This window comes from Arthrobacter sp. NQ4 (assembly GCF_029077345.1).
Taxonomy (GTDB): Bacteria; Actinomycetota; Actinomycetes; order Actinomycetales; family Micrococcaceae; genus Arthrobacter.
Genome location: NZ_JARETC010000003.1, coordinates 112,793 through 228,135, shown reverse-complemented (window position 1 = coordinate 228,135; position 115,343 = coordinate 112,793). Strand labels below are relative to the sequence as shown.

The window sequence follows — 115,343 nt, the reverse complement described above, 5'->3', positions numbered from 1 at the left end:
CGGTGGTTCGCCGGTACTGCGTTTGGTGTGGTGCTGGCTGTGGTGGTGACGGGCGCGGTGTTGTATCCGGGGTTCAAGACCACTGAGGTGGAGTTGAACGATGGCGGTGTGTGGGTGGTGTCCAAGACCAAGAACGCTGTGGGTCGGTTGAATTATCCTTCCAGGGTGCTTGATGGTGCCGTGACGCCCGCGTCTACCACCTTTGATGTCCTTCAGCATGCGGGCGAGGTGTTCGTTGATGACGAGACTGGGTCGACGTTGAACCAGGTGTCGCCGGCGAATATGCGCTTGGGTGGGGATAAGCAGTTGCCGGGCTCGGCTGATGTGAGTTTCGGGGCGCGGACCATTTCGGTGACGGATGCTGCTTCGGGGAAGGTGTGGGCGGTGTCGCCGTCGACGGTGAATGGTTTTGACCAGGAGGCGTCGGAGCCGGTGATGGTGGGTTCTGAGGGGATTGTGTCGGCGGTTGGTTCTGATGACCGGATTTATTCGGCGGATCCGAAGACCGGGGTTGTGACGGTGACGGGTGTTGATGCCAATGGTGCGGTGACGTCGTCGGAGTCCAGTACCTGGGATGGGCTCAAGGGTGCCGGGGATCTGCAGATGACCGTGGTGGGGGACCAGCCGGTGGTGTTGGATGCTGCGGCGGGGAACCTGTTCCTGCCTGGTGGTAAGCGGTTGGCGTTGGAGAGTGCACGGGATGCGAAGTTGCAGCAGGCCGGGCCGGAGAGCGATTTTGTGGCGGTGGCGACGCGGAAGGCGTTGTTGAAGCAGCCTCTTGACGGGGGGACGGCCAAGGCGGTGGCGTTCGGCGGCGAGGGCGTCCCGGCTGCGCCGGTGCAGTTGGGCGGGTGCGTGCATGCGGCGTGGTCGGGTGCGAACAAGTACGTGCGGGATTGCGTCAACGATGGTGATGACAAGAAGGTGGACGTGCCCAAGGCGAGTGCGTCGCCGTCGTATGTGTTCCGGGTGAACCGGGACCTGGTGGTCCTGAACGATGTGAACTCCGGCAACGTGTGGCTGGTGAACCAGAACATGCAGCTGGTCAACAACTGGGACGACGTCATCCCACCGCAGCAGACCTCGGACGACGCCGACAAGGATTCCGCCGACGAAGTCCAGCAGACGGTCCTGCCCGACCGCACCAAACCGAACAATGCGCCCGTGGCCAAACCCGACCAGTTCGGTGTCCGCGCCGGAAAGACGACCATCCTGCCGGTGCTGGACAACGACTCCGACCCCGACGGTGACGTCCTGACTGTCCGCACGCCCGAGGGAGTCAAGACCGGCTCCGTTTCACCCATTTACGGCTCCACGGGGCTGCAGGTCGCCGTTCCCGCAGACAAGGCCGGCAGCGAAACGTTCAAGTACACCGTGGATGACGGCCGCGGCCTCTCCGCATCCGCCGATCTCACCCTCAACATCATCCCGGCCGGCACCAACACACCGCCGCGGCAAAAGCCCAACCGAGACACCACGCTTGTCGTCCAGTCAGGCAAGGCGGTCACGCAAAACATCCTCCCCGACTGGATCGATCCCGACGGTGACGACCTGTTCGCTGGTTCCGTCTCCAGTGCCGACCCGCTGGACCAGGTCCGGATCAGGCCAGACGGCCAGCTCACCTTCCAGGACTCCGGTGCAGCACCCGGGCGAAAAATCCTGACCGTTTCCGTGTCAGACGGCCAGTCCACTGCCGAGGGAAAAGTCACGGTGGATGTCCGGAGCCCGGGCGCCCTGCCGCCGATCGCCAACGCCGACCATATCGTGGCCGTGGCAGGAACAGACACTGTTATCACTCCGCTGAAAAATGACACGGATCCGCAAGGCGGTACATTGCGGCTTGCCCAGGCCACAGCCGACGCTGAGTCCACGGCCACCCTGAACCCCGACCAGCAGACCTTCACCTTCAACTCCCGCACCCTCGGCGCCCACTACCTCAGCTACCTGGTGACCAACGGCCCGGCGAGCGCCCAGCAACTGGTGCGCGTCGATGTGGTGCCGGGCACCGACCAGGGTGCGCCGGTCGCCGTCCGCGACACGGCGCTGCTTCCCACCGGCGGGGATGTCCTGGTGGACGTCCTTGGCAACGACTCGGATCCCTCCGGTGGAGTGCTGGTGGTGCAGTCCGTAACCGCCGACGCCGGCCTGCCGGTCAGCGTGGCAGTGCTGGACCACTCGGTGGTGAGGATCACCGACATCCGCGCCGAAGGCCAGCTGACGGTCCGGTATACCGTCTCCAACGGACGCTCGTCCGCCACCGGCGAGATCGCCGTGCTGATGGTTCCCGCTCCGGCCAAGCTCCAGGCGCCGCAGGCCAAGCCGGACGAGGCCACGGTCAGGGCGAACGACGTCGTCACCATCCCCGTCCTGGCCAACGACGCCGACCCCAACGGCTCCAAGCTCACCCTGCTGCCGGAACTCGCCCAGCAGCCTGACGCCGCCGACGGCCGCATGTTCGTGGCGGGCGACCAGCTGCGGTTCGTGGCCGGCCCCGAAGCGAAGACCGTGTACGCCATTTACAAGGTCCAAAACGAATCCGGGCAGGTGGACTCGCAACAGGTCACCATCCGCATCCGGGCCCGGGACGATGACCGCAACACGCGGCCCGAGCCCCGCAACCTGACCGCCCGCGTGGTGGCCGGGATGACCGTCAAGGTGCCCGTGCCCCTGGACGGCATCGACGCCGACGGCGACTCCGTCCAGCTCATCGGCATCGACAAGGCACCGGCCATGGGAACCGCCGTGGTACGCGACGGCTACCTCGAGTTCACGGCCGCCGGCGACGCCGCCGGCACTGACAGCTTCACCTACCGGGTCCGGGACAGGATCGGTGCCGAGAACACCGGAACCGTCATTGTGGGCATTGCCCCGCCGGAGGCCAACAACCAGAAGCCCATCGCGGTGGACGACGCCGTGGATGTCCGGCCCGGCCGCAAGGTGGCCGTGGAGGCGCTGGCCAACGATTCGGACCCCGACGGCGATCCGCTCAGCCTGGTTTCCGACGGGTTCGAGGCCAAGCCGGACCTGCAGGTCGAGGCTACGGACGGCGCCAAGATACTGTTCACTGCGCCCGGCACCGCCGGCAACGAAAGCATCAGCTACCGCATCCAGGACGACAAGAAGGCTTCCGCCAGCGCCGTGATCCGGGTGCGGATCAGCCCGGACGCCGAACTCAAGCGCCCCGTGGCCAAGGACGACCGGGTGACGGTGGCCGAAACCCTCGGCAAGACCGCTGTTGACGTCCCCGTCCTGAAAAACGACTCCGATGCCGACGGCGTGGCCTCCGAGCTGAAGATCAGCCTCCCCGACGGCAACCCGAACGCCCGGACCGGCGACTCGGGCAACGTGGTGGTGACCCTCACCCCTGAAGACCAGCTGATTCCCTACACGGTCACGGACGTCGACGGCCTCACCTCCACCGCCCTGATGTGGATTCCCGGCCAAGGCGCGCAGTATCCCACCCTCGCCAAGACCGACCCGGTTGAAGTCATGTCCGGCAAAGACGTCACCCTGGACCTGTCCGAATACGTCCGCGTCCGCAACGGCCGCACCGCGAGGATCACCGTGGCCGACTCCGTGCGCGTCCAGGGCGGATCACCGGAGGGCGTCATCCAGTCCGACGGCAAGGCCCTGCGCTACACCGCGAAACCGGACTACGTGGGCCCCGGCTCCATCACCTTCGAAGTGACGGACGGCTCCGGACCCGACGACGGCGACGGCCTGAAATCCACGCTGGTGATCATGACCAAGGTGATCCCGGACCCCAACGCCAACCATCCGCCCACCTTCAGCGGTACCTCCGTGGATGTTCCCAAGGCCGAACAGGCAACGGTGGACCTCGCCGGGCTGGCCAAGGACGTGGACGAACGGGACAAGGACAACCTCCGCTTCGAACTGGATGGGACCCTTCCCGCCGGATTCAACGCAAAGGTCGACGGCGCCACCCTCGCCATCACCGCTGACGGTTCCCTGGGCATCGGCGTCACCGGAAACATCCAGGTGAAGGTCACCGACGGCAGGTCTCCCGCCGTGAGTGCCACCATCACCGCACGCCACGTTGCCTCCAACCGGCCCCTGCCGGTGGCCAACGATGATGCGGTGGACAAGGCCAACGCCGGGAAGACCGAACAGGTCAACGTCCTGGCCAACGACTTCAACCCCTTCCCGGACACGCCCCTGCGGATCGTTGGCGCCACGGTGGAGACGGGCTCCGCAGCCGGTCAGCCGTCCGTGTCGGGAGACAGCATCACCGTTACCCCGGCTGACGGGTACAAGGGAGTCATGGTGGTCCGCTACACCGTGGCCGACAAGACAGGCGACCTGTCCCGCCAGGTGGACGGCCGCCTGCGGCTCACCGTCCGGGGCAAACCCGACGCACCGTCCGCCCCCAGCGCTACCGACGTCCGCAGCCGCACCGCCGTGCTCAAGTGGGCCCCGCCGTCGGACAATGGAGCGCCCATCACCGGGTACACCGTCCGCTCAAACAACGGCTTCGAACAGAAGTGCCCCACCACCACCTGCACATTGAGCGGGCTCACCAACAACGTAAAGTACGTTTTCACGGTGCTCGCCACCAACGAGGTGGGGGACTCGCAGGCTTCGCCGCAGTCCAACGAAATCCGCCCTGACGAAAAGCCGTCACCGCCTGAAGCCCCCACGGTGAAGGCCGGGGACAAGACGATGGCGGTCACCTGGCCCGCGGCGAAGACCGAGGGCTCACCGGTGAAGCACTACAACCTGGAAATTTCGCCGCCGCCGGCCAGCGGGGTGGCCGTGAAGAACGAGGTCGCCGGGCTGAACTACACCTGGACCGGCCTCACCAACGGCGTGAAGTACAAGGTGCGTGCGCAGGCCGTCAACGAGCTTGGCGCCTCCGACTGGGGGACGTATTCTGCGGAGGACAATCCCGCCGGTGTCCCGGCGGCTCCTGCAGCACCTTCGTCCGCCGTCGCATCATCCGTGGGGACCCAGAACCAGCTTCGGGTCACGTGGGCCGAACCCAACACCAACGGCGATCCGATCAGCACCTATTACGTCACCATGAGCGGTGGCAACGCCCCCGCCCAGACGCAGACCGTCCCCGGCAACGTCCGCACGGCGAACTTCACTGCCAACAACTCCGAGGCCGCCTACACGTTCACGGTGCAGGCTGAGAACAAGGCCGGCAAAGGCGCGGTCAGCCCGCCCTCCGCGCCCCGCCGCGCCACCGGCAAGCTCGCAACGGTCTCCGGCGTCACGGCCACGCCGGCGAACACCGGCGGAGCAGGACGCGCCGTGACCGTGGACTTCCGCAAACTGACCGCGGCGGAACGCAACGGTTCTGCCGAAAACGAGGTCAGCTACAGCTACAACGCCAGCAACGGCGCCCGCGGCCCCATCACGCCCGGCCAGACCATCGGCGGCTTTACCAACGGCAGCGCGGTCAGCATCACCGTCGTCGCCAACTCCACGGTGGCGCCCAGTTCGGACGCCAGCACCCCTGCCACCACCACACCGTACGGATCCCCGGGCACCCCCTCCGCGTCCGGCCAAAACGGCGGCGTGAACCAAAAGTCCGCCACCCTGAACTGGTCATCCCCGTCCACCAGCACCAATGACGTGGCGCAAACCAGGATCAGCATCAACAACGGCGGCTGGGAAAACGTTGCCCCCTCCGGCAGCAGGACGGTCAACACGGCAAACTTCGGTGACACCGTCACCATTGCGGTCCAGACCTTTAACTCCGTCGGCACCGGCAGCGCGGTGGTCACGGCCAGCGCCACTGCCGGCAAGCAGGGACTGTGGGAAACCCGGATCAAGACCTCCGACCCCAACTTCGTCAGGAGTTGCACCTTCACCCTGGGCGGCTCGAACTACCGGCCCAGTCCCTACTTCGACTGTGACGGCGTCAACGCGGACAGCCCGCCCTGGTTCTACAAGGCGGACCAGGACCGCATCATGGTGGCGTGCTACATCGACCAGAGCGACAACTGGTCCGGTAACGGCATCGTCCGCTGGTGGCGGGTTGAATCCGGTTCCGCGCGCAACGTTGGCCGGTACGTCATCGCCGGCCACACCACGCTTGCGGATCCCGCCGGCCTGGGAGCCCCACATTGCTGACAGGCAGGGCCCGGGTGGGCGGGCAGTTGTCCCCATCGCAGGGGTTGCGGCGGTTCGGTAGGCTTGCCGCGGGGAAAGAAAGCCTGCTGCCTGTCCTGCGACCGGGCCGCCATCTGGCTACACAATCTGAGGGAAAAGTAACGCTGTGACAACTCTGCTGGGGAAGCTTGGGCTGAAAAAGCGACATAGGAAGCTCGTCACTGGTACTGCGTTTGGTGCTGTGGTTGCTGTGGTGGTGACGGGTGCTGTGTTGTATCCGGGGTTTAAGACCACTGAGGTGGAGTTGAATGACGGTGGTGTGTGGGTTGTTTCGAAGTCCAGGAATGCTGTGGGGCGGTTGAATTATCCGTCGCGGGTGTTGGATGGTGCGGTGACGCCGGCGTCGACGACGTTTGATGTGTTGCAGCATGCCGGTGAGGTGTTTGTTGATGATGAGACTGGTTCGACGTTGAACCAGGTGTCGCCGGCGAATATGCGGTTGGGTGGGGATAAGCAGTTGCCTGGGGCGGCTGATGTGAGTTTTGGGGCGCGGACGATTTCGGTGACGGATGCTGCGTCGGGGAAGGTGTGGGCGGTGTCTCCGTCCACAGTGAATGGTTTTGATAAGGAAGCGTCCGAGCCGGTGATGGTTGGTTCAGCGGGTCTTGTGTCTGTGGTGGGTTCTGATGACCGGATTTATTCGGCGGATCCGAAGACCGGGGGTGTGACGGTGACGGGTGTTGACGCTGATGGTGGTGTGACGTCGTCGGAGTCCAGTACCTGGGATGGTCTTAAGGGTGCCGGGGATCTGCAGATGACCGTGGTGGGGGACCAGCCGGTGGTGTTGGATGCTGCTGCGGGGAACCTGTTCCTGCCTGGTGGTAAGCGGTTGGCGTTGGAGGATGCGCGGGATGCGAAGTTGCAGCAGCCTGGGCCGGGCAGTGATGTTGTGGCGGTGGCGACGCGGAAGGCGTTGTTGAAGCAGCCCTTGGATGGTGGGACGGCCAAGACCGTGGGGTTCGACGGCGAGGGCGTCCCTGCTGCTCCGGTGCAGTTGGGCGGGTGTGTGCATGCGGCGTGGTCGGGTGCGAACAAGTACGTCCGGGATTGCGTCAATGATGCTGATGATAAGAATGTTGCGGTGCCCAAGGCGAGTGCGTCGCCGTCGTATGTTTTCCGGGTAAACCGGGACCTGGTGGTCCTGAATGATGTGAACTCGGGGAACGTGTGGTTGGTCAACCAGAACATGCAGCTGGTGAACAACTGGGACGACGTCATCCCACCCAAGAACCAGTCCGACGACCAGGACCAAGAGTCGGCGGACAACAACACCATCAACATCCTGCCGGACCGCACCAAACCCAACCGTCCGCCGGAAACCAAGCCCGACGCCGTCGGAGTCCGCCCAGGCCGCACCACCATCCTCAGCGTCCTGGACAACGACTCCGACCCCGACGGCGACGTCCTCACCGCAGCGGTGGGGGACGCCGGACCCAAATCGGGAACGCTGGAAAGCATCTACGGCGGCACCGCCTTCCAGATCACCGTCCCCGCAGACGCCAAGCCGGGCACCGAGACCTTCAACTACAGTGCCTCGGACGGCCGCGGCCTGTCCGCCACGGGCCAGGTCACGCTCAGCGTGGTGGGACCCGACGAAAACAAGCCGCCCAAGTTCAAGCGCGGCGAAGACACCACCATGCTGGTGGAACAGGGCAAGACCGTCAGCCAGAACATCCTCACCGACTGGATCGATCCCGACGGCGACGACCTTGTCCTGCTGGACGCCAAGGCCGACAACGACCAGGACCAGGTGAAGGTCCGGCGCGACGGGCTGCTTACCTTCCAGGATTCCGGCGCCACCGCCGGCAAAAAGAACGTCCAGGTCACCATCTGGGACGGCCGCGCCACCGTCACGGGCAAGGTGGTGGTTAATGTCCAGCCGCCGGGAGCCCTGGCACCCGTGGTCAACGCCGACCACGTCACCGCCGTGGTGGGCCAGGACCTGGTCATTTCTCCGTTGAAGAACGACGTCGACCCCAACGGAGGTGCCCTCCGCCTGGCCCAGGTGGAAGCCAACGGCCCGGCCGAACTTGGCCCCGTCACCGACGGCGGCACCTTCACCTTCCGCAGCAGCACCCCCGGCCCCGTCTACCTGACCTACATCGCCAGCAACGGCCCCCAAAGCAGCCAGGGCCTCATCCGGGTGGATGTGGAATCCGGCAACGACGGCGGCGACCCCGTGGCAGTCCATGACGTTGCCCTGATGCCCACCGGCGGCAGCGTGCTGCTGGACCCCCTGGCCAATGACTCCGACCCCTCCGGCGGTGTCCTGGTGCTGCAGTCCGTGAAGCTCCCGGACAACGCGACGGTGTCCGTCAGCGTGATCAACCACAGCGTCCTGCGCATCACGGACATCCTGGGGACCAAGGACCCCATCCTGTTCGAATACACCATGTCCAACGGAAAGAAGTCGGCCACCGGCTCAGTCTCCGTGGTGCCGGTCCCGGCACCGGCCGTGGTGGAAGCACCCCAGCCCAAGCCGGACGAAGTGAATGTCCGCGTCAATGACGTGGTCACCATCCCCGTCCTGGACAACGACACCCACCCGCAGGGGCAGGAACTGACCGTGGACCCGGTCCTGCCGCAGGCGGTCGATCCTGCCGACGGCAAGAGCTTCGTCTCCGAGAACACGCTCCGGTTCATTGCGGGCAGCCAGCCCAAGACTGTGCGCGCCATCTACAACGCGGTGGATCCGCAAGGCCAGAAGAGCGCCGCCGCCGTGACCATCCACATCCTTCCGCTCGAAGGCGCGGAGAACTCCCGGCCGCAGCCGCGGAACCTCACCGCCCGCGTGGTGGCTGCCGGTACCGTCCGCATTCCGGTTCCCCTGGACGGCATCGATCCGGACGGCGACTCCGTGCAGCTGACCGGCATCGACAGCACCCCCGCCATGGGAACCGCCACCGTCGGCAGCAACTTCATCGACTTCACTGCTGCCGGGGATGGCGCCGGCACCGACACGTTCCGCTACAAGGTGGTGGACCGCCAGGGCGCCGTGAACACGGGAACCGTCACGGTGGGTATCGCACCCCGCGGTGACATGAACCAAAAGCCCACTCCCGTGGACGATGAGGTCAGGGTGCGCCCGGGCCGCCAGATCGCCGTCGATGCCCTCGCCAACGACACCGATCCCGACGGCGACCGCATCCGCATCCTGACCGACGGCATCGAGGCCGACCCGGCCCTGCAGGCCACCGTCAGCAAGAACAGCGGCCGCATCATCCTCCTGGCCCCCAACGAGGCCGGAACCGTCAACGTGCGCTACACCATCGCCGATGACCGGGACGCCACCGCCCAGGCCACCATCCGCCTGGTGGTCGACAACGACGTGCCGCTGAAGGCGCCGATCGCCCGTGACGACAGGGTGACGTCCGCCCAGGCCATGGGAAAGACCGCCGTAGACGTTCCGGTCCTCAAGAACGACGAGGATCCCGACGGCGTCGGCGAAAACCTGAAGATCAGCACGGACGCCACCACGGCGCGGCCCGGCGGCAACGGCAACATCCTGGTGGACCTCACCGAGCAGCCACAGCTCATCCCGTACACCGTGGAAGACGTGGACGGCCAGAAGTCCACAGCCATCATCTGGGTGCCGGGCCTGGGCCAGCAGGTTCCCACCCTGGCAAAGGACGAAGTCATCGAGGTGGTTGCCGGCCAGTCCGTCGACGTCGACCTGAAGGAATGGGTCAAGGTCCGGGAGGGACGCTCACCCCGGCTGACCCAGGCGGACCGGATCAAGCTCATCGGTGCCGACGGCGGCGATCCGGTGACGCGCGACGGCACCGGCCTGAAATACACGGCAGGTGCGGATTACGTAGGCCCCGGTTCACTGACCTTCGAGGTGACCGACGGAACCGGACCGGACGATCCTGCCGGACTCAAGTCCACCCTCAGCATCCGCACCAAGGTCCTCCCGGACCCGAACAAGAACAACCCGCCGGAACTGCTGGGCGCCAACGTGGATGTTCCCAAGGGCGACTCGGCCACCACGGACCTCGGCAAGCTCACCTCCGATCCGGACCAGGACGACGTCGAGAAGATGAAGTACGAAGTGGTGGGCGATCCCCCGGGCGGCTTCAACGCACGCATCGACGGCAAAACGCTGAAGGTGTCGGCGGCCGATTCCACGGCAACCGGAACCCGCGCCGCCGTGCAGGTCAAGGCAACCGACCCCCGCGGGCTCCAGGCCACGGCCACGTACCAGCTTGCCGTGACCGCCTCCAACCGGCCCAAGCCGGTGGCGAACGACGACGTGCAGGACAACGCCGCCGCCGGCAAGCCGGTGACCATCAATGTGCTGGCCAACGACGCCAACCCGTTCCCGGAAACACCGCTGAAGATCATTGCCGCGAACACCGAAACGGGCAGCGGCAATGTGGGCGTCAACGGTGACTCTGTGACCGTCACGCCGGCGCCCGGTTTCACCGGAACCATGGTGGTGGCGTACACGGTGGAAGACAAGACGCAGGACAGCTCCAGGCATGCCACCGCGCGTGTCCGGCTGACCGTCAAGGACAAGCCTGCAGCGCCCACCACGCCGCAGGCGCAAAGCGTGGGCGACCAGACCGCACTGCTCACCTGGTCCGCGCCGGCCGACCGGGGCTCCGCCATCACCAAGTACACCGTCTACGGTGAGGGCGGGTTCCGGCAGGAGTGCCCGGCCAACACCTGCACCCTGAACGGCCTGACCAACAACACCACCTACCACTTCCAGGTGACGGCCACCAACGAGTTCGGCGATTCCGACCGCTCGCCGGCGTCCGCCGATGTCCGCCCGGACGTCAAACCGGATACGCCGCTGGCGCCGTCGCTGAAGTTCGGCGACAAGCAGCTGACGGTGAACTGGACTGCCCCGGCGAGCAAGGGCTCGCCGGTGAAGTCCTACGACCTGGAAATCTCGCCGGCTCCGGCCGGGCAGAACGCCCAGATCCAGGGACTGACGTCAGTCAGCTACGTCTGGAAGGGCCTCCAGAACGGCGTCTCCTACAAGGTCCGGGTCCTGGCCCGCAACGATGCCAAGGACCCCTCCGAGTGGAGCCCGTATTCGGCGGCCGAGGTGCCGGCCGGCGTCCCCGCCACTCCGGCGGCGCCGAGCGTGGCACAGGCGACGCCGGTGGGTTCGCAGAGCCAGCTGAGGGTGGTTTGGGCCGCGCCCAACAACAACGGTGACGCCGTCTCGGCCTACACCCTGACCACGCTCCGGGGCGGTGCCGCGGTCTCCAGCCAGCAGGTGTCCGGCACCTCGCAGAACGTCACCGTGGATAACTCGGAAACGAACTACACCTTTACGGTCTCGGCAACCAACAAGGCCGGAACGGGCGGCACGAGCGCGCAGTCCGCCGCAATCCGGGCAGCAGGCAAACCTGGCACTGTCAACGCTGGAACCGTCAAAGAGAACGGGACCAGCGGCCAGCTCGACGTTACGTTCACGCCCCTGACGGATGCGCAGCGCAACGGCTCCACGGCGTCCGAGATTGCCTACTCATACAACGCCGACGGAAAGACCGGTGCCATCAAGGCCGGGGGAGGAACCATCGGTGGCATGACAAATGGCCGGGACATCACCGTGACCATCATTGCCACGTCCACCAAGAACAATATGTCCGGTGACGCCAAGGCCATCGGCACCGGGAACCCCTACGGTCCTGCCAATGCCCCCAGCATCAACGGCGGCACCTCGGCGAAGGGCGATGGCCAGGTGCACTGGACCTGGAATGACCCGGCGACGAACGGCAGGCCCCTCAGCTACTACGAGGTGAGCATGGACGGTGGCGGCTGGCAGAACGTCGGCAAGGCAAACAAGTTCGATACCGGAGCCGGCGGGTGGAGCACGAGCCACAAACTGCGGGTCCGCGCCTACACCGTCACCAACGGGGCAATCGGCGGACCGGTCACCTCTACCTCCGGTCCGGACAACACCCCACCCCCGCCCACGGACTGGTACGTCACGGCAAGCCCGGTGCGCAGCTGCACGGAGCCCCGCCAGGGGACGGACAGCTACATTGCCGGCAATCCGTCCCAGTGCACCGGTGCCGGCAAGTGGCTCGATGCCGGTGCCCCATCCACGGCGGACCGCTACCAGGTCTGGTACAAGACCTCCAACAACCCCAGCGGCATCTGGTACCACCTAAATTCGGGGATGGCGTCCGGCAACTGGCTCCGCTGCGACACCTCCAATGTGGGCTGCAACCCGCCGAACGGCATGCCAAACCGCTAGCAATCTCCGGAAGCACAACTGTGGGCCCGGCTACCCGGGGCTCACAGAAAATTCGATCCATCAGAAGGAAGCACATCTCATGACCATGACCATTGAGCAGGCCGAGTGGTTTGCTGGCACGTTCGAAAAGCTGGTTGCCAACGTGGGCCAGGCGGTGCTGGGCAAGGAACACGTCATCCGGCTGACCTTCACCGCCATGCTGGCCGAGGGCCACGTCCTGTTCGAGGACGCCCCGGGTACGGGCAAAACCTCCCTTGCCCGCGCCCTGGCTGCCACCGTGCAGGGCTCCAACAACCGCATCCAGTTCACCCCGGACCTGCTGCCCTCCGACGTCACCGGTGTGACCATCTACGACCAGAAGACGCAGAAGTTCGAGTTCCACAAGGGCCCGATCTTCAACAACATCGTCCTGGCCGACGAAATCAACCGTGCCTCGCCCAAGACCCAGTCGGCGCTGCTGGAGGTCATGGAGGAATCCCGCGTGACCGTGGACGGCGTCACGTACTCGGCAGGGCGGCCCTTCATGGTGATGGCCACCCAGAACCCGATCGAGCAGGCAGGTACCTACCGCCTTCCCGAGGCGCAGCTTGACCGCTTCCTGATCAAGACCTCCATCGGCTACCCGGACCACGCGTCCACGGTCCGGCTCCTGGGCGGCAGCAACCTGAAGGACCGCTCCAAGGAGCTCTCCGCCGTCATCACCACCCAGGCCGTGGCGGACATGGCCGATCTCGCCGCAACGGCGCACGTGGACACTGCCGTGCTGGAATACATCTCCAGGCTGTGCGAGGAAACCCGCAACGCCCCGGAGACGCGCCTTGGCGTGTCAGTGCGTGGCGCCCTGGCCATGGTGCGGGCCGCCAAGGTCTGGGCCGCCGCGCAGGGCCGGAACTTCGTCCTGCCGGACGACATCAAGGAACTGGCATCCGTGGTGTGGACCCACCGGTTCGTGATGGACCCCGAAGCAGAGTTCTCCGGCGCCACCGCTGAGGCCGTGCTGACCCGGATCCTGGCCGACGTCGCCGCCCCGCAGCAGCGCACCAACGCCTGATCCGCCCGGCTGCGGCCGACCGCCGCAGCCACCGTCATTCCATTCCAGCGCAACAACGAAGGCACACCCCTATGTCCGACGGCACGTCCAGCGGTACCCCGTTGACCCGGCTCGCGGAGCGTTTCCAGCAACTCTTCCACCGGAACGGCCGCCCCACCCGGCTGCACCCTGCCGCGGTGTGGTCCGAGGCCAGCAGTACCGCACTCCAGGCCCTGACGCCCGCATGGCGGTCCGTCCGGGACACCTGGCTGAAGTACGCGTGGCCGGTGCTTTCCGTGGTCAGCATCCTGGGCTGGTCCGTCCTCGCCGCCGCGATCCTGCTCTGGACCACAGGACAGGCATTCGGCTGGCAGGAAGCCACGGCGGCGGCCATAGCCGCCTTCGCCATGTTCGTCATCGCAGTGGCCTTCATCCTGGGCCGGTCCTCCTACGGGGTGGTCCTGGACCTGGCCCGCACCCGGGTGGCGGTGGGGGACAGCGCCGTCGGCAGCATCGCCGTCTCCAACACCTCGGCGCGTCCCCTCCTGCCGGCCGCGCTGGAACTCCCGGTGGGCAGCACCACCGCCGTGTTCCACCTGCCCCGGATGAAGCCCGGCCAGGTGCACGAAGACCTGTTCACCATCCCCACCGCGCGCCGCGCCGTCATCGTGGTGGGACCGGTCCGCTCCGTGCGGGCGGACCCGCTGCACCTGCTGCGCCGCCAGGTCCTCTGGACTGAGCCGGAGGACCTCTTCGTCCACCCGCGGACCGTGGCCCTGGCCGGCTCCGCCGCAGGCTTCATCCGCGACCTCGAGGGCATGCCCACCACGGACCTCTCCAGCGCCGACGTCTCCTTCCACGCGCTGCGCGACTACGTGCCGGGCGATGACCGCAGGCACATCCACTGGAAGACCACCGCCCGCACCAACAAGCTGATGGTGCGCCAGTTCGAGGAAACGCGCCGCGCCCACCTGGCCATTTCGCTGTCCATCAACACCGAGGAATACGCTTCCGAGACCGAGTTTGAGATGGCCATCTCCGTGGCCGCCTCCATCGGCCGGCAGGCCATCCGCGAACAGCGTGAACTGGATGTCCTGACCCAGAAGGGCCCCCTGCGCTGCGAAACCGGCCGCAACATGCTGGACGACATGACCCGGATCGTCGGCGCCCCCATGCGCCGCACCGCCGTCGACCTCGCCCGGACCCTGGCTGACACCGTGCCCAACGCCTCCGTCGTCTTCTTCGTGGTGGGCAGCAACGTCACGGCAACCCAGCTTCGCTCCGCCGCCGCCTCCGTGCCGCCCGGTGTGCGCAGCCTGGCCGTCAGGGTGGAAGCCGGCGCCGCCCCCACCCGGGCCAACATCGCAGACCTTACTGTCCTGACCCTCGGCGACCTGGCCGACCTTGCCATCGTGCTGAGAAAGGCGGCAGCATGAGCACCGCACCGGGCCGATCCCGACAAACCCCTGCCCCCCGACAAACCCCTGCCCCGCAGACCCGCAGCCGCCGCAAGGTGGCCAACCAGGAGTCGGCGTTCGCGGACGGCCAGCCGCTATGGCACTTCCTGCTCGACGCCGGAGCCCTGGTGGTCCTGCTGGGCCTGGGACTGCTCGGCTTCGGCCTGAGCTTCGGCGGGGACCCGTACTACCTGCTGTCGGGTTTCGGCGGCATCATCCTGGGCCTGGCCATCGGTGCGGTCAACGCCCACCTGCGCCTGGGGCTGCTCATCACCACCGCACTGGCCCTTGCCGCGTACCTGCTCTTTGGCACCTGGCTGGCGGTCCCTGATGCTGCCATCGCCGGCTTCGTCCCCACCCTGGATTCGCTGCGGACCCTGCTCCTCGGCGTCGTCTTCGCCTGGAAGGACATGCTCACGGTGGGCGTGCCCGTGGGAACTGCCGGCGGCGTGCTGATTGTCCCCTTCCTGAGCTCCCTGATCACGGCGCTCGTCGCGGCGCTGCTGACATGGCGCACCAAAAGCCCCTACCTGCCCCTCCTGCCCGTGCTGGTCCTGTTCGTCACGGGCATCGCCTTCAGCACCAACGCGGCGTTCCTGACCCTGGAACGCGGCATCGGCCTGACCGTGCTGGGCATCGCGTGGGCCACGTTCCGCCGGGACGCGCTCCGGCGGAACAACACCCGGCGGGTGTCCGTGAACAACCCGCAGACGGATACCGCCGCCGCACGGCGTGCCCGGATCCGCCGGCTGGGCATGGCTGCGGGAGTCATTGCCGCCAGCGTGGGAGTCACCGCAGTGGCCGCACCGCTGGTCAGCGCAGGAGAGGACCGGAAAGTCCTCCGCAACGTGGTGGTGCCCCCGTTCGACCCCAAGGACTACATCACGCCCCTGGCAAGCTTCCGGACGTACGTGAAGGACAAGAAGGACGACACCCTGTTCGTGGTCAAGGGCCTCCCGAGGGACGGCCGGGTCCGGCTCGGCGCCCTGGATGCCTTCAATGGGACCAACTACAACATGGACCCCAATGGCTCCGGAAACTTCAGCAAGGTGGGCGATGCGAAATCCATCAACACCCTCGCCGACTCATCCGGTGTGGTGCCCACCAACGACTACTCGATCAGCATCAACATCGAGGACTACCAGGGCTACTTTGTCCCCGGCGGACGAAAGACCACCGGCATCAGCTTTGACCAGTCCGGCTCCGCCGCCGCTGCGGGCCTCTACTTCAACCCCGGCTCCGACACCGCGGTGACCACCAGCGGGCTGTCCCGCGGCGACTCCTACAGCGTCCAGGTCTCCGATCCCGTCAAGCTCGAGCACGGGCAGTTGACGCAGTACGACTTCGCAAAGATTTCCCTCCCGGACGCACTGGAGGTGCCGCCGGTGGTGGGCTCCCAGGCCAACGACCTGTCCGCCGATGCGCCAACCGCCATCGACCGGGTGCGCCAGATCGAAGCCCACTTCCAAAAAACCGGGGCGTTCAGCAACGGTTTGGTCAGTGAAGGCCAGCTGCCCAGCGTCTCCGGCCACGGCTCGGCCCGCATCCGCAGCCTGCTGACGGCCAAGCAGATGCTGGGTGACGATGAGCAGTACGCGGTGGCCATGTCCCTGATGCTCCGCCACCTGGGCATCCCGTCCCGGGTGGTGATGGGTTTCTACCCTGAGCCGACCAGCCCGGAGAACGGTGCAGGCGAGGTGAAGATCACCGGCAAGGACGTCCACGCCTGGGTTGAGGTCGCCTTTGAACGGGTTGGCTGGGTCAGCTTCGATCCCACCCCGCCCAAGGACAACATCCCCATCCCGCCTGACCCCGAGAACAAGTCCAAGCCCAAGCCACAGGTGCTGCAGCCGCCGCCCCCGCCGCAGGAGCCGGCAGACCTGCCGCCGGACTCCTCACCGGACGCGCTGGATGCCGACCAGAAGAAGAACAACCCGTGGCTGTTCTGGGGTGCCCTCCTGGGTGCCCTGGGCGTCGTCGCGATCCCGCTGGTGATCCTGGCCCTGCCGCTGCTGCTGATCGCCCTGTTGAAGACACGACGGCGGAAGTCGCGTTTCCGCGACGGGCACGCCGCCCAGCGCGTGGGCGGAGGATGGAACGAGGTGGTGAGCCTTGCGACAGACCTGGGCGCCGCCGTCGACACCCGCGCGACGCGGCGGGAGAGCGCTGCCGTCCTGGCCGAAGCGTTCCCAGCCACCCAGGGAACCACCACCATGCTGGCGCGCCGGGCGGACGCCTCGATCTTCGGAGCGGGGGAGCCCACCGAGGAGGAGGTCCGCGAGTACTGGACCATCGTTGACGGGTCCCTCAAGGAGATGACCTCCTCCATCGGATTCTGGCGGCGCCAGCAGGTTCGGTTCTCGCCGCGGTCGCTCCTTGCCGACGCCAGGACCGCGATGAACTCCGGCCAGGGCCTCAAGCTGCGCGGCGGCCGTGTGGCGCTGCCGGCGGTGGGCGGAATCCTGGCTGCGCGCCGCCGTCGGATTGCCGGCGGGAACCCTGCCACGGGCCGGGCGGAAACGCCCAACGCACCTTCATCGCCCCGGCCGGACGCACCGGCCCGGGACACGAACGAGCCAGACCAGCAAGGACCCCACCAGCAGTGATGCCCGACGCCGAACGCTGCCCGCGCTGCCAACAGCAGATCCGCGCGGGAGCCACCTTCTGCACCGCCTGCGGCGCGCCGCTGCCCAACCGGGCGGCGCGCCGCACTAGGACCCCGGACCCGCTGGAGCACCAGGACAGGAGTGACGCCAGGGAAGCGCGCCCCACGCATGCGCCCGGGATTCCCGGTACTATCCCGGTAGTAGAAAGGCCCCCGGCAGGTCAGCCGGCGGGCACAGCACATACGGGCAACGCGCGCAGGGGCACCCTGCATACGGGCACCGGGCCGGGCACAACCGGCGGTTCCACAAGGGTGGAAGCCGCTCCAGGGGGAGGAACGGGAATGGCAGTGAACCTTCAGCTTGTTCCGGCTGCGGCGGGCAAGCGGCTTGGCGCTGCCGTCATCGACTGGCTGCCCGGGGTGGCAGTGCTGGTGGTGACGTTCGCCAGCGGATTTGCCGGGATCACCCGCACCAGGAGCGGCGGGTTCATCGTGTACGACACCTCTTCCCTGGTGCTGTTCGGCGGAATCGGCCTGGGCCTCACCCTGGCCTACCTGTTCGTCGTGCTCGGTCTGGAAGCCCGCAGCGGCAAAACGCCCGGCAACCTGGCCATGGGCATCCGCAGCGCGGACCAGGACGGCTACGCACCCGGCGCGGGCGCTGTGTTCCTGCGCGGCCTCATCACCGGGGCGGGCATCCTCCTGGCCCTGCTGGCGGTAGTGCTGGTAGTGGTCTTCAAATGGTTTGACGCCGCCCTGTTCATCCTCGGCCCGCTGCTCCTGGTGGGTGCTGCCTGGGCTGTGCTGGTGGTGGTTTCCAACCGTTGGGACAAGAACGGCGGCCTCCGGGGCTGGAATGACACCGCTGCCAAGACCCTGGTGTTCGACGTCAAGGCAGGCAGGGACCCCATCACCACCGGCGGCATCCAGGGTCCCTACAGCTTCGCGCCCCTGGACCTTCCGCCCGTGCAGCAGGTGCTGTCCCCGGTGGCCGGGGTCAAAGCACCGCAAACCGCCGCACCCCAAGCCGCTGCACCCCAAACCCCTGGCTCCCAGCCACCTGCTCCGGTACTGCAAACTCCGCCACCTGCTGTCCCGGCCCCGTACAACCCGGCCCCCTACAACCCAGCCCCCTACAACCCGGCCCCGGCGGCTCCGGCGCCGCAGGTCAACGGACCGCAGGCATCCGCGCCGCAAGCACCTGCGCCGTCGGCCACCATGCCTTCGCAGACCATGCCGTACACCTCGCCGGCGTCCTTCGCGCCGCCCGCGGCCGGTTCCCAGGGCGTCCCCCCGGGGCACCGGGTGCCTTCGCAGCATGTGGACGACGACGTCGAACGCACCCAGGTGCGTCCCGGCGCCGGAGGACCAGCCCAGGTGGCCGTCCTCCGCATCCGTCTGGACGACGGCCGCGACTTCCAGCTGGACCGCAGCGTCCTGGTGGGCCGAAACCCGGTGGGGCAAACGGGCGAACAGCACGCCCAGCTGCTGGCCGTAGACGACCCCGGGCGCTCCATCTCCAAGACGCACCTGCACCTGCTCACTGACGGTGCGGGCATCTGGGTGACGGACCGGCAGTCGACCAACGGAAGCGCCGTCACCACCCCGGACGGCCTGCGCACCCCCCTGGTGCCGGGCGTCCCCACGTTTGTTACCCCGGGATCCAGCGTGCACTTTGGAGACCGTACCTTTTACCTAGGACAGGCATGAACCAGCACCCCGCCAGTGTTTCCTCCACCATCCAGCCGGGGCCGGGCCTCAGCCTCACCTACGGCTACGGGACGGACAGGGGACTCCGCCGGGAGCTGAACGAAGATTCCTACATCGCCGCCGACCCGATCTTCGCCGTGGCTGACGGCATGGGCGGACACGAGGCCGGCGAAATCGCCAGCGGCCTGTGCGTGCGCGCCCTGGCAGAAATGCCCCAGGTCACCACGGGGGAGCGAAACATTACCGCGTCCCTCCTCCAGGAGTACCTGGTCCGTGCCGACGCCTCCATCCGGGAAGCCACAGGCGCCCGCGCCGGCACCACCCTGACGGGCGCTGTGGTGGTGGAGCAAATGGGCGTGCCGTACTGGCTGGTCATGAACATTGGCGATTCCCGCACCTACCGGCTCAGCCAGGGCCGGTTCGAGCAGATCAGCGTGGACCATTCCGAGGTCCAGGAGCTCGTGGACGCCGGCGAGATCACCGCACAGGAAGCCACCGTCCATCCCCGCCGGCACGTGGTTACCCGGGCCCTGGGCACCGGGGATGAGACGGAGGCGGACTACTGGCTCCTCCCCGTGGAGGAAGGCGACCGGGTGCTGGTCTGTTCGGACGGCCTCACCGGGGAATTGCCGGACGAGGAGATCCTCCGGATCCTCAGCACCGTGGCTGCGCCGCAGGACGCAGTGGACGCCCTGATCCAGGCTGCCCTGCGCAGCGGCGGCCGGGACAACGTGACGGCCATCGTGGTGGACGCCAGGAACGTAGCGAACGACGACGGCACCGGCACCACGGCACCCCGCCACACCCCGGCGGACGGGGACGAAGTGACGCTGCCGCGGCCGGCTGCGTCCGAAGCCGTCACGCAGCCCCTGCCGGCGCCCGTTGAAGCCAGCACCGACCAGGACGGAGAGCCCGGACGATGACCGGCGCCAGCTACATTCCCGGCACCTGGCTGGGCATCGTCCGGTCCGGGACCGCAGTCCTCCTGGGCCCGGAGACACCCGCCGGACTCGCAGGGGCAATTTGGGAGCTCCTGGCTTCGCAGCCCGAGCCGCACGAGGTCCTGGCAGCCGTCACCAGCAGTTCCGGTGGCTCCCTGACCCGTATCCCGTCCTTCGGCATCCTGGACTTCAACGGGTCCTTGCGGGTCTTCCTGCGCGGTGACCTCGACCTCACCGTGGAGCAGCCCGGCGGGCCGGTGGAGCTCGACGGCCGCGACGTGACCACCTGGAACGAGCGCAGGTTCGTCGTGCCCGGGACATGCCGGCTGGGTATCGCCGGCGGTGCCACGGCGGGGAAGGCCGCGGGACGCCCCGGCCAGCCGCTCGGTGAACAGCTGCTGGGTGAACAGCCGCTGCCTGAACTGCCGCTGGCTGAACTGCCGCTGGGGGAGGGTGTGGTGCTGCTCCAGACGCTGACCCTGTGCGCGCCGGCCGGCCCTGCCGCCGTCGGTGGTCCTGCCGCAGTGGACCGCGAAGAATCCCCGGGGAAACCGGCCAGTGTTGATGGCCCGTTCGCCGTCAGTTCTTCCGGCGAGGTGGACGGCCCCGCCGGTTTCGACCAGGCCCTTGCCCCGGAAGCGCCAGCGGATGGAGGCGAAACAGCCGACAATTCCCCCGTGTGGACCGCTGGTGGCATGCCGGCCGCACCCGCCGGAGACCCGCAGCAACCTGACGCGCTGCCTGATCCGGTACCCGCCGCGCACCACCTTGATCCGGAAGCCACGATTGCCCCCGGCGCGATCATTGACGCCGACGGAGAGCTTCTCGAAGCAACCGGCACCGAAGACCCGGCCGGCCCTCGGGACCCAGGATCGGAGCTGCCCGGTTCCGGGACAACCGGGACGGAACCAACCGCCCCCGCGCCAGGCCACGCTGATTCCGCACCCGCCGTCGAGATGACCACGTCCTACGACCACCTGTGGGACCGCACCGTCATGAGGAACATCGAAGACGCAGCCGTCCGCGAGGACCCCGACGCCGACTCCGGACATGTAGTGCCGCAGCAACAGCCGGCGCTGCCCGCAGCTGAACCGCTCCCTGCCCTGGGCGCGGGGGAGGATGCGGCGCCGGGTGGCTCGTCGGCCGAATCCGGAGCAGGACCGGCCGGAGCAGCAGATGCCGGACCAGCAGATGCCCGTTCAGATGCTTCCGCCGGACACGGTGACGGCTCGAACGGCACGGCTGCCACTCCGTCCCGTCCCGCTTCCTCCGGTGTCCTCATCGATTCCGTCCCCTGGCGCACTGCAGGGACGGCACCCGCACCGACGGAACCCGGCACCGGCAGCGACGCTCCCGCCCGGGAGTTCGCGCCGTTCCAGGGACCTCCGGCTGCCTATGAGCCCGGTCCGCCTGCCTTTGGGCCTGCCCCGGTCCATGAGCTGCCTGCCGATGCACCGCAAGCCCATAATCCGCCAGTCCATAATCCACGGGTCCAGCAGCCGGACACGGGCCAGGAACCCGCTGCCGGCTTCGATCCGGACCATGATGGCCAGACGGTCATGAAGAGCAGCGTCGCCGGATCAACGGCCGGCCCTGCCGCGGACGCACCTGCGGCCCGGCAGGATGCGGGCGGCGGCCCGCTGGTGCTGGCGCGCGTCTGCGCCCAGGGCCACGCCAATCCGCCCACCCGCGCCCAGTGCAGCGTCTGCGGGGCGGCCCTGTTGCCCGATGCGGTGCAGGTAGCGCGTCCCAGGCTGGGACGGATGCGGCTGTCCACCGGCGACCTGGTGGACCTCGACCAGTCCATGGTGATCGGCCGCCAGCCGTCGGTGTCCCGGGTCCAGGGCGGCGTGATGCCGCGCCTGGTGCAGGTGGCCAGCCCGGGCGGTGACATCTCGCGGTCCCATGTGGAGGTGCGGCTTGAGGGCTGGCACGTGATGCTCTGCGACCTCAAGGCCACCAACGGCACCGTCCTGGTCCGCGAAGGCCAACCGCCCCGCCGTCTCGCCCAGAACGAGATGGCCATCCTGCTCGACGGTGATATCGCTGAACTGGGCGACAACATCTCATTGCGTTTTGAGGAGATTCCTTGAGTTCCAAACGGCCTGTTGCGCCGCCGCCCCGCATTCCGGGGTTCACCTACATCAGCCTGCTCGGCTCGGGCGGCTTCTCCGACGTCTACCTCTACGAACAGGACAGGCCGCGCCGGAAAGTCGCCGTCAAGGTGCTGCTCTCGGACCTGAAGACCGAGGGCGCCCGCCGGCGCTTCGAGTCCGAGGCCAACCTCATGGCCCAGCTGTCCTCGCACCCGTACATCGTCACCATTTTCGAGGCGGAAGTGACGGACGACGGGCATTCCTACCTGGCCATGGAGTATTGCTCCCGGCCCAGCCTGGACGTGCGGTACCGGCGGCAGCGCTTCAGCGTTGATGAAGTCCTGGCCGTCGGCATCCAGGTGGCCTCCGCCGTCGAAACCGCGCACCGTGCCGGCATCGCCCACCGCGACATCAAGCCCGCCAACATCCTGGTGACGGACTACAACCGTCCCGCGCTGACCGACTTCGGGATCTCCGGCACCCTTGCCGGGGACTCCGACGACGACTCGGGCATGTCCATTCCCTGGTCCCCGCCGGAGCAGTTCCGCGACGGCAGTGTCGACGGCGTCATGGTGGACGTGTGGGCCCTCGGTGCCACCCTGTACACCCTGCTGGCCGGCCGCTCGCCCTTCGTCATGCCGGGGGCGGACAACTCGCAGCGGGAACTGATCAACCGGATCAGCAACTTGCCGCTGCCCCGGCTGGGCCGTCCGGACGTGCCGGAATCGCTGGAACTGGCCCTGGCCACCGCCATGGCCAAGTCGCCGCAGTCACGGTATTCCTCCGCGCACGCCTTCGCCCTGGCCCTCCAGCGGATCCAGGCTGAGCTCAACCTCTCCGTGACTCCCTTCGAAGTCCTCGAGGAACCCCAGCAGGAGGAAAGCCACCCGGACGACGGCACCGAGGAAACCCGCGTCCGCAGCATCGCCGCCATCGATCCCGAGCGCACCGGCAGCGCCCCCACCTTCCCGGCCCGCACCCGCCCCGGCTCACCCGGCGCCGGAACCGACGCCACGGGACGCCGCGGTGGTGCCCTCCCGCCGTCGTCCTTCACTCCCGCCGGCCCCGGCCAATGGCGGCAAGCCCCTGCCGTGCCCTCCATCCCGGCGGGCCCCGCCGGAGCGGCTGGCCCCGGAGCAGGCGCGGCCGACGGCGGCGGCCAGGGGGAGTGGGCACAGTCCACCGTCCTGCGCGGCAGCACAGGCGCGGCGAAGTATGGTGCCCCGGTAAGGGACGACGCCGGGCCGGACACCTACACCGCCGACGCCACCGTGCACCGGCCCGTGAACGTGGACCAGCCCCAGGCGGAGCCGGCGGCAGGCCATGGCAAGCGCAACCTCTGGCTCGCGCTGGCCGGCGGAACCCTCCTGGCCCTGGCGGCGGTGGTGGGCATCGTGGTGGCCAACACTGCGACCGGAACGCCCAAAGCAGTGGACACCCAGCAGGTCAGCAAGCCGCCGGCGGACGCCGTGGACAGCGGCACCGTCCCCAGTGTTGAAGGCCTCACGGCATCACGAAAGCCCGAAGATCCAAACACCATCATCTTCTCCTGGACCAACCCGCAGCCCAGGGAGGGCGACTCCTACAAATACCGCACCAAATCCGCCAAGGCGGACGGTCCCTACGAAACTACGAAGGTACCGAAGACCTTTGTTTCCGGGTTCGGCCCCACTCCCATTTGCCTGGAAGTGATCCTGGTGCGGGCCGACGGCAGCGCCTCGCCGGAAGGCCAGGACTCCATCGCCTGCCTGCAGGACTAGCCAGCTGATGATGCAAACACATTGCCCACTGAGGAGGCACAGATCATGGGGGATCTAGCAATAGATTTCTGTGGCGAATGGTACGAGCCATCGGATGAGGACATCTTCAATATCGGCCGCGAAGGCGACCTTGAAGTGGACGACAACCCGTACCTGCACCGGCAGTTCCTGCAGGTGGCCCGCTACGACGGCATTTGGTGGCTGAGCAACGTGGGCAGCATGCTGTCCGCCACCGTGGCTGACGCGTCCGGCGGCATGCAGGCCTGGCTGTCGCCCGGCGCCCGGATTCCGCTGGTGTTCAGCCACACCAACGTCATCTTCACGGCCGGCCCCACCACCTACGAGTTCGCCGTGCACCTGAAGACGCCATCCTTCCGGCAGGAAGCCCGGGAAGGCGCCAGCAGCGGCGACACCACCATCGGCCCCGTGGTCTTCACCGACGCCCAGAAGGCGCTGATCGTGGCCCTCGCCGAGCCCGTGCTCCGGCGCGAAGGCACCGGGTTCAGCACCATCCCGTCCTCGGCGGCCGCCGCCAAGACCCTGGGCTGGGCGCTGACCCGTTTCAACCGCAAACTGGACAACGTCTGCGACAAGCTGGACCGCGTGGGCGTGGTGGGGCTGCGCGGAGGCGGCGGGAAACTGGCCACCAACCGTCGCGCCCGCCTGGTGGAGCACGCCGTCACCACCCACCTGGTGACACCCGATGACCTGTACCTGCTCGAAAAGATGAGGGGCGTGGACGAAGGATGAGGATCCGGCTGACACTCCGCCGCGAACCCGCCGACGCCAAGGACCTGGCCGTCACGGTGGACGGCCTGGCCACCGTGGCCGATATTGCCACCGTGCTCTGGGCGGCCGACCCTGACCGGAAGGGCACCCCTGCCCCGGACAACCTGTCCCTGCGCATCGACGAAGCCTTCGTGGGTGCCGGCATCAGCGGCAACGTCCTGGCCCGCGAAGACAACCTGCTCGAATCGGGCCTGCGCCCGGGCTCCGTGGTGTCGCTGGCCCAGGTCAGCGGGCAGTTCCACGAACCCGGAGCCAGCCGTGGGCCTGCTGCGGCCACGTTGCGCGTGTTGTCCGGGCCCGATGTCGGCCGCGAATTTTCGCTGCCCATTGGCACCAGCTACATCGGCCGGGACCGGGACGTGGACATCCGCCTGACGGATCCGCTCACGTCCAAACGGCATGCCCGGATCACGGTGGGAGAAAGCATCGAGATCGTGGACACCAATTCCGCCAACGGCCTCCTGATGGACGGGCTGCCGGTCACGCGCGCCATCCTGAACTCGTCCGACACGGTGACCCTGGGGGACACCACCGTCACTGTGGTGCCCTTGGGGCACAACCACGCGGCAGCGCCGACGTCGCCCCTTGTGGACTTCAACCGCTCCCCGCGCGTGGTGCCCCGCTTCGACGTGCCCAAGCGCGTCCTTCCTGCCGGGCCCAAGCGGCCCGAGGACCAGCCGTTCCCGTACATCATGCTGGTGGCACCCCTGATGATGGGCGCGGTCATCTTCGCGGTCACGCAGAACGTGCTGTCCATGGTGTTCATGCTGATGATGCCCCTGTTCATCGTGGGCCACTACGTGGACACCAGGATGCGGACGCGGAAGCAGCAGAAGGAACAGCTCAAGCAGTTCCGGGCGTCCATGGCCGCCTTCCGGCAGGACCTGACCGAACTGCAGCAGGTGGAACGGGCGGTCCGGCTCCAGGAAGCGCCGTCGGTCAGCGACACCGTGGATGCCATCTACAAGCTCGGGCCACTGCTGTGGACGCACAGGCCCGAGCACTCCTCGTTCCTGGGCCTGCGCTTCGGGCTGGGGACCGGGCCGTCACGCATCCCGCTGGAGGAACCCTCCAACAATGACACCGAGGTCCAGTACGCCCGCGAGATCCAGGACTGCATCAAGCAGTTCAGCGAGATCGAAGGCGTCCCCGTGGTCTCCCAGCTGCGCACCTCCGGGGCCCTTGGCATCGCCGGCGCCCGCGGCCTGGTGGACGATGTTGCCCGTGGCATGGTGCTGCAGCTCGTGGGCCTGCATTCCCCGGCCGAGGTGGTCCTGACGGCCATCACGTCCGCGCAGTCCCGCGAACGCTGGAACTGGCTGCAGTGGCTGCCGCACGTGGGCTCGGGGCACAGCCCGCTGGGCGGGGACCACCTGGCAGCCGGGTCCGCCGGCGGCTCCTCCCTGCTGGCCCGGCTTGAGGACCTGGTGGACGCCCGCGAAGCGGCGGCCAAACGGACCGCCCCGGAACTGCGCCCCGGCATCGACCCCGTCAAGCATGAACTCGAAGAGCCCGTCCTTCCCTCGGTGCTGGTCATCGTGGAGGACGACGCTCCGGTGGACCGCGGCAGGCTCACCCGGCTGGCGGAACGCGGGCCCGACTCCGGCGTCCACGTCCTGTGGGTGGCCACCGACATCCAGGCCCTCCCGGCCGCCTGCCGCGACTTCATGGTGGTGGACGGCGACCACGGCACCACCACCGGCCAGGTGCGCCTGGGCCGCCACACCTATCCCGTCAGCTGCGAGAGCGTGGACGCGGAACTCGCCGCCCAGCTCGCCCGGATGCTGGCCCCCGTGGTGGACGTGGGCAAGCCCGTCAACGACGACTCCGACCTGCCGCGCGCCGTGTCCTACGCGACCCTGATCGGCAAGGACTTCCTGGACAACCCGCAGTCCGTGGCCGAGCGCTGGACGGAAAACAACTCCGTGCACGCCACCGCGGTGGCGAACCGCAAGGACAACGGCACGCTCCGGGCCCTGGTGGGGTCCAAGGGCATCGAGCCGCTGTACCTGGACCTGAAGAACGAGGGCCCGCACGCGCTGGTGGGCGGCACCACCGGCGCGGGCAAGTCCGAGTTCCTGCAGTCATGGGTCATGGGCATGGCCGCGGCGTACAGCCCGGACCGGGTCAGCTTCCTGTTCGTGGATTACAAGGGCGGCGCCGCGTTCGCGGACTGCATCAACCTGCCGCACACCGTCGGGCTTGTCACCGACCTGTCCCCGCACCTGGTGCGCCGCGCCCTGACGTCCCTGCGCGCGGAGCTGCATTACCGGGAGCAGCTGCTGAACCGGAAGAAGGCCAAGGACCTGCTGGCCCTGCAGCGCGAGGCAGACCCGGAAGCCCCGCCGTACCTGATCATCATCGTGGACGAGTTCGCCGCCCTGGCCAACGATGTTCCCGAGTTCGTGGACGGGGTGGTGGATGTGGCCGCCCGTGGCCGCTCCCTGGGCCTGCACCTGATCCTGGCCACCCAGCGGCCCGCCGGCGTCATCAAGGACAACCTCCGCGCCAACACCAACCTCCGGGTTGCGTTGCGCATGGCCGATGAGGACGATGCCACGGACATCCTGGGCGTCCCGGACGCCGCCTACTTCGACCCCGCCATTCCGGGCCGCGGTGCCGCCAAGACGGGGCCCGGCCGCATCCAGGGGTTCCAGACCGGCTACGCCGGCGGCTGGACCACCGACAAGCCGCAGCGGCCCCAGATCGACATCGTGGAAATGGCTTTCGGTTCCGGTCCCAGCTGGGAAGCGCCCGCCCCTGACAAGCCCGTTGCCCAGGAACCGGCCGGCCCCAACGACATTGCCCGGATGACTTCCACCATCGTGCACGCCGCGGACACCCTGGCCATCCAGCCGCCGCGCAGGCCATGGCTGGATGAACTGGCCAAGACCTACGATTTCTCGAAGCTGCCCAACCCCCGCACCGACGAACAGCTGCTCCTGGGCGTTGCCGACGATCCCGTGCACCAGGACCAGCCCACCGTGTTCTACGAACCGGACCGGGACGGCAACATGGCCATTTACGGAACGGGCGGTTCCGGCAAGTCCGCAGCCTTGCGCGGCATTGCCATTGCCGCCGCGGTCACCCCGCGCGGCGGCCCTGTCCACGTGTACGGCATCGATTGCGGTTCTTCGGGGCTGCGGATGCTGGAGGAGCTTCCGCACGTGGGCGAGATCATCAACGGCGACGACGTGGAACGCGTTGGGCGCCTGCTGCGCCTCCTGCGGGACATCGCCGAGCTGCGGTCCGCACAGTTCGCAGAGGTGCGGGCGTCCACCATCGTGGAGTACCGGAAGCTGGCCAACCGGCCGGACGAGAAGCGGATCTTCGTGCTGGTGGACGGCATGTCCGCGTTCCGGGAAGCATATGAGCACAGCAAGCTTTCCGGGCTCTGGGACATCTTCCTGCAACTGGCCACCGATGGCCGCACCCTGGGCATCCACCTGGTGGTGACGGGGGACCGGCCCAACGCCGTCCCCGCGTCGCTGCTCGCCTCCATCCAGCGCCGGCTGGTGCTGCGGCTCTCCAACGAAGACGACTACATCTCGATGGACGTCCCCAGGGATGTGCTCACCGCCACGTCGCCCCCGGGCCGCGGGCTGCTGGACGGACTTGAGGTGCAGCTCGCCGTCCTGGGCGGCAACTCCAACCTGGCCCTGCAGGCCCGGGAAGTCCATAAGCTCAGCGAAGCCATGCTGCGCCAGGGCCTGGACACCGCGCCGGGCATCGAACGGCTGCCCGAGCAGGTGGACCTGGATGTCCTGCCCGCCGGCAGCCCGGACCTGCCGGTGATCGGCGTGGACGACGAGTCCCTGCAGCCCGCGGAGGTCATGGCGCGGGGCCCGCTGCTGCTGGCAGGCCCGCCGGGTGCCGGACGGACCGTGGCCCTGGTGACCCTGGCCTACGCACTGCGCCGGTCCAACCCCGCCACGGAGCTGATCTACCTCGGGTCGCGCCGGTCCGCCGTCGCCTCCCTTCCCATCTGGAACCGCTCGGTGGTGGGACCGGACGACCTCGCCGAGGTGGTGGAGGACCTGGTGGAGCACTCCACCGGGAATCCGGGAGTGGTGGCCTTCTTCATCGAGGGCCTGACGGAATTCACCGACACCATCGCCGAATCCGGCATGGCGCAGCTGGTGACCGCGTCGCTGAAGGCGGACCAATGGGTGGTGGGCGAGTCCGAATCCTCCACCTGGTCCAGTGCCTGGCAGCTTGCCCAGCCGTTCAAATCCGGGCGGCGGGGCCTGCTCCTCAACCCGGGGGACATCGAAGGCGACAGCCTGCTCAATACCTCGCTGGGCCGGGTGAGTCCGGACTTCATCCCGGGCCGCGGGTACGTGGTGGGACGCGGCAAAGCGCGGAAAATCCAGGTGGCGCTTCCACCGGAAAACCGGGACTGAGCAGGCCCGAAAAAGGCGGGGCCGCTGCTGCGGCGGATTTGCGGCCCCGCCCGGCGCTGTAGAAGACTACCGGGGACACCAGAAAGCCGTGGTGGGGGGCTGCGCGCATCGAAAGGTAGCAATGACCCCGTCCGCCCCGGTCCGCCACGCTGTTACGACGACGGCTTCCGCAGCTGTCCTGGCCCTGGCCTTTGGCTTCTTCCCAACAGGCCCGGCACTTGCTGCCACTGCCGACCCCACGCCCGCTCCGGCGTCGGACACCCAGGCGCCAGCCGACTGCGGATTGCTGTGCATTCCCATCCTTGCCAGCAGCCCCGACGCCGGCCCAACCGGGCGCCCACGCAAATCAAAGGATCCCGTGCCGCCGCCGGCCCAGCCGGCACCCCCGGCGGTGCCGGCCGCCCCGACTGTCCAGCCCCAGCCGGCGCAGGGTGACATCCCGCCCCCGGACCCGGCCCGGCTTCCGGCAACGGTGGCACCGGTCCCCGACGATTCCGCCCCCGAAACCCCCTCAGCGGCTGCCGGCTACCGCCCGCCCACCGGCCCCTCCAGTGGACAGGACTGGAACAGTCCCGTGACCCGGACCACTGCGCCCACCAAGTTGGCCGCCGTTGCTCCCGCCGGGGGCGGGGGCCCGGACGGGCCGGCACTGGGGCCGATCGCGATCGGAACACTGCTGGTGGGTGCGTCCGCCGGAGCTTTCGCCTGGTGGAACCGGAACCGCAACCGGCTCCGGTCGCACTGAGCCTGGGTGCCTGCCACGCCGCCGTGCCCGGTGGCTGTCGGAGGTGTAAGGCAAGATAGGTCTGTGAGCACAGGACCAGGACCCGCAGAACAGACCGCCGCCCGGACCACGGCACCGCACGAGCCCGAAGCGATTCCCACCGAGGCCATCCGCGAGGAATATGACAACCTCGCGGACCTGGTCCGGAAGTACCGGTTTGCGTACTACCAGGAGGACGCGCCGCTGGTATCGGACGCCGAGTTCGATTCCCTCTTCCGCCGCCTCGAGGAGATCGAGGCGCTGCACCCGGAACTGGTGGCCAACGATTCACCCACCCAGGAAGTGGGCGGCGAGGTGTCCGCCGCGTTTGCTCCGGTGCAACACCTGCAGCGGATGTACAGCCTCGAGGATGTCTTCTCCCTGGAGGAGCTTGAGGCATGGCTGAACCGGGCCGAGGCCGGCATCGAAAAAATCGGGGACGGCGGAGCAAAGGCGGCGTGGCTGACCGAACTGAAAATCGATGGCCTGGCGGTCAACCTCCTGTACCGCGACGGCAAACTGGTGCGGGCTGCCACCCGCGGCGACGGCACCACAGGTGAGGACATTACCCACAACCTGCTCACCATCAAGGAAATCCCGCAGGAACTGCGTGGCAGCGGTTTCCCCGCCGAAATGGAAGTGCGCGGCGAGGTCTTCATCCCGTCCAAGGCCTTCGCCGAGTTCAATGAGGCCCTGATCGAAGCCGGGAAGGCGCCGCTGGCCAATCCCCGAAACGCCGCCGCCGGCTCGCTGCGGCAAAAGGATCCGGCGGAGACGGCCAAGCGGCCACTGAAAATGTTTGTCCACGGCATCGGCGCCCGGGAGGGCCTTGCCGCCGGCAGCCAGTCGGAGACCTACGGCCTGCTGAAGGAGTGGGGCCTGCCGGTGAGCCCGTACTTCGAGGTGCTGGAAGCCCGGGACGACGTCCTCGGATTCATCAAGCGGTACGGGGACCAGCGCCACAAGCTGCTTCACGAAATCGACGGCATCGTCATCAAAGTCGATGATTTCGCCACCCAGCGCGCCCTGGGCAACACCACCCGTGTTCCCCGCTGGGCCGTGGCGTACAAGTACCCACCGGAGGAAGTCCACACCAAGCTGCTGGATATCCAGGTCAACGTGGGCCGCACCGGCCGCGTCACGCCCTACGGTGTGATGGAGCCGGTCAAGGTTGCCGGATCCACCGTGGAAATGGCCACCCTGCACAACCAGGACGTGGTCAAGGCCAAGGGCGTCAAGATCGGCGACATCGTCATCCTGCGGAAGGCGGGGGACGTCATCCCCGAAATCGTGGGCCCGGTCCTGAACTTCCGGGACCAGCAGGACCCGCCGGTACGCGACTTCGTGATGCCCACCGAGTGCCCATCCTGCGGTACCCCGTTGGCACCTGCGAAGGAGGGGGACGTGGATGTCCGCTGCCCCAACGCGAGGTCCTGCCCGTCCCAGCTCCGGGAGCGCGTGTTCCACGTAGCCGGCCGGGGTGCCTTCGATATCGAGGCCCTGGGCTGGGAGGCGGCCATCGCACTGACCCAGCCTGCCGAACCGGACACCCCTCCGCTGACCTCCGAAGCCCGCTTGTTCGACCTCACCCCCGAGGACCTGGCCGGTGTCCGGATCCGGCGTGAAAAGAAGAGTAAAGGCGTTCCCACCGGCGAATACGAGCTGGTGCCGTACTTCTTCAGCAAGGGCACGGCCAAGTCGCCGTCCAAGCCCACCGCCACCACCCAGAAGCTGTTCAAGGAACTTGAAAAGGCCAAGACCCAGCCGCTGTGGCGCGTCCTGGTGGCCCTGTCCATCCGCCACGTCGGTCCCCGCGCATCCCGGGCCCTGGCGCAGGCGTTCGGCAGCATGGACCGCATCCGCGCCGCGTCCGAGGAAGAACTTGCGCATGTGGACGGCGTTGGCCCCACAATTGCCGCCGCACTGAAGGAATGGTTCGCCGAGGACTGGCACGTCGAGATCATCGACCGCTGGGGCGCCGCCGGGGTCCGCATGGAGGACGAACGCGACGAGTCCATGCCGCGCACCCTTGAGGGACTGACCGTGGTGGTCACGGGCTCCCTGCCCAACTTCAGCCGCGACGAAGCCAAGGAAGCCATCCTGCTCCGCGGCGGCAAGGCGGCCGGCTCCGTTTCCAAGAACACCAGTTACGTGGTGGCCGGCGAAAGTGCCGGCAGCAAGCTGGACAAGGCAGAGCAGCTGGGCGTCCGCGTCCTGGACGAGGACGGGTTCCGGCAACTGCTCGACGGCGGCCCGGCGGCCGTGGGGGATGCCGCGGCAAGAGATGCCGTGGAACCGGGCGGGGATGACGGGGGCAACGAAGAGGCGACCGTACCTGCCTCTGCAGGGGAGGACACAGTACAGGACAGCACCGTGGAGGAGAACGCATGACGTCCGCAACGGAATTGCTGGAGGTAGCCAAACAGGCCGCCGCGGCAGGCGCAAAAGTCCTGTCCGGCCGTGACGGCAACGCCCTGGACGCGAGCAACAAGGGAGCCGCCGGGGACTGGGTCACGGCCTTCGACCTGGCCGCGGAAAACGCCGTACGCCGCGTCATCACCGCTGCCCGCCCGGGCGACAGCATCACCGGCGAGGAACAGGGAACCACCCGGGCCGCCGACCCCACCGGTTACCGCTGGTCCATCGACCCCCTGGACGGCACCACCAACTTCATCCGCAACATCGTCTACTACGCCACCTCCGTGGCGGTTGCCGATGCCGACGGCGTCTGGCTGGCCGGCGTCGTCAACGCCCCTGCCCTGGGGCGGGTGTACTACGCTGCCCGCGGCCAGGGTGCGTGGCTGGACGAACGCGGCATTGTCACCAGGCTGGACGGACCGGTTCCGGGCCGCGCCGGGCAGATCCTGGCCACCGGGTTCAGCTACGAGCCCGATGTCCGCGCCCAGCAGGCGGCCGCCTTCGGTACTTTGATGGATGGCTTTGCCGATGTCCGCCGGCTTGGTTCCGCCGCCCTGGACCTGTGCATGGTGGCGGACGGAACCCACGATGCCTACGGCGAGCGGGGTCTGAATGAGCATGACTTTTCAGCCGGCGCCCTGATCGCGGAGGAGGCCGGCTGCTGGGTGCGCAGGCCGCGCCTGACGAGCCCCCTCGACGGCGGCCCCACCGATGGCGAACGCCTGGACGCCTGGACCTGTGCCGCCAGCCTGGAGCTGTCCGGCAAGTTTCCGCTCTGAGTCGGCATGGGAACCGGCCTCATCGAAAGAGCGGGGCCGCCCGTTCTGATAGTTCTGTCACGGAAAGTGCCTTCCTGCCGTACGGCGCCCCGGCCCGCCACTAGCATTGACGGGTGCAGCCGCAGATAACTATCCGTCCCGCCGTCGAGGCCGACTTCGCCGCCATTGCCCGCATCACCGGAGCTTCGTATCTTTCGGCAGGCTACTTCGACGACGCCGCGCACCCCTACATGGTGAAGATCATGGATGTGGCAGAGCGCGCGGAGCAGGCCACCATCTGGGTGGCGGAGCGGGACGGAGCTGTCATCGGTTCCGTCACGCTGGCACTGGCGGGGGAGCCGTACGCGGACATCGCCCTGCAGGATGAGCTGGAATTCCGGATGCTGGTGGTGGACCCTGCCGTGCAGCGCAGCGGCGCCGGCAAAGCCATGGTGGACGCCATCATCGGCCATGCCAGGACCCTTCCCGGCATCCGTGCGGTGGCCCTCACCACCGGTCAAACCTGGGAAAGCGCGCACGGGCTGTACCGCAAGACCGGCTTCCAGCGGGTGCCTGAGCGGGACTGGCTGGTCCCCGGAACCGACATAAAACTGCTGGTTTACCGGCGCGACCTGTAGCAGCCCTACAGTGGTGGCGACCCATTCCAGCTTTGAAAGGCCCACCCATGCGCAAAACCTTCGGCAGCGGATCCGTCTGGGAACAGACCCTCGGCTATTCCCGCGCCGTCCAGGTGGACAACACCCTCTACATCTCTGCCACCGCAGCCAGCGGTGACGACGGAATCGTGGGGGATGACTTCTACACCCAGACCCAGTACATCCTGCAGAAACTCGGCAAGGTCCTGGCTGAGGCCGGCTTCGGCTACGGGGACGTGGTGCAGTCCAAGCTGTACCTGACGGACATCAGCAAGTGGGAAGAGGCCGGCCGGGCCCACGGCGAGGTGTTCGGCGAGATCCGTCCCACCCTCTCCCTGGTCCACGTGCTCCCGTTCCTGGACCCGAAGATGCTCGTCGAGATCGAACTGGTCGCGCAGAAGAGCGAGTAAGTTTCCGGCCCTACCGTGCCGGCAGGCCGTAGCGGTGCTCGGGCCTGCCGGTGGTGCCGTAGCGGAGCTGGATGTCCACTGCGCCGTCGTCCGCCAGCGAGGACAGGTACCGCTGGGCGGTGGCGCGGGAAACGCCCACCCGGGCGGCCACCTCGGCGGCAGAGTACTGCTCGCCGGGGGCCAGCGATTCCAGTACCGCGGCCTCCGTCGCGGAGCGTGGTTTCGACGACGGCGTGACGTCCCCCGGAATCAGCGCGCGTTTGGCGCGCTCCACGGCGTCCTGGTCCAGTGCCCCGGGCTGGCCCAGGAGGCGCCGGTACCGGGCATAGGAACGCAGCTGCTGGGACAGTGACTCCGCCGTGAAGGGCTTGAGCAGGTATCCCAGTGCGCCGCGGCGGAACGCGACCCGGACCGACGCGGGATCAGACGCGGCGCTGAGGATGATCGTGTCCACATCCAGCTGCTGCAGCAGGTCCAGGCCGGAGGCGTCCGGAAGGTACACGTCCAGCAGCACCAGGTCCGGCCGCAGGCTGTGGATCGCCTGCAGGGCCAGCGACGCCGTTCCGACGGGCGCCAGCGCCAGGAACCCCGCCACCGAATCCACGTAGGCGGCATGCAGCTTGGCCACGTGGAAGTCGTCGTCCACGATCAGGACCCGAAATTCGTCAGCCATTCTTTTCCTTTCCGGCTTCCCCCGTGGTCTTTGCGACAGGGCTCCCTGCCGTCGTGTGCGGAAGGGTGGCCATGAACACGGCGCCCGGGCCGCCCCTGGCCCCGCGGTCCAGCACCTTCACATCGCCGCCCCGGCGCCGTGCCAGCTGGCGGGCCAGCGCCAGCCCGAAGCCCTGGCCGCCGCCGGCGCGGACCGGGCCGGAAGCGGTGGTGAAACCTTCGGCAAACACGGCCTCCGTGTCTGTGCCTTCTGCCAGCCCGTCACCGGAGTCCGCCACCACGACGTGAAGCGTGCCGCCGTCGTCGCCCGGCTCATCCAGCACCTCCAGCTCAACCCAGCGGTCCGCGGACGAGCCCGCCACGGCGGCGTTGACGGCGTTGTCGAGCAGGTTTCCCAGCACCGTGGTCACGTCCTGGGCCTCCGTTACCTGCCCTCGGACCAGGGTCTCCGGCCCGATGCGCAGTGCGACGCCCCGTTCGTCGGCTTCCACGCCCTTGGCGCCCACGAAGGCCTGCAGGTACGGGTCCTGCAGCAGCTCGGCCTGGTCCACCGGGAACTTCAGCGGGCCGGTAGCGGCGAGGCCGGCAAGGTAGTCGCGCGCCTCCTGGTGCTGGCCGATGCCCAGAAAGCCGGCAAGGGTGTGCAGCTGGTTGGCGAACTCGTGCCGCTGGGCGCGCAGCGCGGTGGACATGGTGCCCACGGCGTCGAGCTGCCGCGTAAGCTCCTGCAGTTCCGTCCGGTCACGCAGCATGACCACCCAGCCCAGGTCCTCCCGGCGGTGCAGGGCTTTGCGCGCATTTACCACCAGCACCCGGCCGCCCGCCACCAGCTCGAGGGCATCCTGGTTTGATCCGCCGGTGGCAACCGCCGGGCCCGCAACCCCGGTCCCGGGGCGCGTGAGGGACTTCAGCTGTTCCGGGACGGGCGCGTCCTCCCAGCGGGATCCCGACAGGTCCGGCAGTCCCAGCAGCCGCTGCGCGGCGGCATTGAAGACGCTGACCCGGCCGTCGGCACTGACGCCGATCACGCCGTCGTCCACGCCCTGCAGCACCGCCACCTGGTCATGGACCAGCGTGCTGATCTCTTCCGGTTCCAGGCCCAGGGTGAGGCGCTGCAGGCGCCGGCGCAGCAGGAAGGAGCCCAGGACGCCGGCCAGGAGGGCGCCCGCGGCGGTCAGTGCCACGGGCCCGATGTCCCGGGCCACGCTCTGGGCCACGGTTTCCATGGAGTAACCCACACTCACCTCGCCCACCACCGCGCCGGTGCCGGGTGCGTAGACCGGAACTTTCGCGCCGGCGGACGGGCCGAGTGTTCCGGTGTTCCGGGTGGTGACCTCCTGCCCGGACAACGCCTCGGAGGGGTCCGTGCTGACCTTCTCACCGAGCCGTTGCGGATCCGGGTGGGCCAGCCGGATGCCCGTTTCGTCCGTGATGACCACGAACAAGGCGCCGGTCCTGGTCCGCGCCGCCTCGGCGGATGCCTGCAGTGGCCCGGCCAGGAGCTCTGCTGCCGGGGGAGTGCCGGGCTGTCCGCTGATGGCCAGCACATCGGCACGGACCTCCGGGTCGGAGGCAACGGTCCGGGCCAGCGTCAGGGCCTGGTTCTCCGCATCGCTGCCCACCCGGTCATACGTCAGCCACGCGTGCACGGAGGTGCTCAGCAGCACCACCAGCAGCACCACGGCCAGCTGCAGCAACAGCGTCTGGGTGGAAAACCGCAGCGGCTGCCGGGGCGCGGAACGCTGCATTCATCCTCCTTGACGGGTGGCGGCGGGCCATGGTTTCGGCGCCTAAGCGCTGTGAGCACAATGAGCAAAATGCTCCCAATAAGCAGTATGCCAATCAATTGAGCCAAAGGCACTGCCGTGACGGCCGCCACCCTACAGTCTGTAGCACGCGTCACACCGCTGTGCCGCTGTTCACAAGAAGGAGCCGGCTGTGCTGGTAATACTTGGATTCGCCATGATCGCGGTATTCATGGTGCTGATCATGACGAAGAAGTTGACGCCAGTGCTGGCGTTGATCATTGTCCCTACTGTTTTCGGCCTGTTCGCCGGTGCCGGCCTGGGCATCGGCGACATGGTGATGGACTCCATGAAGTCCATGACCTCCACCGCGGCCCTGCTGATGTTCGCCATCATCTACTTCGGCCTGATGATCGACGTCGGGCTCTTTGACCCGCTGGTGAAGTTCATCCTCCGCAAGCTGGGCAACGACCCCGCCAAGGTGGTCCTGGGCACCGCCATCCTGGCCGCCGCCGTGTCCCTGGACGGCGACGGGTCCACCACCTTCATCCTCACCACCGCCGCGATGCTGCCGGTCTACCTGCGCCTCAAGATGAGCCCCGTGGTCCTCACCTGCGTGGCCGGCCTGGCCAACGGCACCATGAACATCCTGCCCTGGGGCGGCCCCACGGCCCGCGCCGCCACCGCCCTGAAGATCGACGTCAACGACGTCTTCGTCCCCATGATCCCGTCCCTCGTGGCCGGCCTGGTGGTCGTCTTCGCCTTCTCCTGGCTGCTCGGCCTGCAGGAACGCAACCGCCTCCGCGCCACGGCCCCCGAGATCTGGGGCGTGCCGGACACTGCGGAAGAGTTCGACGGCGGCACCTCCACAGGTGCCTCAGGCACCGGCGCTTCCGGAACCGGCGCTTTTGGAAGTGGCCGCCGAAAGGGCGGCAACCCCGGCGGAGCAGCCCCCGCCGGTGGTTCGGTGGCGGTCCTGGACCGCACCGAAACCCTGGTGGACGAGCACGACTCCGCCATGGCGGACACCGCGCTCGACCCCAACCGCAGCACCCTGCGCCCCAAGCTGTTCTGGTTCAACCTGGCCCTGACCGTCGCCGTCATGGTGGTGCTCGTCGCCAACGTCATCCCGCTGCCGTTCGTGTTCATGGTGGGCGCAGCAATCGCCCTGCTGGTCAACTTCCCCAAGGTCAAGGACCAGGGCGCCCAGCTGATTGCGCACGCACCGTCCATCGTCGCCGTGGTCAGCATGGTCATGGCCGCCGCCGTCCTCACCGGCGTCCTCAAGGGCACCGGCATGGTGGAAGCAATGTCCGCGTGGCTGGTCCAGATCATCCCCACCTCCATGGGCCCGTTCATGGCGGTCATCACCGGTGTGCTCAGCATTCCCATGACGTTCTTCATGAGCAACGACGCGTTCTACTTCGGCGTCCTGCCCGTCCTCAGCGAAACCGCTGCCCACTACGGTGTCGGCGCCGCTGACATGGCCCGTGCCTCCATCACCGGCCAGCCGTTCCACCTGCAGAGCCCGCTGGTTCCGGCCATCCTGCTGCTGGTCTCGCTGGCCAAGGTGGACCTGGGCGACCACCACAAAAAGGTCCTGTGGCGCACCGCCGTCATCTCCCTGGTAATGCTCGGAGTCGGCATGCTTACCGGAGCCATTGGAATCGGCTAGTCTATAGCTGCCCGTGCTCCTGTCCCCGAGGCAGGCCGGGTATCGAAGGTGCCCGTCTGACGCCCGCTGGGGGATGTCAGACGGGCATCTGCGTTTCCGCACTAGACTGGATCGGAAAACAATTCGAACTTTGCAGGGGAGATCCATGGCTGCGATCAACCGTGACGACGTCGCGCATCTCGCGCGGCTCGCTCACATCGAGATGAGTGCAGAAGAGCTGGACAGGATGGCCGGCGAGCTCGCCGTCATCGTGGATTCGGTCAAGTCCGTCAGCGAGGCCGCGGGGGACGACGTCCCGGCCACCTCGCACCCCATCCCGCTGACCAACGTGTTCCGTGAGGACGTTGTGGGACACACCTTCACCGCGGAACAGGCTCTCTCCGGCGCCCCGGACTCCGACGAAAACCGTTTCAAGGTTCCGGCCATCCTGGATGAGGCATAGACATGACTGAAAAGAACACCAGCGCCGGCACCCTGATCCGGCTGTCCGCCGCACAGCTTGCCGAGAAGCTGCGCGCCGGCGAAGTCACCGCCGTCGAAGCCACCCAGGCCCACCTGGACCGCATTGCCGCCGTCGACGGGAAAGTCAACGCCTTCCTGCACGTCAACGCGGAAGAAGCGCTCGCCGTCGCCGCCGAGGTGGACGCCATCCGCGCCGCCGGCGGAGCGGAAGCAGAAGCACTGCACTACCTGGCCGGCGTCCCCATCGCCGTCAAGGACCTGATCGTCACCATCGGCCAGCCCACCACCGCCGGCTCGAAGATCCTCGAAGGCTGGCACAGCCCGTACGACGCCACCGTCGTCGAACGCCTTCGCGCCGCAAAGATGCCCATCCTGGGCAAGACCAACCTGGACGAGTTCGCCATGGGCTCCTCCACGGAGCACTCCGCCTACGGCCCCACCCGCAACCCCTGGGACCTGGACCGGATCCCCGGCGGCTCGGGTGGCGGCTCCGCTGCCGCCGTCGCCGCCTTCGAGGCGCCCCTGGCCCTGGGTACGGACACCGGCGGCTCCATCCGCCAGCCCGGCGCCGTCACCGGAACCGTGGGCGTGAAGCCCACCTACGGCAGCGTCTCCCGCTACGGCGCCATCGCCATGGCATCCTCCCTGGACCAGATCGGCCCCGTCACCCGCACCGTACTGGACTCCGCCCTCCTGCACCAGGTCATCGGCGGCCATGATCCCCGCGACTCCACCTCGCTGCCCGAACCCCTGGCGGACCTCGTTGCCGCCGCGAAGACCGGCAACGTCGAGGGCCTGCGGATCGGCATCATCAAGGAACTGCACGGCGAGGGCTACCAGGCCGGCGTTGAAAACCGTTTCAACGACGCCCTGGAGCTGCTCAAGGAAGCCGGCGCGGAGATCGTGGAGGTCTCCTGCCCCAACTTCCAGTACGCCCTGGGCGCCTACTACCTGATCATGCCGTCCGAGGCCTCTTCCAACCTGGCCAAGTTCGACGGCGTCCGGTACGGCCTGCGCGTCCTCCCCGAAGAGGGCCCCATGACCATCGAACGCGTGATGGGTGCCACCCGCGCCGCCGGCTTCGGCGACGAAGTCAAGCGCCGCATCATCCTGGGCACCTACGCCCTGTCCGCCGGGTACTACGACGCCTACTACGGCTCCGCGCAGAAGGTCCGCACGCTGGTCCAGCGGGACTTCGAGGCCGCCTTTGCGCAGGCTGACGTCCTGATCTCGCCCACCGCCCCCACCACGGCGTTCCCGCTCGGCGAAAAACTGGACGATCCGCTGGCCATGTACCTCAACGACGTCGCCACCATCCCGGCCAACCTTGCCGGCGTCCCCGGCCTGTCGCTGCCTGGCGGCCTGGCGGACGAGGACGGGCTGCCTGTCGGTATCCAGTTGCTGGCCCCGGCCCGCGAGGACGCCCGCCTGTACCGGGTGGGTGCGGTCCTCGAATCGCTGCTCGAAGCCAAGTGGGGCGGCCCGCTGCTGGCCCAGGCTCCCGACCTTGCCGTTGCCGGAACCCTCGAAACCCAGGAGGCAAAATAATGAGCACTGATGACATCCTGAGCTTCGAAGAGGCCATGGAGAAGTACGATCCCGTCCTGGGGTTCGAGGTCCACGTGGAGCTGAACACCAAGACCAAGATGTTCTCCTCCGCCCCCAACGTCTTCGGCGACGAGCCCAACACCAACGTCAACGAGGTGGACCTGGGTATGCCCGGCGTCCTGCCCGTGGTGAACAAGACGGCCATCGAGTCTTCCATCAAGATCGGCCTGGCGCTGAACTGCAAGATCGCCGAATCCTGCCGCTTCGCCCGGAAGCAGTACTTCTACCCGGACACCCCCAAGAACTTCCAGACGTCCCAGTACGACGAGCCCATCGCCTACGACGGCTACCTGGACATCGAGCTCGAGGACGGCACCGTGTTCCGCGTGGAGATCGAGCGCGCGCACATGGAGGAGGACGCCGGGAAGCTGACCCACATGGGCGGCGCCACCGGCCGGATCCAGGGCGCCGACTTCTCGCTGGTGGACTACAACCGTGCCGGTGTTCCGCTGGTGGAAATCGTCACCAAGCCCATCGAGGGCGCCGGATCCCGTGCACCGGAACTGGCCAAGGCCTACGTGGCGGCCGTCCGGGAGATCGTGAAGAACCTGGGCGTGTCCGACGCGAAGATGGAACGGGGCAACGTCCGCTGCGACGCGAACGTTTCGCTCCGCCCGCACGGCCGTGAGCGGTTCGGCATCCGTTCCGAGACGAAGAACGTGAACTCGCTCCGCGCCGTGGAGCACGCCGTCCGCTACGAGATCCAGCGCCACGCCGCTGTCCTGGACTCGGGTGAACCGGTGATCCAGGAAACCCGCCACTGGCACGAGGACACCCGCACCACCACCTCCGGCCGCGCCAAGTCCGACGCGGACGACTACCGCTACTTCCCGGAACCGGACCTGGTTCCCGTGGTGGCCTCCCGGGAATGGGTGGAGGAACTGCGCGCCACCCTGCCCGAGCCGCCGGCCGAGCGCCGTAAGCGACTGAAGGCCGACTGGGGCTACTCCGACCTCGAATTCCGCGACGTGGTCAACGCCGGCGTCCTGGACGAGATAGAGGAAACCATCGCCGCCGGCGCCACCGCATCCGTGGCCCGCAAGTGGTGGATGGGTGAGATCGTGGGCCGCGCCAAGGCTGCCGACGTCGATCCCGGCCAGCTGGGCGTCGAGGCTGCCACGGTGGTGGAGCTGAGCCGCATGGTTGAGGCGGGCAAGATCAACAACAAGATGGCCTCCCAGGTGCTGGACGCCGTACTCGCCGGTGAGGGCACCCCGGAGGAGATCGTGGAGAAGCGCGGCCTCGCCGTCGTATCCGACGATGGGCCCCTCCTGGAAGCCATCGACGCCGCACTCGCCGCGCAGCCCGGCGTCGCGGACAAGATCCGTGGCGGCAAGGTCCAGGCCATCGGCGCGATCGTGGGCGGGGTCATGAAGGCTACCCGTGGACAGGCCGACGCCGGCCGCGTGAAGGAACTGATCCTGGAGAAGCTGGGCGTCACCGTCTAGTACACCCCTGCAGGACCCAACTGGGTAGCGCCAGGTGTCGTTTTGAACCCTCATAACGACACCTGGTGCTACCCAGTTCCGCGTTAAGTACTCAGGCGGCGCTCAGTGAAACTACCCGTGGTTGGGCGCCTGCGGCGGACTTACACTGGAGCCCACAGGGCGCCGGTGCCCTGGCTGCGTGCGGGAGGAACAACCATGGTGGTCCGGGAACCTATGAGGATGCGCAAGGCGGTGCTGGCCGGTGCCGTGGCCGTGGCACTTACCGGGACAGGGGCCGCCCTCGCCTGGCCGGCAACCGGGACGCCCGCACCCACGCCGTCGCCCTCACCATCATCACAATCAGCGCCCGGCAACTCAGGCAGCGCCCCGGGGCCACATAAGCCCGGCAAGGCCGAGCGCGGGCAACTCCTGCACGGCGAAGGCGTCGCCAGGAAGCCCGACGGAACCTACCAGACGGTCCTGGAACAGAACGGGACCGTGGAGTCGGTCAGCGATACCGGCATCACCGTCAAGAGCGGGGACGGCTTCTCCCAGACCTACACCGTCAATGGCGACACGAAGGTGACCACGATTCCTCCGGCCGCCAATCCAGGTGCAACGCCCAGCCCGGAAGCAACGCCCAGCCCCGGTGGAAAGTCCGACGACGGCAAGCGGCTTAAGCCGACGGACGGGACCATCGCGGACATCGCCGCCGGGGACACCGTGCGCATCGCCGGCGTCAAGGACGGGGACAAAGCCACGGCCACGCGGATCGTGAAGGGCGCCGGTGACGGGCCCGGACTGGGGCTGGGGCGTGGGTTGGGACGCGGGCCGGGCCATGTGCCGGGTAACGGCCAAGGACTTGGACACAAGATGGGCAAGGGCAACCACCAGGACGGCCAGGACTCGTAGCCTCCAGTACGCCGGCCGGCTCAGCCCTGTTTCACCAGCCCCGCCATGATGTCCTCCAGCGCCTCGCAGACCATCACCACGGAGCGGCGCTTGAGGTTCTCCGGCCGGGCCAGCAGGTCGATCCTGCGGCGGGTGCTGATCCCCTCCAGGGGTCGCAGCACGATGTCCGGGTTCAGGACCGGGCCCGCCGTGTATCTGGGGAGCAGCCCCACCACACCGCCGGCGGCCACGAGTGCCGCCACGGTGGAATAGTCGTTGATGCGGTGCACGATATTAGGCTCGCGGCTGGAGACGGCGGCGACGGCGGACAGGACATCGGCGGGGGAGTAGCCGGGGTGGCTGGTCACCCAGGCCTCTGTGCCGACGTCGTCCGCCGTGACCGTCTCCTGTTGGGCCAGGGGATGGCCGGCGGGGAGCGCCACGTCCAGCGGCTCATGCGCCAGCGGGATCACCGCGACCCGCTCCGCCGGCCAGCGGGGACTGTGGTCCATGCGGTGCGCCAGCACCAGGTCGTACCGGGCGGTGAGGGCCGGGAAGTCCTGTTGCGCGACGTCCTCGTCGGACAGCTCGATCCGCGGGTGCTCCGGCCGGTCCAGCATGCGGGCCAGGGGCGCGAACAGGGCCTGCCCGGCGCTGTGGAACCCGCTGACGGTCACCCTCCCGGCGGGCGAGCCGTGGTAAGTGCCCAGCGCGCCCCGGGCGTCGGCCATGGCACTGACGACGGCGGCGCCCGCGTCAGCGAGAACCTGGCCGGCTTCCGTGAGCACCAGGTTCCGGCCTTCCTTGCGCGTCAGCGGCACCTCCACGGTGCGCTGCAGGTGCGCCAGTTGCTGCGATACTGCCGACGGGGTGACCATGAGCGTATCGGCCACGGCCTTCACACTGCCCAGGGCGCCCAGTTCCCGCAGGATTTCAAGCTGATGAACCTCCATACGTCCACTCTAATCATTAGGACTGCTACATCGTCGATTGAGAAAATCCCTGTTGTGCTAAAGCATTGGCAGGGCTTCAATGGGGACGTACCCCGCAGATTGAATGCCAAGCAGTAAGGATGCCAATGAAGGCCCTGTATAAAGCCGGCCCCCACGCCGGATTCGAGCTCGTCGAACGGCCCGAACCCGCAGCAGGCCCGGCTGACGTGAAGATCCGGGTCATGACCACCGGAATCTGCGGCACGGATCTGCACATCCAGTCCTGGGACGCCTGGGCGCAGGGGATCATCGAAGCCCCCCTGATTGCCGGCCACGAGTTCTACGGCGAAGTGGTTGAAGTGGGCGAGGACGTCCGGGAGGTCAAGGTCGGGGACAGGGTCTCCGGCGAAGGCCACGTGGTCTGCGGCATCTGCCGGAACTGCCGTGCCGGACGCCGCCAGATGTGCATCCACACGGTCAGCGTGGGAGTCCAGCGCGATGGCGCCTTTGCCGAATACGTCGTGATCCCCGAAACCAATGTCTGGGTCCACCATGATCCCTCCGTCACGCCCGAACTCGGTGCCATCTTCGACCCCTTCGGAAATGCCGTCCACACAGCACTCAGCTTCCCGCTGGTGGGCGAGGACGTGCTCATCACCGGCGCAGGCCCCATCGGCCTCATGGCCATCGCCGTGGCCCGCCACGCCGGAGCGCGGAAGATCGTCATCACGGACGTGTCCCGGCCGCGGCTGGACCTGGCACGGCAGCTCGGAGCCGATCTCGCCATCGACGTCTCCACCACCCGGGTGCGCGACGCCCAACGCGAGCTGGGCATGCGCGAAGGCTTCGACGTCGGAATGGAAATGTCCGGCCACCCCTCGGCCCTGCCTGAGATGATCGACAACATGAACCACGGCGCCCGGATCGCCATGCTGGGCCTGCCCAGCCAGGAGATCACCATCGACTGGGGCAAAGTGGTCACCCACATGCTCACGCTCAAGGGCATCTACGGCCGCGAAATGTACGAAACCTGGTACGCCATGAGCGCCATGCTGTCCTCCAATCCGGTGCTGCACGCCGGGATCTCCGCCGTGGTGACGGACACGCTGCCCGCCACGGAATGGGAAAAAGGCTTCGAGATCGCCCGCAGCGGCGTGGGCGGCAAAGTTGTCCTCGACTGGACCCGACTGTAAGGAACCCCATGTACACCTCCATCAAGGACCAGCTGCGCGAAGAACTGGACGGGATCCGCACCGCGGGACTGTACAAGACCGAACGCAGCATCAGCTCGCCCCAGTCCAGCCACATCACCGCCGGGCAGATTGGCGGCCCGGGAGCTGACGTGCTCAATTTCTGCGCCAACAACTACCTGGGCCTGGCTGACCACCCGGACATCATCAGCACCGCCAAGGCCGCCATGGATGAACGCGGCTTCGGCATGGCCAGCGTCCGGTTCATCTGCGGCACCCAGGACCTCCATCTGGAACTGGAAGCCAAGGTCTCCGCGTTCCTGGGCACCGAGGACACCATCCTGTTCTCCAGCTGCTTCGACGCCAACGGCGGCGTGTTCGAGTCCCTGCTGGGCCCGGACGACGCAGTGATCTCCGACGCGCTCAACCACGCCTCCATCATCGACGGCATCCGCCTCTGCAAGGCCCGCCGCTACCGCTACGCCAACCAGGACATGGCCGAACTCGAGGCGCGCCTGCAGGAGGCACAGGACGCCCGCCGGACACTGATCGTCACCGACGGCGTGTTCTCCATGGACGGCTACCTGGCCCCGCTTGAGGCCATCTGCGACCTCGCCGAAAAGTATGGCGCCATGGTCATGGTGGACGATTCCCACGCGGTGGGCTTCATGGGCGCCACCGGTGCGGGCACTCCCGAGCACGCCGGCGTCTCCGACCGGGTGGACATCTACACCGGCACCTTCGGCAAGGCCCTGGGCGGAGCGTCCGGCGGGTACGTCTCCGGACGCGGGGAGATCGTGGCCATGCTGCGCCAGAAGGCGCGGCCCTACCTGTTCTCCAATTCCCTGGCTCCCGCCATTGTTGCCGCGACCCTCAAGGCGCTTGACCTGGTGCAGAACTCGGCCGACCTTCGCCGCCGCCTGTTCGAAAACGCCGGGCTGTTCCGCCGCCGGATGACCGAAGAGGGCTTCGACCTGCTTCCCGGCGAGCACGCCATTGTCCCGGTCATGTTTGGCGACGCCGTCATGGCGGCCAAGGTGGCGGACCGGATGCTGCAGCACGGCGTCTTCGTCACTGCCTTCAGTTTCCCGGTGGTTCCGCGCGGTGCCGCCAGGATCCGGGTGCAGCTCTCCGCTGCGCACTCAGCGGACGACGTCGAAGCGTGCGTAGGTGCCTTCGTCGCCAGCCGGGCCGAGGCAGCAGCCTGACGGGACTCCCCGACGGCGGGGTTTCAGTTCGCAGGAACTCTGTCAGGATGGACGAATGGCAGCACACTACGATGTCCTGATTGTGGGCGGCGGCATCGCCGGCCTGTCCCTGGCGTCCGCCCTCGCCGGCCGCTGCAGCGTTGCGCTGGTGGAGGCGGAGCAGGAACTGGCGTACCACACGTCCTCCCGCTCCGCCCGCCAGCTGATCCCAAGCTACGGGCCTCCCGTGGTGCAGGAGCTTACCGTCCGGACCCTTGAGTTGCTCGCAGCCCGCGACGCAGAATCGCCCGAACCCGTGCTGACGCAGCGCAGTTTCATGCTGGTGGGCTCTGCGGAGGATGTCGCCGCGGAGGCCAGCGGGCACATGCAGTCCATTGCCGTGGACCGTGCCCTTGAGCTGTGCCCTGCGCTGGTCCCGGGAACCTTTGAAGCCGCCGGACTGGATACCGGCTCCTTTGGCTGCAATGCGCCCCTGCTGCTGGAGGACCACCGCAAGCGGGCGCTCGCCGCCGGAGCCGACATCATCACCGGTGCCCGCGTGCATTCGGCACAACGGCTGGGTTCCGGGTGGCAGGTGGGTGCCGGTGCAGAGGGTTTTGAGGCCTCCGTGCTGGTCAATGCGGCAGGCGCCTGGGCGGACGAACTGGCGGTGCTTAGCGGCGTCGAGAAGCTGGGACTCCAGCCGTACCGGCGCACTGCGGCGATTGCCGCCGTCGACCATCCCTTGCCCGCCGCCACCCCCATGGTGGCAGCGGCGGACAACACGTTCTATTTCCGGCCGGACGGGCAGGACGTGCTGATTTCTCCCTCGGAGACTGTGCCCAGCGGGCCCGAAGATGCGCGCCCGCGTCCCGGCGATGTGGAACGCCTGGTGGAAAAGCTCAATGCATTCACCAGCCTGGGGATCAGCGGCATCCGACGGGCATGGACGGGCCTGCGCACGGAAGCCGCGGACGGGGTGCCGGTGGCCGGGTTCGACGCCGAAGCTGCCGGGTTCTACTGGCTGGGAGGGCAGGGCGGCTATGGCTTCCAGACCTCTGCCGCGATGGCCGAGTTGGCAGCGGGGCAGATTCTTGCCGCGCTGCACTCTTCCGGCGGTGCCGCCCCCGCCGATGGGGCTGCCGACGGTCCGGAATCCCGGACAGCACAGGCCCTGGCAGCCACACGCTGGTCCATCCGACGCTGAAGAATGATTCCATGAGCACCTTGATCACCAACATCGCCGAGCTGATGACACAGGACCTGGAACACCGGGTCTTGAAGGACGCGGCGGTGGTGGTCGAGGGCGAACGGATCTCCTGGATTGGGGCAGCGGCCGATGCTCCCGCCGCGGATGACGCGGTCGATGCCGGCGGCCGGGCCATGCTGCCGGGGTGGGTGGACTCGCACAGCCACCTGCTGTTCGCCGGGGACCGCACCGCAGAATTCGAGGCACGGATGGCGGGGGAGGCCTACGCCGCCGGCGGCATCGCCGTCACCATGAACGCCACGCGTGCCACGTCCGATTTCGACCTCACCCGCCTGGCCATGGGGCGGGTGGCCGAGGCCGTATCCCAGGGCACCACTTACCTGGAAACCAAGACCGGCTATGGACTGGACGCTGAGCATGAGGCCCGGAGCGCGCGCATTGCCTCCACCATCGCGGACCAGGTGACCTACCTCGGCGCGCACCTGGTGCCTGCCGGGCAGGATCCGGAGGCCTATACGGACCTGGTCTGCGGGCCGATGCTCGCCGCGGTTCGCCCGTACGTCCAGTGGGCTGACGTCTTCTGCGAGGAGGGCGCGTTCAACGCGGAGCAGTCACGCCGCGTGCTGGTGGCCTGCCGTGACGCCGGGCTGGGGCTGCGAGTACACGGCAACCAGCTCGGTGAAGGCCCCGGTGTGCAGCTCGCCGTGGAGCTGGGCGCGGTCAGCGTGGACCACGTCAACTACCTTGCAGCGCAGGATGTGAAAGCGCTGGCTGCGTCCTGGTCGGGCTGGGACCCTGCCGTGGGGACGGGGGAGCGGGGCACTGTAGCCACCTGCCTTCCTGCCTGCGACCTGTCCACCCGCCAGCCGTTGGCCCCCGCCCGCGAACTCCTCGACGCCGGTGTGCAGGTGGCCTTGGCATCCAATTGCAACCCGGGCACGTCGTACACCAGTTCCATGGCTTTCTGCGTGACGACGGCCGTGCTCCAGATGCGCCTCAGCGTGCACGAGGCTGTCCGTGCCGCCACCTACGGCGGGGCGCTGGCGTTGCACAAGGAAGCCGGGCGGGATGCCGACGGCGAACGCGCCGTGGGGTCCATCGCCGTCGGACACCGCGCCGACCTGCACCTGCTGAACGCGCCGTCTGCTACGCACCTCGCTTACCGGCCGGGGATGCCGCTGACGTACGCTGTGTGGCGGGCCGGAACCCGGCAACGGTAATCAAAGGCACCATTTTGATTGTTCCTGATTTTTTCCCTAGGGTTATAATCAGGAAACGTCATCAGGAGTGGTGGCTGATGTATCGAAAGGCCCGCTTGTATGACGCGTACCGACCGGCTGACGGCGATTCTTGACCTGCTGGCCAAGACCGGGCAGGTGGAGGTTGACGAGATCGTCAGCACCCTCAACGTTTCCCCTGCCACAGCCCGGCGCGACCTGGACAGCCTTGCCAAGCGCCGCCTGTTGACGCGGACCCGCGGCGGCGCCACCACGGGCGCCCTCGCGTACGACCTGCCCGGACGTTACAACCGCGACGACCATGCCGAAGCCAAGGAACAGATCGCGCAGTGCGCCTCTGCCTTGATCCGGCCGGGTGCGGTGATCGGTCTCTGCGGTGGCACCACCAGCACCGCCCTTGCGCAGATCCTGGCCACCCGCGAGGACCTGAACGCACCCTCCAACCAGCCGACGCTGACAGTGGTGACCAATGCCATCAACATCGCCGGCCAGCTGGCGGTGCGGCCCAACATCAAGGTGATGGTGACCGGCGGCATCCTGAACCCACGCTCGTATGAACTCGTGGGCCCTTACACGGACATCATCATGCAGAAGGTGGTGCTGGACATCGCCTTCATCGGTGTCAACGGCATCGATCCGGAGGTGGGACCCACCAACACGGGGGAGGGGGAAGCCTCTGTCAACGCCTTGCTGGCTTCCCGCGCAAGGGTGTCCTACGTCCTGGCTGATTCCTCCAAAGTTGGCGTGCGGGCTTTTGCCACCATGGATGGCTATGACTTCACCCGGCTGATCACCGATTCCGGCATTTCTGCGCGCGACAAGGCAGCGTTCGAAGCCAACGGCACGGAAGTGATCGTCGCACCCGCCTAAACCCCTTGGGCGGTGCGCGGCCCGCGTGCCGTGCTGTCCAACATCTGCCGCTCCATCAGGCCGGATCCAGAAACTGAAGGCAAGATGGGAACATGCTGGTTCCCTCCCGCCGTCGACTGCGGCTCGAAGTCTGGATCGTCCTGGGCCTGTCCCTGGGCCAGTCCGCTGTCTACTCCGTGGTGCAGCTGCTCGACAAGATGACCCGCGCCCCGCTGGCCGAGGGCACCTCCACCCTGAACCGGTCGCAGAGCACCCGCGAGTACTTCGACCTCACCTACCAGCTGCTGGATATCATCTTTGCGCTGGTTCCAGTACTGCTGGTTCTCTACTTCCTCACCGACCAGCGGCAGGCTTCGCCCGGCAACGCACGCAACTCCGGTTCGGCATTCCAAAAGCTCGGATTCAACTTCGCCCGGCCCGGGAGGGACCTCCTGCAGGGCGTCGGGCTCGCCGCGCTGATTGGCATACCGTCCCTGGGGCTTTACGCGGCCGGCCGGGCCCTCGGCATCACCACCGCCATCATTCCCAGCGCACTGGACTCGTATTGGTGGACTGTTCCGGTCCTGATCCTGTCGGCGATGCGCCACGCGGTGCTCGAGGAAGTCATTGTGGTGGGCTACCTCCTGGACCGCTTCGGCAAGTTCGGCTGGAGCACGCCCCTCGCCATCGCCGTCAGCTCGCTGCTGCGTGGCAGCTACCACCTCTACCAGGGCTTCGGTCCCTTCATTGGAAACGCGGTGATGGGGGTGGTCTTCGCCTGGCTCTACACCCGTACCAAGCGCGTCATGCCATTGGTCATCGCCCACGCGCTGCTGGACATTGTGGCATTCGTCGGCTTCAGCCTCTTCGGTAAGGCCGTGGGGCTGGGATAGCGCCGCCGAGGCCTGGCAGTGGGACTTAGGGGCTACCTGAGCGGCACAAGTGCTGTGTCCCCGCAATGCCCAACACCACCCACATTCACATGCCCAGCAGCAGCTGCCAGTCCGCCTGCGGGTCAGCGGGCAGCTCGAAAAACTTTGCATGGAACTCATCCCACAAGGGATCAGTGGGGCAAAGCTCGCTGGGGTCCACCATGTTCTCACCTGGCGGTTCTTCGACAGGCGGATCAGGCCACACCGGCATCCCCGCAAGGAACTCTTGCCACAACGGATCCTCCGATAGGTGCGGCCCGCGCCATGGTGGCGCCGTAGTCAGCGGAACGGTGTCACTAAGCCGGGCAGTGTCATCAAGTCCAGCCATGGATCCGGGCCGAGCTGATGCTTCGACGGGCGCCGCAACAGCATCGACCGGCAAGCTTCCCGATGGCCACTGGGCCGGTTCGGGGTCGGGGTGTTCTGGGTTGTAGTGCCTGCCTGTGGGTGAGGTCCAGCCGGGTGGTTCATTCTTGTTGGCCGGATCTGGCGTCCATCTGGTGTGGTGTTTGAGCCGGTGGTGTTTGGGGCAGAGTTGGGCCAGGTTGCTGACGTTGGTGGTGCCGCCGTGTTGCCACGCTTGTAGGTGGTCGGTTTCGTTGTCGGGGGTGCGGTTGGTGCAGCCGGGGAATGTGCATTTGGTGTCGCGCATCCTGATCCAGCGTTTGATGGCCTCGGTGAGCCGGTAGTTTTTCCGGCCGATCTCCAGTGGTGCCCCGTCGCGGGGGTCGATCAGGACCCGGTAGAACGATTCCGCCCCGTCGGCGACAAGTTTCCGTGCCATGGACGCCGGGATTGGTCCGAAGCCGTCCAGTAAGGCGGGTTCGTCGGTGGCTCCGAGGAGGGCGAACACGGGCACGGTGACCAGGACATCGGCCCGCGGCGCAGGGACCTTCCCGACCCCGGTGACACCCTCCGTGCCCTGAATGCCGAGGCCGGGACCGTCTTCCTCGGCGTGGCCGGCGCCGAGGAGCAGCGATGCTGCGATGTCGGGGCGGAGTTGGGTAAGGGTGCGGGGTTCGTCTGGTCCCTGGAGGCCGCGGGCGGTCGCGGTGGTCCGGTTCCAGATAGCGCACGCGGTGTCCCCGGGCAAGTAGAGGGAGATCCAGGCCATACCGTCCTTGTCCGGGGTGTATTCCATCCGCCGGTCAGCCACACCCTTTACATGGCGCTTCTCGATCGAGTCGGGGTGGTGGCGTTCCCGCCAACCACGCACCTTCGCCCGGAACCGGGACGGAACAAGCTCGCCGGGGGCCGCGCCGCGGGCGGGCTGGGGTGCAGCCGGGTCGAAGAAGTGCGCCACCAACGCCAGGGCGCCCTCGGTGGTGAGGCCTTCAGTCTCATCGGCGACAATCCGGGCGTGCTGCCAGGACATGTCCCCGGCGGACAGTGCATCGAACACCAGCGGCAGGGAGCAGATCCGGCGTGAGTGCTCCACCAAAGCGCCCGCGGCCGCCGAGCTGATGGTCAGCACCCCGGCGATCTCCTCCACCACCGACATGTCCGCGTAAGTGCGGTCCTGGACAGTGGCGTCCGGCGGCGTCATCGCCTGCTGGAAGGCAACGGCTTCGGCAGTATCCAGCGCCTTCATCGCGGCGAGCTGCGCCTCCAGCCGGGCCGCAACCTCCAGCCGTTCCAGCCGGATCTCATACCGCCGTTGAAGCACGTCAACACGGGAACCAATGCCGGCGCCGGCAGCCAGGGAAGTATCTTCGAAATCCAGCGCATCGATGGCAGCAACAGAGGCACGAACACCCTCCAAAACCACCTCAACACCACCGCTGATTCCCATGCCCACATCATCCAACGAGGCACTGACATCCAAAGTGTGCACGGTTCATGCTGGCGTCCTTCATAGCGGCGCAGGGGGCAGCTTCTTAAATTAATTCGGCCGCCATTGGGTGGTGACGCCGTTGTCACCACCCAATGGCGGCCGAAGTTTGCCCGGGCACAACCCGGGGACCTCCCCGAAGTGATCCGGGGAGGAACGGGGGAGGGTCAGATGGTGACGGCTCCGTTGGCGGTTTCAAAGGTGACCGAGAGGATGCCCGGGGTTCCGTGCGGGGCGACCCACTCCACCGCAACGTCCTCGAGCGGCTTCTCCACCGGCTCACCCAGCCACTCGGTGACGCGCGAGGCGGAACCGGCGATGGTCAGGCAGCTCATCTTGAGGTTGCTCTCGTACGCGTGGGACGGGTGGAGCGAGGGATCGCCCTCCCACTTGAGCATGTACGGCACCTGGGGATCGGCGATGAGGCCCAGGATGCCAATCTGCTTCCAGACCAGTTCGCGGCCGTCCGGGAACTTGCGGTTGCCGTTCACGGCGGCGCGGCCCAGGCGTTCCTCGAAGGGGGCGAGGTCGTCCACTTCGACGCACCAGCCCATCCAGCCGCCACCAGCAGCGGAGCGGGCACGTACTGCCTGTCCGAACGGTGCCTTGTCCGATGCCGGGTGGTCCAGGACCTCAACGACTTCGAGGTACTTGTGGCCGGCGAGCGGGATGATCATATTCCGGGTTCCGAAGCGGGGGTGTACGCCACCCTTCACTGCCTCAACGCCGAGGGCAGTTGCAATACGTTCGGTAGTGGCCGCGAGGCCATCGTGTTCACAGGCGTAAGAGACGTGATCCATGCGCATGCGAACATCTTGGCACTTTGTGATCAGGCTCTCAGCTAAGGGCACCCTTACTAGTATTTGTGGCGCCCGGCGCCCCCGTTATTCGGCCGAGACAGTGGCCGGAAGACCATGTTCGTCACAATGCTGTCCACGGCAACCGTCCGGTTCCTAGACTGGGCCCAGGTCATGAGTGCCAGCGCCAAGCCCCGGCTCGCTGGCCGGCAACCCTCCATCCGCGGTGGGGTGCCCCGGGTGAAGACCTGGCTCCCCGGCAACAGCCGGGAGCAAGCGCGGCCCGTACTGCCGGTGAGCATGCCGGGCCCATGTCAAAGGAGATTTGGATGTCCAACGGATGGTCCTTCGAAACCCGCCAGATCCACGCAGGCCAGGCGGCGGACAGCGCCACGGGGGCCCGCGCCCTGCCTATCTACCAGACCACGTCATTCGTGTTTCCCAGCGCTGAAAGCGCCGCCAACCGTTTTGCCCTGGCTGAACTTGCGCCCATCTATACCCGCATCGGCAATCCCACCCAGGATGCCGTCGAGCAACGGATTGCCAGCCTCGAAGGAGGCCTGGCCGCGCTGCTGCTGAGCTCCGGGCAGGCCGCCGAAACCTTCGCTGTCCTGAACATCGCCGAGGCAGGCGACCACATCGTGGCCAGCCCCAGCCTTTACGGCGGAACCTACAACCTGTTTGCGCACACGCTGAAGAAGTTCGGCATCTCGGTGACCTTCGTGGCCGATCCGGACAACCTGGACCAGTGGCGCGATGCCGTGCAGCCCAACACCAAGCTCTTCTTCGGTGAAGTGGTGTCCAACCCGCGCCAGGATGTCCTGGACATCGAAGGCATCTCCGAGGTGGCCCACCAGGCCGGCGTGCCCCTCATTGTGGACAACACCTTGTCCACGCCGTACCTGATCCGCCCACTGGAGTGGGGAGCGGACATTGTCCTGCACTCGGCCACCAAGTACCTGGGTGGCCACGGCTCGGCCATTGCCGGAGTCATCGTCGATTCCGGCAAGTTCGATTTCGGCAAGGATCCGGAACGGTTCCCCGGCTTCAACACCCCGGACCCCACCTACAACGGCCTGGTCTACGCCCGCGATCTCGGTGAAGGCGGCGCACTCGGCGCCAACCTCTCCTACATTCTCAAGGCCCGTGTGCAGTTGCTGCGCGACCTCGGCTCAGCCGTCTCGCCCTTCAACGCGTTCCTGATTTCCCAGGGCCTGGAGACGTTGAGCCTGCGGGTGGAGCGCCACGTTGCGAACGCCACGGAAGTGGCGCGTTGGCTGGAGGCAAGGGACGACGTCGAATCCGTCGCCTACGCGGGGCTGCCCTCCAGCCCCTGGTACGAGCGTGGCCGCAAGTACGGACCCAAGGGGACGGGCGCCGTCGTGGCCTTCAATCTGGCCGGCGGGGCAGAGGCGGGCAAGCGCTTCGTCGACGCCCTGGAGCTGCATTCCCACGTGGCCAATATCGGCGACGTCCGCTCCCTGGTCATCCACCCCGCGTCCACCACGCACAGCCAGCTCTCGCCGGAGCAGCAGGTTGTGGCCGGCGTGCACCCGGGCCTGGTCCGGCTTTCCGTTGGCCTGGAGCACATCGACGACATCCTGGCCGACCTGGAGGCAGGCTTCCGGGCAGCCAAGGGCGCCGACGCGTAGCCCCAAACGCGAGCGTCGCAGCATGTGCCGGCCGGCAAACCGGGAAGTCACAACCAGTCATACTCTTGGCCTGGAGTGGGGGGTGTTTCGTACACTCGAACCAGGTCATGAGTGCCAGTGACAGCCCCGGCTTGCTGGCCGGCAACCCTCCATCCGCGGTGGGGTGCCCCGGGTGAGGACCTGGCCTGCCGGTCAGACGACGGCAGGCAAGCGCGTAGAAGAGGTCTTGCCATGACGGTTACCGTCGCCCGAACCACCATCCCCGAACACGGAATCGTGCGTTACGCCTCCATCGGGGGTCTGGAACTCGAAGCCGGGGGATACCTCCCGGACGTCACCCTGGCCTACGAAACCTGGGGGACGCTCAATGCGGACGCCAGCAACGCCATCCTGATCGAGCATGCGCTGACCGGCAGCACCCACGTGACCCGCGGCGACACCGACGAAGAAGGTTGGTGGGAACAGCTGGCCGGCCCCGGCGCTCCCGTGGACACGGACCGCTTCTTCGTGGTGTCCATCAATATCGTTGGCGGCTGCTACGGATCCACCGGCCCGTCATCACCCGCGCCGGACGGAAATCCCTGGGGCTCCAGGTTTCCCCTCGTCACGCTGCGCGACAGTACGGTTGCCGAGGCAAGGCTCGCGGACCAGCTGGGCATCAAGAGCTGGTTCGCCGTCCTCGGCGGATCCATGGGGGGCGCCCGCGCCCTGGAATGGGCGGTGACGTACCCGGAAAGGGTGCAGCGCTGCGCCGTGATCTCCGTGGGAGCCGCCAGCACGGCCGAACAGATTGCCTTCGCGCAGGCCCAGACGCTGGCCATCCGGCAAGACCCCAATTTCAACGGCGGGGACTACTACGGCGGTCCGTGCCCGGAAGATGGGCTGGCACTGGCCCGGCGCATCGCCCACATCACCTACCGGTCGGCTGCCGAACTGGAAGGCCGCTTCGGCCGGGCACCCCAGGCGCCCGAGTCGCCCCTGCAGGGGGAAGTTCTTGCCTCCCGCGGCCGCTACCAGGTGGAAAGCTACCTGGACCACCAGGGCAACAAGCTGGTGAAGCGCTTCGATGCCAACAGCTATATCGCCCTGACCGAGGCACTGATGAGCCACGATGTGTGCCGGGGACGGGGAACCTTGACCGAAACCCTCGCCGCCTCCACGGCACGGTTCTTCGTGGCCGCCGTCGACTCGGACCGGCTCTATTTTCCGTCGCAGTCCCACGAACTGGCCCAGGCGCTGCCCGGGGACGTGGACGTCCATGTCATCCAGGCACCGATCGGGCACGACGGGTTCCTCACCGAGATCGGGCAGTTGGGCGGCCGGCTGCGGAGCAGCTTCCTGGTCTAGGCGCCGCCTGGCGCACAGCCCTTAATGTGCATTCCTGCAGATGCGTTCTGCACTAATCGGCGTTGAGGTTGCGCCGCAGGCAGACCATACTCATCGAATCCGGCTTTCGTGGTGTGCATCACACCCGTCTGCCATTGACTGGTCCCCGTGGTGTCGACGACGACGCCGAAGGAGTTCGCATGAGTACGGAAAGCTCCGCCGCAAGGCGCACAGAGGAAACCGACGTCAAGGCCTCAGGCCTTAAGAAAGTGGTGACGGCCTCCATGGCCGGCACGGTCGTGGAATGGTACGAGTTCTTCCTCTACGCATCGGCCGCCACCCTGGTGTTCGGGAAGGCCTTCTTCCCCAACGCCGGCACGGAACTGGACGGCATCATCGCCGCCTTCCTCACCTATGCCGTCGGTTTCGTCGCACGCCCCATCGGCGGAATCGTCTTTGGCCACTTCGGCGATAAGTTCGGCCGCAAGCAGCTGCTGCAACTGAGCATCATCCTGGTGGGGGTCTCCACCTTCCTCATGGGCTGCCTGCCCACCTTCGGACAGATCGGCTACTGGGCGCCCGCGCTGCTGGTATTCCTGCGGTTCGCCCAGGGCTTCGCCGTGGGCGGGGAATGGGGCGGCGCCGTGCTCCTCGTGGCAGAGCACAGCCCCAGCAAGTCACGCGGCTTCTGGGCCAGCTGGCCGCAATCGGCAGTGCCGCTGGGCAACCTGCTGGCCACGGCCGTGCTGTTCGTCCTCTCCTCCACGCTGACCCAGGACGCGTTCCTGGGCTGGGGCTGGCGCGTGGCGTTCTGGCTCTCCGCAGTGATCGTCATCATCGGTTACTACATCCGCACCAAGGTCAACGACGCCCCCATCTTCCTGGAGGCCCGCAAAGAGGTGGACGCGGGCCACAAGGGCTACGGCGTGGCCGAGGTGTTCCGGCGCTACCCGCGCGGCGTCTTCACCGCCATGGGCCTGCGCTTCGCGGAAAACATCCTCTACTACCTGGTGGTCACGTTCTCCATCACCTACCTGAAGACGGTGGTGCAGGCTGACACCACGCGGATCCTGCTGCTGCTGCTCCTTGCGCACACCGTCCACTTCGCCGTCGTGCCCATGGTGGGCAAGCTGTCGGACCGCTTCGGCCGCAAGCCCGTCTACATGGCCGGCGCCATCATGGGTGCCACCTGGGGCTTCTTCGCCTTCCCCATGATGGACACCAAGAACGATGTCATCATCCTGGCGGCCATCATGATCGGCCTGGTGTTCCACGCCTTCATGTATGCCGGGCAGCCCGCCATCATGGCGGAAATGTTCCCCACCCGGATGCGGTATTCCGGCGTCTCGCTCGGCTACCAGGTGACGTCCATCGTGGCGGGCTCACTGGCGCCGATCATCGCCGCGTCCCTGCTGGGTACCTACAAGTCCTCCGTCCCGGTGGCGGTGTACCTGCTCATCGCGTGTGCCATCACCGCCGTCGCGGTCTTCTTCCTGAAGGAAACCCGGGGCATCTCGCTGCACGACGTTGACGCGGCCGACGCCAAGGGCACGGCAGACCTGCTCGCTGCCAGCAAGAAGTAGGGCCATGAAAGCCGCCGTCCTCTACTCCACCGTTCCCGCCCCGGCCCAGGGAAAACAGAGCTACGCCGAGTCCAGGCCCCTGCTGGTGCAGGAGCTGGAGCGGCCGGAGCCGCGCGCCGGTGAGCTCGGAGTTTCCATCACCTACTCGAGCCTGTGCCATTCGGACCTGTCCGTCGTGGACGGTTCACGCGTCCGGCCCCTTCCCATGGCCCTGGGACACGAGGCCGTGGGGCGGGTGGTGTCCGTGGGCGACGGCGTCTCCGACGTATCCGTGGGGGACCATGTGGTTCTGGTGTTCGTGCCCAGCTGCGGCCAGTGCCGGGCCTGCCTGTCCGGCAGGCCCGCGCTCTGCCACCGGGCAGCTGAGGTGAATGGATCCGGAGACCTGCTCCATGGTCCGGCACTGTTGCGGACGCCGGCGGGGGAGCGGATCAACCACCACCTGGGCGTTTCCGCCTTCGCTGACTACGCGGTGGTTGCGCGGGAATCAGTGGTGGTGATTGACGACGACGTCCCGGACACCGTGGCGGCGATGTTTGGTTGCGCCGTGCTCACCGGAATGGGAGCGGTGTTCAACACCGCCGCAGTCGGCCCCGGCCAGTCCGTGGCAGTGTTCGGCCTGGGGGCGGTGGGCCTGTCCGCCGTGATGGCGGCCCGCCTGGCAGGGGCCACGAGCGTCATCGCCATCGACCCCAACCAGGGGAAGCACCAGCTGGCCCGCGACGCCGGGGCCACCGCGGTAGGGACGCCGGAGGACGCAGGGCGGCTGATTGAGGAAGCAGCCGGCGACGGCGTCGACGTCGCCATTGAAGCGGTGGGCTCAGCCGGTGTCATCGCATCCTGCCTGGAGCGGGTCACCAGGGGTGGCGCGGTGGTCTCCGTGGGCCTGCCCCACCCCTCCGCAGAGTTGACGGTACCGGCCCTGCAGTTCGCCGGGGCCGGCAAGCGGCTGCTGGGCTCCTACATGGGCGACGCCGTTCCCGCGCGGGACATCCCCAGGTACCTCGGGTACTGGCGGGACGGCAAACTGCCGGTTGAGCTGCTGCACACCGACACCCGGCCACTCGGCGAGATCAACGAGGGCCTTGATGCGCTCGCAGCGGGACAGGTAGTGCGGCGGCTCTTCCGGGCCTGAACCGTCAGGCCCGGTTCCTCACCCGCCCCGGCTCCTCACCCGGCGAGCAGCAACGACCGCTCCTTCACCTCGTCCTTCAGGGCCGCGATCACGGCCTGCACCCGCGCTGACCGAAGCGACTCCGGCCGTGCAACAGCCCAGATGGGCAGCTGGCGCTCAAAATCACCTGGCAGCACGGGCACGAAATCTTCACGGTCTCCCACCATGAAGTTCGGCAGCAGCCCAATGCCGGCGCCCTGGCGCACCGCCTCCACCTGGGCGAACACGCTCGTGGCCTGGAAGCTTGTCCTGGGCGTCGGAAGCTGCGATGACCAGCGGGGCCCAAGCTCCGCCACTTGGAGTGCAGACTCCACGTAGGAGACAAACGCGTGCTGCCCCACGTCGTCGAGCGTTTCCGGCAGGCCGTGCTGCGCCGCATAGCCGGGGCTGGCGTAGAGGCGCAGGTAGTAGTTGCTTAGGAAGATGGTCTGCGCGGTGCTGACGTCGGCGCGGCCCACCACGATCTCCAGGTCCACCCCTGACCGGTTCTGGCTGACTTTCCGGGTGGCACTCAGCATCTCGATGTTCAGCTGCGGGTTCTGCTGCTGGAGCCGCACCAGCGACGGGGTGACGAACACGGCTCCCACTCCGTCCGTGGTGGCGACCCGGACCAGGCCGGCAAGGGCACTCTGGTCCTGGCTGATCAGGCCCGACAACGAGCCAAGGGTGCTTTCGATCGCCTCCGCCGCCTCTACCGCGGCCGCACCAAGCTTCGTCAGCTCCCAGCCGTGTGGGCTGCGCTCCAGGGTACGCCCGCCCAACTGTTTGTCCAGGGCCAGGATCCGGCGGGAAATGGTGGTGTGTGTGGTGCCCAGGGTCTCGGCCACCGCATTGAACCGGCCCAGGCGCGCCACGGTCAGCAGGATGAGCAGGTCGTCGGGGCTGGGCAACCGTCTCGAATCCACGGGCGGCCTTCCTCTTGTGTGCATCAATGCACAGAGCGTCTGTAATTTTTCCCCTTGATTGCACTCTAGCAGGGTGTGATCGTAGACACAGACATGCCGGCAGCAACGCCGGAATGGAAGCAAAGGAGCTTACGCATGGCAGTTATCGGATGGATCGGCCTGGGCAACATGGGCGGCCACATGTCGGTGAACCTGGTGAAGGCCGGGCACGATGTGCGCGGCTTCGACCTCAACCCCGCGGCACTGGCAGCCGCCGAGGCAGGCGGCGTCAAGCGTGCAGCCAGCATCGCCGAAGCGGTGGACGGCGCGGACGCCGTCTTCACCATGCTGCCCAAGGGTGAACACGCCCGCGCCGTCTACCTTGGGGAGGACGGTGTTCTGAAGCACGCGGATACCCGCACGCTGCTCATCGACTCCTCCACCATCGACATCGCCTCCGCGCAGGAACTGCACGACGCCGCTGCTGCCGCCGGCTTACGCTTCGTGGACGCCCCGGTGTCCGGCGGAATGAGCGGTGCCGAGGCCGGAACCCTGACGTTCATGGTGGGCGGTGAAGAGGGTGCCGTCAAAGACGCGTCGGGCTACATCGGGCCCATGTCCGGAAACATCATTCCCACCGGTGGTCCCACCACGGGCCAGGCAGCCAAGATCTGCAACAACCTGATGCTTTTCATCAACCTCGCCTCCACCGCGGAGGGTGCGGTCCTGGCTGACCGGCTGGGCCTGGACAAGCAGGTCTTCTGGAACATCGCCTCGGTCTCGTCGGGGGACTCCTGGGCGCTGCGGACCTGGTACCCGGTCCCCGGAGTGGTTCCCACCGCGGCCTCCAACAACGACTTCGCACCCACATTCACCACCGAGCTCGCGAACAAGGACATCGGCCTGGCCATCAGCGCCGCCGAGGACACCGGCACGCCCCTGGAAATCGGCAAGCACGTCCAGCAGCTGTTCCAGCGACTCATCGATGCCGGTGATGCGGGCAAGGACTGCTCCATGATCATCAAGCTCGTGGACGGCTCGCTCCAGCCCGCCGACGGGACGCCGTCCAACTAACCGCGCCGTCCAACGTAGACACGCAGTCCAACCAACCACGCCGCAAGAACCGCAGGAAAAGAGACACCCTTGGAAACGATTCCGCACTACATCAACGGCGCCCGCGTCACCGATGCCGACCGCTTCGGTCAGGTCTTCAACCCCGCCACCGGCCAGCAGGAGAAGCAGGTGGCGCTCGCCTCGGCGGCACGGACAGAGGAAGCCATCGCCGCAGCCCGCGCCGCGCTGCCGGCCTGGCGGGCCACCAGCCTGACCAAGCGCACCACCATCTTCTTCAAGGTCCGCGAGATCCTCACCCAGCGAAAGTCAGAGCTCGCGGCGATCCTCACCAGCGAGCACGGCAAGGTCCTCTCCGACGCCGAAGGTGAAATTGCCCGCGGCCTGGAGAACATCGACTTCGCCACAGGCCTGTCCCACATGCTCAAAGGCGAACGCTCGGAGCAGGTCTCCAGCGGCATCGACGTGCACTCCGTCCGCCAGCCGGTGGGCGTGGTGGCGTGCATTACCCCGTTCAACTTCCCGGCCATGGTGCCGCTGTGGATGATCGGCAGCGCCCTGGCGTGCGGCAACACGGTGCTGCTGAAGCCCAGCGAGAAGGATCCGTCGGCGGCCGTCTTCATCGCAGAGGCCTTCGCCGAGGCGGGCCTGCCGGCCGGGGTCCTGAACGTGGTCCAGGGGGACAAGGAAGCGGTCGACGTCCTGCTCGAGCACCCTGAGGTGAAGGCAGTCAGCTTCGTCGGCTCCACCCCCGTGGCCCAGTCCATCTACAAGCGGGCAGCTGAGCACGGCAAGCGGGTGCAGGCCCTGGGCGGCGCGAAGAACCACATGGTGGTGCTTCCCGACGCCGACCTGGACATGGCTGCCGACGCGGCGGTTTCCGCCGCCTACGGTTCCGCCGGTGAACGCTGCATGGCCGTCAGCGTCCTGGTGGCCGTGGGCAACATCGCCGACGACCTGGTGAAGGCGATATCCAGCCGCATGGCAGACCTGAAGATCGGTGCGGGAACCGACCCGGCCTCCCAGATGGGCCCCTTGATCACCGCGGAGCACCGCGACCGGGTGGCATCCTACGTTTCCGGAGCCGAAGGCGAAGGCGCCACCGTGGTGGTGGACGGCCGCTCCCAGCAGTTCGACTCCGACGGGTTCTTCATTGGGGTCAGCCTGGTGGACCACGTCAAGCCGGGCATGAAGGTGTACGACGACGAGATTTTCGGCCCGGTCCTGTCCGTGGTCCGCGTGGACACCTACAGCGACGCGGTGCAGTTGGTCAATGACAACCAGTTCGGCAACGGCACGGCCATCTTCACCCGCGACGGCGGGGCGGCGCGGCAGTTCGAGTTCGACGTTGAGGCAGGCATGGTGGGCGTCAACGTCCCCATCCCGGTCCCGGTGGGCACGTTCTCGTTCGGCGGCTGGAAGAACTCGCTGTTCGGCGACACCCACATGTACGGGCCCGACAGCATCCGGTTCTACACCCGCGGCAAAGTGGTGACCACCCGCTGGCCGGACCCGTTCGCCTCCGTGATCGACCTGGGCTTCCCGCAAGTGGACTAGGCAAGTGGATTAAGCACCACCACCTGGCACGCGGATTAAACAACACCAGACCGGGTTAAGAAACAACAGGCCGGGGACCGTCATTCGGTCCCCGGCCTGTTGTGTGGAGGGGCTGCTAAGCACCAGGGCGGCTAGCCGTTCATGATGTCGCCGCGGCGCTTCATGTACTCCTCCATGGACAGCTCACCGTTGCTGTACTGCTGGTCCAGCTCCGCGAGTTTCCGCGCCCGGTATCCTTGCGGGCCTGAGGGTGGCGGGGGAGTGGCGGGTCCGGAAGACTGCTCCGGTCCCTGCTGCTGGTACCCCTGGCCAGGCTGCTGGTACCCGAGCTGCTGGAAGGGCGGTTCCTGCCCGAAGCCCTGCGACCCAGCGCCGTAACGGGGGTCCGTCATGGGCGGCTGCCCGTACTGGTACGGCACGGGCGGCTGGCCCTGCTGCCCGGGCCGGCCGAAGCCGCCGGAGAAGTAGTCCTGCTGGGTGTACCCGTCCCGCGGCTGGTTGCTCTGCGGCCCGGCGGAACCGGGGAACTGGCCATAGCCCGGGAACTGGTTGGAACCAGGGAACTGGTTCGGACCCGGAAACGGGCCGGGCAAGCCCTGGCCCCGGTCCCGCCGTGCCATGGATCGCCGGTACGCCCGCATGGCCATGGGGACAACGAAGGACAGGATAATGATCCAGAAAAACAAGCTGCTCACGGTGCCGCGCCTCTCGAGTGTTGTCCTTCCAGCCTAACCCCGGAAGCGTTACCGGCGGCTGGGTTCCGAGGTTCCCAACGGACCCTCGCCGGAACCCAACGGGACGCCCGGGCCAAAGATGGGACCCGGCGTCGGCCGCTTTGCCATGACCCCGTCACCCGAGGACTGGCGCCGCAGCCGGCGCAGCACCCACGGCACGAAATATTCGCGTGCCCACACGAAGTCCCCGCTCCGGGCCTCCCGCCACGTGCGCGGCGGCAGAGGCTTGGGCTGCAGCGGTTCCAGCGAATGCTGAACGTTCAGCGCGTCCAGCACCATGGCGGCAATCGTGTGGTGCCCCAAGGGGGAGAAGTGCAGGCGGTCCTGGTCCCACATCTGCGGGTCGCTCAGCTGCCGCAGCGACCACATGTCCGCGATGACCGCGTCATGCCGGGCTGCCACCGTCCGCAGGTTCTCGTTGTAGATGGCCACCTTGCTGCGGATCCTGCCCAGCACGGAGGAACCCGTGTCCGGCCCGTTGAACAGCACCACCGTGGCGCCGCCCATGGACAGGATCTGGACCACGGAGTCGAGTTTCTCGGCCAGGGCATCAGGGTCGCCTCCGGGGCGGATGAGATCGTTCCCGCCGGCGGAGAGGGTGACCAGGTCCGGCTTCAGCTCCAGGGCCGGGGCCAGCTGCTGGTCCACGATCTGCTGCAGCAGCCTGCCGCGGACGGCAAGGTTGGCGTATGCGAAATCCGGCTGGGTGCGGCCCAGCTCTTCGGCAACGCGGTCGGCCCAGCCGCGGTGGCCGCCGGGGCTTGAGGGTTCGGGGTCGCCGATGCCCTCGGTAAAGGAGTCGCCCATCGCCACATACCGGGTCCAGGGGTGGGAACCGGGGTGCGCGGACGGGGTCTGGATGGCACTTGCGTCAGTCACGGTCCTATCCTGCCTTCCGTCTTGCTGCCTACGCGAACGTAGGTTGTTACTTTCCGGTAACTGTAAGAATGGAAATCATGACTGACGCCGAAGTATTTCCTGCCCCCGTTGTCCTGTGGTCCCATCCGGAAGACCAGCGCGCCGGCAAGCCGCTGCTGGTGCTGCTCCACGGCTACGGCGCCAATGAGCAGGACCTGCTCAGCCTGGCCGACCTGCTGCCCGGGGACTTCGCCGTAGCGTCGCTGCGGGCGCCGATCGCCATGGGCCCCGGCTTCACCTGGTTCCCGCTGACGGCCTCGATCGAGTACTCGCTGGAACGGGTCAAGAAGGCTTCGGCCTACGTGCTGGAGTGGATCGACACCATCCGGGTGGGGCATCCGTCCGTCACCCTGCTGGGTTTCTCCATGGGCATGGCGATGGCCACCACGCTCCTGCGCCAGCGGCCCACGGACTTCGCCGCCGTCGTCGGACTGTCAGGCTTCGTGGTGGACGCCGCCGATGACCCCACGTTCAAGGACGCCGAGCTGGACGGAACCGTGCCCATGTTCTGGGGCCGGGACCAGCAGGACCCCGTGATCACCCAGGACAAAATCGAGTTCACCATGGGCTGGGTGCGCAAGCACGTCAAGCTCACCAAGGTGCTCTACACCGGCATGTGGCACGGCATCAACCAGCAGGAGATCGGGCACGTGGGGGAGTTCCTCACCCACGAAGTGCTCAACAAATAGGACGTACGACGGCGCGCGGCGGCTTGGGCGTCCCGGGCGCCCCGCCGGCGCCGTCAGTCAGCGTTGGGCGCGACCACCCGGACGCTCTGGCCGTTGACCGTGACGGTGTCTCCGTTGTGCAGCTGGCGGCCACGGCGGTCATCGATCTCGCCGTTGACCTTGACCAGGCCGTTCTTGATGAGCTCAGCGGCCTCCACCCCGTCCTCAACGAGGTTGGCGAGCTTCAGCAGCTGGCCAAGCCGGATCATGCTGTCGCGGATGGGGACGTCCTCAATGGGGTTGCTCATAGAGCAATAATGCCTGAACTAAGGTGGATTCAATGACCTCCCCTTCGCGCCTGCCGGCACTTGCAGGCCTGCCCCTGGCCGTGGGTTCCGGCCTGGCCATCCCCGTCCAGGGCCGCATCAACGGGGCGCTGGGCGCCCGCCTCAATGACGGAATCGCCGCGGCGGCCGTGAGCTTCAGCACAGGCCTGCTGGTCATGATCGTCATTTCCCTGGTCCTGCCGCGGGGACGGGCAGGCCTGGCCGCCATCATCCCGGCCGTCCGCAACCGTGCCTTTCCCCGCATCTACGTGGTGGCCGGTGCCATCGGTGCGTTGTTCGTCTTTGCCCAGTCCTTCACCGTGGGCATCCTCGGTGTGGCACTGTTCACCGTGGCCACCGTCACCGGACAGACTGTCAGCGGCCTGCTGGTGGACCGGCTGGGCATCGGGCCGGCTGGAAAGAAATCCGTCACCGGCATCCGCATCATTGGCTGCATCCTGACCATCGCCGCCGTCGCGTGGGCGGTGTCGCCCCGGTTCAGCAGTGGAGGCTCAGGGGACGGGGCCGCCGGGTTGCTGCTTCCCATCCTGCTGCCCGTGGCGGCGGGGTTCCTCATGAGCTTCCAGCAGGCCATGAACGGCACCGCCGCCCTCCACTACGGCACTCCCATTGCCGCCACGCTGGTCAACTTCGTGGCCGGCTGCACCGTGCTCTGGGTCGCGTTGGCCGTGAAGCTCGCGGTGGCCGGCCCCGCCAACCCGCTGCCGGGGGAGTGGTGGTACTACCTGGGCGGCCCCATGGGCTGCGTGTTCATTGGGCTGGGCGCCCTCCTGGTCCGCAGCCTGGGCGTACTGGTCACCGGGCTGGGCATGATCGCGGGCCAACTGCTCGGCTCGCTGGCCCTGGACCTGGCGCTGCCCGCCCCGGGCACCGTCGTGGCCCCGGCCACCGTGCTGGGAACCCTGCTCACGCTCGGCGCCATTGTCCTGGCCACCCTGCCGTGGCCCCGGGGCGCGCTGCGCAGGCAGCGGCCGGTACGCTAGGACACAAGCTTTTCCACGATCTTCCTTCATCCGCCCCCGACCCGCTGCCCTGCGCCCCAGGTGCAAGGCAGCGCCGGGCCTGACAACCCGCGGACCGCACCCAGCGGCCCTGTAGAAATTGGAGTTACCCCATGGCAGCAAAATCCGTCCTCGACCAGGTCATTTCCCTCTCCAAGCGGAGGGGCTTCGTGTTCCAGGCCGGTGAGATCTACGGAGGCTCGCGCTCTGCCTGGGACTACGGCCCCCTCGGCGCGGAACTGAAGGAAAACATCAAGCGCCAGTGGTGGCAGTCCATGGTCCGCGGCCGCGAGGACGTGGTGGGCCTGGACTCCTCGGTGATCCTGCCCCGCCAGGTATGGGAAGCATCCGGCCACGTTGAGGTCTTCTCCGACCCCTTGGTGGAGTGCCTGTCCTGCCACAAGCGCTACCGGGCCGACCACCTCGAGGAAGAATACGAGGAAAAGAAGGGCCGCCCCGCCGAGAACGGCCTGAAGGACATCGCCTGCGCCAACTGCGGCACCCGCGGGCAGTGGACCGAGCCGCAGGAGTTCTCCGGCCTGCTCAAGACCTACCTTGGCCCGGTGGCCAGCGAAGAGGGCCTGCACTACCTGCGGCCCGAAACGGCGCAGGGCATCTTCGTGAACTTCAACAACGTGCTCACCACCTCCCGGAAGAAGCCGCCGTTCGGCATCGGCCAGATCGGCAAGTCGTTCCGCAACGAGATCACCCCCGGCAACTTCATCTTCCGCACCCGCGAGTTCGAGCAGATGGAGATGGAGTTCTTCGTCGAGCCCGGCACGGACGAAGAGTGGCACAAGTACTGGATGAACGAGCGCATGGCCTGGTACACCGGCCTGGGCATCCGCGAGGAGAACCTGCGCTTCTTCGAACACCCCAAGGAAAAGCTCAGCCACTACTCCAAGGGCACCACGGACATCGAGTACCGCTTCGGTTTCCAGGGCTCGGAGTGGGGCGAGCTGGAAGGCATCGCCAACCGCACCGACTTCGACCTCTCCACCCACGCCAAGGCCTCCGGCACGGACCTGAGCTACTTCAACCAGGCCACCAACGAGCGCTACACCCCGTACGTCATCGAGCCCGCGGCCGGCCTGACCCGTTCCTTCATGGCGTTCCTGGTGGACGCCTACACCGAGGACGAGGCCCCCAACGCCAAGGGTGGCGTCGACGTGCGCACGGTACTTAAGCTGGACCCGCGCCTGGCGCCGGTCAAGGCCGCCGTGCTGCCGCTGAGCCGTAACGAGGACCTGTCCCCGAAGGCCAAGGCCCTGGGTGCGCAGCTGCGGAAGAACTGGAACATCGACTTCGATGACGCCGGCGCAATCGGCCGCCGCTACCGCCGCCAGGACGAGATCGGCACCCCGTTCTGCATCACCGTGGACTTCGATACCCTCGAGGACCAGGCCGTCACCATCCGCGAGCGGGACACCATGAGCCAGGAACGCGTCTCCCTGGACAAGGTGGAAGGCTACCTGGCGGCACGGCTGATCGGCGCCTGAGCATGGCCATCGAATACCGCGAATGGCGGGACGGCGACGACCTTGCCCTGCTGGAAATCTGGGGCGGTCCGGAGACCGCGCAGGCCCGCCAGTTCCGCGGCGCCCTCGCCGTGTCCTCCAATGGAGGGAACGGCACCCCGTGGCGCCGCTGCATCGTGGCCGAGGACGTTGTTGACGGCGTCGGTATCCCCGTCGCCGCCGGTGTCGTTTATGAAGCATCCCTGCACCCGGAACGCCTGTGGACGTACGTTGAAGTCGCGCGGGACCACCGCCGCAACGGCATCGGTGCCACCCTCCTGGCCATGCTGCGCCGCGAGGCCGGCCACGCGCCGTCGGGCGTTTCCAAGCTCCGCGCCAAGGTGGAGCCGGGCAGCCCCGGCGCCGCATTCGCCGAAGCCGCCGGGCTGGCACCCATCCAGCGTTCCCGGCTGGTCATCGTGGAGCCGGGAGCCCTCCGGCTGCCCGTGTTCCCGGACAAGGACCACGGCGGCCGCCCCATCGACGGTGAGAACGCCGGTTCGGACATCGTCATGGACCTGGCCACCGGCTCGGTGGAGCTGACTGACGTGGTGGGCCGCTACTACACCTCCATCCACGGCTGGGACTCCCCGGGGGTCCTCTCCGTGGGCCAGGTGCAGAAGCTCTTCCTGGACGAGCTCACCGGTGCGCACGGTGCCATCGTGCTCCGCGCCCAGCCGGAATCCGCGTTCGGCCAGGGTGTGGCACCCAGCAAGAAGGGCCGCATCCGGGCGTTCGCGGTCAGCTACGCCGCCCCCGCCGGGCCTGACGACGCACCCAACGCGGAGGTGGGCCCGGGCGTGGACACGCCCACGGACGTTTTCGTTGGCCACGAGCCCTCGCTCGATGCTGACGATGCCGCCGAGGCGGTCCGGGACATACTCGCCCTGATCGCCTACCAGCACCCGGTCATGCTGGAACTGGACGATTCCATGACGGCCCTGCGCGCCGCCGTCGAGCCCCTCCTGGAGAGCGGCAAAGCCCGGCTGGCGGGCGCGGAGACCCTGGTGGTCTCCGACTAACCAGCCCCGCCCCAACTGGGTAGCGCCAAGTGTCGTTTTGACCCCTCAAAACGACACTTGGCGCTACCTACTTGGACTGGTACTTTCCGCGGGGAGCACGACGGCGGCCCGTGGCTGCGTCGGCTGCGTCCAGCAGCTGCCGTTCGGCGTCAGTTGGTGCACCGCCGCCCAGCCGTGCCGGCATCCACCATGCCCCGGGTTCCGGCCGGAGCGGAAAGCCGGCAATGCAGCGGTCGATTCCGGCCTGCAGCGTGCCGCGCAAAGCTTCCGTTGCCGCCTCAACGTCGACGCCGGCCGGAAATACCACTGGCTCGTCCACATGGACCCGGATTGGCGCCCGCCAGCTGCGGCGGAAGGAGAAGCCGTGACCCCGGGTCAGGATGCGGTGGGCGCCCCAGATGGATACCGGAATGACCGGAACCCCCGCCTCCGCCGCCATCCGGACAGCCCCCGTGCGGCATTCGCGGACGGTGAAGCTTCTGCTGACCCCAGCCTCGGGGAACACTGCCAGGTATTCGCCTTCCCGCAGCCTGGCCACGGCAGCGGCATAAGCGTCTGCGCGGCCGGTATATCCCACCACTACATGGCCGCTGGCGCTGATGGCGGGCCCCGCCAGCCAGTGGTCCGCCGCGCCCTGGTGGACCAGGAACCGCAACTGGGCCCGGGTGCGGCGCCACAGGAGCAGTTCGACCACCGCAAAATCCACGTAGCCGAAGTGCGTCACGGCGAACACCGCGCCGTGCCCGCGGACGGCCTTCCGGGAGGGACCGCGGGCCGGTCCCTGTGCAGGCAGGTGCTCCAGCCCGGAGGCCTGAATGTCCAGTTGCAGGGCCCAGCGCAGGAACTGGCCCGTGCGGACGATCAGGCGGTAGAAGCGGTCGTTGGCCGGGGGACGCCAGGGCACGGGACGGCCTACAGGGTGACGTGGACGGAGGACTCGGGCAGCAGTTCCGTGAAGGCGCGGGACGGCTGGACGCCGGCGCCCGTGCTCTCGGCAAAGGATTTGATGACGAACCCGGTGGCCAACGTCTGCCACACGCGGACCTTCCGCAGCATGAAGTGCCCCACGCCCTTGAGTGAGACGTACTGCATGCTCGCGGCGTCAGCGGAAGCCCGGCGCGCGAAGGCCAGCGACTGTGAGGGGCTGGTCATGTGGTCGGTGGTGCCGTGGATGATGAGGACTTTCCTGCCGTTGACCCTCTCCACCGGGGTTTCCGGGCCCAGCCAGGGCGCCAGCGCCACCACGGCCTCCACCTGCGGATGGTCTGCCGCGCACACGGCGGTCAACCCGCCCATGGAGTGGCCCAGCAGGAAAACGGGAACGTCGGGGTGGCGTTCCGCGATCTGCTGCAGGGCCCACCGGGCGTCCTGCAGCGGGGACATGTCCGGGCCGTTCCAGCCGCGGACGCTGTTGCGCAGGGACCAGACGGCCAGTCCGTGTTTCCGGCCGGCACGGTGCAGGTGCCTGGCGAAAGGAATCATCCTGGCCGGGCTCAGGTGCCGCGCCTCCACCGGTTCGCGGCTGTGGGCCTTGCCGCCGTGCAGGACCAGGACCACGCCCCTGGTGCTGCCGGATGCTTCCAGGACGCTCAGCACTGGCCGGTGGGCGGGAAGAAGGGGCGCCTGCCCGGCCCGCACTGCGCCGCTGTCCGGTGTCCCATTGGTACCCGTCCCAGCCCCACTAGTACCGGTTTCCCTGCTGCCGGCCCCCTGTGCACCACGGTTGTCCATGACTGGTTCCTCCCCATCCCGATGGTCCATTTATAAACCCTAAGGCGCCGCACGTAGAGTTCAACCATGAGGTTGTACTGCTGATGGGCGCCGGTCACTCCCACGCTTCCTTGGATCATTCGGAGCCGATGCCCCAGGCGATGGCTGCCCGCAGCAAGGCGAACCGCATCCTGGCTGCGGTGCTCATACCGTTGGCGCTGCTGACCCTGGCAGGGATGGCCGCGCTGTGGCCGTCCGGCAGCAAGGAGGGGGTCTCGCTCGCCAACCCGTACTCCACCGCCCCCGGGGTCACCTTCGATACCGGCACCATCCAGAACGTGGTCACCGGGAGCTGCATGGACACCAGCCAACAACCAACAGGCCAGCAGCAACCCGCCCAGCAGGCCCCGCAGCAGGCGCCGGGCAAGGGCTCGGACTGCACCTTCGCCTTCACCGAACCGGACAAGGGCGGCAGCCCGGTAAAGGTGGTCATCAACCCAGACGTGGCCGCATCCCACGGGGTCAAACCCGGCGACCAGATCCGGTACCTGAACCTTTCAAACGCCCAGGGCGCCACCGGGTCGCAGGGGTCCCCGGCCTACATCTTCGTGGACTTCGTCCGGACCATGCCCATTGTCCTGCTCGCCGTCCTCTACGCCGTGGTGGTCATCGCCGTCGCCAGGTGGCGGGGGCTCCGGGCCCTGATCGGCCTGGTGGGCGCATACTTCGTACTGGCGAACTTCCTGCTCCCGGGCCTGGTGGAAGGGAAACCGCCCCTGCTGCTGGCACTGGTGGGATCCACCGTGATCATGATCGGGGTCCTGTACTTCGCCCACGGATTCTCCGCCCGCACGTCCACGGCACTCCTGGGCACCATCTTCGGGCTGGCCATCACCGCCCTGCTGGCGGCCTGGGCCACCCACGCCGCCAACCTGGCCGGCGTGGGCAGCCACGACGCCGCCACCCTGGTGAACACGTCCTCCAACATCTCCATCTCCGGCGTGATCCTCTGCGGACTCATCATCTCCGGCCTGGGCGTCCTCAACGACGTCACCATCACCCAGTCCTCGGCCGTATGGGAGCTGTACGAACTGGCACCCGCCAGCAGCGCCCGGAAGCTGTTCACCTCCGCCATGCGGATCGGCCGCGACCACATCGCCTCCACGGTGTACACCATCGCCTTCGCCTACGCGGGCGCGGCGCTGCCGATCCTGATCATCGTCATGCTTTACGACCGGCCCCTGATGGACACCCTCACCAGCGCCGAACTGTCCGAGGAAGTCATCCGGACGCTCGTGGGTTCCATCGGGCTGGTCCTGGCCATCCCGGTCACCACCCTCATCGCCGTGCTTGTGGTCAAGGCGACAGGCATCAGCGCGGCACGAGCCGGCGCGTTGGGTCCCAGCGTGGCGGACGACGGCGGGCACAGCCACGCGGACGACGTCGCGGACAACGGGGCGCTCGCCGCAGCCGCCCTTGAAGAACGCAGCCGGCGCACCGCCGCCGAACCCGGAGTCCTGCCCACGGAAGAGGCCGCCACCCGCCGGGGCCGGCGGGCGGACCGCGGCTGAGCTGCTTCCAAACCCAAGGCTGGACGGTATAACCGGCGTCCAAACGAGGCTGGATCTGCGCTCACTGCCTCCGGTGGGTTACTGGTAATCGGCCAGCCAAAGGTCCGGGCCGAAGACTTCGTACTGGATGTCCTTCGCCCGCACTCCTGCGCCCACCAGGGCGGTCCGCACCGCCTGCATGAAGGGCATGGGGCCGCAGAGGTAATACTCGCCGTCGGACGGCAACTGGACGTCCTTGATGTTCATGAATCCGGAATGCACGCTGCCGTCGGCCGAAGAACCCCCGCCGTCCGGGTTGAGGAACCAGGTATGGAGGGAAGCATCAGGGAGCGCGGCGAGGTCGGCCGTCACCTGGTTCCGCAATGCAAAGGAGGCAGGGGAGTCGTCCGCGTGCAGGAACAGGACCTTCCGCTGCGAACCGGACTTGACCAGGTGGGACAGCATGCCGGCCATGGGCGTGACTCCGATGCCCGCGCTTGCCAGCACCACGGGCCGGTCAGTGTATTCCAGCACCACATCGCCAAAGGGCGCGGAGAGGGTGACCTCGTCGCCCACATTGACGTGGTCGTGCAGGAGGCTGGACATCTCACCGTCCGGCGCACCCTCGGTGCGCACGCGCTTGACGGCGAACCGCCGGTGCTGGCCGTCGTCGGCCTGGGTGAGGCTGTACTGGCGTGGCTGCAGGACGCCGTCGGGCATCTGCATGCGGATGGTGACGTACTGTCCCGGCAGCGACGGCTTGACCTCCCTCTCGTCGGTCCGCTCCACCACGAAACTGACAACGTCGTCGGTTTCCTGGATCTTTTCGGCCACCCGCCAGGTGCGCCAGACAGTTTCCGGGCTCAGCCGGACTGCGTCATAGAGCCCGCGTTCCTTGTTGATGAGCATGTTGGCCATGAGCCAGTAGACCTCGTCCCAGGCCGCGGCCACCTCAGGGGTCACGGCGTCGCCCAGGACATCCACAATGGCCCACATTAGGTTGTCGTGCACCACCTGGTACTGCTCAGGACTCAGGCCCAGGGAGACGTGCTTGTGCGAAATACGGGACAGCAGGTGGTCCGGCAGGTGGGTGGGGTCGTTGACCAGGAATCCGGCGAACGCGGCAACGGAACCGGCCAGCGCCTGCTGCTGCCGGCCATCGGCCTGGTTGCCGCGGTTGAACAGGCCGTTGAGCAGTTCGGGGTGTTCGCCGAACATGTGCTTGTAGAAACGGGAGGCGATCTCCTGGATATGTTCGCCGACGACGGGAAGGGTCGCCTGGATCACGGGGTATGCGGTGTCGGAAAGCATGGGCAAGTCTCCTTCAAACTTCCTGGCTGGTTGTCCGTCCCCGCGCCACGCTAACAGCCGTCCGAAACCGGGGACAGGTACTTTGGCACTGGGCGGGATCACCGATTTGCCCGGCTTTGCAACAATGGACAGGTGACTGTTGCTGCAACTCCTCCCGCCCCCAAGCTGGAACTCCCGCCCCTGAAGCTGGGACCCATCACGGTGGACACCCCCGTGATCCTGGCTCCCATGGCCGGCATCACCAACTCCGCCTTCCGCAGGCTCTGCCGTGAGTACGGCGGCGGCATGTATGTGGCGGAGATGGTCACTTCCCGCGCGCTGGTGGAGCGGACCCCCGAATCCCTCCGCATCATTTCGCACGACGACGACGAAAAGGTCCGCTCCGTCCAGCTGTACGGCGTGGACCCCGGCACGGTCGGCGCTGCCGTGCGGATGCTCGTGGAGGAGGACCGGGCCGACCACATCGACCTCAACTTCGGCTGCCCCGTCCCCAAGGTGACCCGGCGCGGCGGCGGCTCGGCCCTGCCCTGGAAGATCGATCTCTTCACCTCGATCGTGCAGACCGCCGTTAAGGAAGCCTCCAAAGGCAACATCCCGCTGACCATCAAGATGCGCAAGGGGATCGACGACGACCACCTCACGTACCTCGACGCCGGCCGGATCGCCCGCGACGCCGGTGTCGCCGCCGTCGCGCTCCACGGCCGGACGGCCGCGCAGTTCTATTCGGGCAAGGCCGACTGGCCCGCCATCGCCCGCCTCCGCGAAGCCCTTCCGGACATTCCGGTGCTGGGCAATGGCGATATCTGGTCCGCTGAGGACGCCGTCCGGATGGTCCGCGAAACCGGCGTGGACGGTGTGGTGGTGGGCCGCGGCTGCCAGGGGAGGCCCTGGCTGTTCGGCGACCTGCAGGCCGCGTTCGAAGGCAGCGACGTCCGGCACCGCCCCAACCTCCGCCAGGTGGCCGAAGGCGTGTACCGCCACGCTGAACTGATGGTGGAAACCTTCGGCGACGAAGGCAAGGCACTGCGGGAGATCCGCAAGCACATCGCCTGGTACTTCAAGGGCTACGTGGTGGGAGGGGAACTGCGCACCCGGCTGGCCCTGGTGACCAGCCTGGAGGTGCTCCGGGACACGCTGGCCGAGCTGGACCTGGACTCGCCCTACCCCGGAGTGGACGCCGAGGGCCCCCGCGGCCGCGCCGGCTCGCCGAAAAGGCCCGCCCTGCCGAAGGACTGGCTGGACTCCCGGGCACTCAACGAGGACCAGTCCAAGGACATCGCGGCCGCAGAGCTGGACGTTTCCGGTGGCTGAGGCATCCCTGGCCGGACACCCGCCCGCGGGCACCCCCACCGCAGCCCTGGCGCTGCCGGGCTACGACACGCACGATTCCGCCCGCTGGGTGGAGGAACCGCCCAAGAGCACGTACCGCTCCGACTTTGAGCGGGACCGCGCCCGGGTGCTGCACTCGTCGGCTTTGCGCCGGCTGGGCGCCAAAACCCAGGTGGTGGCACCGGACACCGACGACTTTGTCCGCACCCGCCTCACCCACAGCCTGGAAGTGGCACAGGTGGGCCGCGAACTGGGCCGGGCCCTGGGCTGCGATCCGGATGTCGTGGACACCGCCTGCCTCAGCCACGACCTCGGCCACCCGCCCTTCGGCCACAACGGCGAATCGGCACTGAACGAGGTGGCCCACGCCATCGGCGGCTTCGAAGGCAACGCCCAGACCCTCCGGCTGCTCACCCGGCTCGAACCCAAGGTGCTCACCGCCGACGGACAGCCCGCCGGACTGAACCTCACCCGCGCCAGCCTTGACGCGGCGTCGAAATACCCCTGGTCAGCGCTGGAGGCACCGGTGATCCACGGGCAGCGGACCAGCAAGTTCGGCGCCTACGAGGATGATCTCCCCATCTTCAACTGGCTCCGCGAAGGTGCTCCGGAACGCCGGACCTGCCTCGAAGCCCAGGTCATGGACCTGGCGGACGACATCTCCTACTCCGTCCATGACGTGGAGGACGCGATCGTCGCCGGCCACTTCCAGCTGCGCTGGATGGACAACCCGGACCACCGCGCACGCGTGGTGGGCTACGCCAAGCAGTGGTACCTGCCGCACAACGACCCCGCCGCCATTGACGCCGCCCTCGCCCGGCTGGAGGCCACCGACGTCTGGGTGCGCGAGGCCGATGGCAGCCGCAAATCCATGGCGGCGCTGAAGAACATGACCAGCCAGCTGATCGGCCGGTTCTGCCAGAGTGCCCTGGAAACCACCCGCGCCGTCTACGGGCCGGAAAATCTGACCCGCTACAACGCCGAACTGATGGTTCCCGATGAAACCGTCATGGAGATCGCGGTGATGAAGGGCCTGGCCACCACCTTCGTGATGACCACGGAGCACCGGCAACCCATCTACGAGCGGCAGCGGGAAGTGCTCCATGCCCTGGTGACGGCCCTCAGCGCCACGGGTGACCGGCACCTGGAGCCGATGTTCGCGGCGGACTGGCGGGCGGCGGACGACGACGGCGCGCGCCTTCGCGTGGTCATCGACCAGGTGGCCTCACTCACCGATGGATCGGCCCTGGCCATGTACGAGCGCCTGGTGGGGAGCCTGCCCTCGCTCTGGTGACCCGCCGTTGGCTCCCGCCCGGACGTCCGCCCGATCAACAGCTTCCTTAAAGCATCTACACAGGAATGAAGCGCACCATGGGAGGAAAGACAGGCCGCTAGGAACGGGAGCTGGTCATGAGTACTCGCAGCAGGGGCAAGCGCCTCGCCACCGGGATCACCGCGGCCGTAGGTGTGGGCAGCTTCGCCGCTGCCGGGATCGCGGCAGCTGCCGTGTACGCCGCAACGCCGTCCGTCATCGCCAGGACCACTCCCGCCACGGACACCAGCACGCAGGGAAGCACCCCTAAAACCGGTCCTGCCCGCTCCGACGACGATGACTACGGGACCCGCCAGGACAGCAGCCCCCGCCGCTCCAAGAGCTACGGCAATTACGGCAGCACCACGCCGGTCCAGCCAGGCAGCGGCGGTACCGTCCACGGCTGGTCCTCGGGGTCCTGAGGTGGCACGTTCCGCAATGGCAGGTCCCGGTGCCCCGGCTGCCAGGACCGCCGAACACACGGCACCCCCGCACGGCATAGCATCTCCGCACGACACAGCGCAAACCAGCTGGACTGTCTGGGGGCTTGAGGCCTCGGTCACGGTCACGGAACCGGCACTGCTTGCCGCGGCCGGGGACATTGTCCGGGATGCCGTGGCGGAGGTTGACCTTGCCTGCAGCCGCTTCCGCGAAGATTCGGAACTGATGATGCTCCAGCCCCGCATGGCGCGGGGTGTAAGCATCAGCCCCATGTTCCGGCTGCTCCTTGAACGTGCCCTGGACGCTGCCCGGATGACCGGCGGGGACGTTGACCCCACTCTCGGAGCTGACCTGGCCGCGTTGGGCCACGGCCCGGGAATGCAGGGCAGGCCGGGGCTCACCAGTGTGCGGGTACCGCAGCAGCCTGTGCCATCCCAGCCGGTACCGCAGCATCGATTGACGCCCCGGGCCCCCGGCTGGTCCCGCCTCCAGCTCGGGGCAGGCACCCTCACCGTGCCGGACGACCTCCGCCTGGACCTGGGGGCGTCAGCAAAGGCAGTCGCGGCCGATCTTGCGGCCGCATCTGTCTACCGGGAGTTGGGCTGCGGGGTGCTCGTGGGCCTGGGCGGTGACCTGGCCAGCGCCGGGCCCGGACCGCAGGAGGACGGCAAGCCCGGCCACTGGCAGATCATGGTGCAGGACCTTCCCGCCGACCCTGTCCAGTACATCTCCCTGGCCCCGGGGTTCGCCGTGGCCACGTCCAGTACGCAGAAACGCCGCTGGCAGCACCAGGGGATGCAGGTCCACCACATCCTTGACCCCCGCTTTGGCCTCCCCGCCGAGCCGGTCTGGCGTTCGGTGAGTGTCGCAGCGCCCACCTGCCTGGAAGCGAACGCCTTCAGTACCGCGGCCATTGTCCGCGGCTTCGCTGCCCTGGACTGGTTGCGGACCGAAGGCATTGCTGCCCGGCTGGTGGACAGCCCGGGCAGGGTCGCCACCACCGGCGGCTGGCCGGCGCAAACCTGCAACCCCGTTGGGAACACCGGAGAAAGCAATACTCCGGGGGGTGGCGGCCATGGATGAGGCCATGTGGGCGTTCGGCCGGGTCAGCGGGTTCGTGTCCCTGGCACTGTTCACCGCGTCGGTGCTGCTGGGCATCCTCAACCGGTCCGGCCGGCCCCTGTTGGTGCTGCCCCGGTTCTCCATCAGCCTCCTGCACCGGAACATCGCCCTGCTCGCCACAGTGTTCCTCGGACTGCATGTGGGGTCCCTGCTCCTTGACTCCTTTGCCAAGCTCAACCCGGTGGACATCGTGGTGCCGTTCCTGGGCTCCTTCCAGCCGTTCTGGCAGGGGCTGGGAACCGTGGCGCTGGACCTTGTCCTGGCCGTGGTGGTGACGGGCCTGCTGCGGCACCGGATCGGGCAGCGCAGCTTCAAGGCCGTGCACTGGCTCAGCTACGGCGTCTGGCCGGTGGCGATGGCGCACGCGTTGGGCAACGGCACCGACGTCTCCAGCGGCTGGTTCCTCCTGCTGGCCGCGGCGTCCGCGGTGGCCGTAGCTGCGGCCCTGCTGTGGCGGTTGAGCCCCTCCTTCCTCGAAACCTCCCACGCCCGGCAAGGAAACCTCCCGTGAGCCCTGCCAAGGACACCTACCCGACCGCGCCCCTCCACGCCATACAGGACAACAGGGGGCAGGAACCGCGGCTCCTGGCAGCTGGCCCTGACGCAGGCTGGGAACAGCACCTCGACACCTTCGGGCCCTGGGAGCCGAACGCCGCCGGAGCCGGCCTGCTGGAGGCGCTCGGGGAGGCTGGACTGACCGGGCGGGGCGGAGCCGCGTTCGAAACCTGGCGCAAGGCCACTGCCGCTGCCGGGTCCGGCAGGAAGGGCCTGTTTGCGGCCCGGCCGGTGGTGATCGCCAACGGCGCCGAGGGCGAACCGCTCAGCTTCAAGGACCGCACCCTCCTTGCCCACGCGCCCCACCTCGTCATCGACGGGCTGGCCGCCCTGGCCGCGGCCCTGGGCGGCGCAAGCATGTACGTCTACGCACCGGCGGCCGGCCTGCCCCGCGTGCAGCAGGCCATCGGCGAACGCCCCCGGGGCAACCGGATCCGGGTAGTGCAGGCACCCGAAACCTTCATCTCCGGCGAGTCGAGCGCCGTCGTCAATATGATCGGCAACGGCAACGCTGTCCCCACCGACCAACGCCGGCGCCTCAGCGAATCCGGCCTCAACGGCCGGCCCACACTGGTGGTCAACGTCGAAACCCTCGCCCAGGTTGCCCTGATCGCCCGCTACGGGGCGCAATGGTTCCGCCAGGCGGGCACCGCGGCGGACCCGGGCACACGGCTGGTGTCCGTTTCCGGGCCTGCCCCGGTACGGGATGTGGTGCTGGAGGTGCCCGGCGGTGCGCAGCTTTCGGCGGTCCTGCAGGAAGCGGGCATGGACCCTGCCTCCTTGTCCGCCGTCCTGGTGGGCGGCTACCACGGCCGGTGGGTGCGGCCCGCGGCGCACGCGCTCTCACCCGTGGGGCCGCCGGACCGGACCGCCCGGCCGGGCGCAGGCGTGATCCACGCCCTGGATCTGCAGACCTGCGGCATCCAGGCGACGGCGCGGATCGTCAGCTACCTTGCCGACCAGTCCGCCAGGCAGTGCGGGCCCTGCATGTTCGGGCTGCCGGCCATGGCATCCGTCCTCAACCGGATCGCCGGAGGGGAAACAAATCCCCGCCTTGCCTCCGAACTGGACCGGCTGGGGCGGCTGGTCTCCGGGCGGGGCGCGTGCAGGCACCCGGAAGGGACCACCGGGCTGGTCAGCAGTGCCCTGGAGGTCTTCGCCGCAGACTTCCGCGCCCACCTTTCCGGATACTGCACGGGCCCGGGAGGCGCAGCGGCATGAAAACCCACCTGCATATCGACTGGACCAGCTGCGACGGCCGCGGCCTGTGTGCCGAACTGCTTCCCGGGGTGCTGGACCGGGACGACTGGGGGTACCCCGTGGCGCGCGGAAAGACAGGCCGCGACAGGACTGACGTTCCGCTGCGTGACGCCGACCGTGAAGCCGCACAGGAGGCCGTCTTCCTCTGCCCCAAGCTGGCCCTCAGCCTGCTCGACGGGAGGACACCGGAACCCGGGACGCGGGTGCCCGGGCAGTGACGCCGGGCCGGTGACACTAAGATTGCTGTGTGGCTGGGCTGATTAAACGTGAAGATATTGACGAAGTACGCCAGCGCACGGACATCAAGGAAGTGGTTGACGGCTACGTCACGCTCAAGGGCGCCGGGCTGGGAACCTTCAAGGGCCTGTGCCCCTTCCATGACGAGCGCTCGCCGTCCTTCACCGTCCGTCCCCAGGTAGGCCGTTACCACTGCTTCGGCTGCGGCGAGGACGGCGATGTCATCGCCTTTGTCCAAAAGCAGGACCACAGCTCCTTCCAGGAAGCCGTGGAGAAGCTCGCGTCCAGGATCGGCTACGAGCTCCGCTACGAAGACGGTGGAACCGGCCCCAACCGCGAGGAAGTGGGCCGCCGCCAGCGGCTGCTGGACGCACACAAGATCGCGGACGAATTCTTCCGTGCCCAGATGCTCACGCCCGGCGCCGCAACGGCCCGCAACTTCCTGTTTGGCCGCGGCTTCGACCGGGCCGCCGCGGAACACTTTGGCTGCGGCTACGCACCCCAGGGGTGGGACGCCCTCCTGAAGCACCTGCGCGGCCGCGGCTTCACCGACGCCGAACTCAAGCTCACCGGAATGTTCAGCGAAGGAAACCGGGGCATCTACGACCGTTTCCGCGGGCGCCTCATCTGGCCCATCAAGGACATGGCCGGTGACACCATCGGCTTCGGCGCGCGCAAGCTGTATGAGGACGACCAGGGCCCCAAGTACCTCAACACCCCGGAGACCACCCTCTACAAGAAGTCCCAGGTCCTGTACGGCATCGACCTCGCCAAGAAGAGCATCGCCAAGGACAGGCAGCTGGTGGTGGTGGAGGGCTACACGGACGTCATGGCCTGCCACCTTGCAGGGATTACGACGGCGGTAGCCACCTGCGGCACCGCCTTCGGTACCGAGCACATCAAGATCGCCCGCCGGCTTTTGTCCGACGACGGCACCGGGGGAGAAGTGGTGTTCACCTTCGACGGCGACGCCGCCGGGCAGAAGGCAGCCCTGCGCGCCTTTGAAGAGGACCAGCGCTTCACCGCCCAGACGTATGTGGCCGTGGAACCCACAGGCGCGGACCCGTGCGATCTCCGCCTCAGCCGCGGGGACGAGGCGGTGCACGCCCTGATCCAGTCCCGGCGGCCGCTGTTCGAGTTCGCCATCCGCAGCACGCTCAAGCAGTTCAACCTGGACACCGTTGAAGGCCGCGTCCAGGGCCTCAAGGCATCCGTGCCCGTGGTGGCGGCCATCCGCGACGCCTCCACCCGGACGGGCTACTGCCAGGCCCTGACCGGCTGGCTGGGCATGCCGGACCCGAACGAGGTCTTGCGGATGGTCAACGCCGAAGTGAAGAACGCCGGAAAGCGCGGCGAGACCGGACGCCCCCCGGCTCCGGGCCAGCCGCAGCCAGGCGGCCCCTCCAGCCCGGCCCCTGCCCAGCCGGGCGGACCCGGCGTAGCTGCGGCGCCGTCGTCGGGCGTTGTTCCCTCCTTCCACCGCCCGGACCCGCGCGATCCCGTGGCTTCCATGGAGCGGCAGGCGCTCGAGGTGGCGCTGCAGCAGCCCTCCCTGCTGGCCGGCGGGGTGTGGGACCGCTTTGCCGCTGCGCGGTTCGCCATCCCTGCCTTCCAGGCCGTCCATGACGCCATGCGCGCCACTGGTCCCGGCCTGACCGTCGATCCGGTGCGGTGGGTGGAGCACGTCATGCACGAGGTGCCGGAATCCCTCCGGCCGCTGGTATCCGAGCTCGCCGTCGTGCCGCTGCCGGCCCACACCGAGGAAGCGGTGCTGAAGTACTGCCGCGACATCCTGTCCCGGCTTTTCGAACTCCAGATCACCCGGGTCAAAGCGGACAAGATGGGCCAGTTGCAGCGCCTTGACGCGGCGGCGGACCCGGAGACCTACCAGCGGCTCAACCGCGAGCTGATGATGCTGGAAATGGAACGCCGGGCCCTGCGCGCTGAGTCGTAGGGGTGGCCCGGTCTGCGGACGCGGAGGTGGGCCAGGTCACGGCCCTCCGATTTCGTTTCCGTGCCAAGAGTTTGCTAGGCTAATACCCGCTTCATTCCTCCTTAGCTCAATTGGCAGAGCATTCGACTGTTAATCGAAGGGTTGCTGGTTCAAGTCCAGCAGGAGGAGCTTCCATCCCCGTTCCGGCCTCCGGAACGGGGATTTTTGTTTCCCGGCGGGGCCGCCCGGACCCGGAAAACCGCCGATTTCCCTTCGGCCGGAATCCTTTGCTAATGTCATACCTGCTTCATTCCTCCTTAGCTCAATTGGCAGAGCATTCGACTGTTAATCGAAGGGTTGCTGGTTCAAGTCCAGCAGGAGGAGCGCAACGAAAAATCCCCGTTCCTCCACATGGAGGAACGGGGATTTTTCTTTCCGCGGGGTGGGAGTCTGTTCAGACGAAATCCATTTCCACCTGCAGGAACCTTTCCGCCTCGGCGATGGCCGCCTGGAAGGCTTCCTGCTCCGTGGGCGACTTCCGGGGTTCACGCGGGCTCCACTCGTGCGGCGCGGAGTGGATCCTCACAAAGCCTGAGTCCGGGGGAGCGTAGAAAATCCCGAAGCGCTGCACCGGCCATTCCGGCGAGGTTTCCGGGGCCACCAGCAGGGCCGCATTGAAGGCCGGATTGAACCATTGGGCGATGGGCCGGCGGCGGTCTTCCGTGAACAACCCCGCCGCGTACAGCGCCGCGGACTGCTGTCCGGCCTGCGCACACAGCCGATCCCACCACAGTGGCAGGATCCGGGCGTCGCACCGTTGCCATGTGGCCGGAAGTGGCGGTTGGTTCTGCCAGTTGGGCACGGCATCATTTTATCGCGGGAGCGGGCCTGGCGGCAGGGAATGCCGCACCGGCCTGCCACAACAAAATCGCGGCACGTCCTTCAGCGGCGGCCGCGGGACCCCGGATTCACCCGATACAGGATCGCCGCGCCTGCCAGCGTCCCCAGGATGATGCCCCAGGCGGGGTTGCCCAGGGCGCGGCCGGCGAAATAACCCACGACGGCGCCAAGCACCGCCCCGAGGAAAAGTCCCCGGCCATTCCGGTGCGGTGTGCGGCTCACAGGCTGCCTTTCGAGGGGGAGTGGGGACAGGGCCACGCAGGCCGAAATCACGGACCACAGTGGAGGTGGGTCTCAGTGGATCGAGGGTACCGTGCGCGGCCGCACCACAAGCCACAGTGCTGCGATCGCCAGCAGGATGCAGGCCGCCTGCACTGCTCCCATGGGAGCGGCGCTGGTGATGCCGAGCCAGCCCACCACGGGCGAGATGAGCCCGGCCATGAGGAACGTGGCCGCGCCCAGCAGCGAGGCTGCCGTTCCCGCCTGGGCCGCGTGCCCGGCCAGGGCCAGCACCTGGACGCAGGGGAACATGAAGCCGGTGCCCATGATGTAGAACCAGAGCGGGACCATCACGCCCCACAGCCCCAGGCCTGCCCGGTCGAAGACCACGATCAGCATGGCCATCAGGAACATCCAGGCCGTGGCGCCCGCCAGGATCCACTGCGGAGGCACAATCCTGATAAGCCGCGAACTGGTCTGCACGCCGGCCACGATGCCCAGGGAGTTGATGCCAAAGAGAAGTCCGTACTGCTGGGCGGAGAACCCGAACACATCCTGGAACAGGAACGGCGAGGCCGACAGGTAGGTGAAGAGGCCACCGAAGTTGAAGCCCGCCACCATCAGCAGCCCCACGAAGATCCGGTCCGTAAACAGCGCCCGGTAGCGTTGCCGGGCGGTCATTCCGCTCCGGCCCCGCTTTTCCGGCGGAAGCGTCTCGCGGACCAGGAGCAGGGCGGCCACGATGACCAAAGTCCCGTAGGCAGCCAGGAACACGAAGATGCCCGGCCACGGCATCACCAGGAGCAGCTGTGAACCGATGACGGGGGCAAGGATGGGCGCAAGCCCGTTGACCAGTGACATCCGGGAGAACATCCGCACCATGGCGTAGCCGGAAAACAGGTCCCGCACCATGGCCATGGCCACCACGCCGCCGCCGGCCGCGCCCACCCCCATCAGTACACGGAAGATCCCCAATGTGGTGATGTCCGTGGACAAGGCCGCGCCCAGGGATGCTGCGATGTGCAGCGCCGTGGCCAGGATCAGCGGAGTCCGGCGGCCGAACTTGTCGCTGAACGGACCCACCACCAGCTGCCCGAACGCGAAACCGACCGTGGTGCCCGCCAGGGTGAGCTGGACCTGGGCCTCGGTCACCCCCAGGCTTGCCTCCAGCGCCGGGAAGGCGGGCAGGTACAGGTCGATGGTGAACGGACCGAGGGCCGTCAAAGCGCCCAGGAGGAGGATGTACAGAAGCTTTCGGCGGCGGGTCAGCAGGTCGCCCGGATTGGGGGGATTGGTCACGGAGAACAATCCTAGGCCCGGCCATGGCGGTTTTTGCAGCGTTGTAGGCCGCGCCGTCCGGCAAGCCCCCAAGTCCGCCCTGAACCTGAATGGTAGTTTTGGTGGCGTGGACTGTGCGGCTGCACATTTCCGCACTAAACGGATGCAGTATGGACCCATGAACCAGTAAGGCGGAACCGATGAGCGGACGTCACAGCGGGCGTACCAGCCCGGGATTGCGTATCACTGCGCTGCCCGGGACGGCAAGACTCCTTTTCCGGTTGGCCCCCCGCCAGCTCAACGACGAGATCGCCTTCGCCAAGATTGAACTCAAGCGCAAGGGCGTCCAGGTGGGGGTGGCCGCGGCCTTCTTCGCCGTGGCGCTCCTCTTCCTGGCGCTGCTGGTGGTCGGCCTGATCGTCGCTGCCATCATGGGGCTGGCCACCATCATGCCCGCGTGGCTGGCAGCCCTGCTGGTTTCCGCCGCTTTCCTGCTGATAGCCCTCGTCGGAGGCCTGGTGGGCCTGGCCCGGTTCAAGAAGGCCATGCCGCTGATGCCGGAGGAAACCATCCGTGGCATCAGGCACGATATCGGGGTCGCCCGCGAAGGCTCGGCCTTCAACCCGGCCATCCTGGATCCGGAGAGCCCGGAAGCCAAGGCTGCGAAGGCGGCCAAGGCCGAGGCAGCCGCCAAGGCAAAAGCCGAGAAGGAAGCCAAGGCCGCCCGGCACGACCAGGAGTTCCCGCACGCATCCGAACCCGAGCTGGTGCGCCGCCTGAGCCAGCGCCGCCACCACCTCACCGAGGTCCGCGACGAACTCGGAACGGAACTGGACGTCAAGACCCAGGCGCGCTACGTGCTTGCCGCGGCCCAGGTCAAGGCACGCGAAGGCCAGGTGCTGGCGCAGCGCGGTATGGACGAGGCGGGGCAGCGGTTTGCGGCCCTGTCCGCCTCCGCTGACCTGCCCAGGCGCTGGAAGCCGCTGACGGCCTTCGTTGCCGCCGGTACGGTCCTGGTGGTCCTCCTGCGCAGGCTCCTGCGCGCCAGCTAGGTCCCTGTTTCCGCCACGCAACACCAGGCGGACGCTGTTTCCGCCTGTGAAGGCACAACCGAAAGACCGCGCCGCGGCGCAGCAGGAAGGAGAGGGGGACGGGTGAAGTTCATAGGTGCAGGCGCCCGCCCCGGCCGTCCCCAGGTGGACCATGACCGCGTGGCCACCATTCCCAACCTGCTCACCGTGGTGCGGTTCATGGGTGTTCCGCTCTTCATCTGGCTGGTCCTGGCCCAAAAGGAATACGGCGCCGGCGTGATCGTCCTGGCTGTCATGGCTGGGACGGACTGGATTGATGGCTACATCGCCCGCCGGTTCGACCAGGCCTCCAAGCTGGGCAGGGTCCTTGACCCCATCGCCGACCGCCTTGCCCTGCTGGCGGTGGCCTTCACCCTGGTGATTGCCGGCGTCGTGCATTGGCTGTACCTGGCCGCGCTGGTGGTTCCCGATGCCGTCCTGCTGGTACTGACTCTCTCCCTCTTCCGCGGCCACCCGGACCTCCCGGTCAGCGTGGTCGGCAAGGTGCGGACCGGGCTGCTGCTTTTGGGCACGCCGCTGCTGGTCCTTTCCCGGCTGGACACCGGGTTCTCCGACCAGCTCTTCGCCACCGCCTGGGTGGTGCTGGGCCTGGGCCTGGTGGGTCACTGGATTGCCGCGTACAACTATTTCCGGGCCATGCTGCGCAAGGGCCGGGCATTGAAACAGCACGACGGCGGGAACGGCTGATGGTGTGGTTTGCCGTCGGCCTGGCGGTGCTTGGCGCCTTCTGCCTTGCGTTGGGTGCGCAGCGCCAGGGCAGTGCCGTCAAAGCCGATACCGGCGGCCTGGCCCTGAGCTCCAATGGCTTCCTGCGCCTCCTGCGCAATCCGCGGTGGATGCTTGGACTCCTGCTGCTGTGCACCGGCATGGCGATGAATGCCGTCGCCCTGGTCTCCGCACCGCTCACGGTCATCCAGCCCATCGGCGCAATTGCCCTGGTGATCACCACTGTGGTCAATGCCCGGGACCAGGACCTGACCATCAACCGCGCCACGGCGGTGTCCATTGCCGCGTGCGTCACCGGATCGGCGCTCTTCGTCCTCCTGGCGGTCAACGTCACCCAGGAGAACCACCATGTCAGCCCGGAGGATGAGCTCACCATCGTCCTGCTGCTGGCCCTGGCGGTGGGACTGTTCGGCACGCTGGCCGTGACGTTCAAGCACCGGATGAATGCGTTCATCTATATCCTCGGCGCCGGCATCCTGTTCGGCTTTGTGGCAGTCCTCACCCGGATCATCGGCAAGCACCTCCTGGATCCGAATGGCCTCTTCCTGCTGAATGTCCAGTGGTATTCGGTGGTGGCCATCATCGCGGCCGGCGGCCTGGGGTCCTGGTTCGTGCAGAGTGCGTACTCCACCGGTCCGCCGGACCTGGTGATCGCCGGACTCACGGTGGTGGACCCCATGGTGGGCATTGCCATTGGCGTCATCATCCTGGGCGAACTGCGCCCCGACGTCCATGCCGTCATGGCCATTGCGATGGGAACGGCTGCCGCCCTTGCTATCGTTGGGGTTATCGCCCTTTCCCGGCACCACCCGGAGGTCACCAAGCGCAAGAAGGACGCGCGGAAGGCCGCCGGCAGGCCGTCCCACTAGTCCATTCCCGTCCGTAACCAGCAATCCCACGAAGCCCGGCGCCTTGCGCCAGTGGCCAACCGTGCTGTCAGTTCCACGCTGTCCGCACCGTGACCATCAGGAGTACTCCCCATGACCACGCCCGCCGACCAGCGCCCCCTGACCATCCTCATCGCCGCAGACACCTATCCGCCGGACGTCAACGGCGCGGCCCAGTTTGGCTACCGGCTGGCCAAGGGAATGACTGCCCGGGGCCACAACGTCCATGTCCTGGCGTCCCGCGACAGCAAGGGAAAGAGCTTCACCGAGTTCCGCGAGGAAGCAACCGTGCACCGGCTCCGCTCGCACAAGGCGTTCACCCACGAGAGCTTCCGCCTCTGCTTCCCCTGGGAAATCAAGAAGGAAATCAGCCTCCTCTTCGACCGGGTGAAGCCCGACGTCGTGCATATCCAAAGCCACTACATGATCGGCGAGCACGTTCTCTATGAGGCTGTGAAGCGCGGCGTCCGCATCATTGCCACCAACCACTTCATGCCCGAAAACCTCAACCCCTTCCTGCCGTTCCCGCAGTGGTTCAAGGACATCATTGGGCGGGTTTCCTGGAAGGACATGGGCAAGGTCATGGGCCAGGCGGACGTGGTGACAACGCCCACGCCGCTTGCCGCCCGCGCCATGCACGAGCACGCCTTCCTCCGCAAGGTTTTGCCGCTGTCCAACGGCATCGACTCCGCCGCCTATGAACTGCAGCCCGGTGAGCACATCGAGCCGCACGCCCACCCCACTGTCCTGTTCGCCGGCCGCCTCGCCGAGGAAAAGCACGTGGACGTGCTGATCGAGGCCATCGGCAAAACGCCGCCGGAGCTGAACGTACACCTGGAGATCGTGGGCGGCGGCGAAGTGCGCTCCGCCCTGGAGGATTTGGTGCGGCGGCTCGGCCTCACCAGCCGGGTCAAATTCCTGGGCCTGGCCAGCGACGAGGAACTGCGTACCGCCTACATCCGGGCCGACCTGTTCTGCATGCCCGGAACGGCGGAACTGCAGTCGCTGGTGACACTGGAAGCGATGTCCGCCTCCACCCCCGTGGTCCTGGCGGACGCCATGGCGCTGCCGCACCTGGTCCGCGACGGCGAGAACGGGTACCTCTTCACTCCCAACGACAGTGATGACCTGGCCAAGAAGATCACCCAGGTGCTGGAACTGCCCAAGGACGAACAGCAGGCCATGGGCCGCGCCAGCCGGCAGCTGGTGGAGCCGCACAGCATCCAGGGGACGCTGCAGACCTTCGAGGACCTGTACCGCGGCGCCTCCTACGAGGACAAAGTGGTCTGAACCCTTTCCCGGGTTTGCTAGAGTGTTTTTGCCCTGCCGGAGCATGGCGTCCGAACACCTGCTCCCGGGGCTTGGGGGGCTATAGCTCAGCTGGTTAGAGCGCGGGACTCATAATCCTAAGGTCCTCGGTTCAAGTCCGAGTAGCCCTACCTCAACCGCGGCCAACGAGTTTTTCGTTGGCCGCGGTTTTCTTGGTTAACCCAGCACCCTGCGGTATGTTACTCACCAGTAACATACCGTGCTCCGCTCCGCGGCATGGTCAGCGCTGATCATCAAAGAAGGTAACCATGGCCACCTCCGCAGCCGATTTCCCAGAGCTTCCCTACGCCGACGGCGACTTCTTCGCCTTCGAGCAGCTTCTCTCCGGCAAGGAGCAGGACCGGCTGGCCGAAGTCCGCGACTTCCTGGCGCGTGAGGTCAAGCCCATTGCGGTGGACTGCTGGAACCGCGGAGAGTTCCCCATGGACCTGGTACCGAAGCTTGCCGGGCTGGACCTGGTCAGTCCGGTGCGGAGGCAGGGGTATTCCAACCTCTTCGCCGGCATGCTGCACGCCGAAGCCACCCGCGCGGACGCCTCCATCGCCACCTTCCTGGGCGTGCACGACGGACTGTTCACCGGCTCCATTGAGTTGCTGGCGTCCAAGGAGCAGCAGGACGAATGGCTTCCTGATATCTACGCGCTGAAGAAGATCGGGGCCTTTGGCCTGACCGAGCCGCTGGGCGGCAGCGACGTGGCCGGCGGAACGCGCACCACGGCGCGCAGGGACGGGGACAACTGGATCCTCAACGGCGCAAAGCGCTGGATCGGCAATGCCACGTTCTCCGACTGGGTGGTGGTGTACGCCCGCGACGTGGCGGACAACCAGGTCAAGGGCTTCCTGGTGGACACCACGCTGCCTGGATACAGCGCAACAAAGATCGAGAACAAAATCTCCTTGCGGACTGTCCAGAATGCCGACATCGTCCTGACGGACGTCGTGGTGCCGGACCACTTCAAGCTCGCCAACGCCAACAGCTTCCGCGACGTCAACAAGGTGCTCAAAGTCACCCGCCTGTCAGTTGCCTGGCAGGCCGTGGGCCTCCAGATGGCCGCCTTCGATGTTGCCCGCCGCTATGCCGTGGAGCGCCGGCAGTTCGGCCGTCCCCTGGCCTCCTTCCAGCTCATCCAGGACCAGCTGGTCCGGATCCTGGGCAACACGGTCAGCTCCATGGGCATGATGGTCCGGCTCTCCCAGCTGGAGGACGCCGGGGAGGCGAAGGACGAACAATCCGCACTGTCCAAGGCCTTCGCCACCGACCGCATGAGGGAGAGTGTGGCGCTGGGCCGCAGCATCCTGGGCGGCAACGGCATCGTGACCGACTACGGGATGGCCAAAATCTTCGCCGACGCGGAGGCCATCTACTCCTACGAGGGCACGGCTGAAATCAACACCCTGGTGACAGGGCGCGCCATCACCGGGATCTCGGCCATCGTCTAGGCGGGACGCCCGCACGGGCAGTTGTCTGGCTGACTGATGCTCCGGGGCCATGCCTGCGTTCTCCGTGGCTATGGGCCACCGGCCAGCGGCAGCAGGATGGACGGGCGGAGGTCCAGGACGAACTGCAGGGGATTGACGTAGTCCTCTCCTTCCCGCACGCCCCAGTGCAGGCACTGCGCCGCCGGACAGTGCCCCGGCAGCACAGTGCCGATGACCTCGCCCCGGGCCACGGCGGCGCCCACGGCCAACGTGCTTTCCACGGGTTCGAAACTGCTCCGCAGGCCGCCGCCATGGTCGATGGTGATCACGGGACGGTCCACCACCACGCCCGCGAAACTCACCGTTCCGGCTGCGGGTGACAAGACCTGCGTGCCTGCGGCGAAGTCAAGGTCTACGCCCCGGTGCCCGCTCAGCCATGGCTTGGGCGGGGGATCGAAAGGGCGCAGCACCGGCGGGCGCGGTGCCAGGGGCCACTGCCAGGAAGGGGCGGCACCCGCCCGGGCGGCCGTCGTCGTACTTCCCTGCCGGGCGGCGGCCGCGTGGCTGAAGCCGGCTGCGCTGTTGGGAATGGGCGCGCTGTTCGGGATGGCGGCACTGTTCGGGAGGGCTGCGCTGTTCGGAATGGCTGCGCTGTAGGGGAGGGCCGCGCTGTTCGGAAGGCCCGCGCCCGGGGTGGCAATCGAGGCCGGCAGCAGCAGGAAGGCGGCCAGCAGGACTGATGTCTTCATGCGACCAGCCTGCCCGCCTGCACCGCGCGCCGGCAGGGCCGGTTCCGGCTATGTGGACAACGGCCGGGCAGGCACGGACTGTCCGGCGGGCGGGGGTGCCTGTAGTACACTTGATGGAGCAGTTTGCTGCGCCCTCAACGCGTTACGTCCCAGTGGTCCACCCCCGCGGTGCATCCCCCTGTCCGGATCGCGTCGGCACATCTCATTCAGGAGTGTGGGGGAGCAGCGGCTGACTACGCGCATCCAGCCCTCCGGCAGCCAACGCCCCGGCGTCGTCCATGGAGGATCGCGCTTCCTGCGGTCAGGCTTTCGTCCTGATGGGAAGGGCGGGGGATGCCAGGAGCACGGCCCGTCCGGGCCACGCTGATCAACCGTCAACTATTGGCAGGGTAAGAAGCCTCCGGGTTTTCTCATGAATGACCTGCCGGAAAATAAGGAGCGCCGGAATGCCCGTCGTAACCATGCGCCAGCTGCTTGACAGCGGCGTCCACTTTGGACACCAGACCCGCCGTTGGAACCCGAAGATGAAGCGCTTCATCTTCACCGAGCGCAACGGCATCTACATCATCGACCTGCAGCAGTCGCTGTCCTACATCGACCGCGCCTACGAGTTCGTCAAGGCCACTGTTGCCCACGGCGGCACCGTGCTCTTCGTCGGCACCAAGAAGCAGGCCCAGGAAGCAATTGCCGAGCAGGCAACCCGCGTGGGCCAGCCCTACGTCAACCAGCGTTGGCTCGGCGGTATGCTGACCAACTTCCAGACGGTTGCCAAGCGTATCCAGCGCATGAAGGAACTCGAAGAGATCGACTTCGACGACGTCGCCGGTTCCGCTTACACCAAGAAGGAACTTCTGCTCCTCAAGCGTGAGCTCACCAAGCTGGAGTCCAACCTGGGCGGTATCCGCAACCTGACCAAGGCTCCGTCCCTGCTGTGGGTTGTTGACACCAAGAAGGAACACCTCGCCGTTGACGAGGCCAAGAAGCTGAACATCCCGGTTGTGGCCATCCTGGACACCAACTGCGATCCGGACGAAGTCGACTTCCCGATCCCGGGCAACGACGACGCCATCCGCTCCGTGAACCTCCTGACCCGCGTTGTTGCCGACGCTGTTGCAGAGGGCCTGATCGCCCGCAACAACCGCGGCACGGGCGCCACCGAAGCTCCGGAAGAGCCGCTGGCCGAGTGGGAGCGCGAGCTCCTCGAAGGCAGCAAGGCAGAAGCTGCTGCCGCTCCGGCTGAGAACGCTGAAGCCCCGGCCGCCGAGGAAGCTCCGGCTGCCGCCGAGGCTCCCGCCGAAGACGCCAAGTAACACACGCAAAAATCCGGATTCTCCGCGCTGTCCGCAGCCGGAGCTGCTGACAGGATGGCAGCCCACTCCCGTGGGCTGCCGTCCTGTCGGTCCGTACACCACCACACATTTCTAGACAGAGGGGTTCACATGGCGAACTACACTGCCGCGGACATCAAGGCCCTGCGCGAGCGCACCGGCGCCGGCATGATGGACGTCAAGAAGGCTCTTGACGAAGCCAACGGTGACGCCGAGAAGGCCATCGAGATCATCCGCATCAAGGGCCTCAAGGGCGCTACCAAGCGCGAAGGCCGCTCCACCGCTGAAGGCCTCGTGGCCGCCAAGGTCAGCAACGGGGTCGGCGTCATGATCGAGGTCAACTGCGAGACCGACTTCGTCGCCAAGGCTGACAAGTTCATCCAGCTGGCCGACAAGGTCCTGGCCGTGGCCGTCGAGTCCGGCGCTGCCGACCTCGAGACCCTGCTGGCCACCGACGTTGACGGCAAGCCGCTCTCCGAGGTTGTCGTCGAAGAAGGCGCCATCCTGGGCGAGAAGGTTGTTGTCCGCCGCATCTCCCGCGTTGAGGGTGCAACGGTTGACGCCTACCTGCACAAGACCTCCAAGGACCTCCCGGCCCAGGTCGGCGTTCTGTTCGCTGTCGACGGTGAAGGCGAAGCCGCCACCGCCGCTGCCCACGACGTCGCCGTGCACATCGCCGCCATGGCCCCGAACTACCTCACCCGTGAGGACGTTCCGGCCGAGCTCGTCGAGTCCGAGCGCCGCATCGCCGAAGAGACCGCCAAGGCCGAGGGCAAGCCTGAAGCTGCCCTTACCAAGATTGTGGAAGGCCGCGTGACGGGCTTCTACAAGGGCGAGGTCCTGGTTGACCAGGCATTCGCCAAGGACGCCAAGAAGTCCGTGGCACAGGTCCTCGAAGAGGCCGGTGTCAAGGGAACCGCCTTCACGCGTTTCCGCGTCGGCTCCTAGCCGAAACTGCAAGGGGGTGGCCACTTCGGTGGCCGCCCCTTTTGCATGCGCCCAAACGGCTGGCAGTCCAGTCCATTTGGACCGCGGCCGGTTCCGGGCACCGGATCCGGCAGGATACCCTTTTTTCAGAGTCACCAACGGGAAGGCATCATGGAAGCCGTCAACACTGTCACGCATTCGGAAAAGAGCCGGCGGCGGGTCCTCCTGAAGCTCTCCGGCGAGGTCTTCGGCGGTGGGAAGCTCGGTGTCGACCCCGAGACCGTCCGCAACGTCGCCAAGCAGATCGCAGCAGCCGTCCCCGAAGTGGAGGTGGCCATTGTGGTGGGCGGCGGAAACTTCTTCCGCGGCGCCGAACTGTCCCAAAGCGGCATGGACCGCTCCCGCGCCGACTACATGGGCATGCTGGGAACGGTCATGAACTGCCTGGCGCTGCAGGATTTCCTGGAGCAGGCGGGCGTGGAAACCCGCGTCCAGAGCGCCATCACCATGGGCCAGGTGGCCGAGGCCTACATTCCACGCCGCGCCATCCGCCACATGGAAAAGGGCCGCGTGGTCATCTTCGGCGCCGGCGCAGGCCTGCCCTACTTCTCCACCGACACCGTGGCCGCCCAGCGCGCGCTGGAAGTCCACGCCGACGTGGTCCTCATGGCCAAGAGCGGGGTGGATGCCGTGTACACCGCGGACCCCAAGAAGGACCCCACCGCGGAGCGGCTGGAGACCCTCAGCTACGACGATGCCCTGCGCCGCGACATCCGCGTCATGGACCAGACGGCCATGACCATGTGCAAGGACAACGACCTCTCCATGGTGGTTTTCGGCATGGAGGGTGAAGGCAACGTCACCCGCGCCATCCTTGGCGAAAAGCTGGGCACGCTGGTCACCGCCTAGCTGCGGCTAGGATGATTTCAGGACAGTTCCGTCCCCGCCCTTCCGGGCGGGGACGGAACCAGCAACAAAGAACCACGTGAGTGCATGGATCCGGCGCCCCGGACTGCACCAGAACCGTCAGGAGAGACCGTGATCGAAGAAACCTTGCTCGAAGCCGAAGAAAAGATGGACAAGGCGGTAGAGGTAGCCAAGGAAGACTTCGCCGCCGTCCGCACCGGCCGCGCCAACCCGGGCCTCTACAACAAGGTCCTGGTGGACTACTACGGCTCGCCCACGCCGCTGCAGCAGCTGGCCTCCTTCGCCATCCCGGACGCCCGCACCATCCTGATCACCCCGTTCGACAAGACCGCCATGCGGGACATCGAACGCGCCCTGAGCGATTCCGAGGTCGGAGCCAACCCGTCCAACGACGGCAACGTCATCAGGATCACTATTCCTGAACTGACCAAGGAACGCCGCAAGGAATACGTGAAGATCGTCAAGACCAAGGGCGAGGACGCCAAGATCTCCATCCGCAACATCCGCCGCAAGGCCAAGGAAACCCTGGACCGCCTGGTCAAGGACGGCGAGGCGGGCGAAGACGAAGGCAACCGCGCCGAAAAGGAACTGGACAGCCTCACAAAGGCACACGTGGACGGCATCGACGAACTGCTCAAGCGCAAGGAAGCAGAGCTGCTCGAAGTCTGATGGGCCAGGCAGATCAGGCCCCCGCACCACGGGCGCGCACACGGGGGAAGCAGCCCAGGAGCAACCCGACGCCGAAGGCCGGAAGGAACCTGCCCGCCGCCGTCGTGGTGGGCCTGGCCATGCTTATCGCCGTACTCGGAGGGCTGCTGTTTCTCCCGCTGGCGTTCGTAGCCATCGTCACGGCCTTTGCCGTCTTTGGCGTGTGGGAGATCTACCGGGCGCTGGAAGCCAACGGCACCAGGATGCCCATCGTGCCGGTCATGACCGGCACGCTGGCCATGCCTTTCGCTGCCTACTTTGGCGGCATCGAAAGCCAGCTGTTTGCGCTGCTGCTCAGTGCGGTGGCCGTCCTGCTGTGGCGCTCGATCGAAAGCGCAGCGGGATCGGCCAACAGCATCTTCGCCGGTGTCTTCACCCTGGGGTGGGTTCCCTTCTTCATCAGCTTCGCCGCGCTGCCGCTGCACGCCGCAGGCACCACCCCGCTGGGGCTTTGGCCCGGCGGCATGGCCCCCATCGGCGCGTGGGAGATCGCCGTCATGCTCCTGCTGGTGGTCTCCAATGACACCTTCGGCTACCTGGTGGGCGCGTCGCTGGGAAAGCACCCCATGGCACCGAAGATCAGCCCCAAGAAGTCCTGGGAAGGCTTCGCCGGGTCGGTGGCAGGCGCCATGCTGATCGGCGTGCTGGCAGCCCTCTTCGTGCTGGACAAACCGTGGTGGGTGGGCGCCGTGCTCGCTGTCGGAACCGTGGCCGCGTCCACCGCCGGCGACCTCGCCGAGTCCATGGTCAAGCGTGAACTGGGCGTCAAGGACATGAGCAGCATCCTGCCCGGGCACGGGGGAGTGATGGACCGGCTGGACTCCATCGTCTTCGCCTCGCCGGTGGCGTTCATCCTGTACGGCCTGGTGGCCGGCGCCTGACCCTCCAGCCCGGCGCGCCGGGCCCCCGACACAAACATGGTCCCGGGCGGCCGCACCAATCGCGGCCCCCTAAACTGGTGCGGAAGCACTACCGCTGAAGAGCATTGAAGGAAACGAAGTGGCATTGGACATTCATCGGCAGATCCCTGCGTCCTTTGAGCGCGTGCAGCGCAGCGAGTACGGGTACAACGCCAGGCAGGTTGACCAGTTCCTGCAGCGGGCACGGATCTCCCTGGAAACACCCCAGGCCGCTACCGACCCCGTCAACAGCGCCGACGTGAGGGCCGTGTCCTTCGATCCCGTCAAAGGCGGCTACTCCGCCACGGTCGTGGACGCCGCCCTGGACCGGCTTGAGGACGCCTTCGCCCGCCGGGAGCGGGATGAACTGATCGCGGCCCGCGGCGAGGAGGCCTGGCTGCGCGAAATCGGGAGCCTCTCCGGCATCCTCCGGGGCCGCCTGCACCGGCCCGACGGAGACCGCTTCCGGCGGCCCACCAAGAAGAAGGCCCGCAGCTACAACACCGACGACGTCGACCGGCTGTGCCGCGAGCTCGTCGCCTACCTCGAACAGGACAAGCCGTTGAGCGTGGACAGCGTGCGCCGCGCCGTCTTCCGTCCCGCAGTGGGCCGCGACGGCTACGAGGAATCACAGGTGGACGCCTTCCTGGACCGCGTTGTCGAGCTGATGGCGGCCATCGACTGACACGTCTCTGCTGCCGGGGCTTTCAGTCCCCGGCTGGGGGGGTGGGGGAAAGCGGCGTGAAGCGGCGCCACACGTCCCGGTAGCTCCGGTACCCGCGCGCCGCGGACACCGCCAGGAACGCCACGCCGCAGAGGGCCCCCACGATAAGGCCGCCCGCTGTCCCTGCCCCGGCGAGGGTTACCAGCAGCCCGGCAACAATGGCAATCAAGGCAGCGTTCGCCGTCGTCATGAAGATCATGCTGCTGCCCGCCACATGGCTGAAAGAACCGCGGTTGCCGAAGAAATAGTAGGTCTGCACCGAACCGGCCTCATCGTCGTGGTGCGCGGCCATCAGGTACGGCGCCACGCCCGGATCGAGGTCCACGTACGCGGCCCGCAGCCTGTTCATGGCCGTGACGTACATCAGGTCCTCATGGGCCACGTTCATCACCCGGAGCTGGGTCAGCAGCCCGATCGCGGTATCGATGAACAGGACAACCACTGCCAGCAGGACGAAGGCATCCGAAAAGCCCGTGGCCTGGCCCACCAGTGCCACGCTGACAATGCTGGCCGAAGTGAACGTCAGGAACATGCTGATGCGGGTCAGGACCTCGCCCTGGGCCGTGCTGCGCGATGCCAGCAGGCCCCAGTGCTCCGTGGCGAGCAGCTGGGCCCGCACGGAGGCAGGGACCCCGCCGCGCTGGTGGGAGGTGCCGCCGTCCTCGATGGACATGGCGTTATTGTCCTCCCGATCACCGTTCCGTTGCCAGCGGCCGTTCCGGGGTGTGCAGGCGGGTCATGATCCGCGGCATGGTGCCCGGGATCCGGTGGGAAGTGGCCCGGGACACGATGACCATCACCGCGAACGCGGCAGGCACGCTCCACGCCGCCGGCTGCGCGAGCCAGGGCGGCGTCAGGCCCGAACCTGATACTGCGCCCGCAATCATCGCCCCGCCGCACAGCACCCCGCCGGTCACCATGCCGGCGATGGCCCCGGCATCGGTCAGGCCGCGCCACCAGATGCCCAGCAGCAGGACGGGGCAGACCGTGGAAGCGGTGAACGCGAAGACCAGGCCCACGCTGCCGGCAAGTGCCAGGGAACCGGTCATGAACGCAAAGCCGAGCGGGACCAGGGCGGAGACGACGGCGGCGAGCCGGAACCCGCGGACGCTTCCGCCCAGGACGTCCTGGCTGATCACGCCGGCCAGGGAGACCACCAGGCCGGAGGTGGTGGACAGGAACGCCGCGAACGCCCCGGCCACCACCAGGGCGCTGAGCAGGTCGCCCGGTACCCCGCCCACGAGTTCGCCGGGCAGCCGCAGGACCATGGCGTCCGGCTGCCCCGAGCGGGCCAGGTCGGGGGCAAACATCCGGGCCACCAGCCCGTACGCGGTGGGGAAGAGGTAGAACACGGAGAGCAGGCCCAGGACGATCAGCGTGGTCCGCCGGGCCGAGTGCCCGTCCGGGTTGGTGTAGAAACGCACCAGCACATGCGGCAGTCCCAAGGTGCCGAACAGCAGCGCCACCAGCAGGGACACGTTCTGGTACAGCCCGGCCGGTGCCACGCCCGTGGGGTTGACCGCGGGCAGGGACTGGGGCTCCGCCCCCTGGCCGGCCAGCACGAAGACGATGAACAGGATGGGCACGGCCAGGGCCGTCAGCTTCAGCCAGTACTGGAACGCCTGGACAAAGGTGATGGACCGCATCCCGCCTGCCACCACCGTGAGGCACACCACCACCACGACGGCAACGGAACCCACCCAGGACGGCAGGCCCGTGGCGATATGGATGGTCAGTGCCGCCCCGTGCAGCTGCGGCACGATGTACAGCCACCCCACCATCACCACCACCAGGCTGGTGACGCGCCGGACCGTCCGGGAGGCGAGCCGGGACTCGGTGAAGTCCGGAATCGTGTAGGCGCCGGACCGGCGCAGCGGGGCGGCAACGAAGAGCAGCAGCATCAGGTAGCCGGCGGTGTACCCCACCGGGAACCAGAGTGCATCCGTCCCGGACAGCAGGATGAGGCCTGCCACACCCAGGAAACTGGCTGCGGACAGGTATTCCCCGCCGATCGCCGACGCGTTCCACCAAGGGCGCACGGTCCGGGATGCAACGTAGAAGTCGCCGGTGGTGCGTGAGATCCGCAGCCCGTAAAACCCGATGATGGCCGTGGCGAGGGAAACCACCGCGACCGCTGTGATGGCGACGCCGGCATTCACCTGCGCATCACTGTTCCCCTGCCAGGTCCCGGTACCGCGCCTCATTGCGTGCCGCCGTCCTGACGTACAGCCATGCGCTCAAGCCGATCACCGGGTAGATTCCCGCGCCCAGCAGCAGCCAGCCGAACGGGATGCCGGCGATCCGGGTATCGGCCAGGCCCGGAACCACCACCAGGGTCAGCGGGAATGCGGCCAGGATCAGCAGGAAGCCGCCCGCCACCACCAGAGCCAGCCGCAGCTGGGACCTGATCAGCGACCGGACAAACACCTGCCCCACCTCGGAGTCCTGCGCCGCTTCCCGCGACTCGAGCGCGCGGGGTGTGCCGCGCACCGCGGTGCGCGCAGACGCGCGCGGGGCCGTAACCCGGACCCGGGTCATGCGTGCGGCCTGATCCTGGTTGCCTCCAGCTTCTCCCGCACGATGGGCAGGTGCCGGCGGCTGATGGGCAGGCCGGCACCGGCCACCGTGACGCGCGGCCCGTCGGCGGCCAGCTTCATCGAGGACACATGCTTGAGTGCCACCAGGTAGGAGCGGTGCGTGCGGATGAAGCCGGCGTCCGCCCATTGCTGTTCAAGGTCCGCCAGGGGCACCCGGATGAGGTAGCTTGCGTCGGCGGTATGCAGCCGCGCGTAGTCGCCCTGTGCCTGGACGTACGTGACGTCGTCGCGCCGGATCATCCTGGTGGTCCCGCCCTGGTCCACCGTGATCATCTCCGGTGCCGCCCCGCCGTCGCGCAATTCGCTGATCCGCCCCACGGAACGTGCCAGGCGCTCGGCGCGCACCGGCTTGAGCAGGTAGTCCACGGCGGCGAGTTCGAACGCAGCCAGGGCATGGTCCTCATCGGCAGTGACAAAAACAACGGCCGGCGGATTGCTGCTGCGGGCGATGGCCCCGGCGATGTCCAGGCCTGACACCGCAGGCATATGGATGTCCAGGAAAACGGCGTCGATGCCGCCGGCGGACAGGGCCGCAAGCGCTTCAGCGCCGGACGTGGCACGCAGCACCTTCCCGATGCGCTCGTCCCTGCCCAGCAGGAAAGCCAGCTCCTCAACGGCGGGCAGCTCATCATCAACGACGAGGACGTTAATCATTCTCCTAGGGTACTTCCAGCGGAACGGCGCTCCTCACGCATCATGCCCGGGCTGGGACTTCGGCACCCGCATGGTGATCAGCGTTCCCTCGCCCGGCGCCGTTTCCACCACCAGGCCGTGATCGTTGCCGTACACCTGGCGGAGGCGCGCATCCACATTCCGCAGCCCCACATGGTCCCCGTCCGTATGGCCCGCCAGCACGGACCGGAGATGCTCCGGATCCATCCCCACGCCGTCGTCCTCGATGGTGACCTCGGCGAAGGCCCCGGCGTCCTCCGCCGTGATGCTGATGTGCCCGGGGCCCGCCTTGGCCTCGAGCCCGTGCCGGACGGCATTCTCCACCAGCGGCTGCAGGCTGAGGAAGGGGATGACGGTGCCCAGCACCTCCGGGGCGATCCGCAGGCTGACCTGGACGCGCTCGCCGAACCGGGCACGCTCCAGGAGCAGGTAGCGGTCAATGCAGCGGAGCTCCTCGGCAAGGGTGGTGAAGTCCCCGTGCCGCCGGAATGAGTAGCGGGTGAAGTCCGCGAACTCGACCACCAGCTCCCTGGCCCGCTCCGGATCGGTGTTGATGAAGGATGCGATGGCGTTGAGCGAGTTGTAGATGAAATGCGGGCTGATCTGGGCGCGCAGCGCCCGGACTTCCGCTTCCATCAGCAGCGTGCGGGAGGCGTCCAGCTCGGCAAGTTCCACCTGGACCGCGACCCAGTCGGCCACTTCCCCCGTTGCCCTGACCAGGCCTGCCCCCGCGGAAGGGGCGAAAGCTGCCACCGCGCCCACCACCCGGGTGCCCGCGCGCACCGGGGCGATGACCCCGGCAAGGTGGCCGCCGGTTCCGTCTGCACCGGCGGAGAGAACTGCTGTCCGGCCGGACGCCAGGACATCCGCTGCGAGTTCCATCAGGCGTGGCCTGATGTCCTCGGCACCGCCGTCCCAGGCCAGGACACCGTTGGTATCCGTGATGGCCAGGGCATCGCAGGCCAGCAGGGCCCGCAGCTGGCGGCTGGCTTTCGCGGCGCCCGCCGGGTTCAGCCCGCGGCGCAGGTGCTGCCCGGCCTGGGAGGCAGCGTGGAGCGTGTGGTACGTGGCGCGTTCTGCGTCAGTGCCCAGCTCACGGAAGGAGCGGAGCACCTTCAGGCCCACGCCGACGACGACGGCAATGGCCATGGCGATCACCGCAACGGCCGCGGCGGTGAGGAGGGGGGAGTCCGGCATGGTGCCCAGCGTAGCGGCGGGTGCCGCTTGCCGCAGCATCGCAACCGTTGAGCGACAGTGGGCGGTGAAGTGCTGGAACACAGCGGCGCGCGGGCGGCAAAGTGATTGGTGTCACATCTGCGGTGCCCCTGCGTGGTGCTGCCGGCCAGGCCCCCTGTCCAGCAGTCCGGGGCCCTCCGCCCGGTGTGTTCCGGCAACTCAATGAGGAGGAACGATGGGTAATGATGCCCATACTCCGGACGCAGCGGCGTCCGTGGACTTTGAACAAGTCCAGTCGACCGGGCAGTTCCAGGAATTGCGCAAGCGTCACCGCAGCTTTGTCTTCCCCATGGCAGTGGCCTTCCTGCTGTGGTACTTCGCCTATGTGCTGCTCGCCGACTACGCGGTGGGATTCATGTCCACCAAAGTCTGGGGCAACATCAACATCGGCCTGATCCTGGGCCTGCTCCAGTTCGTCTCGACCTTCGCCATCACCGGCTGGTACGTGCACTACTCCAACAAGCGGCTGGACCCCATCGCCACGGAGATCAGGCACGAAATCGAGGGGCACGAATTCGATAAGAACGGAAACCGAGTGGGCGGAGCCAACAAATGATCGCAATTCCCGCCGCGGTGGATGTCGCCGCCCTCAAGGACACCACCCTTCTGAACATGGGCATCTTCGGCCTGTTCGTGGCCGTGACCATGGTGATCGTGTTCCGCGCCAGCCGCAACAACAAGACCGCCGCCGACTACTACGCCGCCGGACGCTCCTTCACGGGCTCGCAGAACGGCACCGCCATCGCCGGCGACTACCTGTCCGCCGCCTCCTTCCTGGGAATTACCGGGGCCATCGCCATCAACGGCTACGACGGATTCATGTACTCCATCGGCTTCCTGGTGGCGTGGCTCGTGGCGCTGCTGCTGGTGGCTGAACTGCTGCGCAACACCGGCAAGTTCACCATGGCGGACGTGCTGTCCTTCCGTCTGAAGCAGCGGCCGGTCCGGATCGCCGCCGCCATCTCCACCCTCGCGGTCTGCTTCTTCTACCTGCTGGCCCAGATGGCCGGCGCGGGAAGCCTGATCTCCCTCCTGCTGGGCATCAGCGACTGGGGCGGACAGGCTTTGGTGATCATCGTCGTCGGCGCCCTCATGATCATGTACGTCCTGATCGGCGGCATGAAGGGCACCACCTGGGTCCAGATCATCAAGGCCATGCTGCTGATCGCCGGCGCCGCCGTAATGACCCTCTGGGTCCTGGCCATCTACGGCTTCAACCTCTCGGCCCTGCTGGGCGGCGCCGTGGAGACGGCCAAGAACCCGGCCGTCCTCAACCCGGGCCTGCAGTACGGCAAGTCGGACACCTCCAAGCTGGACTTCATGTCCCTCGGCCTGGCGCTGGTGCTGGGCACCGCCGCCCTGCCACACGTGCTGATGCGCTTCTACACGGTCCCGACCGCCAAGGAAGCCCGCAAATCGGTCGTCTGGTCCATCTGGCTGATCGGTATCTTCTACCTGTTCACCCTGGTGCTGGGCTACGGCGCCGCAGCGCTGGTCGGAGCTGACACGATCAAGGGCGCCCCCGGCGGGGTCAACTCGGCAGCTCCGCTGCTGGCATTCCACCTGGGAGGCCCGCTGCTGCTCGGCTTCATCTCCGCGGTGGCGTTTGCCACCATCCTGGCGGTGGTGGCCGGCCTGACCATTACGGCCGCAGCATCGTTCGCGCATGACATCTACGCCAATGTCATCGCCAAGGGCAAGGCCGACGCCGCCACAGAAGTCCGGGTTGCCCGGCGAACCGTGGTGGTCATCGGCATCCTGGCCATCCTGGGCGGCATCTTCGCCAACGGCCAGAACGTGGCCTTCCTGGTGGCACTGGCCTTCGCCGTCGCCGCATCGGCGAACCTGCCCACCATCATCTACTCCCTGTTCTGGCGGAAGTTCACTACGCAGGGCGCGCTGTGGAGCATGTACGGCGGCCTGGCTTCGGCGATTCTGCTCATCGTCTTCTCCCCGGTGGTCTCGGGACTGAAGACCTCCATGATCCCCGGGGCAAACTTCGCCCTCTTCCCGCTCAGCAACCCGGGCATCGTCTCGATCCCGCTGGCCTTCTTCCTGGGCTGGCTGGGCACCACCCTGGACAAGAGGCGGGAGGACGTGACGAAGCAGGCCGAGATGGAAGTCCGCTCGCTGACCGGCATCGGTGCCGAAAAGGCGGTGGACCACTAAAACCGGGACACGCCGGAACGGGGAGGGCCCGAAACAGGGACCACACCCACCAGCGCCGAACCTGTTCCGGCGCAACGTGAAGAGCCTCCTGCCGCGGACTGCGGCACGGAGGCTCTTTCGTTGGGGTTGGACCCGGTGGGTTTTCCTGCGGGCGGTCAGCGCTGGTGGTGGCCGCCCGGTGCCAGGTTCCCGTGTTCACCATGCGGCACGGCGTACTGGCCGGCCGTCGAGGCGGCGAGGCCCGGCGTCGTAATTCCGGCCACCAGCACCGCGCCGGCGAACGCTGCCAGCAACAGCCTCCCCGGGCGCACGCCGGCCCCTGCCGGCTGCCGCGCGCTGTCCTGCTGGCCACTTTGCCGCTGGAGCCACCCGAGCGAGGCGATGATCATCAGCGTCAGCAGGAGCGCCGAAAGCTGCGTCAGGCTGAGCCCGGAGGTGGTGGACGTGGGGAACGCGATGGCGGCCAGGTGGGCCGCAGCCGCCCCTGCCAGGGCGTACCGCGCCCACCGGTTGCCGGCCAGCCGGTCCTTGGCCAGGAAGGCCACGGCTCCGGCCAGCAGAGCGGCTCCCCACAGGCCGGCCGCCACACCCGCAAGAAGCCCTGCCGGTCCAGCGGAGCCTGCTGCGAGGAAGCTGGAGGAGATGGCCAGGTTGACCGAGCCCGCACCGAAGCCCGCGAACCCGGTGACCAGGCGAACCGAAGAGTCCGCCTGGGGCGCCGTGGACTGCACCGTCACCGGGTGGGCCGGCGGTGCCGTGGGCCGGAGCGAAACCATGCCGGACCTTGGCATGCTAGGCGCGGGCAGCGGCCGGGGACTTGTCCAGGGACAGGCCCACGCCGAGGAGGAGCACGGCGCTGGCGAGGTGGAGGACGTTGTCGGCACCGTTCAGGGCGATAATGTTCAGCGGCGAATTCAGCAGGAACAGCCCCACGATGCCCACCAGGAGGTAGACGGCGCCGACGGAGGAGTTCACGGTGCGTGCGCTGTCAGTCCCGCGGAGGCCGGCGAAGAGCAGCGCGGCGCCGATGGCCAGGTGGATGACGTTGTGCAGCGGGTTGACCTCGAAGATGATCAGGTTCGCGCCTTCCGTGGCGACGAAACCGACGCCTGACGTTACGGCGAAGCCCAGGAGGCCCACCAGCAGGTAGACGGCTCCGAAAATGGTGGCGACGAGGCGGTTGGGTGAGTTGCGCATGGTCCGAATCCTTCCTTCAGGGCGGGTGGATTGTCCCGCCGGACGGGGCCCCCGGACGGGGCCCTCGGAAGCGATTCGGATCATTGCCGGGGTCGGATGGGTGAAAAGGTCAGTACCCTTTGCATTTTCCGTCCGGCTGGTCCCGGCTAGGCCGCGGGGCGCAGCTTGATGTTGGTCATCAGCAGCTTGTCGGTGCCCTGGAAGCGGTAGGCCAAGTCAACCTTCTTTCCGGTGCAGCTGATCTGGCCCACCACCTCGGCGGACTTCACGCCGTTATCGGTGGCAACCTTGAGGTTGTTGTATGCCGGCTGGCAGGAACTGTCCATTTCCAGGCTCTTAACGCCGGAGATGAAGGCCTCCTTGGAAAGCTGCTTCTTCAAGTCCGGGTCAAGGTATTCGTCGTAGGCGCCGGACGAATCCCCGGCAATCACCTTCTTGGTGAAATCATCCGCAAGGCCACGTGCCTGGTTGGTGGCGCTTCCCACCACGTTCACCAGGATCACGATGCCGAGGATCACCAGGAGCAGCACCCCGCCAATGCTGCCAAGGATGATCCACAGCTTCCGACGGCTCCGCTGGCGTGGCGGCTCCCCGGGAAGGCCGAACGGCGCGGGCTGCTCCGGCAGCCGGCCAAACTGCTGTGGCGTGAAGCCCGCCTGGCCCTGCCGGTACGGATCCTGGGGACTGCTCAAGGGTGGGCCTTTCGTGGAACAGGCGCTCTGGCGCCGGCGGACTGCCCCGGACCGTCCCGGCCCGGCAGATGACTGGAACAAGCCTATAACCCAGGCCGCCGCCGTCGTGCCTGAAGTGCCGCACCGGGGGTTCCGCTGCTGCTAGCTGCCTTCGGAGCCGCGGTCCAGCAGGGGCTGCAACCGGAAGGGGATCAGCTCGCCCATTGCCAGGGCCGTGTCTGCCCGCTCCACGCCGTCGCACGCCAGGATCTTGCCGTTGATGCGGAAAAGGTCCTCGGCGTCCCTGGCCACCACGCGCAGCAGCAGGTCTGCCGACCCCGTCAGCCCGTAACCCTCCAGGACCTCGGGGATGGCGGCGATTTCCCCGGCAAGCCGCCCGAGTTTCTGCTGCTGGACGTGGACGGAGATGAACGCCATCAGCGGATAGCCCAGTGCCACCGGGTTGAGGCGCCGCTCGAAGGACAGGAAGACGTGCTTCTTTTCCAGTTGGGCCATGCGCGCCTGGACGGTATTGCGGGACAGGCCAAGCTTCTGCGCGAGGGCCACCACGGTACGGCGCGGATCCTGCGCCAACGCCGACAGCAGGCGGGTGTCAGTGCCATCCAAAGCTCGCATAATGCGCAACGCTAGCACGGTGCCGGGGCGCGGGACAGGGCACTTTGCTCAGAAACAGCGGTGGTGGTTGTACCCTCTGGGCATTGTGAGTAGGGTCACAGTATCTGGGGCAATGACGCCCGGAAGGCCGGTGGCGGCAGGGGCCAAAAGCCCGCAAACCACGGGTCAACGACGTTCGAAGGTTGCGGCAATCGTGTCTACAGACCAAACGGGCCATGACGGCGCTAACACCCCCCAAAGCGCAGGGAATCCAGGAGAAACCGGGCCGGAATTCCTTCAGCTGATTACCCCGGCCGGTGAACGGATCAGCCACCCGGAGTTCGATTTCTGGGTCCGGGACGTCACCGATGACCAGTTGTGCTCCCTCTTTGAGGACATGACCGTCATCCGGCGGATTGATGTTGAGGCCACAGCCCTGCAGCGGCAGGGGGAGCTGGCCCTCTGGCCCCCGCTCCTGGGCCAGGAGGCGGCCCAGATCGGGTCCGGACGGTCACTGCGCGCAGACGACTTTGTGTTCTCCAGCTACCGCGAGAACGGCGTGGCCTACTGCCGCGGCGTGGACCTGACGGACCTCCTGCGGGTCTGGCGCGGAAACGCCTCCGGCGGCTGGGACCCGTACAGCATCAACATGGCCACCCCGCAGATCATCATTGGCGCCCAGACCCTGCATGCCACCGGCTACGCGATGGGCATCCAGAACGATGGTGCCGATGCCGTGGCCGTCACCTACTTTGGCGACGGTGCCACCAGTGAGGGCGACGTGAACGAGGCCATGGTGTTCGCGGCCAGCTTCCAGGTCCCGGTGGTGTTCTTCTGCACCAACAACCACTGGGCCATCTCCGAGCCGGTGCGCCTGCAGTCCCACATCCAGCTCGCGGACCGCGCCACCGGTTTCGGAATCCCCAGCCTGCGGGTGGACGGCAACGATGTCCTGGCGGTCATGGCCGCCACCAGGCTGGCCCTTGACCGCGCACGGCGCGGCGGCGGCCCCACCTTCATCGAAGCCGTCAGCTACCGCATGGGGCCGCACACCACCGCCGACGACCCTACCCGGTACCGGGACGCCAATGAGCTGGAGGACTGGGCCGCCAAGGACCCCATCAGCCGGCTGGCCGGCCTCCTGGAGCGCAAGGGACTGCTGACCGGGGAGCTGCAGCAGCACGTCAAGGAGAAGGCCGACACCGTGGCCGCGCAGATGCGCCGCGGCTGCACCACCATGCCGGAGCCCCAGCCCATGGACATCTTCAAGCATGTCTACAGCACGCCCAATTCCTGGCTGGAACGCCAGCAGGACCACTATGCACGGTATGTGGCCTCCTTCGGCGATCCCGCAGGTGCCGTTTCAGAGGAAGGTGCACGCTGATGACCCAGTTGACCTTTGCCCGCGCCATCAACGCCGGGCTCCGGAAGTCGCTGGAAAACGACTCCAAGGTGGTTCTCCTCGGCGAGGACATCGGCGCCCTGGGCGGCGTGTTCCGCGTGACGGACGGCCTGCAAAAGGATTTCGGAACCCACCGCGTGGTGGACACCCCGCTGGCGGAGTCCGCCATCGTGGGAACCGCCGTCGGCCTGGCCTACCGCGGCTACCGGCCCGTCGTGGAAATACAGTTCGACGGGTTCATCTATCCGGCCTTCGACCAGATCGTCAGCCAGGTTGCCAAGCTGCACTACCGCACCCGCGGGGCCGTCAAAATGCCCATCACCATCAGGGTCCCGTTCGGCGGCGGCATTGGCTCACCGGAGCACCATTCCGAATCCCCGGAAGCCTACTTCACCCATACCTCGGGGCTGCGGGTGGTCACCGTGGCCAACCCCCAGGACGCCTATACGGTCATCCAGCAGGCCATCGCCTGTAACGATCCCGTCCTGTACTTCGAGCCCAAGCGCCGCTACCACGACAAAGGCGAGGTGGACGAGAACGCAGATCCTGCCTCGGCCCTCCCCATGGACAAGGCCCGGGTGCTGACGGACGGCAGTGACGTGACCCTGGTGGCCTACGGGCCACTGGTCAAGACCGCCCTGGACGCAGCCTCCGCCGCCGCGGACGAGGGCATCTCCATCGAAGTCATCGACCTGCGCTCGCTGGCCCCCGTGGACTACGAGCCGGTGGTGGCCTCGGTGCGCAAGACCGGGCGCCTGGTGGTCACGCACGAGGCTGCCCAGTCCGGCGGGCTGGGAGCGGAAGTGGCGGCCAGCATCACCGAACGGTGCTTCTACCACCTTGAGGCCGCTCCGGTCCGGGTGACGGGGTTCGACATTCCCTACCCCTATTCCAAGCTGGAAATGCACCACCTCCCGGGCCTGGACCGCATCCTGGACGGCGTGGACCGTGCCCTGGGCCGCCCCAATTCCCTGAGCGGACTGGAAGGATGAGCGCCACCATGATCAAGGAATTCCGGCTCCCGGACCTGGGGGAGGGACTCACGGAGTCTGAAATCCTCAGCTGGAAAGTGGACGTCGGCGACACCGTCAGCCTGAACCAGGTCATCGCCGAGGTGGAGACCGCCAAAGCCGTGGTGGAGCTCCCGTCGCCCTTCGCCGGGGTCATCAAAGAACTTCATGAACAGCCCGGTTCCGTGGTGGAGGTGGGCAAGCCGATTGTCTCCTTCGAGGTGGCGGACGACGCCGGGTCCGCACCTTTGGCGCCGTCCGGCGCCGCGGGCGCGGGGTCCGGGGAGGCTGCGCTGGACACCCCGAAAAGGGAACCGAACCTCGTGGGGTACGGCGCCGTCGTCGAAGGTTCCGGGCGCCCGACGCGCCGGGCGCGGAACTTTGCCCCGGTGGTTGAGGCGGGGGGAACCAAAGCCCCGGAGGCCGGCCCGGTCGAGCCTGCAGCTGTCCAACCAGCACCTGTGGAGGGCAAGGCCGCCGAACGTCCCCGGTCCACGCCCCCGGTCCGCAAGCTGGCCAAGGACCTTGGCCTGGACCTCGCCCAGGTTCCCGGGACCGGTCCCGGCGGCCTGATCACCCGGGAGGACGTGCAGGAGTTTTCCGGCCACGCCGCGGAACCTGCCCTGCAGGCGCAGGGGGCCGCGTCCCCAGGCGGAGCCACGCCGGGGGAGCGGGAGACCCGGACCCCCATCAAGGGGGTACGCAAGCACACCGCTGCCGCGATGGTGCAGAGCGCCTTCACCGCGCCCCATGCCACCGAATTCCTGACCGTGGATGTCACGCCGAGCCTTGAGTTGCTGGCCAAACTCAAGACCAGCAGGGAGTTCGCGGGTATCAAGCTCACCCCGTTGACGCTCGCCGCCAAAGCCCTCCTGATCGCCCTGCGCCGCAACCCGGCACTGAACTCCCGCTGGGACGAAGAAAACCAGGAGATCGTCACCTTCAATTACGTGAACCTGGGCATCGCGGCGGCCACGCCGCGCGGACTCACGGTTCCGAACATCAAGGACGCCGAGGCCCTTCCGCTCCCGCAGCTGGCCCAGGCGCTCACCGCGCTTGCCGAAACCGCACGCGCGGGCAAGACCACGCCGGCGGACCTCTCCGGCGGCACCATCTCCATCACCAACATCGGCGTCTTCGGCATCGACGCAGGCACCCCCATCCTCAATCCGGGGGAGGCCGCGATCCTTGGCCTGGGTGCGGTCCGGACCATGCCATGGGAATACCGGGGCGAGGTGGCGCTGCGCCAGGTGCTCACGCTGAGCCTGTCCTTCGACCACCGCCTGGTGGACGGGGAGCAAGGGTCCCGGTTCCTGGCGGACGTGGGGGCCATCCTGGCCGAGCCCGGCATGGTGCTCACCATGGTGTAGCGGCTCCTGGCCTGCACATCACCGGCCCCGGCCCGCATAAGCGGTGCTGCCAGGGGCCGGTTGTGCGGGCCGGGGCCGTTCGTGTGGTGACCGGTGCCGGGCGGGTCAGGCCGAGGGTACGGTCAGGGCGGCGAGCGCCATCCGCTCCAGCAAGGGACGGGCGACGCCGGCAGCCATGCGCCTGCCATGGCTGCGGACCGAGTGCGGGGTGGAGTTGATCAGGCCGAACGTGGCGTGGGCGCGCATCCGCAGCTCAGCGTGGTCGGTCGCGGGATGGACCTTGGCCAGGACGTCCACCCACACCTCCACGTAGCTGCGCTGCAGTGTGCGCACGGCCAGCTGGTCCTGCTCGGACAGGTTGGTGAAGTCCCGGTCCTGCACGCGGATCACGTCCGGCTTGCCGAGGGCGAAATCCACCTGGAACTCCACCAGCTGACGGAGCGCGGCCTGGGGGTCGGCAGTATGCTCCACCACCTGGCGGCCGCCGTCAAGCAGTTCCTGGCTCACCGTGACCAGCAAGTCCGCCAGGACTGCCTGCTTGCCCGGAAAGTGGCGGTACACCGCAGGTCCGCTGACGCCTGCCGCCGCGCCCAGGTCCTCCAGCGAGACCCGGTTGAAGCCGTTGGCCGCGAACAGCGAGGCAGCAGCGGACAGCAAAGCCTGCCGCCGGTTCTCCTTGGCCCTGCCGCGCTGGGTTGTTGGCGTGGGGGGAGTGGCGGCCTGGGCCATGGGGGCCTGGGCTGTGGTGGCTTGGACTGCAGGGGCTTGGGCGGCAGGGGCCGGCTGCGCTGTATTGCTGGACACTTTTCCTCCTTGAGCCAGCCCAGAGTCTAGCAACGCGGCGATGTGTTGGACATCACAGTTAATCGAGACTAACCTGAATTTCAGTTATTAGTCACTAACCGAGTTGGCCTGGCGGCCGCCCGGACCCACACAAGGACGGAACGTCGATGGAGACCCTGGCCACCCGGCTCGACCCGGCAAGCGAGTCCTTCCGCACCAACCGGGACGAGCAGCTCTCGCTCGCCGGGGAGCTGCGGAAGAAGCTGGCGGATGCGGCGCTGGGCGGGCCCCAAAAGTCGCGGGACCGCCACGTGGCCCGGGGCAAGCTGCTGCCGCGGGACCGGATCGACCAACTGCTGGATGACGGCAGCCCCTTCCTGGAAATTGCGCCCCTTGCGGCCAACGGGATGTACGGTGACGACGCACCCGGCGCAGGAGTGATCGCCGGAATCGGCCTGGTGCATGGCCGCCACGTCCTGGTGATCTCCAACGACGCAACCGTCAAGGGCGGAACCTATTACCCCATGACGGTGAAGAAGCACCTCCGCGCCCAGGAGATCGCGCTGGAAAACCGGCTGCCCTGCATCTACCTGGTGGATTCGGGAGGCGCCTTCCTGCCCAAGCAGGACGAGGTGTTCCCGGACAAGGAGCACTTCGGCCGGATCTTCTACAACCAGGCGCGACTCTCGGCGGCCAAGATCCCGCAGCTCGCCGCCGTCATGGGCTCCTGCACGGCCGGCGGAGCCTACGTCCCCGCGATGAGCGACGAGACCGTCATTGTCCGGAACCAGGGCACCATCTTCCTGGGCGGGCCGCCGCTGGTAAAGGCAGCCATCGGGGAAATCGTCACCGCCGAGGAACTGGGCGGCGGCGAGGTGCACTCCCGGGTCTCCGGAGTGACGGACCACCTGGCCGAAAACGACGAACATGCCCTCCAGATCATCAGGGACATCGTTGCCACCCTGCCGCCTCCCGCCGCACCGGCCTGGCAGGTGGAACCCGCCGTCGAACCGGCAGCGGACCCCGAAGGCCTCTACGGCGCCGTGCCCACGGACGTCAACGCACCTTACGACGTCCATGAAGTCATCGCCCGCCTGGTGGACGGCAGTAAATTCCACGAGTTCAAAAAGGACTACGGCACCACCTTGGTCACGGGATTCGCCCGGATCGATGGCCACCCCGTGGGCATCGTGGCCAACAACGGCGTGCTGTTCAGCGAGTCCTCCCTCAAGGGCGCGCACTTCATTGAGCTGTGCGACCAGCGCGGGATCCCGCTGCTGTTCCTGCAGAACATCTCCGGCTTCATGGTGGGCAGGGACGCCGAGCAGGGCGGCATCGCCAAAAACGGGGCCAAGATGGTGACCGCCGTTGCCACTGCCCGCGTCCCCAAGCTGACAGTGGTCATCGGCGGCTCCTTTGGCGCCGGCAACTACTCCATGTGCGGCCGTGCCTACTCGCCGCGGTTCCTGTGGATGTGGCCTGCTGCCCGGATCTCGGTCATGGGCGGAAACCAGGCGGCCGGCGTGCTGGCCACCGTGAAGCGGGACCAGTACGAAGCGGCGGGGGAGGAATGGGCGGCCGAGGACGAGGAAGCCTTCAAAGCGCCCATCCGCCGGCAGTACGAGGACCAGGGCAGTCCCTACTACTCCACGGCCCGGCTGTGGGACGACGGTGTCATCGACCCCGCCGATACGCGCACCGTCCTGGGCCTGGCGCTTGACGTCGTCTCCCGCACCCCCTTGCCGGAGACCTCCTTCGGCCTCTTCCGGATGTGAGCCAGCAATGACCATGCAGACCAACACCGCCATGCAGCAAGGCACCACCGGCGACCAGGCCGTAGAAGCCGGCACCGGGCCCCTCTTCAGCGCCGTCCTGGTGGCCAACCGTGGTGAAATTGCGTGCCGCGTCATCCGCACGCTGCGGCTCCTGGGAATCCGGTCGGTCGCCGTCTACAGCGATGCCGACGCCGGCGCCCGCCACGTGCGCGAGGCTGACACTGCCGTGCGCATTGGCCCCGCCGCGGCAACCGAAAGCTACCTCAGCATCGACGCCATCCTGGCGGCGTGCCGGCAGTCAGGCGCTGACGCGGTCCACCCCGGTTACGGCTTCCTGAGCGAAAATGCGGACTTCGCCCGTGCCCTCGAAAAAGCCGGCATTGCCTTCATCGGTCCCGGCGTGGAAGCCCTGAACGTCATGGGCGACAAGATCCGCGCCAAGAACCATGTGGCAGGGTATGGCGTGCCAGTGGTCCCCGGCATTGCCAGGCCCGGCATGACGGACAGCGAACTGGTGGACGCTGCTGCCGCCGTCGGCTATCCCCTCCTGATCAAGCCCTCTGCCGGCGGGGGCGGCAAAGGCATGCACGTCGTCGAAAAGCCGGCGGACCTGCCCGCCGCCCTGGCCACCGCACGGCGTGTTGCCGCAGCCGCCTTCGGGGACGACACCCTGTTCCTGGAGCGACTGGTGACCACACCGCGGCATATCGAGGTGCAGGTGCTGGCGGACGGCCACGGCAACGTCATCCACCTCGGCGAACGCGAATGCTCCCTGCAGCGGCGGCACCAGAAAGTCATCGAGGAAGCCCCTTCGCCCCTGCTGGAAAGCCTCCCCAACGGCGCGGACATCCGTGCGCGGATCGGCGAGGCCGCCTGCAACGCCGCCCGCAGCGTGAACTACACCGGGGCCGGAACCGTGGAGTTCCTGGTCTCGGACAATGCGCCGGATGAGTTCTTCTTCATGGAGATGAACACCCGGCTGCAGGTGGAGCACCCTGTCACGGAGATGGTCACCGGAATCGACCTGGTGGAATGGCAGGTACGGATCGCCGCCGGTGAACCGCTGACCGTCCGGCAGGCTGACGTCAGCCTTTCCGGCCATGCGGTGGAGGCGCGGGTCTACGCCGAGGTGCCGGAGAAGAACTTCCTCCCGTCCACCGGGACGGTGCTCCAGCTTGACGAACTGCCGGACGCAAGGGATAACCGCGTCCGGGTGGATTCATCTCTCGTGGAGGGCCTGGAGCTCTCCGCGAATTACGACCCCATGATTTCGAAGGTGATCGCCTGGGGCACGGACCGCGGTGAGGCCCTGGAATCCCTCGACGCGGCGCTGGCCGGCTACACGGCGCTGGGCATCGAGACCAACGTCGAGTACCTGCGGCTCCTGGTCAACGATTCCGATGTCCGCGCCGGGCGCCTGGACACCGGACTGATCGAACGGAAGCAGCCGGCGCTGGAATTCCGGCGCGTGGGCGCCCCCGAACTGGTGGCCGCCGCCCTGTACGCCCTCACCCTGGAGGCGCAGGACAACCCCGCTCCGGCCGGCGGACCGTGGCAGGCCCGCAGCGGGTGGCGACTTGGTGCGCCCGCGCCGCGCCGGATCAGCCTGGGAACACCCGACGGCGGTGTAGCAACGGTGCAGGTCAGCGGAAGTCCCAGCGGTGCGGACACTGCCGTGGTTGCTGTCGACGGCGGCACCCGGCAGGCCGCCGCGCTGCGCTTGGCGCAGGACGGCAGCGCAGTCCTGACCCTTGGCGGGGAGGCACGGGAGTACCAGGTGGCCGTACCGCCCGGGCAGCCGCTCCAGCTCTTCCTCGGCAACGGCGGCTGGTCCTGCCGGCTGGAACTCCTGACCCGTGAAGCGCGGCTGGAACGGGTACTGGCAGCCGTGCAGCGCCAGGAAGGTGCGGCCGACCCCGAGGTGCGCTCGCCGATGCCGGGAACCGTGGTGGCCGTCCCGGTCAGCGACGGGGATGCGGTGGAGGCCGGGGAGGTCCTGGTATCCGTGGAGGCCATGAAGATGGAGCACCACCTGGTGGCCCCCCTGGCAGGAACGGTCCACCTGACCGCCCGCACCGGTGACCTGGTGAAGGCGGATCAGATCCTGGCCACCATCCACCCGCATCCCACCGGTGCGGAACCCGCTTCCACGGACACCGGCACAGACGCAGACGCAGACACAGACACAGACACCCAGTAAGGCGAAGGAGCCTGACCATGACCGGTTTTGAACTTACCGAGGAATACCAGGACCTCAGCGACACCGTCCGCGACTTCGCGGACAACGTGGTGGCCCCGGTCTCCGCCAAGCACGACGAAGAGCACAGCTTCCCCTATGAAGTGGTGAAGCAGATGGCGGAGATGGGCCTGTTCGGGCTGCCGTTCCCGGAGGAATATGGCGGCATGGGCGGGGACTACTTTGCCCTGGCGCTCGCGCTGGAGCAGCTGGGCCGTGTGGACCAGTCCGTCGCCATTACCCTGGAGGCCGGCGTGTCCCTCGGTGCCATGCCGGTGTACCGGTTCGGCACGGACGCACAGAAACAGGAATGGCTGCCCATGCTGGCGTCCGGCCAGGCGCTCGCCGGGTTCGGGCTCACCGAACCCGAGGCCGGCTCCGACGCCGGCGGCACCAAGACCCACGCCCGGCGGGAGGACGGCCACTGGGTCATCAACGGCAACAAGGAGTTCATCACCAACTCCGGAACCGACATCACCCGCCTGGTCACCGTCACGGCGGTTACCGGGCAAAAGGAGCGCGAAGACGGGTCCATCCAAAAAGAGATTTCCACCATCCTGGTACCCACCGACACACCCGGCTTCAAGGCGGAAAAGCCCTACAACAAGGTGGGCTGGAACGCCTCGGACACCCACCCCCTCACCCTGAAGGACGTCCGGGTGCCGGAGGAAAACCTGCTGGGCGCCGAGGGGCGCGGCTACGCCAACTTCCTGTCCATCCTGGACGAGGGCCGGATCGCCATCGCCGCACTGGCCACCGGTGCCGCCCAGGGCTGCGTCGACCAGTCCGTCAAATACGCCCGCGAGCGCCGGGCGTTCGGCCACGAAATCGGCAAGTACCAGGCCATTTCGTTCAAGATCGCCCGGATGGAAGCGCGGGCGCACACGGCCCGCCTGGCCTACTACGACGCGGCCGCAAGGATGCTGGCCGGCAAGCCGTTCAAGACCCAGGCGGCCATCGCTAAGATGGTCGCAGGCGAGGCGGCCATGGACAATGCGCGGGATGCCACCCAGGTGTTCGGCGGCTATGGCTTCATCAACGAGTTCACCGTGGCACGCCACTACCGCGACTCCAAGATCCTTGAAGTGGGGGAGGGCACCACGGAGGTCCAGCTGATGCTGATCGCCCGCGAACTGGGACTCTAGCCGGCCCGAAAGGATCAATGATGATTGACAAGGTTGTTGCCAGTGCAGACCAGGCCGTTGCGGACATCCCCGACGGCGCGTCGCTGGCCGTGGGCGGCTTCGGGCTCTGCGGAATTCCGGTGGCCCTGATCGACGCCCTCCACCGGGCCGGCACCTCGGGGCTGGAAACCGTCAGCAACAACTGCGGCGTGGATGACTGGGGGCTCGGCATCCTGCTCCGTGACGGCCGCATCCGCCGCACCATCAGTTCCTACGTAGGCGAGAACAAGGAATTCGCCCGCCAGTACCTGGCCGGCGAGCTCGAGGTGGTGCTCACCCCGCAGGGCACGCTGGCGGAAAAACTGCGGGCCGGCGGGGCCGGGATTCCGGCGTTCTACACCAAGGCAGGGGTCGGCACGCAGGTGTCCGACGGCGGCCTGCCGCAGAAGTACGACGCCAACGGCGGGATCGCGGTTGCTTCCGCCCCGAAGGAAGTGCGCTCCTTCGGGGGAGTGGATTACGTCCTGGAAGAGTCACTCACACCTGACTTCGGGCTGGTGCACGCGTGGAAGGGCGACCGGCACGGCAACCTGGTCTTCCACGCCACCGCCATGAACTTCAACCCGCTGTGCGCCATGGCAGGGCGCATCACCATCGCCGAGGTGGAGGAACTTGTGGAGCCCGGCGAACTGGACCCGGAGCACATCCACACCCCCGGGATTTTCGTCCAGCGGGTGGTCCTGGCCCAGGACGGGGAAAAACGGATCGAAAAGCGGACGGTGGCACTCAACCAGGCAGGAGCATGACCATGGATCCCAACAGCCCCGAAGCTCCCCGGCCCGAAGCCGTACGCCCGGAATACCGGCGGCCCGGTTCCCGGCAGTATTCCGGGCCCGGTGACTCTACATCGGCGGAAACCAAAGGCTGGACGCGGAACGAACTCGCCGCACGCGTAGCCAGGGAACTCCGCAACGGCCAGTACGTGAACCTGGGCATCGGGATGCCCACCCTGATCCCCAACTACATCCCGGCGGGCGTGGAAGTGGTGCTGCACTCCGAGAACGGGATCCTCGGCGTCGGGCCCTACCCCACAGAGGATGCCATCGATCCCGACCTGATCAACGCCGGCAAGGAGACTGTCACCGTCAACAGGGGAGCGGCGTTCTTCGACTCGGCCACGTCCTTCGGCATGATCCGCGGCGGCCACGTTGACGTGGCCGTGCTCGGCGCCATGGAGGTGGCCGCCAACGGGGACCTGGCCAACTGGATGATCCCGGGAAAGATGGTCAAGGGCATGGGCGGGGCCATGGACCTGGTGTTCGGGGCCAAGCGCGTGATCGTGATGATGGAGCACGTCGACCGCAA

The 115,343-nt window shown here is 67.5% G+C and carries 93 protein-coding genes, 3 tRNA genes, 1 pseudogene and 2 riboswitches (2 of these 99 running past the window's edge); of the genes and pseudogenes, 71 read left to right on the top strand and 26 right to left on the bottom strand.

What is annotated here, in order from left to right; all coding sequences use genetic code 11:
* The 17 genes and pseudogenes from PUN51_RS07460 to PUN51_RS07385 all read left to right on the top strand — a co-directional run.
* A protein-coding gene (locus tag PUN51_RS07460; RefSeq protein ID WP_275180379.1) for an Ig-like domain-containing protein crosses the window boundary here: on the top strand, nucleotides 1-6,099 show its 3' portion. It extends 75 nt beyond the left edge of the window; 6,099 of the gene's 6,174 nt are visible here — the last part of the coding sequence; its start codon lies beyond the left edge, outside the window; its stop codon occupies nucleotides 6,097-6,099.
* A gap of 145 nt (nucleotides 6,100-6,244) precedes the next feature.
* A complete protein-coding gene (locus PUN51_RS07455) occupies nucleotides 6,245-12,355 on the top strand; it encodes an Ig-like domain-containing protein (RefSeq protein ID WP_275180378.1) in 6,111 nt (2,036 codons plus the stop codon).
* Between the two features lie 79 nt (nucleotides 12,356-12,434).
* Nucleotides 12,435-13,406 (top strand): AAA family ATPase, encoded by a 972-nt coding sequence (locus PUN51_RS07450; RefSeq protein WP_159632448.1) that lies wholly within the window; start codon nucleotides 12,435-12,437, stop codon nucleotides 13,404-13,406.
* 71 nt (nucleotides 13,407-13,477) lie between these two features.
* Nucleotides 13,478-14,821, top strand: a complete 1,344-nt coding sequence (locus PUN51_RS07445; RefSeq protein WP_275180377.1) for a DUF58 domain-containing protein — start codon at nucleotides 13,478-13,480, stop codon at nucleotides 14,819-14,821.
* Nucleotides 14,818-17,448 carry a transglutaminase-like domain-containing protein gene (locus PUN51_RS07440; RefSeq protein WP_275180376.1) on the top strand — a complete coding sequence of 877 codons (2,631 nt, stop codon included), beginning with the start codon at nucleotides 14,818-14,820 and terminating at the stop codon, nucleotides 17,446-17,448. Before PUN51_RS07445 ends, PUN51_RS07440 begins: the two co-directional genes overlap by 4 nt.
* Nucleotides 17,448-17,525: pseudogene (locus PUN51_RS20815) on the top strand (zinc-ribbon domain-containing protein); the annotation flags it as partial. The gene PUN51_RS07440 and the pseudogene PUN51_RS20815, both read left to right, overlap by 1 nt.
* A gap of 264 nt (nucleotides 17,526-17,789) precedes the next feature.
* The gene (locus PUN51_RS07435; RefSeq protein ID WP_275180375.1) at nucleotides 17,790-19,157 is read left to right on the top strand and encodes an RDD family protein; all 1,368 of its coding nucleotides are present in this window, start codon (nucleotides 17,790-17,792) and stop codon (nucleotides 19,155-19,157) included.
* Complete coding sequence (locus PUN51_RS07430; protein WP_159632444.1) at nucleotides 19,154-20,080, top strand: PP2C family protein-serine/threonine phosphatase; 927 nt, start codon at nucleotides 19,154-19,156, stop codon at nucleotides 20,078-20,080. The genes PUN51_RS07435 and PUN51_RS07430 overlap by 4 nt, the downstream gene beginning before the upstream one ends.
* A complete protein-coding gene (locus PUN51_RS07425; protein WP_275180374.1) occupies nucleotides 20,077-22,191 on the top strand; it encodes an FHA domain-containing protein in 2,115 nt (704 codons plus the stop codon). The genes PUN51_RS07430 and PUN51_RS07425 overlap by 4 nt, the downstream gene beginning before the upstream one ends.
* Complete coding sequence (locus tag PUN51_RS07420) at nucleotides 22,188-23,954, top strand: serine/threonine-protein kinase (protein WP_275180373.1); 1,767 nt, start codon at nucleotides 22,188-22,190, stop codon at nucleotides 23,952-23,954. The genes PUN51_RS07425 and PUN51_RS07420 overlap by 4 nt, the downstream gene beginning before the upstream one ends.
* Before the next feature lie 45 nt (nucleotides 23,955-23,999).
* On the top strand, nucleotides 24,000-24,704 hold the full coding sequence (locus tag PUN51_RS07415; RefSeq protein WP_224025519.1) for a hypothetical protein: 705 nt from the start codon (nucleotides 24,000-24,002) through the stop codon (nucleotides 24,702-24,704).
* On the top strand, nucleotides 24,701-29,146 hold the full coding sequence (locus tag PUN51_RS07410) for an FtsK/SpoIIIE domain-containing protein (RefSeq protein WP_275180372.1): 4,446 nt from the start codon (nucleotides 24,701-24,703) through the stop codon (nucleotides 29,144-29,146). Before PUN51_RS07415 ends, PUN51_RS07410 begins: the two co-directional genes overlap by 4 nt.
* Before the next feature lie 121 nt (nucleotides 29,147-29,267).
* Nucleotides 29,268-29,891, top strand: a complete 624-nt coding sequence (locus PUN51_RS07405; RefSeq protein WP_275180371.1) for a hypothetical protein — start codon at nucleotides 29,268-29,270, stop codon at nucleotides 29,889-29,891.
* 132 nt (nucleotides 29,892-30,023) lie between these two features.
* Complete coding sequence (ligA, locus tag PUN51_RS07400) at nucleotides 30,024-32,300, top strand: NAD-dependent DNA ligase LigA (RefSeq protein ID WP_275180513.1); 2,277 nt, start codon at nucleotides 30,024-30,026, stop codon at nucleotides 32,298-32,300.
* Complete coding sequence (locus PUN51_RS07395) at nucleotides 32,297-33,106, top strand: inositol monophosphatase family protein (protein WP_159632438.1); 810 nt, start codon at nucleotides 32,297-32,299, stop codon at nucleotides 33,104-33,106. The genes ligA and PUN51_RS07395 overlap by 4 nt, the downstream gene beginning before the upstream one ends.
* 113 nt (nucleotides 33,107-33,219) lie before the next feature.
* Nucleotides 33,220-33,723 (top strand): GNAT family N-acetyltransferase, encoded by a 504-nt coding sequence (locus PUN51_RS07390; protein ID WP_159632437.1) that lies wholly within the window; start codon nucleotides 33,220-33,222, stop codon nucleotides 33,721-33,723.
* Between the two features lie 47 nt (nucleotides 33,724-33,770).
* Nucleotides 33,771-34,151: a RidA family protein gene (locus PUN51_RS07385; RefSeq protein ID WP_159632436.1), complete on the top strand. Its 381-nt coding sequence runs from the start codon at nucleotides 33,771-33,773 to the stop codon at nucleotides 34,149-34,151.
* A gap of 10 nt (nucleotides 34,152-34,161) precedes the next feature.
* Here PUN51_RS07385 and PUN51_RS07380 read toward each other — a convergent pair whose 3' ends face one another.
* A complete protein-coding gene (locus PUN51_RS07380) occupies nucleotides 34,162-34,824 on the bottom strand; it encodes a response regulator (protein ID WP_275180370.1) in 663 nt (220 codons plus the stop codon).
* A complete protein-coding gene (locus PUN51_RS07375) occupies nucleotides 34,817-36,571 on the bottom strand; it encodes a sensor histidine kinase (protein ID WP_275180369.1) in 1,755 nt (584 codons plus the stop codon). The genes PUN51_RS07380 and PUN51_RS07375 overlap by 8 nt, the downstream gene beginning before the upstream one ends.
* 190 nt (nucleotides 36,572-36,761) lie before the next feature.
* On the opposite strand from PUN51_RS07375, the gene PUN51_RS07370 reads away from it, so the two are divergent.
* From PUN51_RS07370 to PUN51_RS07350, 5 genes are all read left to right on the top strand, one after another.
* On the top strand, nucleotides 36,762-38,243 hold the full coding sequence (locus PUN51_RS07370) for a CitMHS family transporter (protein WP_275180368.1): 1,482 nt from the start codon (nucleotides 36,762-36,764) through the stop codon (nucleotides 38,241-38,243).
* Nucleotides 38,244-38,388: 145 nt separating this feature from the next.
* Nucleotides 38,389-38,685 carry an Asp-tRNA(Asn)/Glu-tRNA(Gln) amidotransferase subunit GatC gene (gatC, locus tag PUN51_RS07365; protein ID WP_141940678.1) on the top strand — a complete coding sequence of 99 codons (297 nt, stop codon included), beginning with the start codon at nucleotides 38,389-38,391 and terminating at the stop codon, nucleotides 38,683-38,685.
* 2 nt (nucleotides 38,686-38,687) lie between these two features.
* The gene (gene gatA / locus PUN51_RS07360) at nucleotides 38,688-40,253 is read left to right on the top strand and encodes an Asp-tRNA(Asn)/Glu-tRNA(Gln) amidotransferase subunit GatA (protein WP_275180367.1); all 1,566 of its coding nucleotides are present in this window, start codon (nucleotides 38,688-38,690) and stop codon (nucleotides 40,251-40,253) included.
* Nucleotides 40,253-41,761 (top strand): Asp-tRNA(Asn)/Glu-tRNA(Gln) amidotransferase subunit GatB, encoded by a 1,509-nt coding sequence (gene gatB, locus PUN51_RS07355; RefSeq protein WP_275180366.1) that lies wholly within the window; start codon nucleotides 40,253-40,255, stop codon nucleotides 41,759-41,761. The genes gatA and gatB overlap by 1 nt, the downstream gene beginning before the upstream one ends.
* Nucleotides 41,762-41,956: 195 nt before the next feature.
* On the top strand, nucleotides 41,957-42,652 hold the full coding sequence (locus tag PUN51_RS07350) for a hypothetical protein (protein ID WP_275180365.1): 696 nt from the start codon (nucleotides 41,957-41,959) through the stop codon (nucleotides 42,650-42,652).
* A gap of 20 nt (nucleotides 42,653-42,672) precedes the next feature.
* Here PUN51_RS07350 and PUN51_RS07345 read toward each other — a convergent pair whose 3' ends face one another.
* Nucleotides 42,673-43,584, bottom strand: coding sequence for a LysR family transcriptional regulator (locus PUN51_RS07345; RefSeq protein WP_159632429.1), 912 nt, complete (start codon nucleotides 43,582-43,584; stop codon nucleotides 42,673-42,675).
* Between the two features lie 125 nt (nucleotides 43,585-43,709).
* Between PUN51_RS07345 and tdh the strand changes: the two genes are divergently transcribed.
* From tdh to PUN51_RS07315, 6 genes are all read left to right on the top strand, one after another.
* The gene (gene tdh, locus PUN51_RS07340; RefSeq protein WP_224025530.1) at nucleotides 43,710-44,756 is read left to right on the top strand and encodes an L-threonine 3-dehydrogenase; all 1,047 of its coding nucleotides are present in this window, start codon (nucleotides 43,710-43,712) and stop codon (nucleotides 44,754-44,756) included.
* An 8-nt stretch (nucleotides 44,757-44,764) separates the two neighbouring features.
* Complete coding sequence (locus tag PUN51_RS07335; RefSeq protein WP_224025531.1) at nucleotides 44,765-45,961, top strand: glycine C-acetyltransferase; 1,197 nt, start codon at nucleotides 44,765-44,767, stop codon at nucleotides 45,959-45,961.
* Between the two features lie 55 nt (nucleotides 45,962-46,016).
* Entirely contained in the window at nucleotides 46,017-47,147 is a 1,131-nt protein-coding gene (locus PUN51_RS07330) for an NAD(P)/FAD-dependent oxidoreductase (protein WP_275180364.1), read from the top strand.
* Nucleotides 47,148-47,158: 11 nt separating this feature from the next.
* Nucleotides 47,159-48,370, top strand: coding sequence for an imidazolonepropionase (gene hutI / locus PUN51_RS07325; RefSeq protein WP_275180363.1), 1,212 nt, complete (start codon nucleotides 47,159-47,161; stop codon nucleotides 48,368-48,370).
* Between the two features lie 99 nt (nucleotides 48,371-48,469).
* Nucleotides 48,470-49,258, top strand: coding sequence for a DeoR/GlpR family DNA-binding transcription regulator (locus tag PUN51_RS07320; protein WP_159632424.1), 789 nt, complete (start codon nucleotides 48,470-48,472; stop codon nucleotides 49,256-49,258).
* Nucleotides 49,259-49,350: 92 nt separating this feature from the next.
* Entirely contained in the window at nucleotides 49,351-50,130 is a 780-nt protein-coding gene (locus tag PUN51_RS07315; RefSeq protein WP_224025535.1) for a CPBP family intramembrane glutamic endopeptidase, read from the top strand.
* 85 nt (nucleotides 50,131-50,215) lie between these two features.
* Here PUN51_RS07315 and PUN51_RS07310 read toward each other — a convergent pair whose 3' ends face one another.
* Both PUN51_RS07310 and PUN51_RS07305 read right to left on the bottom strand, forming a co-directional pair.
* Entirely contained in the window at nucleotides 50,216-51,961 is a 1,746-nt protein-coding gene (locus PUN51_RS07310; protein WP_224025536.1) for an HNH endonuclease signature motif containing protein, read from the bottom strand.
* A gap of 206 nt (nucleotides 51,962-52,167) precedes the next feature.
* Nucleotides 52,168-52,806: a VOC family protein gene (locus PUN51_RS07305; RefSeq protein ID WP_141161063.1), complete on the bottom strand. Its 639-nt coding sequence runs from the start codon at nucleotides 52,804-52,806 to the stop codon at nucleotides 52,168-52,170.
* A gap of 161 nt (nucleotides 52,807-52,967) precedes the next feature.
* A riboswitch (SAM riboswitch) is annotated at nucleotides 52,968-53,082 on the top strand.
* A 44-nt stretch (nucleotides 53,083-53,126) separates the two neighbouring features.
* Here PUN51_RS07305 and PUN51_RS07300 point away from each other — a divergent pair.
* The 4 genes from PUN51_RS07300 to PUN51_RS07285 all read left to right on the top strand — a co-directional run bounded on the left by PUN51_RS07300 (nucleotide 53,127) and on the right by PUN51_RS07285 (nucleotide 58,493).
* On the top strand, nucleotides 53,127-54,449 hold the full coding sequence (locus PUN51_RS07300; protein ID WP_159632421.1) for a bifunctional o-acetylhomoserine/o-acetylserine sulfhydrylase: 1,323 nt from the start codon (nucleotides 53,127-53,129) through the stop codon (nucleotides 54,447-54,449).
* Between the two features lie 103 nt (nucleotides 54,450-54,552).
* A riboswitch (SAM riboswitch) is annotated at nucleotides 54,553-54,668 on the top strand.
* A 12-nt stretch (nucleotides 54,669-54,680) separates the two neighbouring features.
* Complete coding sequence (metX, locus tag PUN51_RS07295) at nucleotides 54,681-55,796, top strand: homoserine O-acetyltransferase MetX (protein ID WP_275180362.1); 1,116 nt, start codon at nucleotides 54,681-54,683, stop codon at nucleotides 55,794-55,796.
* A gap of 179 nt (nucleotides 55,797-55,975) precedes the next feature.
* Complete coding sequence (locus PUN51_RS07290; protein ID WP_275180361.1) at nucleotides 55,976-57,358, top strand: MFS transporter; 1,383 nt, start codon at nucleotides 55,976-55,978, stop codon at nucleotides 57,356-57,358.
* 4 nt (nucleotides 57,359-57,362) lie between these two features.
* Nucleotides 57,363-58,493, top strand: a complete 1,131-nt coding sequence (locus PUN51_RS07285; protein WP_275180360.1) for a zinc-binding dehydrogenase — start codon at nucleotides 57,363-57,365, stop codon at nucleotides 58,491-58,493.
* A 35-nt stretch (nucleotides 58,494-58,528) separates the two neighbouring features.
* On the opposite strand, the gene PUN51_RS07280 is transcribed toward PUN51_RS07285, so the two are convergent.
* Nucleotides 58,529-59,461: a LysR family transcriptional regulator gene (locus PUN51_RS07280; RefSeq protein WP_159632417.1), complete on the bottom strand. Its 933-nt coding sequence runs from the start codon at nucleotides 59,459-59,461 to the stop codon at nucleotides 58,529-58,531.
* Nucleotides 59,462-59,572: 111 nt separating this feature from the next.
* Here PUN51_RS07280 and mmsB point away from each other — a divergent pair, with 111 nt between their 5' ends.
* Together mmsB and PUN51_RS07270 are read left to right on the top strand one after the other, a co-directional pair.
* Nucleotides 59,573-60,490, top strand: coding sequence for a 3-hydroxyisobutyrate dehydrogenase (mmsB, locus tag PUN51_RS07275; protein WP_275180359.1), 918 nt, complete (start codon nucleotides 59,573-59,575; stop codon nucleotides 60,488-60,490).
* A 69-nt stretch (nucleotides 60,491-60,559) separates the two neighbouring features.
* Nucleotides 60,560-62,044, top strand: coding sequence for a CoA-acylating methylmalonate-semialdehyde dehydrogenase (locus tag PUN51_RS07270; protein ID WP_275180358.1), 1,485 nt, complete (start codon nucleotides 60,560-60,562; stop codon nucleotides 62,042-62,044).
* Between the two features lie 131 nt (nucleotides 62,045-62,175).
* Here the strand turns inward: PUN51_RS07270 and PUN51_RS07265 are convergent, their stop codons facing one another.
* Both PUN51_RS07265 and PUN51_RS07260 read right to left on the bottom strand, forming a co-directional pair.
* On the bottom strand, nucleotides 62,176-62,739 hold the full coding sequence (locus PUN51_RS07265; protein WP_224025542.1) for a hypothetical protein: 564 nt from the start codon (nucleotides 62,737-62,739) through the stop codon (nucleotides 62,176-62,178).
* Between the two features lie 48 nt (nucleotides 62,740-62,787).
* Nucleotides 62,788-63,657, bottom strand: a complete 870-nt coding sequence (locus PUN51_RS07260) for an SGNH/GDSL hydrolase family protein (protein ID WP_159632413.1) — start codon at nucleotides 63,655-63,657, stop codon at nucleotides 62,788-62,790.
* 77 nt (nucleotides 63,658-63,734) lie between these two features.
* On the opposite strand from PUN51_RS07260, the gene PUN51_RS07255 reads away from it, so the two are divergent.
* Nucleotides 63,735-64,385, top strand: coding sequence for an alpha/beta hydrolase (locus PUN51_RS07255; protein WP_224025543.1), 651 nt, complete (start codon nucleotides 63,735-63,737; stop codon nucleotides 64,383-64,385).
* A gap of 53 nt (nucleotides 64,386-64,438) precedes the next feature.
* On the opposite strand, the gene PUN51_RS07250 is transcribed toward PUN51_RS07255, so the two are convergent.
* Nucleotides 64,439-64,672: an RNA-binding S4 domain-containing protein gene (locus PUN51_RS07250; RefSeq protein WP_159632411.1), complete on the bottom strand. Its 234-nt coding sequence runs from the start codon at nucleotides 64,670-64,672 to the stop codon at nucleotides 64,439-64,441.
* A gap of 32 nt (nucleotides 64,673-64,704) precedes the next feature.
* Here PUN51_RS07250 and PUN51_RS07245 point away from each other — a divergent pair, with 32 nt between their 5' ends.
* The 3 genes from PUN51_RS07245 to PUN51_RS07235 all read left to right on the top strand — a co-directional run bounded on the left by PUN51_RS07245 (nucleotide 64,705) and on the right by PUN51_RS07235 (nucleotide 68,251).
* Nucleotides 64,705-65,694, top strand: coding sequence for a DMT family transporter (locus PUN51_RS07245; RefSeq protein ID WP_275180357.1), 990 nt, complete (start codon nucleotides 64,705-64,707; stop codon nucleotides 65,692-65,694).
* Nucleotides 65,695-65,825: 131 nt separating this feature from the next.
* Nucleotides 65,826-67,211 carry a glycine--tRNA ligase gene (locus tag PUN51_RS07240; RefSeq protein WP_224025544.1) on the top strand — a complete coding sequence of 462 codons (1,386 nt, stop codon included), beginning with the start codon at nucleotides 65,826-65,828 and terminating at the stop codon, nucleotides 67,209-67,211.
* A gap of 2 nt (nucleotides 67,212-67,213) precedes the next feature.
* Nucleotides 67,214-68,251 (top strand): GNAT family N-acetyltransferase, encoded by a 1,038-nt coding sequence (locus tag PUN51_RS07235; RefSeq protein WP_275180356.1) that lies wholly within the window; start codon nucleotides 67,214-67,216, stop codon nucleotides 68,249-68,251.
* A gap of 67 nt (nucleotides 68,252-68,318) precedes the next feature.
* Here PUN51_RS07235 and PUN51_RS07230 read toward each other — a convergent pair whose 3' ends face one another.
* Together PUN51_RS07230 and PUN51_RS07225 are read right to left on the bottom strand one after the other, a co-directional pair.
* Nucleotides 68,319-69,155, bottom strand: a complete 837-nt coding sequence (locus PUN51_RS07230) for a lysophospholipid acyltransferase family protein (protein ID WP_224025545.1) — start codon at nucleotides 69,153-69,155, stop codon at nucleotides 68,319-68,321.
* Between the two features lie 8 nt (nucleotides 69,156-69,163).
* Complete coding sequence (locus PUN51_RS07225; RefSeq protein ID WP_224025546.1) at nucleotides 69,164-69,889, bottom strand: alpha/beta hydrolase; 726 nt, start codon at nucleotides 69,887-69,889, stop codon at nucleotides 69,164-69,166.
* A gap of 233 nt (nucleotides 69,890-70,122) precedes the next feature.
* Here PUN51_RS07225 and PUN51_RS07220 point away from each other — a divergent pair, with 233 nt between their 5' ends.
* Entirely contained in the window at nucleotides 70,123-71,532 is a 1,410-nt protein-coding gene (locus PUN51_RS07220; RefSeq protein WP_224027294.1) for a YibE/F family protein, read from the top strand.
* A gap of 78 nt (nucleotides 71,533-71,610) precedes the next feature.
* Here PUN51_RS07220 and PUN51_RS07215 read toward each other — a convergent pair whose 3' ends face one another.
* Nucleotides 71,611-72,822: a globin domain-containing protein gene (locus tag PUN51_RS07215; RefSeq protein WP_275180355.1), complete on the bottom strand. Its 1,212-nt coding sequence runs from the start codon at nucleotides 72,820-72,822 to the stop codon at nucleotides 71,611-71,613.
* Between the two features lie 132 nt (nucleotides 72,823-72,954).
* On the opposite strand from PUN51_RS07215, the gene dusB reads away from it, so the two are divergent.
* From dusB to PUN51_RS07165, 10 genes are all read left to right on the top strand, one after another.
* Nucleotides 72,955-74,133 (top strand): tRNA dihydrouridine synthase DusB, encoded by a 1,179-nt coding sequence (dusB, locus tag PUN51_RS07210; RefSeq protein WP_275180354.1) that lies wholly within the window; start codon nucleotides 72,955-72,957, stop codon nucleotides 74,131-74,133.
* Entirely contained in the window at nucleotides 74,126-75,445 is a 1,320-nt protein-coding gene (locus PUN51_RS07205) for a deoxyguanosinetriphosphate triphosphohydrolase (protein WP_370871820.1), read from the top strand. The genes dusB and PUN51_RS07205 overlap by 8 nt, the downstream gene beginning before the upstream one ends.
* 116 nt (nucleotides 75,446-75,561) lie before the next feature.
* Entirely contained in the window at nucleotides 75,562-75,885 is a 324-nt protein-coding gene (locus tag PUN51_RS07200) for a hypothetical protein (protein ID WP_275180353.1), read from the top strand.
* Between the two features lie 16 nt (nucleotides 75,886-75,901).
* On the top strand, nucleotides 75,902-76,987 hold the full coding sequence (locus PUN51_RS07195) for an FAD:protein FMN transferase (protein WP_275180352.1): 1,086 nt from the start codon (nucleotides 75,902-75,904) through the stop codon (nucleotides 76,985-76,987).
* A complete protein-coding gene (locus PUN51_RS07190; protein WP_275180509.1) occupies nucleotides 76,980-77,537 on the top strand; it encodes a ferric reductase-like transmembrane domain-containing protein in 558 nt (185 codons plus the stop codon). Before PUN51_RS07195 ends, PUN51_RS07190 begins: the two co-directional genes overlap by 8 nt.
* Nucleotides 77,534-78,802 (top strand): NADH-ubiquinone oxidoreductase-F iron-sulfur binding region domain-containing protein, encoded by a 1,269-nt coding sequence (locus tag PUN51_RS07185; RefSeq protein WP_275180351.1) that lies wholly within the window; start codon nucleotides 77,534-77,536, stop codon nucleotides 78,800-78,802. Before PUN51_RS07190 ends, PUN51_RS07185 begins: the two co-directional genes overlap by 4 nt.
* Complete coding sequence (locus PUN51_RS07180; RefSeq protein WP_159632401.1) at nucleotides 78,799-79,059, top strand: ferredoxin; 261 nt, start codon at nucleotides 78,799-78,801, stop codon at nucleotides 79,057-79,059. Before PUN51_RS07185 ends, PUN51_RS07180 begins: the two co-directional genes overlap by 4 nt.
* A gap of 29 nt (nucleotides 79,060-79,088) precedes the next feature.
* Entirely contained in the window at nucleotides 79,089-81,032 is a 1,944-nt protein-coding gene (gene dnaG / locus PUN51_RS07175; protein ID WP_275180350.1) for a DNA primase, read from the top strand.
* Nucleotides 81,033-81,127: 95 nt separating this feature from the next.
* A tRNA-Asn gene (locus PUN51_RS07170) sits at nucleotides 81,128-81,200 on the top strand.
* A 122-nt stretch (nucleotides 81,201-81,322) separates the two neighbouring features.
* Nucleotides 81,323-81,395, top strand: a tRNA-Asn gene (locus tag PUN51_RS07165).
* A 70-nt stretch (nucleotides 81,396-81,465) separates the two neighbouring features.
* On the opposite strand, the gene PUN51_RS07160 is transcribed toward PUN51_RS07165, so the two are convergent.
* From PUN51_RS07160 to PUN51_RS07150, 3 genes are all read right to left on the bottom strand, one after another.
* Complete coding sequence (locus tag PUN51_RS07160) at nucleotides 81,466-81,873, bottom strand: hypothetical protein (RefSeq protein WP_224025553.1); 408 nt, start codon at nucleotides 81,871-81,873, stop codon at nucleotides 81,466-81,468.
* Nucleotides 81,874-81,953: 80 nt separating this feature from the next.
* The gene (locus PUN51_RS07155; RefSeq protein WP_224025554.1) at nucleotides 81,954-82,133 is read right to left on the bottom strand and encodes a glycine zipper 2TM domain-containing protein; all 180 of its coding nucleotides are present in this window, start codon (nucleotides 82,131-82,133) and stop codon (nucleotides 81,954-81,956) included.
* A 72-nt stretch (nucleotides 82,134-82,205) separates the two neighbouring features.
* Nucleotides 82,206-83,429: a multidrug effflux MFS transporter gene (locus PUN51_RS07150; RefSeq protein ID WP_159632397.1), complete on the bottom strand. Its 1,224-nt coding sequence runs from the start codon at nucleotides 83,427-83,429 to the stop codon at nucleotides 82,206-82,208.
* Between the two features lie 179 nt (nucleotides 83,430-83,608).
* Between PUN51_RS07150 and PUN51_RS07145 the strand changes: the two genes are divergently transcribed.
* The 6 genes from PUN51_RS07145 (at nucleotide 83,609) to PUN51_RS07120 (ending at nucleotide 88,880) form a co-directional block, all read left to right on the top strand.
* Complete coding sequence (locus PUN51_RS07145; RefSeq protein ID WP_224025555.1) at nucleotides 83,609-84,460, top strand: phage holin family protein; 852 nt, start codon at nucleotides 83,609-83,611, stop codon at nucleotides 84,458-84,460.
* A 102-nt stretch (nucleotides 84,461-84,562) separates the two neighbouring features.
* A complete protein-coding gene (locus PUN51_RS07140; protein ID WP_224025556.1) occupies nucleotides 84,563-85,186 on the top strand; it encodes a CDP-alcohol phosphatidyltransferase family protein in 624 nt (207 codons plus the stop codon).
* The gene (locus PUN51_RS07135; protein ID WP_224025557.1) at nucleotides 85,186-86,094 is read left to right on the top strand and encodes a DMT family transporter; all 909 of its coding nucleotides are present in this window, start codon (nucleotides 85,186-85,188) and stop codon (nucleotides 86,092-86,094) included. Before PUN51_RS07140 ends, PUN51_RS07135 begins: the two co-directional genes overlap by 1 nt.
* 111 nt (nucleotides 86,095-86,205) lie before the next feature.
* Entirely contained in the window at nucleotides 86,206-87,402 is a 1,197-nt protein-coding gene (locus tag PUN51_RS07130) for a glycosyltransferase (protein ID WP_224025558.1), read from the top strand.
* A 75-nt stretch (nucleotides 87,403-87,477) separates the two neighbouring features.
* Nucleotides 87,478-87,551 (top strand) — tRNA-Ile (locus tag PUN51_RS07125).
* A gap of 138 nt (nucleotides 87,552-87,689) precedes the next feature.
* On the top strand, nucleotides 87,690-88,880 hold the full coding sequence (locus PUN51_RS07120; protein ID WP_275180349.1) for an acyl-CoA dehydrogenase family protein: 1,191 nt from the start codon (nucleotides 87,690-87,692) through the stop codon (nucleotides 88,878-88,880).
* A gap of 68 nt (nucleotides 88,881-88,948) precedes the next feature.
* Here the strand turns inward: PUN51_RS07120 and PUN51_RS07115 are convergent, their stop codons facing one another.
* Nucleotides 88,949-89,608 carry a M23 family metallopeptidase gene (locus tag PUN51_RS07115; protein WP_275180348.1) on the bottom strand — a complete coding sequence of 220 codons (660 nt, stop codon included), beginning with the start codon at nucleotides 89,606-89,608 and terminating at the stop codon, nucleotides 88,949-88,951.
* 446 nt (nucleotides 89,609-90,054) lie between these two features.
* Between PUN51_RS07115 and rpsB the strand changes: the two genes are divergently transcribed.
* The 6 genes from rpsB to PUN51_RS07085 all read left to right on the top strand — a co-directional run bounded on the left by rpsB (nucleotide 90,055) and on the right by PUN51_RS07085 (nucleotide 95,082).
* Nucleotides 90,055-90,918 (top strand): 30S ribosomal protein S2, encoded by an 864-nt coding sequence (gene rpsB / locus PUN51_RS07110; RefSeq protein WP_110544706.1) that lies wholly within the window; start codon nucleotides 90,055-90,057, stop codon nucleotides 90,916-90,918.
* Between the two features lie 129 nt (nucleotides 90,919-91,047).
* Nucleotides 91,048-91,884, top strand: coding sequence for a translation elongation factor Ts (gene tsf / locus PUN51_RS07105; protein ID WP_141161028.1), 837 nt, complete (start codon nucleotides 91,048-91,050; stop codon nucleotides 91,882-91,884).
* A 150-nt stretch (nucleotides 91,885-92,034) separates the two neighbouring features.
* Nucleotides 92,035-92,772, top strand: a complete 738-nt coding sequence (gene pyrH / locus PUN51_RS07100; protein WP_159632390.1) for a UMP kinase — start codon at nucleotides 92,035-92,037, stop codon at nucleotides 92,770-92,772.
* Nucleotides 92,773-92,901: 129 nt separating this feature from the next.
* Nucleotides 92,902-93,459 carry a ribosome recycling factor gene (gene frr / locus PUN51_RS07095; RefSeq protein WP_141161026.1) on the top strand — a complete coding sequence of 186 codons (558 nt, stop codon included), beginning with the start codon at nucleotides 92,902-92,904 and terminating at the stop codon, nucleotides 93,457-93,459.
* On the top strand, nucleotides 93,459-94,379 hold the full coding sequence (locus tag PUN51_RS07090) for a phosphatidate cytidylyltransferase (protein ID WP_159632389.1): 921 nt from the start codon (nucleotides 93,459-93,461) through the stop codon (nucleotides 94,377-94,379). Before frr ends, PUN51_RS07090 begins: the two co-directional genes overlap by 1 nt.
* 118 nt (nucleotides 94,380-94,497) lie before the next feature.
* Nucleotides 94,498-95,082, top strand: a complete 585-nt coding sequence (locus tag PUN51_RS07085; RefSeq protein ID WP_275180347.1) for a DivIVA domain-containing protein — start codon at nucleotides 94,498-94,500, stop codon at nucleotides 95,080-95,082.
* A 22-nt stretch (nucleotides 95,083-95,104) separates the two neighbouring features.
* Here PUN51_RS07085 and PUN51_RS07080 read toward each other — a convergent pair whose 3' ends face one another.
* From PUN51_RS07080 to PUN51_RS07060, 5 genes are read right to left on the bottom strand one after another with little or no spacing between them, the layout of a single operon-like run.
* Nucleotides 95,105-95,794 (bottom strand): hypothetical protein, encoded by a 690-nt coding sequence (locus PUN51_RS07080; RefSeq protein WP_275180346.1) that lies wholly within the window; start codon nucleotides 95,792-95,794, stop codon nucleotides 95,105-95,107.
* 19 nt (nucleotides 95,795-95,813) lie between these two features.
* Nucleotides 95,814-97,280, bottom strand: a complete 1,467-nt coding sequence (locus PUN51_RS07075; protein WP_159635633.1) for a sodium/solute symporter — start codon at nucleotides 97,278-97,280, stop codon at nucleotides 95,814-95,816.
* Nucleotides 97,281-97,287: 7 nt separating this feature from the next.
* On the bottom strand, nucleotides 97,288-97,659 hold the full coding sequence (locus PUN51_RS07070) for a hypothetical protein (RefSeq protein WP_159632386.1): 372 nt from the start codon (nucleotides 97,657-97,659) through the stop codon (nucleotides 97,288-97,290).
* Nucleotides 97,656-98,372 carry a LytR/AlgR family response regulator transcription factor gene (locus PUN51_RS07065; protein ID WP_159632385.1) on the bottom strand — a complete coding sequence of 239 codons (717 nt, stop codon included), beginning with the start codon at nucleotides 98,370-98,372 and terminating at the stop codon, nucleotides 97,656-97,658. Before PUN51_RS07065 ends, PUN51_RS07070 begins: the two co-directional genes overlap by 4 nt.
* Nucleotides 98,373-98,405: 33 nt before the next feature.
* A complete protein-coding gene (locus PUN51_RS07060; RefSeq protein WP_159632384.1) occupies nucleotides 98,406-99,587 on the bottom strand; it encodes a sensor histidine kinase in 1,182 nt (393 codons plus the stop codon).
* A 214-nt stretch (nucleotides 99,588-99,801) separates the two neighbouring features.
* Between PUN51_RS07060 and PUN51_RS07055 the strand changes: the two genes are divergently transcribed.
* Both PUN51_RS07055 and PUN51_RS07050 read left to right on the top strand, forming a co-directional pair.
* Nucleotides 99,802-100,182 (top strand): DUF485 domain-containing protein, encoded by a 381-nt coding sequence (locus PUN51_RS07055; RefSeq protein WP_159632383.1) that lies wholly within the window; start codon nucleotides 99,802-99,804, stop codon nucleotides 100,180-100,182.
* A complete protein-coding gene (locus PUN51_RS07050) occupies nucleotides 100,179-101,795 on the top strand; it encodes a solute symporter family protein (protein WP_275180345.1) in 1,617 nt (538 codons plus the stop codon). The genes PUN51_RS07055 and PUN51_RS07050 overlap by 4 nt, the downstream gene beginning before the upstream one ends.
* A 155-nt stretch (nucleotides 101,796-101,950) precedes the next feature.
* Here PUN51_RS07050 and PUN51_RS07045 read toward each other — a convergent pair whose 3' ends face one another.
* The 4 genes from PUN51_RS07045 to PUN51_RS07030 all read right to left on the bottom strand — a co-directional run bounded on the left by PUN51_RS07045 (nucleotide 101,951) and on the right by PUN51_RS07030 (nucleotide 104,299).
* Nucleotides 101,951-102,571: a hypothetical protein gene (locus PUN51_RS07045; protein ID WP_275180344.1), complete on the bottom strand. Its 621-nt coding sequence runs from the start codon at nucleotides 102,569-102,571 to the stop codon at nucleotides 101,951-101,953.
* A 16-nt stretch (nucleotides 102,572-102,587) separates the two neighbouring features.
* Nucleotides 102,588-102,992 (bottom strand): DUF4383 domain-containing protein, encoded by a 405-nt coding sequence (locus PUN51_RS07040; protein WP_159632381.1) that lies wholly within the window; start codon nucleotides 102,990-102,992, stop codon nucleotides 102,588-102,590.
* A gap of 146 nt (nucleotides 102,993-103,138) precedes the next feature.
* Nucleotides 103,139-103,684 (bottom strand): hypothetical protein, encoded by a 546-nt coding sequence (locus PUN51_RS07035; RefSeq protein WP_275180343.1) that lies wholly within the window; start codon nucleotides 103,682-103,684, stop codon nucleotides 103,139-103,141.
* A 141-nt stretch (nucleotides 103,685-103,825) separates the two neighbouring features.
* Nucleotides 103,826-104,299, bottom strand: a complete 474-nt coding sequence (locus PUN51_RS07030) for an Lrp/AsnC family transcriptional regulator (RefSeq protein ID WP_224025566.1) — start codon at nucleotides 104,297-104,299, stop codon at nucleotides 103,826-103,828.
* A 193-nt stretch (nucleotides 104,300-104,492) separates the two neighbouring features.
* On the opposite strand from PUN51_RS07030, the gene pdhA reads away from it, so the two are divergent.
* From pdhA to PUN51_RS07015, 3 genes are read left to right on the top strand one after another with little or no spacing between them, the layout of a single operon-like run.
* Nucleotides 104,493-105,662 (top strand): pyruvate dehydrogenase (acetyl-transferring) E1 component subunit alpha, encoded by a 1,170-nt coding sequence (gene pdhA / locus PUN51_RS07025; RefSeq protein WP_275180342.1) that lies wholly within the window; start codon nucleotides 104,493-104,495, stop codon nucleotides 105,660-105,662.
* Nucleotides 105,662-106,672 (top strand): alpha-ketoacid dehydrogenase subunit beta, encoded by a 1,011-nt coding sequence (locus tag PUN51_RS07020; RefSeq protein WP_275180341.1) that lies wholly within the window; start codon nucleotides 105,662-105,664, stop codon nucleotides 106,670-106,672. The genes pdhA and PUN51_RS07020 overlap by 1 nt, the downstream gene beginning before the upstream one ends.
* Entirely contained in the window at nucleotides 106,669-108,060 is a 1,392-nt protein-coding gene (locus PUN51_RS07015; protein WP_275180340.1) for a dihydrolipoamide acetyltransferase family protein, read from the top strand. The genes PUN51_RS07020 and PUN51_RS07015 overlap by 4 nt, the downstream gene beginning before the upstream one ends.
* A 105-nt stretch (nucleotides 108,061-108,165) precedes the next feature.
* Here PUN51_RS07015 and PUN51_RS07010 read toward each other — a convergent pair whose 3' ends face one another.
* Complete coding sequence (locus tag PUN51_RS07010) at nucleotides 108,166-108,789, bottom strand: SACE_7040 family transcriptional regulator (protein ID WP_159635627.1); 624 nt, start codon at nucleotides 108,787-108,789, stop codon at nucleotides 108,166-108,168.
* A gap of 221 nt (nucleotides 108,790-109,010) precedes the next feature.
* Between PUN51_RS07010 and PUN51_RS07005 the strand changes: the two genes are divergently transcribed.
* The 5 genes in view from PUN51_RS07005 to PUN51_RS06985 are tightly spaced (at most 31 nt apart) and all read left to right on the top strand, a layout consistent with a single transcriptional unit that may run on beyond the window.
* A complete protein-coding gene (locus PUN51_RS07005) occupies nucleotides 109,011-110,618 on the top strand; it encodes a carboxyl transferase domain-containing protein (RefSeq protein WP_159632375.1) in 1,608 nt (535 codons plus the stop codon).
* A 31-nt stretch (nucleotides 110,619-110,649) separates the two neighbouring features.
* Nucleotides 110,650-112,818: an ATP-binding protein gene (locus tag PUN51_RS07000; protein WP_275180507.1), complete on the top strand. Its 2,169-nt coding sequence runs from the start codon at nucleotides 110,650-110,652 to the stop codon at nucleotides 112,816-112,818.
* A gap of 17 nt (nucleotides 112,819-112,835) precedes the next feature.
* Nucleotides 112,836-113,999, top strand: coding sequence for an acyl-CoA dehydrogenase family protein (locus PUN51_RS06995; protein ID WP_159632374.1), 1,164 nt, complete (start codon nucleotides 112,836-112,838; stop codon nucleotides 113,997-113,999).
* A 20-nt stretch (nucleotides 114,000-114,019) separates the two neighbouring features.
* A complete protein-coding gene (locus tag PUN51_RS06990) occupies nucleotides 114,020-114,784 on the top strand; it encodes a CoA transferase subunit A (protein ID WP_224027299.1) in 765 nt (254 codons plus the stop codon).
* Nucleotides 114,781-115,343, top strand: the 5' portion of a protein-coding gene (locus tag PUN51_RS06985; RefSeq protein WP_374114919.1) for a CoA transferase subunit B. 217 nt of this gene lie beyond the right edge of the window; the window shows 563 of its 780 coding nt (coding positions 1-563); it begins with the start codon at nucleotides 114,781-114,783; the stop codon falls past the right edge of the window. The genes PUN51_RS06990 and PUN51_RS06985 overlap by 4 nt, the downstream gene beginning before the upstream one ends.

Excerpts from the sequence above, each read along its gene's own strand:
- PUN51_RS07450 (WP_159632448.1), top strand. The coding sequence starts at position 12,435 with ATGACCATGACCATTGAGCAGGCCGAGTGGTTTGCTGGCACGTTCGAA.
- PUN51_RS07445 (WP_275180377.1), top strand. The coding sequence starts at position 13,478 with ATGTCCGACGGCACGTCCAGCGGTACCCCGTTGACCCGGCTCGCGGAG.
- PUN51_RS07440 (WP_275180376.1), top strand. The coding sequence starts at position 14,818 with ATGAGCACCGCACCGGGCCGATCCCGACAAACCCCTGCCCCCCGACAA.
- PUN51_RS07435 (WP_275180375.1), top strand. The coding sequence starts at position 17,790 with ATGGCAGTGAACCTTCAGCTTGTTCCGGCTGCGGCGGGCAAGCGGCTT.
- PUN51_RS07430 (WP_159632444.1), top strand. The coding sequence starts at position 19,154 with ATGAACCAGCACCCCGCCAGTGTTTCCTCCACCATCCAGCCGGGGCCG.
- PUN51_RS07425 (WP_275180374.1), top strand. The coding sequence starts at position 20,077 with ATGACCGGCGCCAGCTACATTCCCGGCACCTGGCTGGGCATCGTCCGG.
- PUN51_RS07415 (WP_224025519.1), top strand. The coding sequence starts at position 24,000 with ATGGGGGATCTAGCAATAGATTTCTGTGGCGAATGGTACGAGCCATCG.
- PUN51_RS07410 (WP_275180372.1), top strand. The coding sequence starts at position 24,701 with ATGAGGATCCGGCTGACACTCCGCCGCGAACCCGCCGACGCCAAGGAC.
- PUN51_RS07405 (WP_275180371.1), top strand. The coding sequence starts at position 29,268 with ATGACCCCGTCCGCCCCGGTCCGCCACGCTGTTACGACGACGGCTTCC.
- PUN51_RS07395 (WP_159632438.1), top strand. The coding sequence starts at position 32,297 with ATGACGTCCGCAACGGAATTGCTGGAGGTAGCCAAACAGGCCGCCGCG.
- PUN51_RS07385 (WP_159632436.1), top strand. The coding sequence starts at position 33,771 with ATGCGCAAAACCTTCGGCAGCGGATCCGTCTGGGAACAGACCCTCGGC.
- PUN51_RS07380 (WP_275180370.1), bottom strand. The coding sequence starts at position 34,824 with ATGGCTGACGAATTTCGGGTCCTGATCGTGGACGACGACTTCCACGTG.
- PUN51_RS07375 (WP_275180369.1), bottom strand. The coding sequence starts at position 36,571 with ATGCAGCGTTCCGCGCCCCGGCAGCCGCTGCGGTTTTCCACCCAGACG.
- gatC (WP_141940678.1), top strand. The coding sequence starts at position 38,389 with ATGGCTGCGATCAACCGTGACGACGTCGCGCATCTCGCGCGGCTCGCT.
- gatA (WP_275180367.1), top strand. The coding sequence starts at position 38,688 with ATGACTGAAAAGAACACCAGCGCCGGCACCCTGATCCGGCTGTCCGCC.
- gatB (WP_275180366.1), top strand. The coding sequence starts at position 40,253 with ATGAGCACTGATGACATCCTGAGCTTCGAAGAGGCCATGGAGAAGTAC.
- PUN51_RS07350 (WP_275180365.1), top strand. The coding sequence starts at position 41,957 with ATGGTGGTCCGGGAACCTATGAGGATGCGCAAGGCGGTGCTGGCCGGT.
- PUN51_RS07345 (WP_159632429.1), bottom strand. The coding sequence starts at position 43,584 with ATGGAGGTTCATCAGCTTGAAATCCTGCGGGAACTGGGCGCCCTGGGC.
- tdh (WP_224025530.1), top strand. The coding sequence starts at position 43,710 with ATGAAGGCCCTGTATAAAGCCGGCCCCCACGCCGGATTCGAGCTCGTC.
- PUN51_RS07335 (WP_224025531.1), top strand. The coding sequence starts at position 44,765 with ATGTACACCTCCATCAAGGACCAGCTGCGCGAAGAACTGGACGGGATC.
- PUN51_RS07330 (WP_275180364.1), top strand. The coding sequence starts at position 46,017 with ATGGCAGCACACTACGATGTCCTGATTGTGGGCGGCGGCATCGCCGGC.
- hutI (WP_275180363.1), top strand. The coding sequence starts at position 47,159 with ATGAGCACCTTGATCACCAACATCGCCGAGCTGATGACACAGGACCTG.
- PUN51_RS07320 (WP_159632424.1), top strand. The coding sequence starts at position 48,470 with ATGACGCGTACCGACCGGCTGACGGCGATTCTTGACCTGCTGGCCAAG.
- PUN51_RS07315 (WP_224025535.1), top strand. The coding sequence starts at position 49,351 with ATGCTGGTTCCCTCCCGCCGTCGACTGCGGCTCGAAGTCTGGATCGTC.
- PUN51_RS07310 (WP_224025536.1), bottom strand. The coding sequence starts at position 51,961 with ATGGGAATCAGCGGTGGTGTTGAGGTGGTTTTGGAGGGTGTTCGTGCC.
- PUN51_RS07305 (WP_141161063.1), bottom strand. The coding sequence starts at position 52,806 with ATGCGCATGGATCACGTCTCTTACGCCTGTGAACACGATGGCCTCGCG.
- PUN51_RS07300 (WP_159632421.1), top strand. The coding sequence starts at position 53,127 with ATGTCCAACGGATGGTCCTTCGAAACCCGCCAGATCCACGCAGGCCAG.
- metX (WP_275180362.1), top strand. The coding sequence starts at position 54,681 with ATGACGGTTACCGTCGCCCGAACCACCATCCCCGAACACGGAATCGTG.
- PUN51_RS07290 (WP_275180361.1), top strand. The coding sequence starts at position 55,976 with ATGAGTACGGAAAGCTCCGCCGCAAGGCGCACAGAGGAAACCGACGTC.
- PUN51_RS07285 (WP_275180360.1), top strand. The coding sequence starts at position 57,363 with ATGAAAGCCGCCGTCCTCTACTCCACCGTTCCCGCCCCGGCCCAGGGA.
- PUN51_RS07280 (WP_159632417.1), bottom strand. The coding sequence starts at position 59,461 with ATGCACACAAGAGGAAGGCCGCCCGTGGATTCGAGACGGTTGCCCAGC.
- mmsB (WP_275180359.1), top strand. The coding sequence starts at position 59,573 with ATGGCAGTTATCGGATGGATCGGCCTGGGCAACATGGGCGGCCACATG.
- PUN51_RS07255 (WP_224025543.1), top strand. The coding sequence starts at position 63,735 with ATGACTGACGCCGAAGTATTTCCTGCCCCCGTTGTCCTGTGGTCCCAT.
- PUN51_RS07250 (WP_159632411.1), bottom strand. The coding sequence starts at position 64,672 with ATGAGCAACCCCATTGAGGACGTCCCCATCCGCGACAGCATGATCCGG.
- PUN51_RS07245 (WP_275180357.1), top strand. The coding sequence starts at position 64,705 with ATGACCTCCCCTTCGCGCCTGCCGGCACTTGCAGGCCTGCCCCTGGCC.
- PUN51_RS07240 (WP_224025544.1), top strand. The coding sequence starts at position 65,826 with ATGGCAGCAAAATCCGTCCTCGACCAGGTCATTTCCCTCTCCAAGCGG.
- PUN51_RS07235 (WP_275180356.1), top strand. The coding sequence starts at position 67,214 with ATGGCCATCGAATACCGCGAATGGCGGGACGGCGACGACCTTGCCCTG.
- PUN51_RS07220 (WP_224027294.1), top strand. The coding sequence starts at position 70,123 with ATGGCTGCCCGCAGCAAGGCGAACCGCATCCTGGCTGCGGTGCTCATA.
- PUN51_RS07215 (WP_275180355.1), bottom strand. The coding sequence starts at position 72,822 with ATGCTTTCCGACACCGCATACCCCGTGATCCAGGCGACCCTTCCCGTC.
- PUN51_RS07200 (WP_275180353.1), top strand. The coding sequence starts at position 75,562 with ATGAGTACTCGCAGCAGGGGCAAGCGCCTCGCCACCGGGATCACCGCG.
- PUN51_RS07195 (WP_275180352.1), top strand. The coding sequence starts at position 75,902 with ATGGCAGGTCCCGGTGCCCCGGCTGCCAGGACCGCCGAACACACGGCA.
- PUN51_RS07190 (WP_275180509.1), top strand. The coding sequence starts at position 76,980 with ATGGATGAGGCCATGTGGGCGTTCGGCCGGGTCAGCGGGTTCGTGTCC.
- PUN51_RS07180 (WP_159632401.1), top strand. The coding sequence starts at position 78,799 with ATGAAAACCCACCTGCATATCGACTGGACCAGCTGCGACGGCCGCGGC.
- PUN51_RS07145 (WP_224025555.1), top strand. The coding sequence starts at position 83,609 with ATGAGCGGACGTCACAGCGGGCGTACCAGCCCGGGATTGCGTATCACT.
- PUN51_RS07135 (WP_224025557.1), top strand. The coding sequence starts at position 85,186 with ATGGTGTGGTTTGCCGTCGGCCTGGCGGTGCTTGGCGCCTTCTGCCTT.
- PUN51_RS07130 (WP_224025558.1), top strand. The coding sequence starts at position 86,206 with ATGACCACGCCCGCCGACCAGCGCCCCCTGACCATCCTCATCGCCGCA.
- PUN51_RS07120 (WP_275180349.1), top strand. The coding sequence starts at position 87,690 with ATGGCCACCTCCGCAGCCGATTTCCCAGAGCTTCCCTACGCCGACGGC.
- PUN51_RS07115 (WP_275180348.1), bottom strand. The coding sequence starts at position 89,608 with ATGAAGACATCAGTCCTGCTGGCCGCCTTCCTGCTGCTGCCGGCCTCG.
- rpsB (WP_110544706.1), top strand. The coding sequence starts at position 90,055 with ATGCCCGTCGTAACCATGCGCCAGCTGCTTGACAGCGGCGTCCACTTT.
- tsf (WP_141161028.1), top strand. The coding sequence starts at position 91,048 with ATGGCGAACTACACTGCCGCGGACATCAAGGCCCTGCGCGAGCGCACC.
- pyrH (WP_159632390.1), top strand. The coding sequence starts at position 92,035 with ATGGAAGCCGTCAACACTGTCACGCATTCGGAAAAGAGCCGGCGGCGG.
- PUN51_RS07090 (WP_159632389.1), top strand. The coding sequence starts at position 93,459 with ATGGGCCAGGCAGATCAGGCCCCCGCACCACGGGCGCGCACACGGGGG.
- PUN51_RS07080 (WP_275180346.1), bottom strand. The coding sequence starts at position 95,794 with ATGTCCATCGAGGACGGCGGCACCTCCCACCAGCGCGGCGGGGTCCCT.
- PUN51_RS07070 (WP_159632386.1), bottom strand. The coding sequence starts at position 97,659 with ATGACCCGGGTCCGGGTTACGGCCCCGCGCGCGTCTGCGCGCACCGCG.
- PUN51_RS07065 (WP_159632385.1), bottom strand. The coding sequence starts at position 98,372 with ATGATTAACGTCCTCGTCGTTGATGATGAGCTGCCCGCCGTTGAGGAG.
- PUN51_RS07060 (WP_159632384.1), bottom strand. The coding sequence starts at position 99,587 with ATGCCGGACTCCCCCCTCCTCACCGCCGCGGCCGTTGCGGTGATCGCC.
- PUN51_RS07055 (WP_159632383.1), top strand. The coding sequence starts at position 99,802 with ATGGGTAATGATGCCCATACTCCGGACGCAGCGGCGTCCGTGGACTTT.
- PUN51_RS07050 (WP_275180345.1), top strand. The coding sequence starts at position 100,179 with ATGATCGCAATTCCCGCCGCGGTGGATGTCGCCGCCCTCAAGGACACC.
- PUN51_RS07045 (WP_275180344.1), bottom strand. The coding sequence starts at position 102,571 with ATGGTTTCGCTCCGGCCCACGGCACCGCCGGCCCACCCGGTGACGGTG.
- PUN51_RS07040 (WP_159632381.1), bottom strand. The coding sequence starts at position 102,992 with ATGCGCAACTCACCCAACCGCCTCGTCGCCACCATTTTCGGAGCCGTC.
- PUN51_RS07030 (WP_224025566.1), bottom strand. The coding sequence starts at position 104,299 with ATGCGAGCTTTGGATGGCACTGACACCCGCCTGCTGTCGGCGTTGGCG.
- PUN51_RS07020 (WP_275180341.1), top strand. The coding sequence starts at position 105,662 with ATGACCCAGTTGACCTTTGCCCGCGCCATCAACGCCGGGCTCCGGAAG.
- PUN51_RS07015 (WP_275180340.1), top strand. The coding sequence starts at position 106,669 with ATGAGCGCCACCATGATCAAGGAATTCCGGCTCCCGGACCTGGGGGAG.
- PUN51_RS07010 (WP_159635627.1), bottom strand. The coding sequence starts at position 108,789 with ATGGCCCAGGCCGCCACTCCCCCCACGCCAACAACCCAGCGCGGCAGG.
- PUN51_RS07005 (WP_159632375.1), top strand. The coding sequence starts at position 109,011 with ATGGAGACCCTGGCCACCCGGCTCGACCCGGCAAGCGAGTCCTTCCGC.
- PUN51_RS07000 (WP_275180507.1), top strand. The coding sequence starts at position 110,650 with ATGCAGCAAGGCACCACCGGCGACCAGGCCGTAGAAGCCGGCACCGGG.
- PUN51_RS06995 (WP_159632374.1), top strand. The coding sequence starts at position 112,836 with ATGACCGGTTTTGAACTTACCGAGGAATACCAGGACCTCAGCGACACC.
- PUN51_RS06990 (WP_224027299.1), top strand. The coding sequence starts at position 114,020 with ATGATTGACAAGGTTGTTGCCAGTGCAGACCAGGCCGTTGCGGACATC.